A 112,542-nucleotide genomic window follows, 5' to 3' on the forward strand; every position below is an offset into this window, starting at 1 on the left:
CATGGAATAGCGCCCCGTCGATCGCAACGAAGGTCCCACCGATCAGGCCGAGGTCGCGCAGGAGCAGCACGAAACTGCGGTTCGCGGCCTTGAGCGCCGCCCAGTTCTCCTTGCGGAAGTTGGCGATCGTCCGATAGCCCGGCTTCATGTTCTTCAACAGCCAGATCAGCTCCAGATTGCGGCAGGCCTCCCGCTCCAACCGCCGCGACGACCTGATCTGGTTGATGTAGCCGTAAAGGTAGAGCTTCAGCAGATCGGCCGGATCGTAGGGCGGCTGCCCCACTTCGTCCGCGGCACGATCCGCATGGCGGAAGCCGAGCTTTGAAAGGTCGAGCGCGCCAACGAAACTGTCGATCGCCCGCACCGGATTCTGCTGTCCGACATAGTCCTCAATCCGGGGAGGAAGAAGACTGGGTTGCTCCCGGCTGTCGCCGGCCTTGAACGTCCGATTCGCCATGCGCCGAATCGTACATCAACTCCAAAAAATGCCGAGTTCTTGCCCAGCCTCGACGGCGCAAGACCCTCACGCAAAAATATTTCTGTTTTACAGAAACGCAACTCAGTCTATCATCCGCGCCGTCTCACCCGACACGAGGGGCGGATCGCGATCGTCACGAACGCGGCGTGAGATGCGGTGGACGCTAGTTGCGCAACTGACGAGTGCGCATGAGGCGGACGGTGAAGTCGTGTGGTCTCGACGCCCCAGTGGCAGGTGTCTCCTCGCTAAGCACGCGAACGCGTCTTTGCGAAGACGGTGACAAAAAAGCCAAGTCTCGCCGGGGAGAGCACGAAGTAAGCCGTAAACCATCGTGCAGGGAAAGCCGGCGTGTTTTCCGGTTTCACCTGTGGTCCTACCCCCGGTGCTTTTTTTGTTGCACCGGGCCCATGGGTGCGATCGGCACCCGGCTTTCCCTGCGCCCTCTGCGAATTGAGAGGGCGGAACGAGATGCAAAGCTCGGACGGGTTCACGTCGCGAGACCGCGGACGCATATCCTTCCTGCTGTTTGAAAATTGAGTATGGAACCGATTCCATCGCGTCCTGACGGGGCACGTCAACACGTGCGCCCGTCGTACGGACGTACCAATCAGCGGAAATATGGAAATCGCGCCGTATACGACCAAAGGCTTGGGTACTACCAAAGGCTTGGGCGTGCGACGCGAGGCCGGAGGCGACCGGGCTAGTCTTGCACCCTCGGCGCTGCGACTCCGATATCGAGGCCGAGCTGGCGCGCACGGTCTTGGCGTTCCTCGGTCAACAGCCTCAGTTCACGTTCGAGCGACCGCGCAACCTCCTCCTGCGATGACTTGGAAGCGGCGCGCCGGGCGCCCTTGGCGTCTTCAGGGTGAGCGGTCACAGGGGAACCCTTGTCATCGTACTGTCAAACCGGCTCTTCGCACGACTTGATTCAGCCCGACAATCAAAAAGAATTTAGGATCAAAGTTTTGGAAAATTCCATGCGCTGCTGACTTGAAATTAGGCAGAAGATTCTTTGTTGGGCACGCCGCCTGGATCAGGTTTGCTCCATTTGCAGCCAATACGGAAGGGATGCCGCCCATCAGACCTATGTCCCATTGCTGCGAAATCATTTCTGCATTCCGATGAAGCTGTCCTGAAACGGACACGCTCTTGCGCTAGGTGATTCGCAGACGGGCCGACGTGCGGAGAGGCCCGATTGTCCTGAGGGGTGATGTTACTGATGAAGCCGCCAAAAGCCATGCCGTATATGTGGGCGGCCGCCTTGCTCGCAGTCGCGATCTGGGGCGCGGTCGGATCGCCGCAGATGGCACACACCTTGGCCAGGCAGCATTACGCCGGCACCCGCTAGCCGATCTGGTATCGGCGCAAGGTCGACGCCTCGCGCGAGGGCAGTGCGCCGGGTTCGATCAGTTTGCGCTAAAGCCGCGGCCGCAGCGAGCGCTGCATGTCCATCGTGTAGGTGTAGCGCCCTTCCGGGTGCGTGGTGATGGTGACCTCGAACAGTTCCTCGCGCAGCCCATAATAGCGGCGCACCACCGTCAGCGCAGGCGAGCCGGTCTTGACACCGAGGGCCTTGGCGATCGGCGCCGGCATGCCGCGCACGAAGATCTCCATCTGCGCGTGCTCGGTGACCTGGCCGTAGCTCTTGGCGATCTGCTCGTGCACCGGCGTGCGGCCGTGGTCGCTGCGCTTCACGACGTCGGCGAACTTGCGCAGCACGTAGATCTCGGCCCAGCCGAGCGGCGCGGCGAACTGGTCTGAGCGGCGGACCGCCTCGATCAGGAACCAGCTCTTGCCCGGGCTCGCATTTCAACAGCGCGGCGAGCTTGCGGTCGGCGACGATATCGCCGCTGCGCACCACGTCGCGATAGGTCTCGTTGGAATAGCGCAGCCACTCGCCGAGCGACTTGACGCTGTGGGTGAACAGCACCGGCGGCTCGTCCGCGATCACCACCGAGCCGAGGCCGGCGCGGCGCACGATCAGGCCCTGGTCGATCAGGATGCGCAGCGCCTCGCGCACGGTCTGGCGGCTTGCCCTGTAGCTCGCCATCAACTCGGTCTCGGTCGGGAGCAGATTGCCGACCGCGTAGGTGCCGAGCCGGATGTCCTTCTGCAGCCCGGTGGCGATGTCGCGGTAACGGGACGATCTCGCGCGGCGCGGTTTGTCAGCCATGGCGGATCGTCGCCGGTGTCTCGCCCGACCTCCACAGCACCATCGTCACCTCGTCGAGCACCTCGGCCGATCCCTTCGTCCCGAACACGTGAACCCGCCAATAGAACGGCGTCGCGCGCACCGTCGCAAGTGTGGCGCTGATGCCATTCACAAATTCGATCGCGAGAGGGGCGGTGTCGAGCGGTGGCGGCCCGGCCTCGCGCGCATTGAGGCGGGCATAGACCCGGCGCGCGGGGCCCGGCAGGCACATGCAGGCCGGCACCGGTCAGCCCGCCGCTTGGCGATTCCTCGGGCGAGAGCGTCCCGGCCGCGACCGAAACTAGCACGATCGCGGCGGAGGTATTCGGATTCGGCGCGGTGCCTGCGGAGGGTTAGGGCATCCGCACCGGGCATGATAGGGACGTGACCGAGCTGCGATCGACAACAGGATACGCCCATGCCCGCCTTCCCGACCTCGACCACCGTTCTCGATTCCGTACTGTTCCGCGATGCCTTCGGCACGCGCGAGATGCGCGAGGTGTTTTCCGATCTGCGGCTGGTCTCGCGCTATGCCGAGGTCGAACTCGCATTGGCAAAGGCCGAAGCGCGCTGCGGCGTGATCCCGGCGGAGGCGGCTGACGAGATCGCGAAACGCACCGATGTCGCCGCACTCGATTTCGACCTGTTGCGACAGGAAACCGACGTTGTCGGCCACCCGATCCTGCCGCTGGTGCACCAGATGGCAAAGCAATGCGGCGATGCCGGCCGTTACGTCCATTGGGGCGCGACCACGCAGGACATCATGGATACCGCCGTGGTGCTGCAGTTGCGCGACGGGCTCAAGATCATCGAGGATGACATCGCCGCGCTGCGCGGCATCCTCGCCGGTCTGTCGAAGCGCTATCGCGACACGCCGATGGCGGGCCGCACGCATCTGCAGCAGGCGCTGCCGGTGACCTTCGGCTACAAGACCGCGATCTGGCTGGCGGCGTTCGATCGCCATGCCGAACGGCTGGCGCAACTCAAGCCGCGCGTGCTGGTCGGCCAGTTCGCCGGCGCCGCCGGCACGCTCGCCTCGCTCGGCGACAAGGGATTCGACGTGCAGCAGGCGCTGTGCGAGGAGCTCGGCCTCGGCGTCCCGGTCTCGACCTGGCATGTCGCGCGCGACGGGCTGGCGGAGGTGGTGAACTTCCTCGCGCTGGTCACGGGATCGCTTGGCAAGATCGCGCTCGACATCATGATCATGGCCTCGACCGAGTTCGCCGAAGTCTATGAGCCCTTCGTGAAGGGACGCGGCGCCTCCTCGACCATGCCGCAGAAGCGCAATCCGATCTCGTCCGAGTTGATGTTGGCTGCCGCGAAGGCCGTACGCCAGCATGCCGGCCTGATGCTGGACGCGATGGTGCAGGATTTCGAGCGCGCCACGGGTCCGTGGCACGCCGAATGGATGGCGATCCCGGAGAGCTTCGTGCTGACCGCGGGCGCGCTGCATCAGGCGAAGTTCGCGCTTGGCGGCCTGATCGTCGACGAGACAAGGATGGCCGACAATCTCGACATCAGCCGCGGGCTGATCGTTGCCGAAGCCGTGATGATGGGGCTGGCGCCCGCGATCGGCCGGCAGGAGGCGCATGACGTCGTTTATGACGCCTGCCGGGTCGCCAATGACAAGGGCTTGACGCTGGCCGACGCGCTGGCGGCGGATCCGCGCGTGGCGAGCCGTATCGATCGCGCGACCATCGACCGCCTCACCGCGCCGAAGAACTATCTCGGGCTCGCGCCCGAAATGGTCGACCGGGTGCTGACGTCGGCAAAGCGGTAGATTCCCGCGCATTCGCTCGCTGTCGCGTGATCGACGGCGACCGCAGGAACCTTGCGGATACGGATCGAATTGGACTACCAATCCGTAAAATCCTCAACCGACAGCGCCGGACGTTTCATGACTGCACATCAACGCAACCTTTCCGCCTCGATCGATCCCGTGAAGCTTGATCGGCTCGCCGAAGTCGCGGTGAAGGTCGGCCTGCAGCTGCAGCCGGGACAGGATCTCCTGCTGACGGCACCGGCGGTGGCGATGCCGCTGGTGCGACGGATCGCCGAGCACGCCTACAAGGCCGGCGCCGGCCTGGTGACGCCGTTCTTCTCGGATGAAGAGCTCACGCTCGCCCGTTACCGCTACGCCAATGACGCGAGCTTCGATCGGGCCGCGAACTGGCTCTACGAGGGTATGGCCAAGGCCTTTGGCGCCAACACCGCGCGGCTGGCGATCGTCGGCGACAATCCGATGCTGCTGTCGGGCGAAGACCCGACCAAGGTCGCGCGCGCCAGCAAGGCCAATTCGATGGCCTACCAGCCGGCGCTGGAGAAGATCGTCAATTTCGATACCAACTGGAACATCATCGCCTATCCCAGCGCGTCCTGGGCGAAGCAGGTGTTCCCCGATGATGCCGAAGACGTCGCCGTGGCCAAGCTGGCGGACGCGATCTTCTCCGCGTCGCGAGTCGATCAGGACGGCGCCGTCGCCGCCTGGGAAAAGCACAATGCCAAGCTGCGCGAGCGCACCGAATGGCTGAACGGCCAGCGCTTCCACGCGCTGAAATATTCCGGCCCCGGAATGGATCTGACGATCGGGCTGGCTGACGGCCATGAATGGGAAGGCGGCGCCTCGACCGCCAAGAACGGCATCGTCTGCAACGCCAACATCCCGACCGAAGAGGTCTTCACCACGCCGCATTGCCGGCGCGTCAGCGGCCATGTCGTCAGCTCCAAGCCGTTGTCCTACCAGGGCACGCTGATCGACAACATTGCCGTGAAGTTCGAGGACGGCCGCATCGTCGAGGCCAAGGCCTCGCGCGGCGAGGAGGTGTTGAAGAAGGTGCTCGACACCGACGAGGGCGCGCGCCGGCTCGGCGAGGTGGCGCTGGTGCCGCATTCCTCGCCGATCTCCAAGAGCGGGCTGTTGTTCTTCAACACGCTGTTCGACGAGAACGCCGCCTCGCACATCGCGCTCGGCCAGTGCTACTCGAAGTGCTTCGTCAACGGCGACAAGCTGACGCCGCAGCAGATCGCCGACCAGGGCGGCAACAAGAGCCTGATCCATATCGACTGGATGATCGGCTCGGCCCACACCGATATCGATGGCATCCACGCCGACGGCCGCAGCGTGCCGGTGTTCCGGAAAGGTGAGTGGGCGTAAGACGCCGCCAGAGCATGATCCGGAAAAGTGTGACGCGGTTTTCCGAAAAGATCATGCTCAAACAGGAGGCTAAAGCGCGATGACGATTCAACCCAATCTCATCGCGCTTTAGTGGAACCGGCGGTCGCGTGAGGCGATCAGCTCGCCTCGCGTGGCGCTGAAGCGGCAGGTTTCGTACTGCGGCCGGAAGCCGAGGCGGCGATAGATCTTCAGCGCCGCGGCATTCCGGCTCGAGACATTCAGCCAGCAAGGATGCTCGACCGAGACCTCGTGGGCGGTCAGCACATGATAGACCAGGACCTGGCCAAGCCCGCGGCCCTGACGCGCCGGGTCGACGGCCACCGACTCGATCCACATCGAGTTCTGTTCAGATTCGGTCAGGCAAAAACCCGACATCTGTCCGTCTTCAGATGCCACCCAGACTTCGCTCTCGGTCAGCACCTGCGCCATCTCCTCCGGCGAGTACAGGCGGAACGCGGCGTCCGAGGCGTAGGCGGCATTGTGGATGCGCGCGACTTCGGCGGCGCAGGCTGTCACGTCGCCGGCTCGTTCGATGGCGGCGCGCGCGGCTGCAAGCGTGCGGGCCGGCTGCAGCGGTTCCACGCACTTCATCCCGATCTCGGACCCGACATGAACGAAGCCGAACGCAGACACGAACGCCATTCCCGCCGGCCAATCGCGGCTCACCAGCGTCTGCACCGTGAGATCAGCGCCCGCATCAATCGCGAGCACGTCGTTGAACAGGGCGAAACCGATCCGGCGGCGCCGCATTTCAGGCGCCACGACGATCTTGAGGAACCGGGAATGCTGCGCGCCCTGATCGCGCAGGGAGGATTCGGCGAGGCCGATGAGCTGGCCGTTCCGCTCGGCTATACGAAAGTCGCGCCCCCCGCGATTCTGCGGCAGCTTGAGGAATTGGTCCCATTGCGGCAGCGTGACCGGGCCCAGCCGCGGTTCCACCGCCGCGGCCTTGCTGTAGAGTGCTACCACCGCTTCCGCATCAGCTTCTCGGAGCGGCCGGATGGTGATGCCGTCATCCATGAGTCATGAGTTTACCCGATCTCGAGGCGATAGACATCCCTTGCCGTCTTCGAGAACAACGCGGTCTTCTCGACTTCGCTATATTGTGAAGCCAGTCGTTTGAACGCGTTGAAGATCACCTGATAGCTGCATTGACCCTTATCAGGTGGGAAGTTGCTTTCGAACATGCAACGGCTTGGACCAAAGGCCTCAATGCAGGTTTCTATGTAAGGCCGCCAGGCGGCCGCAAGTTCCTCCGATGATGGCGGCTTCGGACGGAGGTGGAAGTCGTAGCCGAGCAGGCACATCGCCAGCCCGCCGAGCTTGGCGACGACGTTTGGACATTTGGCGAGCTCCTGGATCGAGGCCTTCCAGACCGGGAAGGTCTCGCTGCGCTTGCCGGCGAAGCGGCCGATACCGACCGGGCCGCCGCAATGGTCGAGCACGATCCGGGTGTCGGGAAAGGCGCGGGCGAGGTCGGTGAGCTCGCCGATCTGCGGATGGAACAGCCAGGCATCGAAGCTGAGGCCGAGCGGCGCCAGGCAGGCAAAGCCCCTCCGGAAGGTGGTATCCAGCAACAGCCCCTTCGGCCGGTTCGCGTACATATGGGCGACGTTGGGGTCCTCGTCCCAGGCCGAGGAGTGGCGGATGCCGCGAAACCGGCCATTGCCGGCGGCGATTTCCGCCTCCAGCACGGCCTTGGCCTGGTCGCCGATCAAAAGATTAACATGGCTGACAATGCCGGCGCAGATCGCAGCCTTGCCGTAGCCGCCGCTTGCCGACATCGCGGCAACGCCGTTGGCGAACTCGACCTCCCCGACGGGACGGAACGTTTCGGGGCCATCGGCGCGGTACATCGAGCGGCAATCGACATAGACGGTTGCGACGATGTTGTGGCCGGAGGCGATATCGTCACGCATCTCCTCGATCAGATAGCGCAATCCGCCGCGATCCCAGAGATGGTGATGCGGATCGACGATCGGCCGGCCCGGATCGATGATCTCCTCGGTATATAGTGCAAGCCAGTCTTCGCGTGGATTGGCATAGAGCCCGCTCGCGGAGGCGGGCAGAGTGCTGGCCATGGATGATGCTCCCCGTTCTTGCTCTTGTCGGCCGCCGATACGATGTCGGCTTTGGGAAGGATAACGAGGCGAGCGAGCAGGTCAAATGGGCGCGGGCTGCGTTCTCTCGCGCGTCACCAGCCACGCCACACCTGCGCCCGCGAACTGAACGAGACTGCCTGCAATCATCGACAACCGCAGACCGCGCGCGCCGCTACCGGCCGCGGCATAGCACGCGCCCAGCACCGCGACCCCGATGGTGGCGCCGCTGATGCGGGCCACGTTGATGAGTGCGGCCGCGGTGCTGGCGCGCGCGGCGGTGACGTGGCCGACGGGCCATCGCCGAGAGCGCCCGCCGCGAGGCCGAGCCCAAGGCCGGTCAGGCCTTGGTCGCAGACCGCTTGGCGCGGGCGCGCTGCTGTGGCGAGACCGCAGGTCGCGTGCCTCCCGCGCCCCATTCGTCGTAGAACTCGATCTTGGCATCGACCAGCGCGAGCGCCTCGGTCCATTTTGCAATCATGGTCTGGACACGGAGCTGGTGCTCGGCGAGCAGCGCGCAGCGCTTGCGCAAGGTCGCGCTGCCCTGCTTCACCAGCGCGGTATATTCCCGCAACTGCCGGATCGACATGCCGGTCAGGCGCAGCCGCTCCAGCAGGTCGAGCCAGCCGACATGGTAGTCGCTGTAAACGCGCCGGCGGCCGCGATCCCTGATCACGCCGGGCATCAGGCCCTGCGCCTCGTACCAGCGGATGGTGTGCACGCTGCGGCCGGAGCGGCGCGCGATGTCACCGATGTAGAGCGCGCTCGGCGCGGCCTGCGTATGTGGTGTTCGGGCATCCATCACAGATACACCGCTTTCATCGCGCCCGCCGGATAGCGCTCGCCTGCTGCGGCCCCGGGCGGGATCGTCGCCGAAATCCGCGCAATCTCGTCCGGCGAAAGCGTCACGTCGAGCGCGCCGATATTCTCGTCCAGCCGCGCGCGCTGCTTGGTGCCGGGGATCGGCACGATGTCCTGGCCCTGGGCCAGCAGCCAGGCCAGCACGAGCTGCGACGGCGTGCAGCCCTTCTCGCGCGCGATCGCCACGATGCCGCCGACGAGTTCGCGGTTGCGGGCGAAGTTATCGCCGGCAAAGCGCGGATGGTCGCCGCGGCGATCGCCGGCAATGTCGGCCTGCGACTGGATCTGCCCGGTCAGGAAACCGCGGCCGAGCGGCGAATAGGCGACGAAAGAGATGCCGAGGGCGCGTGTGGTCTGCAGCGTTTCCTCGGCCTCGCTGCGGTAGAGCAGGGAATATTCGGTCTGCACCGCAGCCAGCGGGTGGACCTTATGGGCGCGGCGAATGGTTTCGGGGCGCGCCTCGCACAGGCCGAGATGGCGGACCTTGCCTTGCTCGACGAGACGCGCCATCGCGCCGACGGTGTCCTCGATCGGGACGTTGGGATCGATCCGGTGCTGGTAATAAAGGTCGATGGTCTCGATGCCGAGCCGCTTCAGGCTCGCCTCGCAGGCCTGCTGGACATAGGCCGGCCGTCCGTCGACGCCCTGGCCTGTCGCGGTCTTGACCTGGCCGAACTTGGTCGCGATCACGACCTTATCGCGCAGACCCTTGAGAGAGCGGCCCAGCAGCTCCTCATTGTGACCCCAGCCATAGAGGTCGGCGCTGTCGAGGAAATCGATCCCCTGGTCGATGGCGTGCCGGATCAAGTCGGGTGTCGACGCGTCGTCACTGGCGCCATAGACGCCGGACAGCGACATGCAACCAAGCCCGATGGCGGAAACCTGCGGGCCGTCATGGCCGAGCTTGCGGTGCGGGAGCTTGCTGGAATTTGTCATGCCGCTGGTCCTCGTGGCCGGGGTGTCGCCGGGTAGTCCCGAGTGAACAAGCTAGAGCATACTCTAGGTCAAGCGCGAAATGGCGGCGCACGAAATCGTGTCAGGGACAGGGGCGCGGCGCCTCAGACCCCGTCAAGGATGATCACGGTCGGCGTGGCCGGCAGCGTATCCCTTGAAATCCTCAAAGTGCGCTCGCCGCCGCGGCGGTCGATCTCGAACTGCTTGCCGATCAAGTGCATGAATTCGTCGAGCGGGGTCGCGAAGCGGTGCATCGGCAGCACCACCGAGGCGCGCAGCCGCCTGGTGATCTCGGAGATGCCGTCGAGCGACATCGTATAGGTGCCGTCGATCGGCACCATCACGATGTCGAGCCGGCCGATCGCCGCAAACTGGCTGTCGTCGAGCTTGACGTGGAGGTGACCGAGATGGCCGATGCACAGGCCAGCGACCTCGAAGATGAAGATCGAGTTGCCGTCCTTGATCATCTCGCCGCCGGGACCTTCGCCCCAGTAGCGGCGGATGTCGGTGGTGACGTTGCGGATGTAGACGTCGCCGATCCGTTCCGCGTAGTGCGCGGCCTGGCCGTTCTCGCCCCAGCCATGCAGCACGTGGGGAATCCGGGGATCGGGGAACAGCGTGTAATGCGTCGAATGCGCGCGGTTCATGGTGACGATGTCGGGCAACCGTCCGGTCTGATAGGCGCCGCTGTAATCGGTCGCGATGCGGATGCCGCCGGGCGTGTCGATGTAATAGGTAGAATGACCGGCATAGGTGATCGCGACCTCGTCGGCCTTTGCCGCCGTGCGCCGGAGGCTGACTGGCGTCGCTCGCGGCGGCGCATTCGCCATCGCCAGGCATTCGCTGCGCGGGGCCTCCTCGGCTTCGGCGCGAGCGGCGAAGGCTCCGAACAGCATGAGCACCGCGAGCAGTCTGAGCATGGCGTGTTCCGTCTGTGCCGACGTTCCGGCGTAACAGTATCGCCGAATTGATCTTCCGTCATGATGATGCCGGCGCATCGCTCCATGGCGCGCTCTGCAACAGGATTCCTGCGGGTGTCGCTCTGGTATCAATATTACTTCCAGCTCGAGCGCGGCCGCGCCGGCCTCGCCCATCGCGAAGATCCTGTGGTCGCAATGGTCGCCGAACTGGGCGTTCGACGACGCCTGCTTCGAACGGACCGCGGCCGCGCATGACAATCCCGATTATGTCGACGTCGTGATCCACGGCTATCGCCATCGCTTCGGCCTCGCCGACGGCGATCCGCGCTATACCGGGCTGCAGCACCGGCTGGCCGCATTGCCGGCCATCAGTGTCCCCACCGTCACGCTGGATGGAGCCGAAGACGGCGTCGCGCCCGCGACCGACGGCAGCGCCAGCGCGGCAAAGTTCACCGGCGGACGGGTGCATTGCGTGATCCCGCGCGCCGGACACAATCTGCCGCAGGAGGCGCCGGAGGCGTTCGCCGCGGCGGTGATGGAGGTGATGAAAGGATAGGGCGCGTCACGCCCGATTCGGGCTGATCTTCCAGGCGATGGCCAGGGTCACGACCGTGAGGATTCCGCTGACGACGGCTGCCGCCGGAATCGTCAGCGCCAGCGCTGCGGTCGCGGCCCATCCGATCGAGCAGAATGCCTCCGCGAAGGTCGCGACGCGCGAGGAGGTCTGGCGCCGGCGGAACTGGCTGCGCTTGGCTTGCGCGCGGAACCAGAGCTGGACCGCTGCGGCTGATCCGGTCGCCACGATGACCGCAATGGCGGTCACCGCGGCCTGCCGTGGTGAAACCAACGCAAGAGCTCCGACCAGCGGCGCGAAGATGACGGCGATCGCAATCAGGACCACCTCGATCTTGGCGCGGACCACGCGCGACGGCGGCAGCGGCGCGGTCGCCACCAGATCGGCGGCGTCCTCGCCTGATATCGTCAGCCAGGCGAGCCCGCCGGCGAGCTGGCCCGCGGCCATCACGACGACGGGCGTGATCAGGACGATCGCGGTCGACGAGTCGGAGAAGCTTCGCCACAGCATCAGCGCCGGCGGCACCAGATAGAGCATCTGCATCAGGCTCTGCGACAGCAGCCACGGGTCGCGGCGCAGCAGCAGGAATTCCTTCCGGCGCAGCGCCTGCTGCCGCGAGCCGACCCGGAATGACCGATCGCGCCTGCGCGTGACCGCCGCGGGATTGGCCGCCACGCTCGTGACCGTGTCGGCAAACCGCGGCGCGAACACTGCCGTGACGACGCCGAGCATGATTAGCGCGCCGGCGACCAGCAGCATCATCACTTCAAGGTCGCCTAGCGCAGCGCGTGCCGGCCACCAGACGAGGCTGTTCGGACCGGGTGCGATGCGCGCCGCGGTGTCGGAGGTCAGCACCGCAAAGCGCGACAGCGTGCCGTAGGACAAGATCGCCACGATCTGCAGCGCGATCACGAAGCCCGCGCCGATGATGGCGGACACGATCTGCGCCACCAGCCGTGTCCGGCTCGGCCCGATCAGGCGGAACAGCAGCACCGCGATGGCGATCGCGGCCGCCGCCGCCGTCAGGCCGATTGCGGCGACGACGCCGAAACCCGCAAGCCAATGCGCGCCGCCGAGGATCGCTAGCACGTCGACGAACGGCGCCGACAGCAGCAATGCCATGCCGGTCACCGACATCCCGATCGCAGCGATACGGACGGAGAAGATATTGGTGAGCTTCGCCGGCGACGACATGATCAGGTCGAGGTCGGCGCGGGCATAGAACACGCGCGTCACCGATTCGATCGCCTGCGACAGCATCAGCGCCCAGGATAGGAAGATCGTCGCGGTCAGCACGATCAGCGATGAGGGATCGAGCGGAAACTGCAGGTCGGCAAAGCGGCCGACCACCGCATAGGCCGGCAGGTGCAGGATCGCGGCGACGATCAGGAGCCCGATCACCGCGCGGTTGCGGCGGCGCCGGCCGCCGGTCATCATCGCCAGCCATTCGCGCCAGGCGAGGCGGAATTCGTGGCGGGCGAACCAGGAGAGGTGGGCGGCCGAGCTCACGCGGCCGCCGCTTCAGTATCGACCAGCGCGATGAACATGTCTTCCAGGCTGGTGTCGTTGCGTCCGTTCTGCTGGCGCAATTCGGCGAGCGTGCCTTCGGCGATCAATTTGCCGGCTGCGATCACGCCGATCCGGTCGGCCATGCGCTCGGCGACCTCGAGAATGTGGGTCGTCATGATCACGGTGCAGCCGGTGCGCACGCGCTCCTGCAGCAGGCCCTTCACATGGCGCGCCGACAGCGCGTCGAGGCCGGTGAGCGGCTCGTCGAGAATGATCAGGCGGGGATCGTGCACCAGCGCACCGGCGAGCGCCACCTTCTGGCGCATGCCCTTGGAGAATCCCTCGCAGCGCTCGTTGAGATGCGGCTCGAGCCCGAGCGACACCAGGAGATCGCGCGCCGACGTCTCGGACTGCCTGGGATCGACGCCCCACAGGCCGGCGACGAATTCGAGGTACTCCAGCGGGGTCAGCTTGTCGTAGATCATCGGCTCGTCCGACACCCAGGCCATCACCTGCTTGGCGGCGACCGGATCTGAGAGCGCATCGATGCCGAGCACCGACACCGAGCCGGAGTCGGGCCGCAGCAGGCCCGCGACCATGCGCAGGGTCGTGGTCTTGCCGGCGCCGTTCGGCCCGAGCAGCGCGTAGAACTCGCCGACACGCACGGTGAGATCGAGCGCATCGACCGCCGGGCGGTCAAAACGCTTCCTTAACCCTCGCACCTCGAGTGCGGATAGTCCTGCGGTCATGATGTGTGGCGATCCCGGAGTTCGCTCTTCGGTTGCGCACGTTGGGCAAAAACTGTTTCGGCGCGGTGAATCGTCTCAGGCAAATCGAACGCGTTATGAACAAAACTCCGCGCCGCGGCATATCTCGGCAATTGTGATAATACCCGACGATCCGGGCTTTGTTGACAGGGATCGGGGCTTTTGGCTCAATTGGGTGGGACATAGGCGGCTTTCAGCGCTCCCGACACAGGGCGCGAAGGCGGGATGCACAAAGGCGATCGTCACGAATCGCCGGTGCATCGGGGAGGGAACGATGCTGGACTTTGTTCAGCAGCTCGTCAGCGGCATCGCGCTTGGCTGCGTTTACGGCCTGATCGCGCTTGGCTTCGTGCTGGTCTACAAGGCAACCGAGGTCGTCAATTTCGCGCAAGGCGATTTGATGATGCTGGGCGGCTTCTTCGCCTTCACCTTCATCGGCATGCTCGGGCTGAACTACTGGGTCGGCTTTGCCGGCGCGGTGATCTGCATGGCGCTGTTCGGCATGCTGGCCGAGCGGCTGGTGGTGCGGCCGATCCTCGGCTACCCGCAATTCTCCATCATCATGGCGACGATCGGGCTCGGCTATTTCCTGCGCTCGGTCGCCGGCATGATCTGGGGCACCGACGACTTCAAGATCGACACGCCGTTCAGCCAGGGCGTGTTGCGGATCGGCAGCCTGGTGCTCGCCTATGACAAGCTCTCGGTGATCGCGGCGACCGTCATCCTGTGCGCGCTGCTCTATCTGTTCTTCAACCGCACCACGCTCGGCACCGCGATGCGCGCGAGTTCCGAGAATATGCTGGCTGCCTATTATATGGGCATTCCGGTCAAGCGCGTGGTGTCGATCGTCTGGGCGATCTCGGCGGCGGTGGCGACATGCGCCGGCGTGCTGCTGGCGCCGATCACCTTCATCCATTCCAATGTCGGCCTGGTGCTGGGGTTGAAGGCGTTTCCGGCCGCGGTGCTCGGTGGTTTCGGCTCGATTCCCGGCGCCGTGGTCGGCGGTGTCCTGATCGGCGTGATCGAGAGCATGGCCGGCTTCTATCTGCCGCAGGGGTGGAAGGACGTCGCGCCCTATATCGTGCTGCTGGCAGTGCTGCTGCTCAAGCCGGAGGGCTTGTTCGGCGTTCACGCCCGCAAGAAGGTCTGAGGAGCAACGCATGCGCTTTCTCTTCAAGACCGATTACGACGACGACATCAGGCTGCTTCCGCATTCGGGTTATGTCTATTCCTACGGCCTGTTGCTGGCCGCGCTGCTGATCGCGCCTTACGTGCTCTCCAGTTATCTGATGAGTCAGCTCGTCTTCGTCTGCATCTATGCGACCGTCGGCGTCGGGCTCATGATCCTGACCGGCTTCACCGGGCAGGCCTCGCTCGGCCACGCCGCCTTCCTCGCCATCGGCGCCTACACCGCGGCCTATCTGCAGCAATTCAACGTGCCGTTCCCCGTCTACTTCCTCGCGGCGGGGCTGTTGACCGGCGTGGTCGGCGCGCTGGTCGGGTTTCCGGCACTGCGGCTGCAGGGCATCTACCTCGTGATCGCGACGATCTCCTTTGCCTTCATCGTCGAGGAGATCATGGCGCGCTGGGAGAGCGTGACCAATGGCAACGAGGGCATGCGGGTCAAGACCATCCAGTTGCTCGGCACCACGGTGTCGCGCGACGGCCCGACCTTCTATTATCTCTGCCTTGCGGTGCTGGTGCTGACCATCGTCGGCACGCTCAACCTGTTGCGTTCGCCGACCGGGCGCGCCTTCGTCGCGATCCGCGACAGCGAGACGGCCGCGCGCAGCATGGGCATCAATGTCTCGCTCTACAAGGTGAAGTCGTTCGCGATCTCGGCCGCCATCACCGGCTTTGCCGGCGTGCTGTTCGCGCACAAGCTCTCCTTCATCTCGCCGGAGATGTTCACGCTGCAGCTCTCGATCGAGTTCATCATCGTGATTCTGATCGGCGGCATCTTCAGCCTGCACGGTGCGGTGCTGGGTGCGATCTTCCTCGTCATGATCGATCCGTTCCTGACTTATCTAAAGGACGACATGCCCGGCGTGATCGCCGGCGCTGCGGCGACGCTGGGCGCGGGACCCGAGCGCGCAGGCCATATCCAGGATGTCGTCTCCGCCATTGCTTCCGCCAACGGGCTGAAGGGGGCGATCTACGGCATCATCATCGTGGTATTCGTGCTGTTCGAGCCGCTCGGGCTCTACGGCCGCTGGCTGAAGATCAAATTGTTCTTCCAGCTCTTCCCGCTCTACAAGCGTGCGACGTTCAAGCGGCAGAAGATCTACGTGAAATCGGAGCGGAACCGATGAGCTATTTCCGCGCCGAGAACCTGTCCCTGCATTTCGGCGGCCTGAAAGCTGTCGATGCCGTCAGCTTCGCTGTTGAGAAGGGCGAGATCCTCTCGATCATCGGGCCGAACGGAGCCGGGAAAAGCTCGATCTTCAACCTGATCTCGCGGATCTATCCGCCGACCTCGGGCAGGATCTTCTTCGAGGATCAGGACATCACGCAGCAGCCGGCCTACGATATCGCCGGGCTCGGCATCGCTCGGACCTTCCAGAACATCGAGCTGTTCGAGAACGCGACCGTGCTGAGCAATCTCCTGGTCGGCCGCCATCGCCATTCCACCACCCAGCTTTGGCAGGAGCTGCTGTTCCTGCCGAGCGTGCGTGCCAACGAGAAGATGCATCGCCGCCGGGTCGAGCAGGTCATCGAATTCCTCGATCTGGAGCCCTACCGCGACAAGCTGATCTCGGGCCTGCCCTACGGCGTGCGCAAAGTGATCGAGCTGGCGCGGGCACTGTGCTCCGAGCCGAAGCTGATTCTGCTCGACGAGCCGTCATCGGGTCTCAATGTCGAGGAGACCGACGACATGTCGTTCTGGATCCGCGACATGAAGAGCGAGCTCGGCATTACCGTGCTGATGGTCGAGCACGACATGACGCTGGTCAACCGCGTCTCCGACCGCGTCATTGCGCTGAACTACGGCCGTGTGCTGGCGATGGGGTCGCCGTCAGAGGTGCAGCACCATCCCGACGTCGTCGCGGCCTATCTCGGTGCATGAGGATGATGCCATGAGCACGCCCGACATCATCCTGAAGCTCAGCAACATCGAAAGCTATTACGGACCGATCATGGCGATCCGCGGCATCAGCCTCGAGGTGCCGCGCGGCCGGATCGTGACGTTGCTCGGCGCCAACGGCGCCGGCAAGACCACCGTCCTGAAGACCATCTCCGGCATCCTCGATCCGCAGAAGGGCACGATCGAGTTTTCGGGCAAGCCGATCCAGCGCATGGAAGCCGACAAGATCGTGCGGCTCGGCTTGAGCCATGTGCCCGAAGGACGCGAGGTATTTCCGTTCCTGTCGGTGCGCGAGAACCTGATGATGGGCGCCTATCCGCGCCGCGATCGCGACGGCGTGGCTGCTGACCTCGATCGCGTCTATGGCTATTTTCCGCGGCTGAAGGAGCGGCTCGACCAGCCGGCGGGGCAGCTCTCCGGCGGCGAGCAGCAGATGCTGGCGATCGGGCGCGCGCTGATGAACCGTCCGACGCTGCTGCTGCTCGACGAGCCGTCGCTGGGCCTGTCGCCGATCCTGGTGAAGGAGATCTTCACCATCATCCGCCGCGTCAACGAGGAGCAGGGCATGTCGATCCTGCTGGTCGAGCAGAATGCCAAGATCGCGCTGGAGACGGCGCATTACGGCTATGTGCTGGAGATCGGCCGCGTCGTCATGAACGACAGCTGCGAGCGGCTGATGAATTCACCCGACATCCAGGAGTTCTATCTCGGCGCCAAGGAGGCCGGCGCGCGGGGCGAGCGGCGCTGGAAAAAGAAGAAGACTTGGCGTTGAGCAAGACTTGGCGTTGAACAAGATTTGGCGTTGAGCAAGAGTTGGCGTTGAGCGGTACTTGGAGCTAGATTTCAGGCTCGTTTCGCGAACAAGACCGGCAATCGACCCGGCGCGCGGGGCAGGCGGCAGAGGAGGGAACGCGGATGGCCGGACCGGCGGTGCTGACGGTCGCCGACACGATCGCGAAGAGTTTTCTGCTCGCGGTGGAGACGCGTGGCGACAGGCCTGCGATCCGCGAGAAGAAGTTCGGCATCTGGCAGCCGACCAGTTGGCGCGAATGGCTGCAGATCTCCAAGGACATCGCCTACGGCCTGTATGCGACCGGCTTCCGCCCCGGTGACGTCGCCTCGATCATCGCCAATGCCGTGCCGGAATGGGTTTATGCCGACATGGGCATCCTGTGCGCCGGCGGCGTCTCATCCGGCATCTACCCCACCGACTCGCCGACGCAGGTCGAATACCTCATCAACGATTCCCGCACCAGGATCGTGTTTGTCGAGGACGAGGAGCAGCTCGACAAGGTGCTGGCGTGCCGCGCGCGCTGTCCGACGCTGGAGAAGATTGTCGTCTTCGACATGGAGGGCTTGAGCGGCTTCTCCGACCCGATGGCGTTGTCGCTCGCCGAATTCATGGCGCTCGGCCGCAATTATTCGCAGGGCAACGACGCCTTGTGGGAGGAAATGACCGGCAGCCGCACGGTCTCCGATCTCGCGATCCTCGTCTACACCTCGGGCACGACCGGCCCGCCCAAGGGCGCGATGCATTCCAACCGCAGCGTGACGCACCAGATGCGCCACGCCAACGACCTGTTTCCATCCACCGACAGCGAGGAGCGGCTGGTGTTCCTGCCGCTCTGTCATGTCGCCGAGCGGGTCGGCGGCTACTACATCTCGATTGCACTTGGCTCCGTCATGAACTTTGCCGAGAGTCCGGAGACGGTGCCCGACAATCTGCGCGAGGTGCAGCCGACCGCGTTCCTCGCGGTACCCCGGATCTGGGAGAAGTTCTATTCGGGTATTACCATCGCGCTGAAGGATGCGACCCCGTTCCAGAACTGGATGTACACCCGCGCGCTTGCGATCGGCAATCGCATGGCCGAGTGCCGGCTTAAGGGCGCGACGCCGCCATTGTCGCTGAGGCTCTTGAGCCGCGCAGCCTACTGGCTGGTGTTCCGCAACATCCGCCGCATGCTCGGGCTCGACCGCTGCCGGATCGCCTTCACCGGCGCGGCGCCGATCTCCCCGGACCTGATCCGCTGGTATCTCGCGCTCGGCATCGACATGCGCGAGGTCTACGGCCAGACCGAGAATTGCGGCGTCGCCACCATGATGCCGGCGGATCGCATCAAGCTCGGCTCGGTCGGCAAGGCGGCGCCATGGGGCGAGGTGATGATCTGCCCGAAGGGAGAGATCCTGATCAGGGGCGACTTTCTGTTCATGGGCTATCTCAACCAGCCGGAAAAGACCGCGGAGACGATCGACGCCAAGGGCTGGCTGCACACCGGCGACGTCGGCTCGATCGACAATGAAGGCTATGTGAAGATCACAGACCGGATGAAGGACATCATCATCACCTCGGGCGGCAAGAACATCACGCCGTCGGAGATCGAGAACCAGCTGAAATTCTCGCCTTATGTCTCGGACGCGGTCGTGATCGGCGACAAGCGGCCCTATCTGACCTGCCTGATCATGATCGATCAGGAGAATGTCGAGAAATACGCCCAGGATCACGACATCCCCTTCACCAATTACGCGAGCCTGTGCCGTGCGCGCGAAATCCAGGATCTGATCCAGCGCGAGGTGGAGACGGTGAACGCCAGTTTCGCGCGCGTCGAGACCATCAAGAAGTTCTACCTGATCGAACGCCAGCTCACGCCGGAGGACGAGGAGCTGACGCCGACCATGAAGCTGAAGCGAAGTTTCGTGAACAAGCGCTACGCGGCCGAGATCGATGCGATGTATGGCGAGCGCGCGGTCGCGTAGAGCATGATCCGGAGAAGTGTGAAGCGGTTTTCCGAAAAGATCATGCTCAAATAAGGCGCGACCAGGCAAATGGCGAAGGCGTGAGTAAGGCCCAGCCCTTCGCTCAACACGGGCCATCGAAGGAGGAGACTGCAATGTCGAAATCGCTGAAGGCGCTGGGCCTGGCGGTGAGCGCCCTGGCGCTGACCTGTCTGCCGGCCGCGGCCCAAACCAAGGTCACCAACGAGGGCATCTCGCCGACCGAGATCGTGATCGGGACGCATCAGGACCTTTCGGGCCCGATCAAGGTCTGGGGCGTTCCGGTGTCCAACGGCATGAAGATGGCGGTGGAGGAGATCAATGCGAGCGGCGGCATCAACGGCCGCAAGCTCAAGATGATCCTGGAAGACAACGGCTATGATCCGAAGAAGGCCGTGCTGGCGTCGCAGAAGATGGTCGAACGCGACAAGATCTTCGCAATGATCGGCGCGATGGGCTCGCCGACCGTGCTTGCCGCACAGGATATCCTGTTCGACGCCGGCGTGCTGCAACTGTTCCCGCTCACCGCGGCCGAGTTCACCTTCAAGTTCGATCCGAACAAGCCGCAGGAGCGGCTCAAGTTCAACAATTTACTGCCCTATGTGGAGAGCACGCGCGCCGCGCTCAAATACATGATGGAGTGGAAGAACTTCAAGAAGCCCTGCATCATGCATCAGGACGACGAGTACGGCAAAAACGTGCTCGACGGCTTCAACCAGCAGCTCGCGGCGATGAAGGTGCAGCCGGCCTCGATCACGAGCTACAAGCGCGGCGCCTCCGACTTCTCGGCGCAGGTCGCCAAGATGAAGTCCGACGGCTGCGATCTCGTCGTGCTCGGCACCGTGATCCGCGAGACCATCGGCGCGATGAGCGAGGCCAGGAAGCTCGGCTGGGATGTGACCTTCCTCGGCGCCACCCCTACCAACGTGCTCGAAGTGCCGACGCTCGGCAAGGAGGCGGTGGAAGGGCTCTACGCGGCCTCAGGCTTCGAAATCCCCTATGAGGACACCGCCAAGGGCAAGGTGAAGGACTGGCTCGTCAACTACAAGAAAATGTTCGGCACCGAGGCCAACACGCAGGCGATCATCGGCTACAACGCCGTGATGACCTTCGCCTTCTACGCGCAGAAGGCGGGCAAGGACCTGACCGGCCAGAAGATGCTCGATTCGCTGGAATCAGGTGACAAGTTCCTCGACATCTTCAATTCGCCGCCGACCAAGTTCTCCAAGACCGATCACCTCGCCAACACCATCACCCAGGTGCAACAGGTCAAGAACGGTCGCTGGGTCCTGGTGAAGGACAATCTGATGTTCTGAGCCGTCGCTCAGGACTCAAACCATACCGTTATCGCGAGCGAAGCAATCCATCTCCTAAGCAGGAGAAATGGATTGCTTCCGCTTTCGCGTGCGTGGGCGACCTGATCAGTTCACGTGTGCCGGTCGCAGCGCGGCCTCCATGACAGGCGGCGCGTCGATATACTTGCTGACGCCGTGCTGGTCGATCACGAAGGTCGGCCGGAAATTCCTGACGTCGGAATCCTTGATCATCGCCATCCGGCGGTTGTCGAGCGTGAGCCAGCGGCCGTCGAGCCGCGCCGCGACGACGGCATGGTCCTCGCCGCCGAGCAGGTCATGCATGATGACGATCCGCAAATCATCAGGTGCGACGCCGGCCTCTCGCAGCGCCACGAATTTCGCGATGGCATAGTCCTCGCAGTCGCCGGCGCCCTTGGCGAAGGTGGCGAGGGGCGAGGTCCAGACGTCGATCTCGCCGTACAGCGCAAGATCGCTGCCCGGGCGGATCGCAAGATTGACGGCGCGATTGATCGTGCCAAGCCGGGCACGGCCGTCACGCGCCCGTCCGGCATCGATGATCGCCAGGAACCGCAGCGCCTCCGGCGACCCGCAGCCCTCGCGATCGCCGTCGCAGTGCGCAAGCTGAACAAGTTCATCGGCAAGCTGGCGCTGCACCCCGAGCCATTTTCTGTGCAGCCCGCCGTTGGCAAGCAGGGTGGTCGGCAACCCGAACGGCTCGGTTGACTTCCCGATCAGCTCCGCCGGACCGGGCGTCAACAGCGACGCGGCGTTCAGCTCGGCAGCCGGCGTGAGCCAGACCAGGCTGCAGACGAGCATGACGCCGCGCAGCGCGCGCGACTGAAGCGAGTCCGTCATGGGACACCCCCGTCCGGGCATCGGTGGGGTGATCGTACACCCTGGCGTGACCGGATCGTTTCATACGTCAGGGTGGGACACGATGTTTTGAATCTGCTTAAAACCCGTCGAATCGGGCCCGGATGCGCAAAAGACGCTGAAGGGCGCCTCGTCGGCGTCCCGAAAACTTTATCGATCTTGTGAACGCGTCCGGCGAACCTTTCACCGTCTGCCGGCGCCTTATCCTCGCTTTCTGGTTTAATCCGGCAGAGCTGTACGGAATTGTGCGATTTGTAAGCCAATTCACAGCCTTAGCCGGGAACTTGGGCTCAAATCCGGTCGGGAATTTGAGGGAAAATACAGGCAAGTAGAAAAATGGCCGTCAATACCACGAATACGTGGACCAATACCTACACAGCTCAAAACTTACCTCAGATTACCCGGAATCAAGCTCAAACCAGACGAGACTCGGCAGTAAGAGCCGCGGTCAACCCGTTCGAAAAGCGCGACGGGATCGCCTTTGCGTAAGCACAGGCCGGTTTCGCCGGGTTCCATCAGATGATATGCAAGCATAGTCGTTTGCATATTCCATAAATATTTCCCCTTACGTGCGGTGATCCGCGGTGAACTTTGTCGATAAATTTGACGGCATCTTGCCGAGCCTGGACGCTCACGCCCGTGGGCAGGTCCATGTCGACAGCGTTTCGGGACATGCGCCGCCCGGCGCAATCATCGTTGACGACGCCCAACTGCTGTTCACCGGCGATTTCAAACGTTCCGGCCTCGATCTGGTCCTGTCGAAGGATGATCGCGAGCTGGTCCTGCACGACTACTTCAGGGGTGAAAAACGCGCGCCCCTGGCCTCGCCCGACGGCGCGCATCTGACCGGCGACATCGTCAACGCGCTCACCGGTTACACACAATTTGCCCAGGCCGGCGGTGCTGTCGAGCCGCCGAAAGTCATTGGTCACGTCAGCAAGCTTGTCGGCAGCGCTACCGTCGTTCGCAACGGCGTCGCGGTCGTGCTGAACCAGGGCGACAATGTCTACAAGGGCGACGTGGTCCAGTCCGGCGCCGGCTCGACGCTCGGCATCACCTTTATCGACGGCACCGTGTTCGGTCTCGGGCCGAACGCGAAAATGGTGCTGAACGAAATGATCTACGACCCGAACGGGTCGAACAATTCATCGCTGCTGAGCCTGGTCCAGGGCACGATCTCGTTCGTCGCCGGCGCGACCGCCAAGCATGGCGACATGAAGGTCGATACGCCGGTCGCGACCATGGGCATTCGCGGCACGGCGGTGCTGGTCGAAATCGACTTCGACGTGCAGGGAACAGGCGGCGTGCCGCCGGCCAAATTCCAGGTGCTGGTCGAGCCGGACGGCACCACTGGCTCCTACATCCTGTTCGACAAGACCACGCTCAATCCGATCGCGACCGTCGATCGGGCCGGTACGCAAACCATCGTCAATGGCGCGGGCAGCGTCAGCTTCCTGTCGTCTGCGCAACTGTCGACCGATGCACAGAAGCTCATCTCCGACGTCTTCGCGCTCAAGTTCACCGACAATACCAATCCAAACACCAAGCTCACATCGAACTTCACCGACTCGATCGTCCCGACCACGACAGGCTTCAAGCTCGTTGGTGGCGATATCGTCGCGCCAACGATCTTCCTGCTGACCTTTGTCAACGGCCCGGCGCAGAATGTCGCGACCAAGGGCCACGACCACGTCGCCGGGGCGCCCGAGACCGTGACGTTCAATGCCGCGTTTACCGAGCAGCCCGGGCTGACCCAAAGCGCGTCCCCTGACACGGTTTCGAGCGTGATCAGATGGGTTGACGTCAACCTCGGCGATATACCAAGTGCAACGGCGAGCTTTACGTCGTTCACCTACCAGGACGCCCAGCACAACGACGTCACCGCTTCGCTGACGGCCCAGCAACTCGCGGCCATCAAGGCGGTCGAGATCCCGCTGCTCGTTGAGCAAAACCCTCGCAACACCAACATCGGTTCCGCGGCCTGGACTTACAGCCTGCCGGATAGCGCCTTCGATTTCCTGGGGGCCGGCGAGACGCTGACGCTGACCTACACGGCGCGCGTCGACAACAATTACGCGCTTCTCAACGAGACCGCGTTCAAGACCTTCACCATCACGATCACCGGCACCAACGATGTGCCGATCGTGACGTCGTTGGCGCAGGCGGCCACGATCACCGAGACGCCGTGGACGACGCATTCCACCGTGCCGGATACGGCGCGTGGGACGGTCACCTTCACCGATCCGGACCTGACCGACACCCATACTGTCACCATCACCGGCGTCACCGAGTCAGGCGTTACCACCGGCCTCGCCGACCAGGCGACCGTGCTGAGCTGGTTGTCGCTCGGGGCGCTCACCGATTCGACCGATGGCGTGACGGGATCGCGCTCCTGGACGTTCTCGGCCGCCGACAAGGATTTCGACTACCTCGCCGCCGGCGAGACGCTCACGCTCACCTACACGGTTCAGATTGACGACCATCACGGCGGCGTGGTCACGCTGCCCGTCACGATCACGATCGTCGGCACCGACGACAAGCCGGTGATGACGTCGCCGACGCAGGCCGCCGCGATGACCGAAGCCCCCGGGGTGACCGGCTCGCTGAGGCCCGATACCGCGTCCGGCACGGTGACCTTCACCGACGTCGACCTCAGCGACACCCACAGCGTGACCGTCGCTGATGTGACCGGGTCCGGTGTCACCACCGGTCTTGCCGACCGGGCGACCGTGCTGAGTTGGCTGTCGCTGGGAGCACTCGCCGATTCGACCAATGGCGTGACGGGATCGCGCTCGTGGACGTTCTCGGCTGCCGACAAGAATTTCGACTATCTGGCCGTCGGCGAGACGCTGACGCTCGTCTACAGCATCCAGGTCGATGACCATCACGGCGGAATCGTTACCCAACCCGTCACGATCACCATCACCGGCACCAACGACGTGCCCGTCATCACGTCGGCCCCGCAGACGGCTGCAATTACCGAGATCCCGGATACGACCGGTTCGTTGAATCCGGATACGGCCTCGGGCGCGGTGACCTTCACCGATGTCGACCTTAGCGATACCCATACCGTGAGCGTCACCGGCGTGACCGAGGCCGGAGTTACCACCGGCCTTGCCGACCCGGAGACGGTGCTGAGCTGGTTGTCGCTGGGCACGCTGGCGGATTCGATCAACGGTGTGACGGGATCGAGCCCTTGGACGTTCTCCGCAGCCGACAAGAATTTCGATTATCTCGCCGCCGGCGAGACGCTGACGCTCACTTACACGGTCCAGGTCGACGACCATCACGGCGGGGTCGTCACCCAGCCGGTGACGATCACGGTCACCGGCACCAACGACGCGCCCGTCGTCACGTCGGCCCCACAAGCCGCTGCGATCACCGAGTTGCCGGATACGACCGCTTCGTCCACACCGGACACTGCCAAAGGCACGATCACCTTTACCGATCCCGATCTCAGCGACACGCACAAAGTGTCCATCGCTGGCGTGACCGAGACCGGGGCGACTTCCGGCCTGCCCGACCAGAGCGTCGTGATGAGCTGGTTGTCCCTGGGCACGCTGGCGGATTCGACCAACGGTGTGACGGGATCGAGCGCGTGGACGTTCTCCGCAGCCGACAGCAATTTCGACAATCTCGCCGCCGGCGAGACGCTGACGCTCGCCTACACGATCCAGGTCGAGGACGCTCACGGCGTGGTCGATCAGCCGGTCACCATCACCATCACCGGCACCAACGACGCGCCGACGCTCCCCGACCTTGGCACGGTCCTCGCTCCCGCGACCGACGGCAGCTTCGGCACGATGGTCGGGACGCTCCACGGGTACGATGTCGACGACGGCGAGACCGCAACGCTGACTTATGGTGCCCTCGATCAAGCGCATCAGGCAACGAACACGGCGATCAAGGGCCTTTACGGCTCCCTGACGGTGAACGCCAACGGCACCTACACCTATGTTCCCGATGCCGCAATCAAGGCGCTCCCCGCAGGCGCCTACACCGACACGTTCGGCATCGAGACCACCGATGTTCACGGCGCCATGGGTACGGCCACGCTGACGATCGATATTCTCGGCGCCGGTGCCGTTCCGGTGCTCAATGTCGACAATCTCACCGTGACGCACGATGTCGAGAGCGGCATGGACACGATTTCAGGCCTGACCGTCGCGGATGCGGGCGCCAGCGCCAACGAGACCTTCACCCTGACCGCGACGGCCAGCTCGGGCAGCAGCGTCAATCCTGCGTCCGATGCGGGGGATCTGACCCACGTCAACGCCACGCTGGCGTCCGGCCTCACCTATCACGAGGGTGGCGAAGCGCCGACGGACATGGTCACGATCTCCGTGGTCGACAGCCATGGCGCGAGCGATACGGTCAATCTGATCTTCGACGTCCAGCAGAATTCGACCGAACCGGTGACATTGACGGGCACCACCGCCAGGGATGTGCTGTTCGGCATGCCGGGTCATCAGGACCAGTTTGTGTTCGCGCCGAACTTCAATCACGACACGATCATGAATTTCACGCCCGGTCAGGACCATATCGACCTGTCTGCGGTGGTATCGACCGCCGATGCGACCACCTGGTTCAACCAGCATGTTGCGGTCTCCCCGACGAATTCGGCCGATACGCTGATCACTGTCGATGCCACCGACACCATTACGCTGCACGGGGTCGCCAAGGCGAGTTTGTCGCAGAACGACTTCATCCTTCATATCGGCTGACCGGCGTGCGGTGCCTGGGGCGGCGTCGATCGTAAGCTGTCCCGCGTTGCGTGCGTCGTGCCCGATTGGAACAAGCTCCCGTGCATGATATCCAGATCGCATGAAACGGCTGAGGGCGATACAGAGATCGTTCGCGCGACGCTTCGGCTATGCGCGGCTGGCGTGCGTGGTGCTGCTGATCGGCATCGCCGCGCTGCGCGTCGTGGATCCGGCGCCGGTCGAGGAATTGAGGGTCCGGGTCTTCGACTCGTTCCAGCGCATCGATCCCCGCAAGAAGACGATCCGTCCGGTCACGATTGTCGATATAGACGAGAAAAGCCTGGCCAAGCTCGGCCAGTGGCCGTGGCCGCGAACGACCATCGCCGACATCATTATCAATCTGACCAGTCTCGGCGCAGCCGCGATCGGTTTCGACGTGGTTTTCTCGGAGCCGGACCGTCTCAACCCCGATAGGGTCGCGGGTCAGATGCGGTTCATCGACGAGGTCACCAGGAAGCGACTGCGGGAGTTGCCGACCAACGACCAAATCCTGTCCGATGCAATCCGCCGGTCGCGCGTGGTGCTGGGCGAGACGGGGCTCGCGCAAGTGAGGTCGGAGCTCGACGAAACCCTGCCGACGACGGCGTTTGCGACGCTCGGCGAGGAAGCCGAGCCTTTTCTGTACCAGTTTGCCGGCTTGCTGCGAAACGTGCCTGTGCTGGAGCGCGCCGCCGCCGGGCGCGGCCTGTTCACGATCAAGACCGAGCGGGACGGCATCGTCCGGCGGGTGCCGATGGTGATGCGGGCGCAGGGCATGCTGATGCCATCGCTCAGTCTCGAAATATTGCGGATCGTCTCCGGCACGCCGACGGTGCTGATCAAGACCGACAAGGCCGGCGTCAAGAGCATCAATCTGCGAGGGCTTGAGATCCCCACTGATCGCAACGGACAGCTCTGGGTGCATTTCGCGCGCCAGGATCCGTCGATCTATGTGTCCGCATCCGATGTTCTCGACGGAAATGTGCCGGTCAACAAGATATCCGGCAAGCTGGTGCTGATCGGTACCTCGGCGGTCGGATTGAACGACATCAAGACGACGCCGGCGTCGGCGGCGATGCCGGGCGTGGAGATTCATGCCCAGCTCCTGGAAAGTGCGCTGACCGGGGCCGTGGTGCAGCAGCCGAGCTACGGCATTGCGCTCGAGTTCTTTGGTGCGATGATCGTAGGTCTTCTGGTCATCGCTTTTGCGCCGAAATTCGGACCGGTGACGCTGGTCGCGGTCGGCGGGTTGTTCGCGTCGGTGCTGGTGGGCACATCCTGGTATTTCTACAGCCAGCACCGGCTGCTGATCGATTTCACCTATCCGCTGATGTCGACCACGGCGATCTACCTCACGCTGATCTTCTCCGCCTTCGTGCGCGAGCAGCAGCAGCGCCGGCAGATCCGGACGCAATTCGTGCAGTATATGTCGCCCGCGCTGGTCGAGCAGCTCGCGCAGTCGCCGGAGAAGCTTGTGCTCGGTGGCGAGGAGCGCGAGATGACCATCATGTTCTCGGACATGCGCGGCTTCACCTCGATCTCGGAGACCTACAAGCGCGATCCGCAGGGCCTCACGGCGCTGATGAATCGCTTTCTCACGCCGCTCTCGAATGCGATTCTCGTCCGCAAAGGCACGATCGACAAATATATGGGCGACGCCATCATGGCGTTCTGGAACGCGCCACTCGACGACAAGGACCACCAGATCAACGCCTGCGAAGCCGCGCTCGACATGCTGGAGAGGGTCGACGAGCTGAACCAGGCGCGCGAGCAGGAGGCGCGCGAAGGCGGTCACATCTACGTGCCTCTCAACATCGGCGTCGGCCTCAACACCGGTACCTGCGTGGTCGGCAACATGGGCTCCGACGTGCGGTTCGACTATTCGGTGTTCGGCGACAGCGTCAATCTGGCGTCGCGCCTGGAGGGGCAATCCAAGGAGTACGGCTTCCCGATCATCGTGGGATCGCAGACCGCGCTAGCAGTGAAGGACAAATTCGCGATCCTCGAGCTCGACTTCATCATGGTGAAGGGCAAGAAGGAGCCCGAGGTGATCTATGCGATCGCCGGCCGCGAGGAGGTGGCGAATTCCGGCCGTTTCCAGCGGCTGCGCAACCTGACCATCGAAATGCTTGCCTGCTACCGCGGCCGCGACTGGGACGGCGCGCTCGCCGCGATCGAGCGCGGGCGCAAGACCGACGAGGCGCAGGCGCTGCAACAGCTCTACAGCCTCTACGAGGCGCGCATCCGCGCCTTCCAGAAGGCCCCGCCGCCTGACGACTGGAATGGCGCATTCGCGCTGCTGACGAAGTGACGGGTAAAAACTCGTCAAGCGCGGGCTTGACCCGCGCATCCATCGCAAGAGAGCGCCTATTCTGATGGATGGATTGCCGGGTCAAGCCCGCGCATGACGATGGGAAGTGATGGCGTCACTCCAGCCCGATCTGCGTCAGGTCCTGGAACCAGTGCTGCGCCTGGACGAACGTCTTCACCTTTGGCGACAGCGCATGCGGATTGGTGTCGTGCACCACCCACACCAACGCGGCGTCATCGACTATCAGCGCGTGCGCCTGCGCCAGAAGTTCGTCCTGCTTTACGGCATCGAAGGTCTGCCTGGCCTCGTCGATCAGCGCGTCGACCTTCGGGTTCTTGTAGCCGCCCCAGTTCACCCCGACCGGCGCGACCTGGCCGGAATGGAAGAACCGCACGATGGCGTAAAGCGGATCCGACGTCACATAGGCGATGTTGTTGGCGGTGATCCCGGCATTCATCTCGTCGGCCGCGCCCTTGCGCCAGTGCGTATATAACGTCTCGAGCTCGACCACCTTGAAGTCGACGTCGATGCCGATCTCCCTGAAGCTCTGCTGCAGGAATTCATTCATCGGCAGCGACAGCATCTGCGCGGTGCCGCCCTGCGCGATGATGAAGGTGGTCTTCAGCGGCCTATCCTTCGAATAGCCGGCTTCCTCCACCAGCTTCTTCGCGGCCGCGAGATCGTATGTCAGATCGAAGGTCGGCTTGCCGAACCACGGGCTCGACGGGTCTACCTGTCCCTTGGCGGGCTTTGCCAATCCATTCATCAGGCCAACCACGGCGTCACGGTCGATCGCGAGGTTGAGCGCCTTGCGCAGGCGGATGTCGGCCCAGGGCGAGCCGGGCAGCACGCTCAGGTGATAATTCCAGACATGCGGCGTGACGTTGTCGATGATCTTCATGCCGGCGACCTTGAGCTGCGGCACGGCGTCAGGCGCCGGCGTCTCGATCAAGTCGACCTGGCCTGCCAGCAACGCGTTGGTGCGCGTCAGCGCCTCCGGCATCGGGATCAGGATCATCTTGTCGACCTTTGGAATCCGCTTCTTGTCCCAATAGTCCGGATTCTTCGTCAGCTCGGCGAGCTCGCGCGGCACCAGCTTGGTCAGTTTGAACGGGCCGGTGCCGGAAGGCTGGCTGGCGAACTTGTCCCAATCGCCGCCGAGCTTTTCGTACTGCGCGGGGCTGGAGATCAGGAACCAGAGCATCTGATAGGGAAAGAAGGAGTCGACCGTCTTGGTCGTGATCTCGATGGTCGAGTCGTCGATCTTGGCGTAGCTCGCGACCGAGGGCAGGCGGGTCTTGACCTGCGCGCTCTGCCGCTTGTCGAACTGCGGTGCCTTGTCGTTCAGCACCTTGTCCAGATTCCAGATCACCGCATCGGCGTTGAAATCGCTCCCGTCATGGAATTTCACGCCGTTGCGCAAGGTGAAGCGCCACTTGGTCTTGTCCTTGTCGTCGACCTTCCATTCGGTCGCGAGTCCAGGCACCAGCTTGCCCGGCCTGTCGGCAACGTCCATCTCCCAGGCGACCAGGGGATCGTAGATCGTGTAGGCGGTGAACTGATAGGCGCCAGCGCCGCGGTCGGGCTGGCCCGTCGTGAGCGGGATGTCGGCCATCGAAATGCCGTATCGCACAATGGATTCGGCGCGCACTGGCGCGACCGGCCAGCCCGCGGCCATGCCAAGCACCGCTGCCGCCACAAGGATCGAACTGCGCGCACGCATATTAAAGGCTCCGCTCATTGAAAGTCGGAGCCAGGCTTGCAAGCATGGTGCCAGATTAGGCACCGTCACCCTGTCTTGCTGCGAGGTGGAAGGAAATGACGCGCCCCGCGGCTTTCTGCTGCCGAACCATTCCCCTTGGCACAGGCATTGCATACGCTTGCCCAAGAAATAATCACTGCGTCAATCACGTGAAGTCGAGAAGGGGTTGCTCACATGCGAAACAAGAAGACCAACGCGGCGGCGATGGTGCTGGCGCTTGCGTTTGCGGCAGGCGCGCCGGCGATCGCAAGCGCCGAGACCGTGCTGCGAATTGGCATGACGGCTGCCGATATTCCGCGCACGCTCGGCCAGCCCGACCAGGGTTTCGAAGGCAATCGCTTCACCGGGCTGACGATGTACGACGCGCTGACGATATGGGATCTGTCGTCATCCGACAAGGCGAGCGTGATGATCCCCGGTCTCGCCACCGAGTGGAAGGTCGATGACGCCGACAAGACGAAATGGATCTTCAAGCTGCGTCCGGGCGTGAAATTCCATGACGGCAGCGACTTCAATGCCGATGCCGTGGTCTGGAACGTCGACAAGGTGCTGAAGCAGGACGCGCCGCAGTTCGACCCAAGCCAGGTCGGCGTCACGGCCTCGCGCATGCCGACGCTGGTTTCGGCGCGCAAGATCGATGACATGACCGTAGAGTTGACCACCAAGGAGCCGGACAGCTTCCTGCCGATCAACCTCACCAACCTGTTCATGGCGAGCCCGACCAAGTGGCAGCAATTCTACGACAAGGCCGAAGGCGTCGACGCCAAGGCGAAGTCGCAGGCGGCGTGGGCCGCGTTCGCCAAGGATGCCTCGGGCACCGGCCCCTGGAAGATGTCGAGCTTCACCCCGCGCGAGCGGCTCGAACTGGTGAAGAACGAGAACTACTGGGACAAGGCGCGCGTGCCGAAGGTCGACAAGATGGTGCTCTTGCCGATGCCGGAAGCCAATGCCCGCACCGCGGCGTTGCTGTCCGGGCAGGTCAACTGGATCGAGGCGCCGGCGCCGGATGCAGTGCCAGAGATCAAGCAGCGTGGCTTCAATATCTATTCCAACGAGGAGCCGCATGTCTGGCCGTGGCAGTTCTCGCGCGTCGAGGGCTCGCCGTGGAACGATATTCGCGTTCGCAAGGCCGCCAATCTCTGCATCGATCGCGACGGGCTGCGTGACGGCCTGCTCGCGGGCCTGATGGTGCCGGCCACCGGCACCTTCGAGCGGGGCCATCCCTGGCGCGGCAACCCGACCTTCCAGATCAAGTATGACAAGCCGGCCGCGCAGAAGCTGATGCAGGAGGCGGGCTACGGTCCGAACAAGAAGCTGACGGTCAAGATCCAGACATCGGCGTCGGGTTCAGGCCAGATGCTGCCGCTGCCGATGAACGAATATCTGCAGCAGGCTTTGGCGGAGTGCTACTTCGATGTGCAGCTCGACGTGATCGAATGGAACACGCTGTTCACCAATTGGCGGCGCGGCGCCAAGGATCCGTCGGCCAACGGTGCGAATGCGATCAACGTCACCTATGCCGCGATGGACCCCTTCTTCGCGCTGGTGCGCTTCCTGCAGTCGGGCATGGCGCCGCCGGTTTCGAACAATTGGGGCTTCGTCAACGATCCGAAGTTCGATGCCCTGGTGAAGAAGGCCCGTGAGACCTTCGATCCGGCCGCGCGCGACGCGGCGCTCGCCGAGCTGCATGCCGCCTCGGTCGACGACGCAGCGTTCCTGTTCGTCGCCCACGACGTCGCACCGCGTGCGATGAGCCCGAAGATCAAGGGCTTCGTGCAGCCGAAGAGCTGGTTCGTCGACTTCTCGCCGGTCACGATCGTGCCGTGAGGCTGGCGGCATAAATCGATGTACCCTCTCCCCTTGTGGGAGAGGGTGGCTTCGCGAAGCGAAGCTGGGTGAGGGGTTGTCTCCGCGGATCGGACTTCTCATTACCTGAATTCACTCTCCGCGGGGACAACCTCTCATCCGGCGCGCGTGTCATGCGCGCCACCTTCTCCCACAAAGAGAGAAGGGAAGAAGCGAGTGACTCGTGTTTGCCTATACCGCCAGACGGATCGTCTACGTCATTCCGATCGTGCTCAGCGTTGCGCTGGTGTGCTTCCTGCTTGTGCATATCACGCCCGGCGACCCGCTGGTCGCCGTATTGCCCGCTGACGCCTCGCAGGAGCTCGCCGCGCAACTGCGCTCCGCTTACGGCTTCGACCGCCCGATGCCGGTGCAGTTCGGGTTGTGGCTGTGGCGTGCGTTCCATGGCGATCTCGGCAATTCGATCGCAACCGGCCGCCCGGTGCTGACCGAAGTGATGCGCGCGGTCGGTAACACCGTGATGCTGGCAGTCGCGGCGGCGATCATCAGCTTCACGTTCGGCCTGCTGTTCGGCCTGATCGCCGGCTATTTCCGCGATACCTGGGTCGACAAGGTCGCGACCTCAGTTGCGATCGCCGGCGTGTCGTTGCCGCATTACTGGCTCGGCATGCTGCTGGTCATCATCTTTTCGGTGCAGCTCAACTGGCTGCCGGCGGTCGGTGCCGGGCCCGGCGGCTCCGGCGCATGGGCATGGGACTGGGAGCATCTGCGCTATCTCGTGTTGCCGGCGATCACGACCTCGGTGATCCCAATGGGCATCGTTACCCGCACCGTGCGCGCGCTGACCGGCGATATCCTGAGCCAGGATTTCGTCGAGGCGCTGCGCGCCAAGGGCCTGCGCGAGACCGAGGTGTTCCGCCATGTCGTCAAGAACGCCGCACCGACCGCGCTTGCGGTGATGGGCCTGCAACTCGGCTACATGCTCGGCGGCTCGATCCTGATCGAGACGGTATTCTCATGGCCGGGCTCGGGCCTGCTGCTGAACTCCGCGATCTTCCAGCGCGACCTGCCGCTGCTGCAGGGCACGATCCTGGTGCTGGCGCTGTTCTTCGTGCTGCTCAACCTCCTGGTCGATATCGCGCAGGCCGCGATCGATCCGCGGATCAAGCGGAGCTAGGCGATGAGTGCGATGACTGATGCCGCACTGCAGGCCGCGCCCGCGACGAAAGCGCGCGGCTATTGGTCTACCGTCGCGCGCCGCATCACGCGCGACAAGGTCAGCATGGCCTGCGCCATCATCCTGGTGCTGATTTTTGCGTCAGCGCTGCTCGCGCCTTGGCTTCACCTCGCCGATCCCTACCAGGGGGCGATGATCCGTCGCCTCCGCCATATCGGCACGCCTGGCTACCCGCTCGGCACCGACGAGCTCGGCCGCGACATGCTGGCGCGGCTGATCTATGGCGGACGACTGTCGCTGATCGTCGGTATCCTGCCCGTGATCTTCGCCTTCGTGATCGGTACCTCGCTCGGTCTCGTCGCCGGCTATGTCGGCGGCAAGCTCAACACCGCGATCATGCGCACGGTCGACGTGTTCTACGCATTCCCCTCGGTGTTGCTCGCGATCGCGATTTCAGGCGCGCTCGGCGCCGGCATCGTCAACTCAATCGTGTCGCTCACGATCGTGTTCGTGCCGCAGATCACCCGCGTGGCGGAGAGCGTCACGACCGGCGTGCGCAACATGGATTTCGTCGAGGCGGCGCGCGCCTCGGGCGCGGGACCGTTCACCATCATGCGCGTGCACATGCTCGGCAACGTGCTCGGGCCGATTTTCGTCTACGCCACCGGCCTGATTTCGGTGTCGATGATCCTGGCCGCCGGTCTCTCCTTCCTCGGGCTCGGGACAAAGCCGCCGGAGCCGGAATGGGGCTTGATGCTGAACACGCTGCGTACCGCGATCTATGTCAATCCATGGGTCGCAGCGCTGCCGGGCGCGATGATCTTCGCGGTCTCGATCGGCTTCAACCTCTTGAGCGACGGCATGCGCAGCGCCATGGACATCAGGAACTAGAGCGATGAGCGACGCCAATCTTTCAGCCGACATGCTGGAGCCGGTCGCCGACGTCGGCGGCGCCGCGCAACCGCTGCTGCAGGTCAAGGGACTGACAAAGCACTTTCCGGTGCGTGGCGGGTTGTTCAGCCCGCGCAAGACCGTGCGCGCCGTCGACAACGTCTCCTTCGCGGTCATGAAGGGCGAAACTGTCGGCATCGTCGGCGAGTCCGGTTGCGGCAAGTCCACCACCGCGCGGCTGTTGATGCATCTGATGATGCGGGATGCCGGCGACATCGTCTATGACGGGATGCAGGTCGGCCGCTCGCTCAGTCTGCGCGAATTGCGCCGCGGCATGCAGATGGTGTTCCAGGACAGCTACGCCTCGCTCAATCCGCGCCTCACCATCGAGGAATCGATCGCCTTCGGGCCAAAGGTCCATGGCATGGCCGATGGCGCGGCGCGCGCGCTGGCGCGGGAGCTGCTCGGCAAGGTCGGCTTGCGGCCCGAGACCTTCGCCAACCGCTATCCGCATGAGATTTCCGGCGGCCAGCGCCAGCGCGTCAACATCGCCCGTGCGCTGGCGCTGTCGCCGAGGCTGGTGATCCTCGATGAAGCGGTCTCCGCGCTCGACAAGTCGGTCGAGGCGCAGGTGCTCAATCTGCTGGCGGATCTCAAGCGCGAGTTCGGGCTTACCTATCTCTTCATCAGCCACGATCTCAACGTGGTCCGTTACATTTCCGACCGCGTGCTGGTGATGTATCTCGGCGAGGTCGTCGAGCTCGGCCCGGTCGATGCGGTCTGGGACGCGCCCGCGCATCCCTATACCCGCGCGCTGCTGGCCGCGATGCCGTCATCCGATCCGGACCGGCGCACCGAGGTGCCGCCGATATCAGGCGATCCGCCCAATCCGATCGATCCGCCTTCGGGCTGCCGGTTTCACACCCGTTGTCCGTTTGCGGAGCCGCTCTGCGCAAACGGCACGCCAAAACTCAGCGATCTCGATACAATGGGCCATCAAGCGGCGTGCTACATGGCCATTCCCGGCTCGGGGCACAGCCGCGCGCCGGCAAAAGCAAAAGGAGAAAACGCGGCATGACCAGACCCACAGCCAAGGACGTCAAGGTGATCGCGCACGTGGCCGACGTGCCCGCCGATGACGAGGTGGCCAACCGCATCGCCAATTCGATCGGGCCCGCATTCGACGGTTTTGCGCCGATCTCCGGCACGCTGCCCTTCGATCTCGAACCCGCGAGCTTCCTGCTGGCCCAGATCGCGCAGGTGTCGAAATGAGCACCGATCCCGCCTTGATGACCTTGACCGCAGTTGCCAAGGCGATTGCCGAGAAGAAGGTCTCGTCGCACGAGGTGACGCGCGCCGTGCTGCATCGGATCGCGGAGTGGCAACCACGTCTCAACGCCTATATGGCGATCGAATCGGAACAGGCGGTCGCTGCGGCCACTGAGGCCGACGCTGAGCTTGCCAACGGTAAGAGTCGCGGCGTGCTGCACGGCGTGCCGATGGCGCACAAGGACATGTATTACGAGGCCGGCAAGGTCGTGACCTGCGGCTCGCTGATTCGCCGCGACTTCGTGCCGAAGACGACCGCGACCGCGGTGCAACGGCTGAAGGATGCCGGCTCGATCCGGCTCGGCTCGCTGCAGATGGTCGAGTTCGCCTACGGGCCCACCGGCCACAATGTGCATTATGGCCCGGTGCATAATCCCTGGAACGTCGACCACATCACCGGCGGCTCGTCGTCGGGTTCGGGCTCGGCGGTCGCCGCGCGCCTGACCTTTGCGGCGCTCGGCTCCGACACCGGCGGCTCGATCCGCATGCCCGCGCATTTCTGCGGCGTCACCGGCCTGAAGACGACGGTCGGACGCGTCAGCCGCGCCGGCGCGATGCCGCTGTCGCAGTCGCTCGACACCGTCGGTCCCCTGGCGCAGACGGCGGAGGACTGCGCCTTGCTGCTCGGCCTGATGGCCGGCGCGGACCCCGAGGATCTCACGGCCTCGAACCAGCCGGTGCCGGATTACATGGCTGCGACAAAGCAGTCGCTGAAGGGTCTCAAGATCGGCGTGCCGACGGCGTTCTATGTCGACGACCTCGATTCCGAGGTGGCGCGCATCCTCGATGAGACCATCGCGACGCTGACGAAGGAAGGCGCCGAAATCGTCAAGGTCGAGTTGCTGGACCAGCGCCAGCTGAGCTCAGCCTCGCAACTGGTGCTCGCAGTCGAAGCCGCGGCCTTCCACAAGCGCTGGATGATCGAGCGGCCGCAGGATTACGGCCCGCAGGTGTTGATGCGGCTGCAGAACGGTCTCACGATTCCAGCGGTCACCTATCTCGAGGCGATGCGCTGGCGCGGCCCGGCGCTTGCTGCGCACAATGCCGCGGTCGGCGGCGTTGACGCGGTGATTGCGCCATCGTCTCCGGTGCCGGCGCCGACGATTGCCGAGAGCGATGTCGGCAACGGTCCGGGTGCCGACGCGGTGCTGCAGCGGCTGACGCGGTTCACCCGTCCTGTCAACTATCTCGGCCTGCCGTCGCTCTCGATCCCTTCGGGCTTCACGAAAGCGGGCTTGCCGGTCGGCATGCAGTTGATCGGCCGCTCCTTCGAGGAGGCCACGCTGCTTCGGATCGGCGCTGCCTTCCAGCGCGCGACCGATTATCACGCAAGGGTGCCGAAACTCGCATGATGGACCTCGTCGAGATCAACAACCTCAACATCCGCTTCACCGGCGATCGCACGGTCCATGCCGTGAACGATCTCAGCTTGTCGCTTGGCGAGGGCGAGGTGTTGGGGCTGCTCGGCGAGTCCGGCTCGGGCAAGAGCGTGACGCTGCGGGCGCTGATGCGGCTGTTGCCGAAGAAGCGCACGCAGATGTCCGGCAGCGTCAAGGTGCTGGGCCGGGAAGTGCTGGCGATGGACGACGAGGCGCTGTCCACATTCCGCGGACAGACCGTCTCGATGATCTTCCAGGAGCCGGCGCTCGCGCTCGATCCGGTCTACACGATCGGGCGGCAGATCGCCGAAACCGTGATGCGGCATGAAGGCAAGAGCGAACGCGAGGCGATGGCGCGTGCGCTCGAGATGCTGGAAGTGGTACGGATCCCCTCCGCCAAGAGGCGGCTGGAGTCCTATCCGCACGAGATGTCAGGCGGCATGCGGCAGCGCGCGATGATCGCGCTGGCGCTCGCCTGCAAGCCGAAGATCCTGCTCGCGGACGAGCCGACCACCGCGCTCGACGCCACCGTGCAGATCCAGATCCTGCTCCTGCTGCGCGAGCTACAGCGCGAGTTCGGCATGTCGGTCATTTTCGTCACCCACGACATCGGCGTCGCCGTCGAGATCTGCGACCGTGTCGCGGTGATGTATGCCGGCCAGATGGTCGAGCAGGGCGCGTTGCGCGACATTGTGCGCTCGCCGGTCCACCCCTATGCCAAGGGGCTGTTGGCCTCGACCGTTCATGGCGCGAAGCGCGGCGAGCGGCTGGAGACCATCCCAGGCACGCCACCCTCGCTCGATCGCGCGCCAACCAGCTGCTCCTTTGCGCCCCGCTGCGGCCTCGCCCAGCCGCGCTGCAGCGAAAGCCTGCCGCCCAATGTGCAGATCGCGCCCGGACGTGTGGCGCGCTGCATCTTGGCCGAGCCGGCGGTGGCCACGGTTTAGCTCGCGCGGGCGACGGCGTCGGCGATCCAGTGCCGCACCGCGGCCATCCGCCGGGCCGGCTGGTTCCGAATGCATCACAGCATGATCGCGGGCGCCGGCCCGTTGTCGCGGGTGCTCGGTCCCGCCGACTGGACCCACGGCATCGGGCGCCCGGTCCAGAACATTGCGGCGGACCCCAATCCGAACCTGACGGTCCAGTTGTTCCGGCAACCACAGGGCGAGTGGATCGGGGTCCGGGCCGAGGCCCGTTGGCGCCCGGAGGCCGGGCATGGCGTCGGCAGCGGCGTGTTGCTGGATGTTTACGGCGAGATCGGCCGGGTCTTGATGTCGGTCATTCTCGTGCCTTTTCCAAGAACAGGGCCCGGTTCGGCGACAAACTAGCCATCATTCCTTCAATTCCCCGTGCCATCACGGACATGCGGTCGCGGTTAACGCGACTTAAATGGTGGATGGTCACAAAAATGGACGACGGCCACAAACGTCGGTACAACGTGGCTTTCACATAACCCTTTATTGCAGAGACTGGAATTTATGGCAGCCGTTCCCGCCGTCCGCCGTTCCGAACTCGGTGACGCGCTGCGCGCATGTCGCAGTGCCTTCATTGGCGTCGGTCTCATGAGTTGCATGATCAACCTGTTGTACCTGACAGGTTCGATGTTCATGCTGCAGGTCTACGACCGGGTGCTGCCGAGCCGCAGTGTTCCAACCCTGGTCGGCCTCGTGGTCATCGCCGCCGGCCTTTATATCGCCCAAGGGGTGCTCGATCTCCTGCGCGGCCGGATCCTCGGCCGCATCGGAACCTCACTCGACGAAGCCCTCAACGCACGGGTGTTTGACACCATCATCCGGCTGCCGCTCATGGTCGGCAATCGCACCGAGGGTTTGCAGCCGCTGCGCGACCTCGACAATGTGCGCTCCTTCCTCGGCAGCATGGGGCCCGGCGCATTCTTCGATCTGCCCTGGCTGCCGTTCTACATGGCGATCTGCTTCGCGTTCCATTGGCTGCTCGGCGTCACCGCGCTGGTCGGCGCCATCATTCTCGTGACGCTGACACTCATCACCGAATACATGTCACGCACGCCCGCCAAGGATGCGTTGACGCTCGCGGCGCGGCGCAACGATATCGCGGCCTCCAGCCGTCGCAATGCCGAGGTGCTCGTCGCGATGGGCATGGCCGGGCGGATGAACAAGCGCTGGAACGAGGCCAACGAGGACTATCTGGCCGGCAACCAGCGCGCGAGCGACGTCACCGGCGGGTTGGGTGCGGTCGCCAAGGTGCTGCGCATGATGCTGCAGTCGTCCGTGCTCGCGGTCGGCGCCTATCTGGTGATCCACCAGGAGGCGACCGGCGGCATCATCATCGCGGGCTCGATCCTGAGCGCGCGGGCGCTGGCGCCGGTCGATCTGGCGATCGCACACTGGAAGGGTTTTGTCGCCGCGCGCCAGAGCTGGCACCGGCTCAACCGGCTGCTGCAGCAGATGCCGGCGCGGCCCGAGCAAACCCTGTTGCAGCCACCGGCGAAGAAGCTGGCAGTCGAGGGCGTGACCATGGTCGCGCCGGGCGACCAGCGCGTGATCGTGCAGGATGTCAGCTTCACGGTCGAAGCCGGCAGCGGCGTTGGCGTGATCGGCCCGAGCGGCTCCGGCAAGTCGTCGCTGGTCCGGGCGCTGGTCGGGGTCTGGACGCCGGTCCGCGGCAAGGTGCGGCTCGACGGCGCCGCGCTCGACCAGTGGTCGTCGGACGTGCTCGGACGCTATGTCGGCTATCTGCCGCAGGATGTCGAGCTGTTCGGCGGCTCGATCGCGCAGAACATTTGCCGCTTCGATCCCGACGCCAAGTCCGACGGCATCATCGCCGCGGCCAAGGAGGCCGGCGTCCACGAGATGATCATCAAGATGCGCGAGGGCTATGACACCCAGGTCGGCGAGCAGGGCAGTGCGCTCTCGGCCGGCCAGGCGCAGCGCGTCGCGCTGGCGCGCGCGCTTTACGGCAATCCGTTCCTGGTCGTACTCGACGAGCCGAATTCCAATCTCGACAGCGAGGGCGACGAAGCGCTGACCCGCGCGGTGCGCGCGGCGCGGGAGCGCGGCGCGATCGTCGTCGTGGTCGCGCATCGGCCGATCGGCATCGAAGGCGTGGATCAGCTCCTGGTGTTGAAGGACGGCCGCATGCAGACCTTCGGGCCGAAGGATGTCGTGCTCGGGCAGGTGTTGCAGCGTGTTGCGCCGCCCACGCCGGTCAGGATCGTCGCCGATGCGGGGGCAGCCAAGTCATGACCGATCTCCCGCGCAACGCACATCAGTCGATCAGGAAGCATCTGATCGTCGGCCTGGCTGTGGTCCTGGTTCTGGCCGGCGGCGTCGGCGGCTGGGCCTCGACGGTGCCGATCTCGGGCGCACTGATCGCGCCAGGCTCGGTGGTCGTCGATAGCAACGTCAAGAAGGTGCAGCATCCGACCGGCGGCGTGGTCGGCGAGATCCTGGCGCGTGACGGCGACACGGTGAAGGCCGGAGATGTCGTCGTGCGTCTCGACGAGACCGTCGTGAAGGCAAGCCTTGCGATCGTGGTCAAGACCTTGAACGGCCTTTATGCGCGCGCCGCCCGCCTCGAGGCCGAGCAGCAGGGCCGTGACAAGATCGCATTTCCGCCGCAGCTCACCGAGCAGGCCAACGATCCCGACGTTCGCGATGTCATGGCGAGCGAGACCAAGCTGTTCGAGGTCCGGGTGAATGGCCGTACTGGCCAGAAGGCGCAGCTACGCGAACGTGTCGTCCAGCTCAACGAGGAGATCGCGGGGCTCGAGGCCCAGGAGCAGGCCAAGGATAAGGAAATTGCCTTGGTGCAGCAGGAACTGGTCGGCGTCCGCCAGCTCTATGAGCAGCACCTGGTGCAGCTCACCCGCCTGACCACGCTGGAACGCGATGCCGCCCGGCTCGCTGGTGAGCGCGCCCAGTACATCGCCTCGCGGGCCCAGGCCAAGGGCAAGATCACAGAGACCGAGCTGCAGATCATCCAGGTCGACAAGGACATGCTTGCCGAGGTCTCCAAGGATCTGCGCGAGGCCAACGACAAGATCGGCGAGTATGTCGAGCGCAAGGTCACCGCAGAAGACCAGCTCCGCCGCGTCGATATCCGCGCGCCGCAGGACGGCGTGGTGTTGCAATCGACGGTGCATACGGTCGGCGGCGTCATCACCGCGGGCGACGCCATCATGATGATCGTGCCGAAGGCCGACGCGCTTTCGGTCGAAGCCAAGGTCAACCCGCAGGATATCGACAAGCTGCAGATCGGACAAAAAACGCTGCTGCGGCTCTCCGCCTTCAACCAGCGCACCACGCCTGAGCTGAACGGCGTCGTCACCCGCGTCTCCGCTGACACCACGACGGATCAGCGCACCGGCCAGGCCTATTACACCATCCGCGTTTCGATGCCGCCGGAGGAGGTCGCCCGCCTCGGCAGCGAGGTCAAGATCATCCCGGGCATGCCGGTGGAAGCCTTCGTCCAGACCGGCGACCGCACCATGCTGTCCTATCTGATGAAGCCGCTGAGCGATCAGTTCATGCGCTCGTTCCGCGAGAAGTGAGGCTTCCAATCCTCGTAGCCCGGATGGAGCGCAGCGAAATCCGGGAACACTCGCGCCGTAGATGGAGCTGCCCCGGATTGCGCTTCGCTCCATCCGGGCTACGGGGCTGAAGTCAGCGCACGAGATTCTTCAGCAGCAATTCCAGCGCCGCCTTGGCGAATGCCTGCATGTTCGCCTGGCGGTCGCCGCTCGCGGTCTCGAGCGTGATCACCCCGTGCTGCGGCCCGGCGACCGCCATGCAGCTATGGCCGGCGGCGTCGCCGTAGCGGTTGCCGGTCGGGCCGGCTGCGCCGGTCTCCGACAGTCCCCAATCGGTCGAGAGGCGCTCGCGGATCTGGCGCGCGAGCAGTTGCGCGTAGGGTTCGGACGCCGAGCGGATGCCCGGCATGGCGTCGTTGGGAATGTCCATCAGCACGCGCCGCGCGTCGCGGGTGTAGATCACGCCGCCGCCGATGAAATAGGCCGATGCCCCGGGCACCGCGAGCAGCGATGCGGAGATCAATCCTCCGGTCGAGGATTCCGCGACGGCGATCGTCTGCTTGTTCGCGATCAGCTTTGCGGCGATCTGCTCGGCGATGGATACCAGCTCAGTCATCGGCGGCCTTCCTGTTGTGTGCCATGAAAAATCTCCGGGTCGTCCTGCCGTCCTAGCACACCACATCGCCTTCTGCCGAGTTGCCTGCCACCGGCAAGCCTGCTTGAATGCCATTCAAACAAGTTGGCGTCGCGACCGGCGCGCCGATCAGAGGAAACACCATGACGTCGCCGATCGCGGGCGGCGTGGATTGCGATCTGCATCCCGCCGTGCCTCATCTCACCAGCCTGCTGCCCTACATGAACGATTACTGGCGCGACCAGGTGACGACGCGCGGCATGACGGACCTGATCTCGCAGTCCTATCCGCTCAATTCGCCGATCTCCTCGCGGCCGGACTGGCGACCGACGCAGGGCAAGCCGGGCTCGAGCCTGGCCGACATGCAGCGCCAGGCGCTGGACAAGTTCGGCACGGCCTACGGCATCTGCAATCCGCTCTACGGTGTCCAGATGGTGTTTTCCGAGGACATGGCGAACGCGTTCTGCCGTGCGCTGAACGACTGGTTGGTGAAGGAATGGCTCGACAAGGATGAGCGCCTGCGCGGCTCGATCGTGATCCCGGTGCAAAGCATCGAGAAGGCGGTCGCCGAGATCGAGCGTTGCGCGCAGGACAAGCGCTTCGTGCAGGTGCTGATGCTGGTCATGGGCGACATGCCGCTCGGCAAGCGCCATTATTGGCCGATCTATGCGGCCGCCGAGCGGCATGGATTGCCGATCGGCATTCATGCCGGCAGCGCCTATCACAACCCGCCGACCTCGGTCGGCTGGGGCTCCTACCACATCGAGGATTATGTCGCGCAGGCGCAGGCGTTCCAGACCCAGCTTACCAGCCTGATCGTCGAGGGCGTATTCGCGCGTCATCCGAACCTGAAGATGGTGATGCTGGAATCGGGTTTCACCTGGCTGCCGCCGTTCCTGTGGCGACTGCACAAGTTCTGGCGCGGTGTGCGCATGGAAACGCCGTGGGTCGACCGCGCGCCGCTGGAGATTGTGCGCAGCAACATCCGCTTCTCGCTGCAGCCGGTCGATGCGCCGCCGGAACCCGATACGCTGAACCGGCTGTTCGACCATATGCAGTCGGACGAATTGATCCTATTCTCGACCGACTATCCGCATTGGCAATTCGACGGCGATGATGTGCTGCCCGAGGGATTGTCGCCGGATCTCGTCCGCAAGATCACGGTCGACAATCCGCATGCGACCTATACGCGCTTGAAAGTGAAGGAGACGACGCCATGAACGTCCAGCTTCGCGAACGTCCGCAAGCCGCATCGTCCACCGGCACCAAGACCGCGATTGCCGATTGCGACATCCATCCGGCGCGCGCGACCCAAGACGAGCTGTATCCGTTCCTGGCAAAGCGCTGGCACGCGCATCTCGAAACCTTCGGCGTCCATGCCTATCAGGGCATGATGGGGGGACCGCCCTATCCGAAGGCGCAGCCCAACGCCTCGCGCCGCGACGCCTATCCGCCGGAGGGCGGGCCGCAGGGCTCCTCGCTGTCCTTCATGCAGAAGCAGCATCTCGACCCCAACAACGTCGCGCTCGGCGTGCTCAATCCGCTCAATACCGGGCAGGGCATCCGCAACCAGGATCTCGCCGGCGCGATCTGTTCGGCGATCAACGACTGGCAGATCGAGAAATGGACCAGCAAGGATTCCCGGCTGAAGGGGTCGGTCGTCGTCGCCAATGAGGACGGCGTCTCGGCCGCCGCCGAGATCCGCAAGCGCGCCGGCGACAAAAACTTCGTCCAGGTGCTGCTGCTCAGCCGCAACGTCGAGCCGCTCGGTCAGCGCCGCTACTGGCCGATCTACCAGGCCGCCGAAGAGACCGGGCTGCCGATCGGCGTGCATGCCTTCGGCTTCGGCGGCAACCCGATCACCGCGTCGGGCTGGCCGAGCTATTACATCGAGGAGATGGTCGGCCATTCGCAGTGCCAGCAGACGGCGCTCGCGAGTCTCGTGCTCGAAGGCGTGTTCGAACGCTTCCCGAAATTGAAGATGGTGATGGTCGAGGCCGGCTTCGGCTGGGCGCCGTCGCTGGCCTGGCGGCTCGACAAGGTGTTCGAGCGGCTGCACGCCGAGGTGCCACATCTGAAGCGCAAGCCGTCGGACTATATCCGCGACCACATCTGGTGGACGACGCAGCCGATGGAGGATCCGGAAAGCCGCGATCATCTGTTCCAGACCATCGAATGGATCGGCTGGGACAAGCTGTTGTTCGCGACCGACTATCCGCACTGGGACTACGACGAGCCGTCGCGCGTGCTGCCGGCCGGCGTCAGCGACGCCAACAAGCAGGCGTTCTATCTCGACAATGCAAAGAAACTGTACGGTATTGCCTAACATGATCCGGACCCGAAGGGCCGCGCCAGCGCAAAGTGGGAACCGGCTTTCCGAAGAGATCATGGATGAGAGAGACTAATGGCGCGTCATGTGGTTGCCCCGGTGGATGAGCTGCCGCCGGGCTCGCGAAAATCCATCGAGATCGACGGGCGGCCGATCATGGTCTTCAACGTCAAGGGCGAGTTCTTCGGCCTGTTGAACCGCTGCCCGCATCAGGGCGCGGCGCTGTGCGAGGGCCCGCTGATCGGCCTGGCGTCATCGTCCGATCCCGGTGAGATCGAATATACGAAGCTCGGCGAGATCCTGCGCTGCCCGTGGCACGGCTGGGAATTCGACATCCGCACCGGCCAGTCCTATTGCGATCCTCGCCGCTTCCGCGTGCGCGCCTATCCGGTCAATGTCGAGGCGGGCACGAACCTCGTGAAAGGGCCATATGTCGCCGAGACCATCAAGGTCGCGGTCGAGAGCAACTACGTGGTGGTGGACCTGTAGCCGCGATCTTCCCGGTATCCGTGTTCACGGGAGCCCGGTATCGATGAGCGTTTCACGAAACCTCTTGATGCGTGCGTTTGGCCGCCCTCAAGGCCTGCTCGGGAGGTTGGGCGGCGCCATCATGGCCCGCATGAATGCGGAGTGCGGGGCATGGGTGGTGGAGCTTCTCGAGGTCGAACCTGATGACCGCGTGTTGGAAGTCGGGTTTGGTCCCGGTGCCGCCATGCAACACCTGTCTGGTCTGGTTTCAGCCGGGAGCATCGCGGGCGTCGATCCGTCGGCCGAGATGGTGGAGCAGGCGCGGAGCCGGAACGCGGCCGCCGTTCGGAGCGGGCGGGTCGACCTGCAACTCGGCTCCGTCGAGCGCCTGCCGTTCGGCGACAACAGCTTTGACAAGGCGCTCGCGATCAACTCGATGCAGGTCTGGCCGGTCGCGATCGCGGGCTTGCGCGAGATTTCGCGGGTTCTGAAGCCGGGCGGCAGGATCGCGCTCGGCTTTACGGCCTATTCCGGGCAGCCGAACGAAGGCCTTGCGGAGAAGCTCACCTCCGCCGGTTTCGCGAAGGCAAGCGTGATAAAGACAGGTGGTTTTGTGCCTTGGCCATAAAGCCATGAGGCGGATTGGGGCGGCGCTACTGCGGCGCGCCGCTCATCATGATCTGCCGCTCCCACGCATAGCGCGCACCAGCGCACGAAGCGGTATATGGCGGAGACGACCGCCGTGTCGGTAGAGAGCGATTAGATCGAACTTCCCTTGGAACAAGATCACAAGATCGTCAAATAGCACTGAAAGCCTGTTGATATCCTGCTTTGCGATTCTTGCTCGCATTCGTCGGTGGACGGCCCGACTACATCGGTTTACATCCTTCAGGCGCCGGGGGCGGCCGCGTAAGGAGTCGACATGGGGTCGCGGTACCGGAAAAACCTGAATGTTCTTCTTCCGTGCTTCGTCGTGCTCGGCATCATGTTCGGGCTGGTGGCCTATGCGCCGGAACTGTACCGCGCATTCTGCGGTGCCACCGGATATGGAGGGACGACGCAGCGGGCGTATTCCGACCCGACGACCACCTCCGACAAGACCGTGGCGGTCGCGTTCGACAGCAATGTCGCGCCGGGCTTGCCGTGGCGGTTCGAGCCGGAACAACGCTCTGTCACGGTTCACCTCGGCGAACAAAAGCTCGTATTCTTCACAGCCGAGAACCTCAGCAACGAGTCGATCGTCGGACACGCCGCATTCAACGTCACGCCCGAGACGAGCGGTGTCTATTTCAACAAGATTCAATGCTTCTGCTTCAATGAGGAGCGTCTCGATCCGCATCAGAAGGTCGAAATGCCCGTTGTCTTTTTCGTCGATCCGGCCTTTGCGAAGGATCCGGACAACCTCCACGTCGATACAATCACGCTCAGCTATACGTTTTTTCGCTCGGCGAATCCCTCACAGAGCAAGAACCTTTCACGCTTCCTGGCCGATGCCGCGCCGGATCCCGCCCACGGCCAGCAGCTCTTCACCGAACGGTGCACGGCATGTCATGCGATGGATGCCAACAAGGCCGGCCCCGTACTTGGCGGTGTGGTGGGCCGCAGGGCCGGCTCGGCGCCCGGATACCACTATTCGCCGGCACTGAAGACTGCCGGTCTCACCTGGTCTACGGATAATCTTGATCGGTGGCTGGCCGATCCGCAGAAACTGGTACCCGGTGCACGCATGCCGGTGCGTGTGCTCGACGCTCCGTCGCGCCGCGACATCGTCGCTTACCTGCAGAAGGTAGGCCAGAAGCACATCAACCGGACTGGTTCGAACACGGCCGCATCGGACGGAGAATACTAGCCCGACGCTCGGGCAAATGCGACGGTGAGGGTAGATCAGTCCGGCAAGGCTCGGGCAGGCAATGCCCCAAGTGACGGGAGCTACGAATGCTCCATCATCCGTCGTTCCCGCGCGTAGCGCACCAGCGCGACGAAGCGGTAGATGCCGTGCACGAACTTGCCATAGGGCATGGTGATGAACAGCGCGAACACCACGCCGAGATGCAGCGCCAGGAGCGGGCCCATCGCACCGGTCTCACGCCAGAGCAGCAGGGCAAGGCCGGTGATGCTGGTCAGCAACAGCATCATGATGAACGCGGTGTCCATGCCCATGCGCTGCTCGTCGACCAGCACGCGGTCGCGCTTCCATTTCTGTGATAGCAGGCCGATCGGGCCGACCACGAGGCCGAGGCCGCCGAGCGTGCCGAGCACCACGGGCAGATCCCACCACGCATAGGGCGCCTCGCGCGCAAGGAGGTAGTGGTACAGCGTGCCGACGCAGGTCGCGGCGAAGCACAGGGCAAAGCCGTAGAAGGTGAAATGGTGATAGAGCTTGCGACGGTCGGTCGGGCGGTCGTCCTCGTTGAAGCAACCGACCCCGCCGCCATCGAGATAGCGCAGCTCGCCGGCATCGCGGATCGCTTGCAACAGCGCTTTGCGGTCGGTCGTCATGCCGACGGGCTCGCCGATGTCGCGCCAGAAGGCGCGCACGCCCATCGCGAGCGCAAGGATCGCATACAGGAAGGCGAGGCCGAACAACAGTGCCATCGCGTTGTGCGGCATCAACTGATAGAACGCACCGGGGCCGGTGTGGATGCCATAGAGTACGCCCGGGTCGTTGGCCGCGGCGAAGCCGAAGATGAATGTCGCCACGCTCAGCGCCGCGATCAGGCTGATGACCAATCCATTGCGCGCGAACGCACCGGCAAGAGCGCGCGGCCAGGCATAGGCGGCGTAGGATTCGGCGCGCGCGATCGCGAGCGTCTTCGGCACATTGACGTTGAATTCGTGCGGCGGCGAGAACTGGCAGTCGGTGTAGCAGGCGCCGCAGGCGTGGCAGAGATTGGCGAGGTAGTTGAGGTCGCCGTCGGAAAAGGCACGGCGCATCTCCATCGCGGGAAACACCGCGCACAGGCCCTCGCAATAGCGGCAGGAATTGCACACCGTCATCAGACGGTCGGCCTCCTGCAAGATCCTCGTCCCGTGCATCTCGCGAGCCTTGTCCTCAGTTCCGCGCATTCTTTGCCGCTTCACGGCCGGCGACGCGGCCGAACACGCTGCCGATGGTCATGCCGATACCGGCGGCGTAACCCTTGCCCAGCACGTTGCCGGCCATGATCTCGCCGGCGGCGAACATGTTGGCGGAGGGCTTGCCGCCCTTCATCAGCATCCGCGCCTGCTTGTTCACACGGGTGCCGAGATAGGTGAAGGTGATGCCGGGCCGCACCGGATAGGCGAGGTAGGGCGGCGTCTCGATCTTGCGCGCCCAGTGCGTCTTCGGCGGCGTGATGCCCTCGGTGCGGCAGTCGTCGAGAATGGTGTGGTCGAAGGTGCCGGGCTGCACCGCGGCGTTGAATTCGGTAATGGTCTTTTCCAATGCCGCCGGATCGAGCTCGAGCTTGCCGGCAAGCTCGGCGACGGTTTGTCCCGCGATCGGCGGAAACAGCGTCGGCATGAAGCTGGTCACGACGGTCGAATCGAAGATGATGTAGGCGATCTGTTCGGGTTGCGCCGCGACCAGGCGTCCCCAGATTGCATAGCGCTTCGGCCAGATGTCCTCGCCCTCGTCATAGAAGCGCTGGGCGTGCTTGTTGACGACGATGCCGAACACGACCGAATCGTGGCGCGTGATGATGCCGCCGTCGAATTTGGGGGCGCGTGCGTCGATCGCCACCGCATGGCACTGCGTGGGATCGCCGATCTCCTGTACGCCCCTGGCGAGCAGCATCTTCAGGATTGAACCGCGGTTATAGGGCGTGCCGCGGATTAGGAAATTGTCGGCGGCCTCGCCCCAATGTTCCTTCAGCCATTCGATGTTGGCCTCGAAGCCGCCGGCCGCCGCCACCAGGGTCGAGGCGCGCACCTCGGTCTTTCCGTTGACCGGCTGCTTCAACTGAGCCGAGAGGAACATGCCGTCCTCGATCCTGAGATCGGTGACCTCGGCATTGTAGAGGATGTCGACGCCGAGTTGCTCGGCCGTGCGATACAGCGCATTCAGCATGGCGCGGCCGCCGCCGAGGAAGAACGAGTTGGTGCGGCCGAGGCTCAGCGTGCCCCCGAGCGAGGGTTGCCAGCGCACGCCCTGTTCGACGATCCAGTTCAGGATGTCCTTGGACTCGTGGATCATGAAGCGGGCCAGTTCCTCGTCGGTCTGGCCGCCGGTCACCAGCAGCAAATCCTTCCAGAATTCCTCCTCGGTGTAGGGGCCGGTGAGGATCTCGGTCGCCGCGTCATGGGCGCAGCGCATGTTGCGGGTGTGGCGGGTGTTGCCGCCGCGGTAGAACTTCGGCGCGCCTTCCAGCACCAGCACGGAGGCGCCCGCCCGCCTGGCGCTGATTGCAGCACAGAGGGCGGCGTTGCCGCCCCCGATCACCAGCACGTCGAACCTGCGCGTCAGATCAACCATGCGCTCTTGTTATCGTTGTCGGCATGGAAAGCAACACGGTCGGGCGGATACCTGATCCGCCCGACCATGCTGCGGAATATCAGGCCGCAACGGTCTCGCGCTGCGCGACGGTCTGGCGGCCGCCCCGATAGACGATCAGCGCGGCGACGATGCCGAGCGCCGCCGCGCACATCAGCCAGAAGCCCGGCGAGGCCTTGTCGCCGGTATGCTGGATAAGCCAGGTCGAGGCGAACGGCGTGAACGTGCCGAACAGCCCCGCCGCCAGCGCAAAGGCCAGCGAGAAGCAGGTGGTGCGGACATGCGCCGGCACGATCTCGACCAGGCAGCCGAGCATGGTGCCGCTGTAGACGCCGAAATAGAACGAGAACATCATCTCGACCGCCAGCATCTTGCCGAACGTCGGATCGGTGACGAGCCAGTGCAATGCCGGATAGGCGGTCACGAAGGACAGCCCTGCGATCGCCAGCAGCACCGGCTTGCGGCCGAGCCGGTCGGAGACCGCGCCGCCGACCGGATTCCAGATGAAGTTCGTTACCGCGACCAGCAGCGTGACCAAGAGCGCATCCCGGGTCGTCAGCTTCAGCACGCTCTTGCCGAAGGTCGGCGTATAGACCGTGACGAAATAGAAGGTCGTGGTGGTCAGCACCGCGATCATCATGCCCAGCACGACGATGCGCCAGTTCGCGATCGCCGATGCGAACACCTCGCTTGCCGTCGGATGCTTCTTCATCGCCAGGAATGCGGGGGTTTCTTCCAGCGTCCGGCGCAGGAAGAAGATCACCGGAATGATCAGGCAGCCGACGAAGAACGGGATGCGCCAGCCCCAGGCAGCGACGGTGTCGGCCGGCATGCTCTCGTGGAGCAGATAGCCGAGAATCGAAGCGACGAAGATCGCGACCTGCTGGCTCGCCGACTGGAACGAGGTGTAGAAACCGCGGTTGCCGGGCGTGGCAATCTCCGCGAGATAGACCGAGACGCCGCCGAGTTCGACACCGGCGGAGAAGCCCTGCAGCAGTCGGGCGATTAGGACGATGATCGGCGCGGCAATGCCGAGCGTCGCATAGCTCGGGCAGAACGCGATCACGATGGTGCCCACGGCCATGATCGAGAGCGTCACGATCAGGCCCTGGCGGCGGCCGATACGATCGATATAGGCGCCGAGCACGACCGCGCCGACCGGGCGCATCAGGGCGCCGAGCCAGAACACGCCGAACGCGTGGAGCAGCGCCGCAGTCTCGTTCCCGGAGGGGAAGAAGGCCTTTGCAATCGCCTGCGCATAGAAGCCGAACAGGAAGAAGTCGAATTGCTCGAGGAAATTGCCGCTGGTCGCACGCAGGATGGCCCCGATGCGCGACTTGATCTGCGGTGATTGCGATGGATTCGACTGCGACATAACGCCCTTTCCTCCCCGTGGCAGAAGGGCTGACGAAAATTGTCCCGCCAGCCAAGGCAGTTAGCTGCCTTGTGCGACAATTTGGCACGCCTGTCCGGCGCGACCAACCCGAAAACGCCTCCGAACCATCGGAAAAAGAGCCGTAGTGGAAAACGCCTCGACGCAGCGTGCGCGGCATCAGCCCGTGGCGCGCGCGGTCGCGCTGAGCCAGTTCCGGAACGCTGCGAGCTTGGGCGTATCCGCCCGTCCCTGCGGGGAGACCAGATAAAAGCCGGCGTCCGCCGGCAGCGTGATCTTGAAGGGCACCACGAGGCGGCCCTTGGCGATGTCGTCCTTCACATAGGAGGTTCGGCCCATCGCGACACCGATCCCGTCGATCGCGGCCTGGACCGTGACAAAGGTGAGGTCGAAGGTAATGCCCGGCTGCTTCGATATGTCGGTCGGCAGTCCGGCCGCGGTCAGCCACAGCCGCCAGTCGTCGCTGTTGGTGTTGCTGGTGTGCAGCAGCACGTGATCCCGGAGGTCCTCCGGACATTTCAGCGGCTTGCTTCCCTGCAGCAAGGACGGGCTGCACACCGGGAACAGTTCGTCCGCCATCAGCCACTCGGCGCGCAGGCCCGACCATTGGCCACGACCGTAGCGGATCGCGGCGTCGACCTTGTCACGCTGGAAATCGACCAGGCTGGTCGACGTGGTGATGCGGACGTCGATGCCGGGATGCGCCTCCTGGAATGCGGAGAGCCGCGGCAGCAGCCATTTGGCCGCGAGCGAGGCGAGGGTGGAGACGGTCAGCACGTGGCCGTCGTCCCTGCGCAACAGCCGGTCGGTCGCAAGCCGCAGGTCGTTGAAGGCGGCGCGCACGCCGGGAAGGTATTCGGCGGCTTCCGGCGTCAGGCTGAGCGAACGGTTCTGTCGGACGAACAGGCGGACGCCGAGCTCTTCCTCGAGCCGCCGGATCTGATGGCTGATCGCGGTCTGCGTCACGTTCAGCTCCGATGCCGCGATCGTGAAGCTCATGTGCCGCGCGGCGGCCTCGAAGGCGCGCAGCCCGTTCAGCGAAGGTAGTCGGCTGGTCATTCCGGCGTGGCTCCCAATACATGACGTTAATTCATGCGAAACGGTACAAAGTGTCGTTTGTGGAAGGCTCCGACTGCGCAGATATTACCGCCAAGAGGTTACCGACAGGAGCCGGAAATGTCCATTTTCACTCATCAATCGATGACAAATCATCATGCTGATGGCTTTTTGAACCAGGTCAACGAGACCCTTCATGTGTGGTGGGACCGCTACGAGCGCCGGCGCGAGCTGGCCCAGTGGTCGGACCGCGACCTTCACGACATCGGCGTATCTCGGAGCGACGTGGCTTTCGAAACCGAAAAGCCGTTCTGGCGGGCCTAACAAGGACGCCTTCGCCGGCGTCGCCTCCGATGAGGGGCGCCGGCCAATTTCTTCACCCCTGAGAAGCGTGTGATGGCTGCGCGGCGTCTCGATGATCTCAAGCAATATTCCGACGTGCTGCGTGCGAAGGACGGTCGCGAGATCAAGGTGCGCTTCGTCGAGCCGCGAGATCGCGAGGAGCTGCAGAGCTACATCCGTTCGCTCTCCGCGGGGGCGCGCTACAACCGCTTCCTGGGCGCGATGAGAGAGCTGCCGAAGATGGAGCTCGAGCGTTTCATCCACATCGGCGAGGCCGACCGGTTCACGGTGGTCGCGACGATCATGGTTGACGGCTTCGAAACCATCGTCGGCGAAGCCCGCTACGCCTTCCATGCCGACACGTCGAGCGTCGAGTTCGGCCTGTCGATCGACGACCGGTGGCAGGGCCACGGCATCGGCAAGGCGCTCTTGAAAAATCTCGAATGCCGCGCGGCGTCCTTCGGAGCCGGGCGCATCTTTGGCGACACTCTGCGTTCCAACGCGACCATGATCGGGCTTGCCCGCAAGTCCGGCTATGCCTTCACGAACAGCCCCGGCGACTGGAAGCTGGTGCGCTTCGAGAAGCAGATCCACGTCAAACCACAAGAAAGTCCCTGTGCCAGCTGGCGGCTCGCCGCCGCTTCCCGCATGGCCGCGACGTCCTCGCTTGCGGTTTGATACACTGCGCCCGGTTCTGGCCCCTCCAGAACCGGGTCTTTTTTTAGCCAACCTGTTGCCGTAACCTCTGCTCGTCATGCGCGGGCCTGACCCGCGCATCCATCGAGAGAAGGCGCATCTTGCGCTATGGATTGCCGGGGCAAGCCCGGCAATGACGGTCAGGCGTCCTTCGCAAAGTCAGTCGACGTCGCCACGGTGCGCCATTCCGCCAGCTCCTTCGCGACAGCCGCGTTCTTGGCCTCGATGCGCTCCACCGTGTCGCTACCGAGCGGCAGCCGCAGCGGCGGCTTTTCGGCGTTGACGAGCCGAAGCATCGCACCGGCGAGCTTGCGCGGGTCGCCGCGCTGGCCGTGGTTGAAGTCGGCGGCAAGCGCGCGTGTCCTGCCGACGCTCGCATGATAATCTTCGATCTGTTGCGCGATGCGCGACAGCGAGCTCTCGTCCAGGAAGTCGGTCCGGAAGAAGCCGGGCTCGACCACCGTCACCTTGATGCCGAGCGGCGCGACTTCGCCGGCCAGCGCCTCGCTGATGCCTTCAACCGCGAACTTGGTCGCGCCGTAGACGCCCCATCCGGGATAGCCGGCGTAGCCGCCGACCGACGAGATGTTGACGACATGGCCGGAGCGCTGCCGGCGCATATGCGGCAGCACCGCGCGCGTGACGTCGAGCAGGCCGAACACATTGGTGCCGAACAGTCGCTGGGTTTCCGCCGCGCTCGCCTCCTCGATCGCGCCGAGGAGGCCATAGCCGGCATTATTGATCAGGATATCGATGCGGCCGAATCGCTTGACCGCTTCGCCGGCCGCGGCATGGGCCTCGGCCTCGCTGGTGACGTCGAGCCTGACGGCCAGCAGCCGCTCATGCTGGCCGAGGCGGGCGGTGACGGTTGCGGGATCGCGCGCGGTGGCAACCACCGCATCGCCTGCCTTGAGCGCCGCTTCGGCGATCAAGGCGCCAAAACCCCGGGAAGCTCCTGTGATGAACCAGACACGCATGATTTTGCCCTTTCCTTTGGGGCCGGCGCGATGCCGGCCTGATGGGCAAAGGGATAGCGCCTCGTCGGTGATGAGATAATCCGATATATATTTGCCAAGCTGATGAGGAAAATTCATTAATGCGGATCGACCCCTCCGACCTCGCCACCTTTCTCGCCATCGCCCGCCACAAGAGCTTTCGCGCGGCGGCGACCGAGCTTGGCGTGTCCGCGTCGGCCCTCTCGCACGCGCTGCGCAACATCGAGGAGCGGCTCGACCTGCGCCTGATCAACCGCACCACCCGCAGCGTGGCGCTGACCGAAGCCGGCGAGCGGCTGTTCGCGCGGATCAGTCCGGCGTTTCGCGACATCGACGATGCGCTGGAGGATCTCAACAATTTCCGTGGTCGCCCGGTGGGCACGCTGCGCTTCACCGCGGCGCGCCAGTCGGCGCAGCTGGTGCTGCTGCCGATCGTCACGCGCTTCCTGAAGGCGTTTCCCGATGTCAGTGTCGAGGTCATGATCAACGACGCGTTGATCGACATGGTCGCCGCCGGCTTCGACGCTGGCGTGCGTTTCGGCGAGACGATTGCTGGCGACATGATCGCCGTCCCGATCGGTCCGCGGCATCGCTTTGCCGTGGTCGGCTCACCCGCTTATTTTAGGACGCACAAGCCGCCGATCACGCCGCACGACCTGAAACGCCTGCCCTGCATCCGCTACCGCTTCACCAGCGGCGTGGTTTATCGCTGGGAGTTCGATCGCGGCGGCATCGAGGTCGATATCGACGTCGAGGGACCGCTGACGCTGAACGACCAGGACCTGATAGTCGATGCAGCGCTCGATGGAGCTGGGCTCGCCTATGTGTTCGAGGCGCAGGTCAACGCGCTGATCGCGAAACGCAAGCTGGTGCGCGTGCTCGCCGACTGGTGCCCGGCCTATCCCGGCTTCTTCCTCTATTACCCGAGCCGCCGTCAGCTGCCGGCCGCGCTGCGCGCCTTCGTGGATTTCGCGCGCTCTCCGAATCCGTAGCCCGGATGGAGCGAAGCGCAATCCGGGATCAGTATCTCTGGGGAGAGCCCTGTCCCGGATTGCGCTGCGCTCCATCCAGGCTACGCGCTCGTCATGCGCGGGCTCGACCCGCGCATCCATCAAATGAAAGCGGTCTTTACGATGGCTTGCCGGGTCCAAGCCCGGCAATGACGGGCGACCAAGCCGGCGCTCAATTGCCCCGAAACACCGGCTTGCGCTTGTCGATGAAGGCCTGCACCGCTTCCTTGTGATCGGCCGTCGTGGTCAGCCGGATCAGCCGTTCGGCCTCATGATCGCGCGCGGTGGCGAAGTCGAACAGCAGCGCTTCATCCAGATTGTCCTTCATGTAGCGCAGCGCCAGCGTCGGGCCTTCGGCCATTGCCTTGGCGAGTGCGAAGGCTTCCTCCTGCAGCGTCTCGTCCGGCACCACGCGGTTGACGAGGCCGATCTGCTCGCATCTGGCGGCATCGACCTTCTCGGCCGTGAACATCAGCTCGCGGGCGCGTGCAGTGCCGACCAGGCGCGTGAGCAGCCAGGCGATGCCGTAATCGCCGCTCAGCGCCACGCGCAGATAACCGGTCGACACGAAGGCCGATTGCGCGGCGATGCGGAGGTCGCAGGCCATCGCGAGCGCGAGCCCGGCGCCGACCGCGGGGCCGGGCAGCGCGGCAACGGTCGGCTTGCGCACCGAGGCGAGTGCCCCGGTGAGCAGGCGCTGGCGTTCCTGCAGATCGGCGACCTTGTCCTCATAGGACATGTCGAGCTTCTTCTGGTCGCGATGCGCGCCCATGCCCTTGACGTTGCCGCCGGCGCAGAACGCCTTGCCGGCGCCGGTGAGCAGCAGCACGCAGACCTCGGGGTTCTCGCCGCAGGTCCTGATCATCGTGCGCAGCGCCGGCGTCAGATTGTCCGACATCGCGTTGCGCACCTCGGGGCGGTTCAGCGTGATGACGGCGACGCGGTCGCGGATCACGCAGAGCAGTTCGTCGGTGCCGGTCTCGATCTTGATTTCGCTGGTCATGTTTCCTTCCTGAGGGCTGATCGTTGCCGTCATCGCGAGGAGCGAAGCGACGAAGCAATCCACTCCTCAGCTTGTGGCGATATGGATTGCTTCGCTCCGCTCGCAATGACGGATGCAGCGGATCGTTTCGCGGACGTTACGCTAGTTACATGACTTCCGTCATCTCAAAACTTCTCGACCCAGGGCCGCAATTCGAGCTCCCAGCTCCAGGCGCTGCGCGGCTGCTGCAGCACGCTCCAATAGCTCAAGGCAATCGCATCGGGATCGAGCATGGAGTCGGGCCGGTCGGCGGGCTCGGTGCGAGCCGCGCTGCGGATGCCGCCATCGATCACGAAATGTGCGACATGGATGCCTTGCGGCGACAATTCGCGCGCCATGCTCTGCGCCAGGCCGCGCAACGCGAACTTGCCCATCGCGAACGGCACCGATTGCGCGTAGCCCTTCACGCTGGCGGACGCACCGGTGAACAGGATCGCGCCCTTCTTGTTCGGCAGCATGCGTTTCGCAGCTTCCTGCGCCACCAGGAAGCCGCCGAAGGCGGAGACCGCGATCGCCCGCTCGACCTCTGATGGCACCAATTCGACGAACGGACCGCGCATGCGGCCGGAGGCGTTGTAGACCACGAGATCGGGCGTCCCGATCTCGCGCTCGACGAGGCCGAACAGCCGTTCCACGTCCTCGACCTTGGTGGCATCGCAGGCATAGGCGCGCGCGCCGGTCTCGGTGCAGAGCGCGCCGAGTTTCTCGATGCTGCGCGCGGCCAGCGCCACGCGAATTCCCTCCCGCGAAAATAGCCGTGCGAGCGAGGCGCTGAGCCCCTCGCCGGCGCCGACGATCAGGGCGATCTTGTACTTTGGCATGTCCATTGGGCTTTCCTTTGCTCTGCCGGAAGAGGATAGTCTGCCTGAAGAGATGAGCAACAAAGCCGGGAATTCAATGCAGCCGCTCAAGCAGGACCTTAAGCCGTCATACGCCAGCCAGCCGGGGCTCCTGGCTCCCGATACCACAGGCATGAACTTCTACCGGGCCGACCCCGCGCTGACTGATCTGCTGAAACTGCATTTGCCCGATGCGCTGTTCCGTCACATCGAGCCGCATCTCGACCGGCTCGGCGAACTCGCCGGCGGCTATCTCGATGAATGCGCGAGGCTCGCCGACAGGCATACGCCGATGCTGCACCAGCGCGACAAATTCGGCCGCGACGTGCAGCACATCGAATACCACCCGTCCTATCGCGAGATAGAGAAGGTTGCCTTCGGCGAGTTCGGCATTCACGCGCTGTCGATCCGCAAGGGCATCATGGGCTGGCCGGACAAATATCCCGTCGTGGCCAAGCATGCCTTCACCTTCCTGTTCAACCAGACCGAATTCGGCATGGGCTGCCCGATCAATGTCACCGACGGCTGCGCCAAGCTCTTGGCGAATTTCGGCAGCGAGGCGTTGAAGGCGAAATATCTCGATGGCCTGACGCAAACCGACATGAGCAAGCTGACGCAGGGCGGCCAGTTCATGACCGAGAAGGAGGGCGGCTCCGATGTCGGCACGCTGACGACGCGGGCCGTGCAGGAGGGCGACCACTGGCGGCTTTATGGCGAGAAATGGTTTTGCTCGAATGCCGATGCCAAGGTGGTGATGCTGCTGGCGCGCCCCGAGGGCGCAGGGCCGGGCACGCGCGGTGTCGGCCTGTTCCTGATGCCGCGTTTCCTCGACGACGGCTCGCAGAACCACTACCGGATCGTGCGCCTGAAGGACAAGCTCGGCACCCGGTCGATGGCCTCGGGCGAGATCAAGTTCGATGGCGCGATCGCTTATGCCGTCGGCAAGCTCGATCGCGGCTTCGTGCAGATGGCCGAGATGGTGAACTCGTCGCGGCTTTCCAACGGCGTCAAATCCACCGCGCTGATGCGCCGCGCCTGGCACGATGCCATCACGGTGGCGAGGGGACGTGTTGTCTTTGGCCAGCGCATCATCGACCTGCCGCTGGCGCGGCGGCAGTTGATGAAGATCATGCTGCCGACCGAGCAGGCGCTCTCGATGAGCTTCCTGACTGCGGCTGCGCTCGACCGCGCCGAGGCCGGCAGCCAGGATGCCGCGGCGCTGCTCCGTATCCTCACGCCGACCTTGAAATTCCGCGCCACCCGCGACGCCCGGAAAGTCTGTGGCGATGCGATGGAGATGCGCGGCGGCATCGGATACATCGAGGAGTTCGTCACGCCACGGCTGTTGCGCGACGCGCATCTCGGCTCGATCTGGGAGGGCACCGGCAATATCGTCGCGATCGATGCGCTAAAGCGCGCGGTCGGACGCCATGGTGCGGACAGTGCGCTCGCGGCCGATTTGCACGCACGGTTGGACGACAGCCCCGATGTCCCACAGGCCTGGCGCAACAGGCTGCGCGATCTCAGCGACCGCGCAGTCGCGTTTGCGCGCGAGGTCGCAAGCCGCATGGACAACGAGGGCGATGCGCGTCGAGCCACCAGCCTGCTCTATCACGTCGCAAGCGCGGTGGCGCTGGCGTGGGAGGGCGGACGCATTCACGAGATGCGCGGCGATGCGCGCCGGCTCCTGCTGTCGCGGATGGTGATCGACCACCGCGTGATGCCGGGCGATCCGTTCCGGCTAACGGAAAATACCGTTCAGCGCACGATGACCGAGCACCTGCTCGGCGATCGCGCTGTCGGCATGGCCGAGGTTGGCGAATTGCTCGTCGCAGCGTAGGCTCACCCGTGGCCGCAGTTCACCTCTCCCATCGGGAGAGGTCGGATCGCGCCAGCGATCCGGGTGAGGGGTATCGCTCTCTCGATAGTTCAACCCCTCACCCGTACCGCATCATCGATGCGCTCCGACCTCTCCCAATGGGAGAGGTGGAGAGCGTGCGCAACGATAAACACGAGAGGAAATTCCGATGAAGGCCGCCGTCCTGCATGAAGTCAACAAGCCGCTGGTGATCGAAGACGTCAGCGTGCCCAATCCGGGGCCGCGCGAGGTCCTGATCCGCACCGCGGTCGCCGGCCTCTGCCACTCCGACCTGCACTTCATGGAAGGACTGTATCCGCATCCGCTGCCGGCCGTGCTCGGTCATGAATCGGCCGGCGTGGTCGAGAAGGTCGGCTCCGACGTCAACTACGTGAAGCCCGGCGATCACGTCGTCACCTGCCTGTCGGTGTTCTGCGGCACCTGCGACAACTGCACCACCGGCCGCACCGTGCTGTGCACCGATACCACGGTGAAGATGCTGCCCGGCGCATCCAATCGCCTGCAGTGGAATAGGCCGGAGAAGCTCAACCAGTTCCTCAATCTCTCGTCCTTTGCCGAGCAGATGCTGGTGCACGAGAATGCCATCGTGAAAATCAAGAAGGAGATGCCGCTCGATCTCGCAGCCCTGATCGGTTGCGGCGTTATCACCGGCTACGGCGCCGTTGTGAACACCGCGAAGGTGACCGCCGGCGAGACGGTGGCCGTGATCGGCTGCGGCGGCGTCGGCATGGCCGCGATCAACGGCGCACAGATCGCGGGCGCCGGCCGCATCATCGCGATCGACACCAACCCCGCCAAGCTGCAGCTCGCCACCAAGCTCGGGGCCACCGATATCGTCGATCCCGCGAACGGCGACGTCGTGCAGCAGGTGCGCGAGCTGACCGGCGGCGGCGTGCATCACTCCTTCGAGGTGCTCGGCCGCAAGGACACCGCCGAGCAGGCGTTCGGTATGCTCGCTGCCGGCGGCACCGCGACCATCGTCGGCATGATCCCCTTCGGCCAGAAGATCGAGCTGCACGGCTTCGACTTCCTGCGCGAGCGCAAGATCCAGGGCTCGTCGATGGGCTCTAACCACTTCCGCGTCGACATGCCGCGTCTCGTCGACTTCTACATGCGCGGCAAGCTGCATCTGGAGGACTGGATCTCGGCCAAGCTGAAGCTCTCGGAGATCAACGAAGGCTTCGCCAACATGAAGGCCGGCAAGACGCTCCGCAGCGTGATCGTGTTCGACAGCTGACCAGGTTGTCGCCGCCCGGCTTGACCGGGCGGCCCAGTACGCCGCGGCGGCGGCGGTGTGAAGCAACTGCGCCGCCAGGTACTGGATGCCCCGCATGAAGCGGGGCATGACAGCGGACCGTGTCGCCGCGAGCGTGGTCCTTACCGCGCGACGTGCGCCGATACCGCGAGCCATTTGCCGTTCTGCCTGGCCCAGCAGTCGGTGTAACGACCATGCGCGGGCTGGCCATCCGCGCCGATATAGCTCGTTTGCGCGTGGATGATGGCGAAGTCACCGAGGATGCGGATCTTGACGTCCTCGGCCTTCAGGCCCTTGATTTTCACGGGGATCGCGGTCTGCTTCAGGAAGGCGGCGCGATCGACAAGGCTCTTGTCGGGGTTGGTGCAGTAGAAATCTTCCGCCAGGATTTCGTCGAAGCGTTTGACGTTGCAGTTCTGAACGGAATCGACATAGTCCTTGTTGAGCTTTGTCAGCTCTTCCAAGTCTGTGCTCATTGGTTTTCCTCCCGTTTTCTCTCCGCTGTCGTATCTCAATCGTCGAACATCTTCGGCGGCACGAACCCGCCGAATTCGCGCTCGATCAGTTCGGCGAGCTTCAGGGGTGTGCGGTCTTCCAGCCAGGGGCCGACGATCTGCACGCCGACCGGCAAGCCGTCGGGCGCAGAGCCGGTCGGGATTGCAGTCGAGGGCAGGCCGGGCAGGGTCGCGATCCCGGGCCAGGCGAGCTGGTCGGTGTAGACGTGCGGTTCGCCGTCGATCAGGATCCGCCGCTGCTCCTGATCGGGCGAATGATCGTGCGGAAAGGCCGGGGTCGGCATGATTGGGCAGATCACCGCATCGAATGACTTGAACAGTTCGCGCCACTGCGCGCGCAAGCGTGCGCGGGCGCCGTCGGCGATCACCCACTCGCGATGGCTGAGCGCGATGCCACGCAGGCGCTCGGCCTGCAGGCTGGTGTTGCTGGCCGGCAGCGCCGCCGCCGCCGCGCATGCGCCGGCATAGACCTCCGGCGGGAAGGTTGCAGCGAGGAACGACAGCAGCATCCGCATGTAGAGCCGCGAGGAGGCCGCGAAATCCGGCAGCAACGGGCTCGAGCGCGAGACCTTGGCGCCGGCCTTGTCGAGGTTGCTGGCGAGCTTGTCGATCGTGGCGCCGATCGTCCTGTCGGTCGGCAGCACCGGATCGGTGTCGATCACGAGAATACGGAAATCCATCAGCGCCGAATGCCGCGCCGCCGGCAGCTCGAGGCGGTAGGCCTTGCCGGCCTCCAGCGGATCGGGGCCGGCCATCACGTCCAGCAGTAGCGACAGATCGGCGGCGCCGCGCGCCATCGGGCCGATCACCGAGAGATCACGGTCGAACGGCAGCGGCGGCAAAGGCGGCGGCGTGTGGCCGCGCGAGGGCAACAGCGCGAAGGTCGGCTTGTGCGCATAGATGCCGCAATGGAAGCCTGGCACACGCAGCGAGCCGCCGATGTCAGAGCCGAGCGACAGCGCGCCGTAACCTGCGGCCAGCGCCGCCGACGATCCGCCGGACGAGCCCCCAGGCGTGCGGCCGAGATCGAAGGGGTTGTTGGTGGTGCCGTAGACGTCGTTGTAGCTCTGCCAGTCGGCGAGGTTGAGCGGCACGTTGGTCTTGCCGAGGATCACGCCGCCGGCATCTTTCACCCGCGTGATCGAGAGCGCGTCTTCGGCCGGCGTGAAATCCTTCTGTGCGGGATTGCCCCAGGTCGTCGGCAATCCTGCGACATTGAAGGATTCCTTCACGGTCATGGGGATGCCGAGCAGCGGCCGGTGCTCGCCGCGCGCGATCGCGGCGTCGGCGGCGCGGGCCGCGGCAAGGCCGCGCTCGAAATCGCGCACGCAAATCGCGTTGATCTTGCCGTCATGGCGTTCGATGCGGCCGATCGCGTCCTCGGCCAGTTCGACGGCTGACACTTGCTTTGCCTTCAGCGCCGCCGACAGTTCGACGGCGGTCTTGAAACTCCATTGCGACTTGGCCACGGCGCGCTCCATTGTTCGGGCGTGATCATGCTCAGAATGGAGCAGGCGAGCAAGTCCGGCTTGATCGCAATTGCGCGGCCGGCCGAGAGCATTTTCGGTTCTGATTGAATCAGAACCGAAGCTCTAGATTCTTGTTTTGACGCGTTTTCTTCACGCCAACCGGCGTCCACTTCGTTCGAAAACGCTCTAGTTTGGGAGCATGCGCTGCATGACGCGATCGCGGTAGATCAAGAGATGCGCCAGCGCCGCCGCGACGTGGAGGCCGATCAGCACCAGCAGAGACCATTCCGCCACCTGATGCAGCCCGTCGATGGCCTTGCCGGCCGCGGCGTTGTCCGAGGCGAGCATAGGCAGCGGCACCATGTAGAAGAACGACACTGACCAGCCCCGAAACGATGCGAACAGCCAGCCGGTCACGGTCGTCGCCAGCACGAGTAGATAGAGCATCCAGTGCGCGACCTGAGCACCGATCCCCTGCCATACCGGAAGCGACCGTTCGGCGAGGACCGGGTGGGTCAAACGCCAGATCAGTCGCAGCACGATCAGGGCAAGGATGAGGATGCCGAACGAGATGTGGAACGTCATCGCAGCACCTGGAGTCTGACCGCGATGGATGTCCGGTATCAGCCAGCCGATCGGATACTGCACGGCCAACAAGCCCACGATGGTCCAGTGGAAGAGCTTTGCGGTGGTGTCGTAGGACAGACGGGGCATGGGTATTCCAGGCAGACGTGGGCGGATCGGGACCGATCCTAATTGGGCGTGGTGCGTGCCGAGAGATGCGCCATCGGATTGATCGGGCCGTTCGCGCTCGTGCGCTCTCCCGAACTCTCCTTGGCTCCTGGTACCGGAAATGCATAGCCGATAATGGTCTTGACGACGAGTCGGTCAGACGCCGGCGTGAGTCCGTAGCCGACGCCGAAATCGATGTCGACATCGCCGAGCTTGAAGTCGGTCACCGCGAACAGCGTATGTTGCTGCTGGGCGAGCGGACTGAAGTCGCCGATCTTGCCGAAGTCGGCGTAATATTCGAGGCCGGCATACACATCGTCCTTCAGCTTGCGCGCCACACGGGCGGCCGGCGCGAAATCCGCCTCGCCATATTTTCCGAAGCCGACGTCGACGATCGGGTTGACGATGAATTCATAGTCCTCGTTGCGCACGCCGATGATCGGCCGGATCTCGAGACCCCAGCTGGTCTGCGCGAATTTCGGCATCTCGTAGCTGAGCTCGAAATTGACGCCGTAGAACAGGTTGCGCTTGTCGGCGTTCGGCGAGACGAACAGCGTGCGCAGCTTGAAGGCATCGGACAGGAACTGCCGGTCCTGCACGGAAAACGGCAGATAGAGTCCGAGCTCCCACCAGTCGGTCATGCCATAGGCGAATTCCGGCGTGCCGTTGAGGCTGTGGTTGGAGGGAAAGCCGCCGGGGAAGGGCGGGTCCTTCTGCCCGATACCGACATAGTTGAGGTGCTGCTGGACGGTGAGCTGGCCGGGCTCGGCGATGCCGGCGTTGTAGACCTGGATCTCGTCGGTCGCCTTTGCGCTACGGCTGCATCCGAGCGCGGCCAGCATGGTCAGCGCGGCGCCGGCCAGGAATCGGTGTTGGCGGAGGCTTCCCATCGACGCACCTTGCTCTACGCAGCCCCGATCAAGATGCCGACCGCAAGCACGATCGCGCCGCCGAGCACGATCTGGAACACGGCCTGCAGGAACGGCGTGTCCATGTAGCGTGCGCGGATGAAGGCGATCGCCCACAATTCGAAGAACACGACGATGCCGGCGATCACGGTCGCGATCCAGAATGCATTCGGCCAGGAATCGGGGACGAGATATGGAATTGTGTGACCCAATCCGCCGAGCGTCGTCATCAGGCCGCAGGTCAGCCCGCGCAGCCAGGGTGAGCCGCGCCCGGTGAGCGAGCCGTCGTCGGACAGCGCTTCCGCAAAGCCCATGCTGATGCCGGCGCCGATCGAGGCGGCAAGGCCGACCAGAAAGGTCTGGAAGTTGTGATGCGTGGCGAAGGCGGCGGCGAACAGCGGCGCCAATGTCGAGACCGAGCCGTCCATCAATCCGGCAAGGCCTGGCTGCACATATTGCAGCACGAACATCCGCCGCCGTGTGCGATCTTCCTCCGCGCGCACGTCGGGCTTGAGGATCTCGCCGGTCAATTGGACCGCGAGCTTCTCGTGGCTCCTCTCTTCCTCGGCGAGATCGCCGAGCAGGCGGCGCACCCCGACATCTTCGGCCTTTTCGGCGGCCTTGGCGTAGAAGCGCTCGGCCTCCAGCTCCATGGTCTCGACTTCCTTGCGGATGGTGTCGAGCGGCAGGTTCTTGGTGAGCCAGATCGGTCGGCGGCGCAGGAATCCCTTGACGTCCTCGCGCCGGATCGGCGGCAGGTGCGGGCCGAAGCGTTGCTCGTAGGTTTCGAGCAGCCGGTGGCGATGACCACGCTCCTCCTCCGCCATTTCCTCGAAAATCTTAGCGGTGTCTGGATAGCGGTGCGCGAGGTCCTCGGCGAATGTCATGTAGATGCGGCTGTCCTCCTCTTCGGAGGCAATCGCGACCGCCAGCACCTCGCGCTCGGTCAAATCGGCGAAATTCTTCACGGTGATGCCCGCTTTACCTGATTTAGAATTAGAATAATTCTAATATTGGCGTCCGATCGCGAGGTCAATCGTGGGCGACGTTCCCTGGTACCGTTTGTGATCACGATGAAGGGAACCGGCCGATCGGATGCTCGTTCGAGCCCCGGCGGCCAAAAGATCGGCTAACCGCAACGCCCGTTCCGCGGAATGTTTCGGGAAACGTCTGGGATAATGCCCTATTGCGTCGCGCGGGCCAGGAACTGAAGCAGCAGGCGGCCGACCTCGTCCGGTTGCTCCTGCTGCACCCAATGGCCGGCGCCGTCGACCAGATAGCAGCCGATCATCCGCGTGCAGGCTTTTGTCTGCATCGCCTCATAGACGCCGGGCCGCTGATACGTGCCCCAATCCTGCCTGCCCGAGATGAACGCGGAGGGCACGTCGATGGTGCGTCCGCTCCACGTCTGCAATTCCGGCACGAATGCGCCCGAGGTGCCGCAGCGATACCATTGCAGCCCGCCCTGGAAGCCGGTGCGCTGATATTCGGCGCTGTAATAGGCAAGCTCGTGGTCCGGCAGCCATTTGTTGGCGGCGATCGCCTCACGCGAGGGCATCTTCTCGGCGACCGTCGCCGCCATGCCCTTCGCGAGATCCATCACGTAGTAGGTCGGCAGCTTGGCGAGCTCGCTCGCCGACCATGATTGCAGCGGATAGGGCTTGTTGTCGGTCCAGTCCGCGCTCTTGTGGTGGTAGTAGGCGCGCAGGAAATCGTGCACGCCTTGCGGCGCGCGATGCATGTCGCCATTGGCCTCGCGCGTCGAATAGTACCATTGATAGTGCTTGCGCGGCCGCGGCAGTGCCGCCAGCTCCCGATGCACCGGATCCTCGCTGGCCGGCTTCGCCGGCGCATTTGCGGTGTTGAAGGGCAGCGCCGGCGGTCCCGCGAACGGCGCGCTCATCATCACGACCGCGCGGAACAGGTCGGGCCGGATCAGTGCGCACCAGGCCGCGACCGATGAGCCGAAATCGTGCCCGATCACGGCATCGACGCTCTTGTAGCCGAACGCGACCACCAGCCCGAGCGCATCGCGCACCAGGTTCGGCAGGCGGAACAGCGCGAGATCGCCGTCGTAATCCGCGCTCCATCCCGTCGTGCGGCCATAGCCGCGCTGGTCCGGCGCGATCACGTGATAGCCGGCCGCGGCGAGCGCCGGCATCACCTTGCGCCACGAGAAGGCGAGCTCGGGGAAACCGTGCAGCAGCAACAGGCACGGCCGGCCCGGCGTCTCGAAGCCCGCCTCCAGCACGTGCATGGTGAGGCCGTTGATGTCGTCGACATAACGCGAGCGGATCGTGGAGGGGAGCGGGATGTCGGGAAGTGCTTCCATCGTGCAGATCACCTTGATCAACATCGCCGCGGATGCAGCGTATGTGACTGTACGCCGGCGGCCATTGAATGCTACCTGTATTCGCCTTGTCGCGGAGGACAAGACGACGACTTCGAGCGATCGCCTTCTCGGCGCGAACGATAGCAACTTTGTTCAAGGGATGCATGCCGCATGCGTTGTGCAAGGGACGCAAATTTGTCCGGCTGGGTGTCTCGTCTCGGCGCGATGATCGCCGTCGCGAGTCTGGTGCTCGCATCTGCCGCTCATGCGGCCGACATCAAGGAGCTGACCGAAAAGCTGCCGCGCGCCTATATCGGCGAGTTTCTTTGGGATGGCGACAAGACGGTGCAGAATGTCGTGTTCACCTTTAACAAGGTGCGAGCCCTCAACGAGCAGAATGCGGAGGCGAGCGGCTGCGGGTCGTATCAGGTCGGCCGCGAGGTGACGACGATCAAGATTCGCATGTTCGTCAGGCTGCCGGATCTGCAGGTCGAGATTTTCGAGCAGTCGCCAGAGGGCAACGAGACGTTCGAGACCGGCGGCAGCCATCGCGGCAAGCTGTCGGACGATCTGCAAAGAATCGATGCGCAATGGACCACGACGGCGTCCGGCCAGCAGGGACAATTGCATCTGCGCGCCGCGTCGTCCGCCGCCTGCGAGCCGGCGGCTTCGATTTAGGAAGGCGTCCGGAGGGTCGTCATGACAACGATGTCACCCTAAAGGACGATGCGCTGCATCCTTCACCCTCCCCTGAAAGGGGTCGAGACGAGCGAAGTTCGCTCTTGCGTCGATGCGAATGCAATGAGCAGCGGGGAGGGGTCACAGTCTCTCCACGCAGACCGTCCTCGCGGAGAGAACGGACCCCTCCCCGTTTCGCGTTGCGCTTCGCTATATGCGAACCGGCCCTCCCCTTTCAGGGGAGGGCAAGCGGATCACGCCTTCACGGCCGGCTTCGGCCAATAGCGGTCGCGCAAATGGCGCTTCACCAGCTTGCCGGTCGGCGTGCGCGGCAGCTCGGCCTCGAAGTCGATGCTCTTCGGGCATTTGATCGGCGACAGATGCGTGCGGCAAAACGCGATCAGCTCGGCCTCCAGCTGCTTGCCGGCCTTCGCCATGTCGTGCGGCTGCACCACGGCCTTGACCTCCTCACCCATCTCCTCGTTCGGCACGCCGAACACCGCGACATCGGAGACGGCTGGGTGCGTGATCAGCACATCCTCGGTCTCCTGCGGATAGATGTTCACGCCGCCGGAGATGATCATGTAGCTCTTGCGGTCGGTGAGGTAGAGGAAGCCCTCGTCATCGAGGTAACCGACATCGCCGAGCGTCGACCAGCCCTTGGCGTTGTAGGCGCGCTTCGTCTTCTCGGGATCGTTGTGATAGGAGAACACCGGCGCGTCGGCGAAATAGACTTGGCCGATCTGGCCGGTCGGCGCTTCCTGATCGTTCTCGTCCAGGATCTTGACCTTGCCGACCACGGCGCGGCCGACCGTGCCGCGATGCGTCAGCCATTGCTGCGAGGTCGAGACCGTGACGCCGTTGCCTTCGGAACCAGCGTAATACTCGATCAGGATCGGGCCCCACCAGTCGATCATCCTCGCCTTCACATCGACCGGGCAGGGCGCCGCCGCGTGGATTGCGCCCCTCAGCGACGAGACGTTGTAGCGGGCGCGCACCTCGTCGGGCAGCTTCAGCATGCGCACGAACATGGTCGGCACCAGCTGCGACTGCGTGACCTTGTATTTCTCGACGAGCTTCAGGAATTCCTCGGCGTCGAAATGCTCCATGATCACGGAGGTGCCGCCGAGCACGATCGCCATCATGTTGAAGCGCAAGGGGGCCGCGTGATAGAGCGGCGCCGGCGACAGATAGATGCTGTCTGCATTCATGCCGCACATGTCGCCGCACAGAATGCGCAGGAACGGGTTCGGCACGTCGATCCGGTTGCCCTCGAACTCCTTCTTGATGCCCTTCGGGCGCCCGGTGGTGCCGGACGAATAGAGCATGTCGTAGCCCGCGACCTCGTCCGCGATCGGTGTGGTCGGCTGCGCGGCGGCCTCCTTGTCATAGGAGCGGAAGCCGGGCGCCGGCTCGTCCATCATGTAGAACAGCGGTTCGCCCGGCTCGCCCTTGATCAGGCCCTTGACCTTGTCGGCGCATTGCGGCGTGGTGATGAAGACCTTGGCGCCGCAATCCTTGATGATGTAGGCGATCTCCTCCTCGGTCAGGTAGCGGCTGATCGCGGTGTAATAGAGTCCGCTCCGCTGCGCCGCCCAGCACAGCTCCATGAAGGCGAGGCGGTTTTCCATCAACAGCGCGATGTGGTCGCCGGCTTTCAGGCCGAGCGAGCGGAACAGATGCGCGCCCTGGTTCGAGAGTTCGTCGAGCTCGCGATAGGTGATCGCCTTGCCGGTGCCGGCCATCTGATAGGCGATCTTGTCAGGCGTGTTGCGTGCGTGGACAGACGGATGGGTCACAGACGTTTCCTCGTGTGTTCAACATGAAAATGGCGAGCAGGAAGCGCACTCCCTGCTCGCCAGTCGTCAATCGCTTCTTCTTGTTCTTAGAGACGCTCGACGATGGTGACGTTCGCCATGCCGCCGCCTTCGCACATGGTCTGCAGGCCCCAGCGCTTGTTGCGCTGCTTCAGCGCGTTGACCAGCGTCGTCATCAACTTAGTGCCGCTGCCGCCGAGCGGATGGCCGAGCGCGATCGCGCCGCCATTAACGTTGAGCCGGGCCGGATCGGCGCCCGTGGTCTTCAGCCACGCGGTCGGCACCGAGGCGAACGCCTCGTTGACCTCGAACAGGTCGATGTCGTCGATCTTCATGCCGGCCTTCTTCAGCGCGCGCTCGGTGGCGGGCAGCGGCGCTTCCAGCATGATCACCGGATCATGGCCGATCATGGTCATGTGGTGGATGCGCGCCATGGGCTTGACGCCGAGCGCCTTCAGGCCCTTCTCATTGACGACCATCACGCCGGAGGCGCCGTCGCAGATCTGGCTGGCGCTGGCCGCCGTCAGCTTGCCGTTCTCGGCGATCAGCTTGACGCCCTTGATGCCCTCGAGGCTGACGTCGAAGCGGATGCCTTCGTCGATGGTGTGGATGTCGGTCGAACCGTCGGCGCGGGTGATCTTCACCGGCACGATCTCGTCCTTGAAATGGCCGGCCTGGGTCGCCGCGATCGCGCGCTGGTGGCTGTTGTAGGAATATTCGTCGAGCTCATCCTTCGACAGGCCGTACTTCTCCGCCATCATTTCCGCGCCGGTGAACTGGCTGAAGACGATGTTGGGATACTTCGCTTCGATCCCCGGGCTCTTGTAGTGGCCGAAGCCGTTCTTGGCCGGCAGCGAGGAGGCGAGCCCCATCGGCACGCGGGTCATCGATTCCACGCCGGCGGCGATCACGCAGTCCATGGTGCCGCTCATCACCGCCTGCGCCGCGAAGTGCAGCGCCTGCTGCGACGAGCCGCATTGGCGGTCGATCGAGGTCGCGGGCACGCTTTCCGGCAGCTTCGAGGCCATCACCGCGTTGCGGGCGATGTTGTTGGACTGCTCGCCGGCCTGCATCACGCAGCCCATGATCACGTCCTCGACCTGCGCGGGGTCGACGCCGGTGCGCTCGACGAGCGAGTCCAGCACGGTGGCGGCCAGATCGGCCGGATGCCAGCCGGCAAGACGACCTCCCTTGCGGCCGCCGGCGGTGCGGGCGGCGGCGACGATATATGCCTCGGCCATGTCTGATCTCCCTGATGTTCTGGATTGGCGTGATTCAAAGATGGGCCGGATTTAATGGGCGGTCCCGCATTTAGTCAATCAATCAATTAACTCTTGAGTGCAGCCCCGCCATGGGCTTATGTGCGGCCTCGACGTGCCGACAGCCCCAGGACCAGAGCGCAGTTGAATACCAGCGTACCGACGAGACTTCCGGCCGGCAGAAATGCCACTGCCGACAAGCTATTGGTCGCAGCCAGCGAGCTGATGATCGAGCGCGCCTCGATCGATGTCTCGCTGTCCGACATCGCGCAGAAGTCCGGCGTCAACGCCGCGCTCGTGAAATATCATTTCGGCAACAAGGACGGGCTGTTGCTGGCGCTGCTGGCGCGCGACGCCGCGACCGAAATGTCCCAGCTCGAATATCTGCTGGCGCAGCCCATCACGCCGACTGCGAAGCTGCGCCTGCACATCGGCGGCATCATCCGCGCCTATCACCAGTTCCCCTACATGAACCGGCTGATCCACTATCTGCTGCACGAAAGCACGCCGCAGGCCGCCGACGAGGTGTCGAAATTCTTCGTCGCGCCGCTCTTGGATTTCCACCGCCGCCTGTTGGCCGAAGGCATCAAGGCCGGCGAGTTCCGCAAGATCGATCCGGTGCTGTTCTACACCAGCCTGATCGGCGCCTGCGATCACCTGTTCTTCGGCCGCCACGCGATGTCGCGTGCGGTCGGCGTCGGTCCGGTCACCGACGAAGTCTGCCGCGATTACATCAAGCACATGGAAGCCTTGATCTTCGGCGGCGTGCTGAAAGAGAAGGAATTGCGAATGGCGAACAGCGAATAGCGAATGGAGCCAGGTCCTCCGTTCTACTCGCCATTGGCTACTCACCATTCGCCATAAGCAAGTCTAGAGAAGAAACGCTCAAGGAAAGGTTGTTCTCATGCAGTTGAAAGACGTTGCCGTTCTCATCACCGGCGGTGGCTCCGGTCTCGGTGCTGCGACCGCCCGCGCGATGGCCGCCAAGGGCGCCAAGATCGGCGTGATCGACCAGAACAAGGAAAACGCCGAGAAGGTCGCGGCGGAAGTGCAGGGCGTCGCCCTGCACGCCGACGTCACCGACGAAGAGGCGATCAAGGCAGCGATCGCCAAGGCCGAAGCCGCGCATGGCGTCGCGCGCGTGCTGATGAACTGCGCCGGCATCGGCGGCTCGCAGCGCATCGTCGGCAAGGACGGCGTCTATCCGCTGGCGAAGTTCGTCCGCATCATCAACGTCAACCTGATCGGCACCTTCAACGTGCTCCGCCTGTTCGCCGAGCGCCTGGCGACCGAGGCGCCGATCGGCGAAGAGCGTGGCGTTGCGATCAACACCGCGTCCGTTGCCGCTTACGAGGGCCAGATCGGCCAGATCGCCTATTCGGCCTCGAAGGGCGGCGTCGTCGGCCTCACACTGCCGGCCGCACGCGACCTCGCCAGCCTGAAGATCCGCGTCAATACCATCGCACCCGGCCTGTTCCTGACGCCGCTGCTGATGGGCCTCAACGAGGAAGCCCGCAAGAGCCTTGGCGCCCAGGTGCCGCATCCGGCCCGCCTCGGCGACGCCAGCGAATATGGCGCGCTCGCGGTGCACATCGTCGAGAACCCGATGCTCAACGGCGAAACCATCCGTCTCGACGGCGCCATCCGTATGGCTCCTCGTTAGTACCTTCTCCCCTTGTGGGAGAAGGTGGCGCGGACAAAGTCCGCGCCGGATGAGGGGTTCTCTCCGCGGAGACAGACCCCTCACCCAACCGAACGCGAGGCCAACAGCGCACATGCCCTCTCCCACAAGGGGAGAGGGCGCAGCAATCAGCATCGCGTTCGTTGAACGGACGGGAGCAAGATGTGACAAATCCGCTGCTGATCGAACACCACGACGGAACAGATTGGGTCACGCTCAATCGCCCCGAAAGCCTGAACGCGCTCGATCCTTCGCTGATCGATGCGCTCAACACTTACTTCCAGGGTCTGCAACGCAACCGTGATACCCGCGTCGTCGTGCTCAAGGGCGCCGGTGCCAATTTCTGCGCTGGGCTCGACCTCAAGCACGCGATGGCCCGCCGCGGTGGACAGACCGAGCCGCCGGGCGTCACGGAATCCCTGGACTCGCAGCGCCGCATTGCCGACATCGTGATGCTGATGCGGCGCTGCCCGCAGCCGATCATCGCGCTGGTGCAGGGCGCCGCGGCCGGCGGCGGCTTTGCGCTGGCGCTCGCCGCCGACATCCGCATCGCGGCAAAGAACGCGCGGATGAACTGCGCCTTCATCAAGCTCGGCTTAGGGGGCTGCGACATCGGCACCAGCTATTTCCTGCCGCGCCTCGTCGGCGTCTCCGTTGCCTCGGAGCTGATCCTCACCGGACGTTTCATCCACGCCGATCGCGCGCTCGCGGTTGGCCTTGTGTCCGAAGTGGTCGAGGCCGGCGATCTCGATGCCGCCGCCAATCCTTATGTGGAGGCGATGATGACGGCGTCGCCGGTGGGCCTGAGGCTGTCGAAAGAATGCCTCAACATGAGCGTCGATGCCGGCTCGATCGAGGCCGTCATTGCGATGGAGGATCGCAACCAGGTCCTGTGCAGCCGCTCGGAAGATTTCCAGGAAGGCATCAGGGCCTTTCTCGAGAAACGAAAGCCTGTCTATATCAGGCGCTGAGAACAGATCCTTCAAAGGACAAGAAATTCCGGGAGACGCAAAAATGGATGGGACTGCGGCGGCGATGTTGACGAAGCCGGCCTTTCGCAAGGTGAACTGGCTGGCGCGCGACATCGCGGTCGAGCGGCGCGACGATGGCACCGTCGTCCTGAAGTCGCGCATTCCGCTTCAGGCCTATGAGACGCATCTTCCGGCCTATCTCGCCAAATGGGCGCAGCAGGCGCCGGAGCGCATCTGGCTTGCGCAGCGCGGCGGTCCTGACAGGCAGTGGCGCAAGGTGTCCTATGGCGAGGCCAAGCGCACCGTCGATGCATTGACGCAAGGGCTGCTCGATCTCGGCCTCGCGGAAGGCCGCCCGGTCGCGATACTGTCAGGCAATTCGATCGAGCATGCGCTGATGACGCAGGCCGCGATGCAGGCGCGGCTGCCGGCGGCGCCGGTCTCGCCGGCCTATTCCCTGATGAGCCAGGATCACCTCAAGCTCAAATATCTGTTCAACCTGATCAAGCCTGCCGTCGTGATGGTGCAGGACGGCCCCGCCTTCGAGAAGGCGCTGAAGGCGCTCGATCTCACCGGCATCACTGTCGTCCACGTGCTCCGGCCCTGCGAGGGCATCAAGAGCGTGGCCTTTGCCGATCTCGCCGCGACGCCGGTGACGGCTGGTGTCGCGCAGTCGATCGCGAAGATCACGCCTCAGACCGTCGGCAAGTTGCTGTTCACCTCCGGCTCGACCGGCATGCCCAAGGCCGTCATCAACACCCAGGAGATGATGTGCGCCAACGCGGCGATGATGATGCAAGTGCGCCCGCGCGAAGCCAATGGCCCGATCCCGACCATGCTCGACTGGATGCCGTGGAACCACACCATGGGCGGCAATGCCGCGTTCCATCCCATCCTCGTCGACGGCGGCACGCTCTATATCGACGACGGCCGGCCGATGCCGGGCCAGTTCGAGGAAACGATCAAGAACCTGCGCGAGGTGTCGCCGACCTATTACGCCAACGTGCCGGCCGGCTATGCCGCGCTGGCGGCGGCCATGGAGAAGGACGACGCGCTGTGCCGCAGCTTCTTCAAGAACCTCTCGATCATGGCCTATGGCGGGGCGCGGCTGCCTGACGATCTCTATGACCGCATGCAGGCGCTCGCGGTGAAGACGACCGGCGAGCGCGTCGTGTTCTACACCGGCTGGGGCTCGACCGAGACCGCGCCGACCTCGACCGGCACCTACTGGGACACCGAGCGCGTCGGCCTGATCGGCCTGCCGTTCCCCGGCGTCGAATTGAAGATGGTGCCGTGCGGCTCGAAATATGAGCTACGGCTGCGCGGCGTCAACGTCACGCCCGGCTATTTCGGCCAGCCCGAGCTGACGAAGAAGATGTTCGACGACGAGGGCTTCTACTGCATCGGCGATGCCGGCGTGTTCGTCGATGCCGAGGATCCGCTGCAGGGCATCATCTTCGCTGGCCGCGTGGTCGAGGACTTCAAGCTGACGACCGGTACCTTCGTCCATGTCGGGTCGCTCCGCACCGATGCGATCGCGGCCGCGACGCCCGTGGTGCACGACGCACTGGTCACGGGCCAGGATCGTCCGTTCATCGGCTTGCTGTGCTGGCCGAACCTGCACGCCTGCCGCCAGCTCGTCGGCAACGCGGATGCGACCTTCGAGGATGTGATCCGGCATCCCGAGGTGATCGCGCGGCTCAAGACGGGCCTGCAGGCGCATAATTCCTCGACCACCGGCAGCAGCATGCGCGTCGCGCGCGCGATGCTGATGGTCGAGCCGCCGTCGATCGACGGCAATGAACTCACCGACAAGGGTTACATCAACCAGCGCGCCGGTCTCGAACGCCGCGCCGCGCTGGTGGAGAAGCTTTACGCCGACAAGCCCGGCGACGAGGTGATCATTTTGAACTGACCGTAGGATGGGTAGAGCGCAGCGAAACCCATCATCTCCAACCAAGCAATCGATGGGTATCGCTTCGCTCCACCCATCCTACGAAGCCAAGTAACAACAGCAACGCGGGTAAGCGCCATGAATTTCGATTTCTCCGACGAACAGAAGCAGATGCGCGACGAGGCGCGGAAGTTCCTCTCCGAAAAGTGCCCACCCAAGGCTGTTCGCGAAGTGCTCGACGGCAAGGCCGCCTACGACAAGGCGCTCTGGAAGGGGCTCGCCGAAATGGGCTTCCTCGGCGTCGCGATCCCGGAGAAGTTCGGCGGCGCGGGTGCAGGCCATCTCGAGCTTTGCGTGATCGCGGAGGAAATGGGCCGTGCGCTGGCGCCGGTGCCGTTCTCGTCCACGGTCTATCTCGCGGCCGAAGCGATCCTGATCGCCGGCTCCGATGCGCAGAAGCAGAAGTGGTTGCCGAAGATCGCGAGCGGTGAAGCCATCGGCACGCTGGCGCTGTTCGAGGGCAAGGGCAATCCGTCGCCGAAGGCGATCAAGCTCACCGCCAATGGCGGCGCGCTCAACGGCGTCAAGAAGCCGGTACCCGATGGCGCGATCGCCGATTTCGCCGTGGTCGCCGCACGCACCGGATCAAGCGGCCGCGACTCCGACATCTCGCTGTTCATCGTCGATCTCAAGGCTACCGGCGTCGAGGTCAAGTCGCTGACCAATATCGATCCGACCCGCGGCCAGGCCGAGATCACGTTCAAGGATACCAAGGTCGAACCGCTTGGTGCTGCCGGCGAAGGCTGGGGCGTCATCACGCAGGTGCTCGACCGCGCCGCGGTTCTGATGGCGTTCGAGCAGGTCGGCGGCGCCGACCGCGCGCTGGAGATGGGCCGCGACTACGCGCTCGACCGTATCGCCTTCGGCCGCCCGATCGGCTCGTTCCAGGCGGTCAAGCACATGCTCGCCGACATGTACGTGTCGGCGACGCTGGCGCGCTCGAACTGCTACTACGGCGCCTGGGCGCTCTCGACCAATGCCGGCGAGCTGCCGGAAGCGGCGGCCGCTGCGCGCATCAGCGCGACGCAGGCGTTCCAGCACTGCGCCAAGAACAACATCCAGGTCCATGGCGGCATGGGCTTCACCTGGGAGTTCGACTGCCACATGTACTACCGCCGCGCCAATGCGGTGGCGCTCGGCCTCGGCAGCCTCTCTTATTGGGAGGACGCGCTGATCGATCGCATGCGCAAGAAGAACGCGGCGTAACCGTTGGTGATTTGTAGGATGGGTAGAGCGCAGCGAAACCCATCATGACGCGGGTGGTCCAAGAGATGGGTTTCGCTTCGCTCTACCCATCCTACGACACCGGCGAAGGATGAGAGACCATGAATTTCGACGACACCCCGCAGGAGGCCGCGTTCCGCGCCGAGGCGAAGGCCTGGATCGCGGCCAATGCGCCGAAACAATATGAGGACGAGCTGCGCAAAGCCTCGCTCGGCCGCGTCCAGCTCAAGGGCGCCAACATCCTCGAGGTCGCAAAGGCCTGGCAGAAGAAGAAGGCCGAGGCAGGCTGGGCCTGCCTGCACTGGCCGAAGGAATATGGCGGCCGCGGGGCAACCCCGATCGAGCGCGTGATCTGGCAGCAGGAGGAGGGCCCGTTCGGCCGCCTCAGCGCGATGTTCATCATCGGCCACGGCATGTGCGGCCCGACCATGATGGCGTTCGCCGGCGAGGAGCAGAAGCGCAAGTACCTGCCGCCGCTCGCCTCCGGCGAGAAGATCTGGTGCCAGTTGTTCTCCGAGCCCGCCGGCGGCTCCGACGTCGCAGGCCTGCGCACCCGCGCCGAGAAAGACGGCGACGAGTGGGTGATCAACGGCCAGAAGATCTGGACCTCGGGCGCGCATTATTCCGACTACGGCATCCTGCTCACCCGCACCGACCCGACCGTGCCGAAGCACAAGGGCCTCACCATGTTCTTCCTGGACATGAAGAGCCCGGGCGTCGAGGTGCGGCCGATCAAGCAGGCGAGCGGGGCGTCGGACTTCAACGAGGTCTATTTCACCGATGTCCGCATTCCCGACTCGCAGCGGCTCGGCAATGTCAATGACGGCTGGAACGTCTCGCTGACCACGCTGATGAACGAGCGCATGTCGATCGGCGCAGGCGTCGCGACCGGCTTTCCCGAGTTGTTCGACTTCTGCAGCAGCCTGATGCTGGAGGACGGCCCGGCGATCGAGAACCGCGCGATGCGCTCCAAGCTCGCGAATTGGGCGGTGAAGGCCAGCGGGTTGAAGTACACCAGCATGCGCGCAATCTCGGCGCTCTCCCGCGGCGAGCGTCCGGGGCCGGAGAACTCGATCGGCAAGCTGGTCGCCGGCTCGATGATCCAGGATGTCGCGGCTTACGCGCTCGACCTGCAGGGCGCCGCCGGCGCGCTGAACGGCCCGGAAGACGCCGAGGTCGCGGGCAAATTCCAGGCGATGCTGCTGCGCGCGCCCGGCACCCGCGTCGAGGGCGGCACCGACGAGATCATGCGCAACATCATCGCCGAGCGCGTGCTGGGCCTGCCCGGCGACATCAGGGTCGACAAGGACGTTCCCTTCAACAAGATCCCGACCAAGGGAAGAGCTTGAACAATCGTAGGGCGGGTTAGCGAAGCGTAACCCGCCGTCTCTTCGCAACGACGTTCGACAGAATTGGTGGGTTACGCCTTCGGCTAACCCACCCTACGCAAAAAAAGAGGTTCGCCATGAATTTCGATGACACGCCGCAGGAAGCCGAGTTTCGCGCCACGGCCCGCAAGTGGATCGCGGCCAACGCGCCGAAGGAGTTCGAGGAAGAGCTCTCGAAGTCGTCGCTTGGCCGCATCAAGCTCGCCAAGCACGACATGGTCGAGGTCGGCAAGGCCTGGCAGAAGAAGAAATCGGAGGGCGGCTGGGCTTGCCTGCACTGGCCGAAGGAATATGGCGGCCGCGGTGCGACCCCGATCGAGCGCGTGATCTGGCAGCAGGAGGAGGGCGTCTACGGCAAGCTGACGCAGCCGTTCCAGATCGGCGAGGGCATGTGCGGCCCGACCGTGATGGCCTGGGGCAGCGAGGAGGCCAAGCGCCGCTATCTGCCGAAGCTCGCGTCGGGCGAAGAGATCTGGTGCCAGCTGTTCTCCGAGCCGTCGGCCGGCTCCGATGTCGCAGGCCTTCGCACCCGCGCCGAGAAGAAAGGCGACAACTGGGTCGTCAACGGCCAGAAGATCTGGACCTCGGGCGCGCATTATTCCGACTACGGCCTGTTGATCGCGCGCACCGATCCCAATGTGCCCAAGCACAAGGGCCTCACGATGTTCTTCCTCGACATGAAGAGTCCCGGCGTCGAGGTCAGGCCGATCAAGCAGGCCAACGGCATGCAGGAGTTCAACGAGGTCTATTTCACCGACGTCGTGATCCCCGACAGTCAGCGGCTCGGGGCCGTCGGCGAAGGCTGGAGCGTGTCGCTGACCACACTGATGAACGAGCGCATGTCGATCGGCGCGCGGCTTGCGACCGGCGTGCCTGAAATGTTCGAGTTCTGCTCCAACCTGATGCTGGAGGATCGGCTGGCGATCGACGATCCGGCGGTGCGCTCCAAGCTTGCGAACTGGGCCGTGAAGGCGAGCGGGCTGAAATACACCAGCTACCGCGCGATCTCGGCGCTGTCGAAGGGCGAGCGTCCGGGACCGGAAAATTCCATCGGCAAGCTCGTCTCCGGCATGATGCTGCAGGATATCGCGACTTACGCGATGGATTTGGAGGGCGCGGCCGGCAGCCTCGCCGGCGACAGCGAGGAGCTGGCGCGCGGCCAGTTCCAGCAGATGCTGCTGTCGTCGCCCTCGATGCGCATCGCCGGCGGTACCGACGAGATCCTGCGCAACATCATCGCCGAGCGCGTGCTGGGGCTACCCGGCGACATCAGGGTCGACAAGGACGTGCCCTACAACAAGATCCCGACCAAGGGGCGTTGAGCATGGACGCCGCGACGAAGCCGCGTTACGCGACGGAAGACCGTATCGGCGCGCTCGAGGAGCTGCTCAACGAGCGTTACTCGGTGCGCGCATTCCAGCCGCGCGAGGTGCCGCGAGAGACGATCGAGCATGTGCTCACCGTGGCGCAGCGCACCGCGTCCTGGTGCAACAGTCAGCCCTGGCAGGTCCTGATCGTCTCCGGCGAGGCCAAGGAGCGGTTCCGCAAGGCGATCTACGCGGAGGCGTCCCGTGGCCTCGGCGAGGACTATGACTTCACGCCGCCGCGTGAATATGTCGGGGTCTATCTGGAGCGCCGCCGCGAGAGCGGCTTCCAGCTCTACAACACGCTCGGCATTGCGCGCGGTGACAAGGCGGCCTATGCGAAGCAGGCGCTGGAGAACTATAATTTCTTCGGCGCGCCGCATGTCGCCGTGATCCACACCAACGAGCCGCTCGGCATCTATGGCGCGATCGATTGCGGCGGCTATGTCTCGAACTTCATGCTGGCGGCGCAGGCGCTCGGGCTCGGCACCATCCCGCAGGCGGCGCTCGCCCGTCACTCCGGCCTGATCCGCCGCCACTTCGATCTGCCCGACGATCGCCGCGTGGTTTGCGGCATTTCGTTCGGCTATGCCGACCATGCGCACAAGGTGAACAGCTATCGTACCTCGCGCGCCGCCGTGGCCGACACGGCGACGTTCGTGGACGGGTAGAGCGTTTTCGAGCGAAGTGGACACCGGTTCGCGTAAAGAAAACGCATCAAAACAAGAATCTAGAGCTTCGGTTCTGATTTCAATCAGAACCGAAGCTCTAGCGCGCTCAGGCTCTCCGCGCCGCAGCCACCCGGCGCTTCGGCGCCGCTGCATAGCGGGCCGTCATCGCACCCGTCAGCTCGGCCATCTTCTCGCGCAGATCGGGCGGCTCCAGCACCTCGGCCTCGGCGCCGAGCCGCAACAGCTCGGTGGCGGCGTGCCACAGCGTCTTGCCGACCGGCATGGTGGCGATCCGCCAGCCGTCCGCGTCGGCGGTTTCCGCAAGCCGCATCCGCGCCTTCACATAAGGATGGGCCAGCGCATCGAACAGCTTCAGGCCGAACGGCGACAGCCGCACGGTGGCCTGGTTCGGATGCAGCTCGGCCTCCAGCCGCTCGATCGAGGCACGCCAATAGCCGGCGAGGTCGAACTCCGCAGGCCGCGTGAACTGGGAGTCCAGCGTCACACAATCCAGCACGCGCGCGACGCGATAGGTGCGCACATTGCCGTCGACGAGGCCGGCGAGATACCAGCTGCCGCCCTTCAGCACGAGGCCGAGCGGCGCCACGCGCCGCCGCTTCTCGGCCTTCCAGCTTTGGTAGCGGATCTCGATCAGGTGTTCGCGCAGCACCGCGCCGGCAATGGCGCGCAGATGCGTCGGCTCCTCGGTCTCGCCGAACCAGCCCGGCGCGTCGAGATGGAAGCGCTGCTGCATCCCCCTGGCGTTGGGGCGCAGATGTTCCGGCAGCGCCGCCATCAGCTTGGTCTGCGCCGCCATCATCGCAGGCTCGAGGCCGAGCGCGGCCGCTGGTCCCGGTAGTCCCGCCATGAACAGCGCCTCGGCCTCGCCCTGCGACAGGCCGTTCAGCCGCACGCGATAGCCGTCGAGCAGCCGGTAGCCGCCCTCGGCGCCGCGGTCTGCATAGACGGGGACGCCGGCGGCGGCGAGCGCGTCGATGTCGCGATAGATCGTGCGCACCGAGACCTCGCAGGCTTCCGCAAGCTCGGGCGCGGTGACCTGCCCCCGCGCCTGCAGGGTGGTGAGGATGGAAAACAGCCGGCTCGCGCGCATAGGTCGATCATACCTGACACAGGATGTCAGGTATAGGCGGGCATAACGGGGCCGCGACCCGGCGCAAGGAGACCCGTCCATGACCACCACCGACCGCATCACGCTGTATTATTCGCCGCAGACCCGCGCCACCGGCGCGCGGGTGCTGCTGGAGGAACTGGGAGCGCCCTATGACCTCCACGTCCTCAACATGAAGGCGGGCGAGCAGCGCCAAAGCGCTTATCTCGCCGTCAATCCGCTCGGCAAGGTGCCCGCGATCCGCCATGGCGGCGCGCTGGTGACCGAGCAGGTGGCGATCTTCATCTATCTCGCCGATCTGTTTCCGCAGGCCGGACTGACGCCCGCACTGAACGACCCGCGCCGCGGCCCTTATCTGCGCTGGATCGCCTATTACGGTTCGTCGTTCGAGCCGGCTTTGATCGACAAATTCATGAAGCGCGAGCCCGCCCCTGTCTCCCAGTCGCCCTATGCGGATTACGACACCATGCTGGGCGCGCTGGAATCGCAGCTCGCAAAAGGACCCTATCTGTTCGGCGAGGAGATCACCGCGGCCGACATCCTGTGGGGCATCGCCTTCAGCTGGACCATGATGTTCGGCCTCGTGCCGCAGAAGGACGTCTTCGTCCGCTATGCCGAGCGCATCACCGCGCGCCCGGCCTTCCAGCTGATATCGAAGGCCGACCACGAGATGGCCGCGCAGCACGCGGCGGCCGCGGGAGTGTGATAGAGCGTTGCGATGGCCAGGACGCTGCACACCACCAACTGCTTCAACACCTTCATCCGCGTCGCGGAGGATTGTCCGGCGCGCACCGGCGAGGAACCGCAGCCGCGCGGCGGCAATCCGACGGTCGCCACGCTGCAATATCAGATGATCGCAGGCGCGCCGTACAAATACACCTCCGACGACGTGGTGTTCGCGACGTCGGCGCCAGGCCGTGCGCTCGGCATGAAGGCGACGAAGAAGGAGCGCAGCCTTGCCCGCGAGGCGTTCTTCTCCAGGGGGCAGGCCTGCATGCGGGCTTCGCCGCTGGGCAAGCGCTTCGGCTGGGGCGTGCACGCCGATGCCGAGGGGCGTATCGCGATCTATGCCATCGACAGCAAGCGCTACCAGACGCTCGCCGCGGATACCAAGCTCACGCAGGTTCGGGCGATGCGATCCAAGCGGGCGTAGAAGGAGGCGGTTACGACCGTCATTGCGAGGAGCGATAGCGACGAAGCAATCCATGCTTCCGCGTGTGTAGCACGATGGATTGCTTCCGCCTTCGCCAAAGGCTTCGGCGGACAAGTCGCTTCGCTCGCAATGACGGCGGAGCGCGTTCCGCGCTCCTCGGGGTGACGGTTCTGAGGGCGCGGGGGCGCCGAACTAAAACCGCGGCGGCCGCTTCTCGGCGAAGGCCTTGATACCTTCCTTGATCTCGGACCCACGCATGCTGTCGCGATGGCGGGCGTCGGCGGCGGCCTCATCGAGCTCGCCGCGGGCGAACTCGTTGATGGCGCGCTTCATGCCGGCCATCGCCTTTGGCGCGTTGCCGGCCAGAATCGCCGCGAGCTTGTCGACCTCCTCGTCCAAAAACTCCACCGGCACCATCGCCGTGAGATAACCGATCCGCAGCATCTCGGGGGCCGTGATCTTCTGCGCGGTCAGAAACAGCATCTTGGCGTTGTCGACGCCGAGCCGGGTCACGTAGCGCTTGATGCCGCTCCGGTAGTAGTGCAGCCCGAGCCGCGCCGCCGGCATGAACATCTCCGCGGTATCGACGCCGATGCGGAAATCGCAGGCGAGCGCCAGGTCGGTCGAGCCGCCATAGACGCCGCCATTGAGCCGGCAGATCGTCGGCACGGTCAGATCCTCCAGCCGGTTGACCACGACCTCGAATGCCGAGCCCCCGCTCTGCTGCTCGTTCGCGCTCACCGCGCGCTCGGCCACCGAGTTGAGATCGTAACCGGCGGAGAAGGCGCGTCCCGTGCCGGTCAGCACCAGCACGCGGATTGCGGGATCAGCCTCGATCCGGTCGAACAGCTTGACGAGATCTCCGAGATCCTCGGCCTGCAGGCGGTTGAGGTGCCGTGGCCGGTTTAGGCGGATCGTGGCGCGCGCGCCCGCAATCTCGAGCACGGGTGAGCTGCCGGTCTCGGCCGCATCAGGCATGGTTGTCTCCATCACTATTGGTTCTCGAGTTCGCGCCGCTTTGCCTCGGCATCGATGGTCTCGGCGAGATCGGGATGTCGTGCCATCAACAGGCGGAAATCGACCAGGTCAAGCACCAACAGCCGCGAGACCTTGGTGGTCGTGACATCGGCGCCGCGCATGGTATTGCCGAGCAGCGCTATCTCGCCGAAGAACGCGCCTTCGCCGAGCTTCACCTTGCGGCCCGGCAGGTCGACCGCCACCTCGCCGGCGGCGACGAAATACATGCAGTCGCCGCTGGTCCCCTTGCGGATGATCGTCGTGCGCGGCGGCAGGTCGACGGTCCGCAGCATCTGGGTGACGTCGGCGATCGCCGCTGGCCCGAGGGTTGCGAAGAACGGCACCTTGCTGACGGTTTCCCAGGTTTTCAGAAAATTGTCGCGGCGCGTCTCCGCGGCGAAGCCGGTCGCCAGAATACCGGTCCACAGCCCGAACACGCCGAGGCCCGCGATCATGACCAGTGCCGCGACCATCCGGCCGAGCGGCGTGATCGGCACCACGTCGCCATAGCCGGTGGTGGTCAGCGTCACCACCGCCCACCACAGCGCGGCCGGCACGCTGCCGAAGGTCTGCGGCTGCACGTCGCGCTCCGCCAAATATTCGGCGACCGAGGCGAGGAATACCACCATCAGGAAGATCACGAGCACGCTGATCAGTGGCCCGGACTCCTGCACCAGCACGCGCCGAAGCTGCCGCAAGCCGGGAATCCCCGGCACCACCTTGAGCGCCCACAGGATCGCGAGCAGCCATGCCGTCTTCGGCTCGACACCGGCAAGCAGGGCGATCGGCACGGCGAGCGCGCCGATCGCGTCGACCACTCCGGCGCCGGACAAGGCATAGAACCAGAACCGGCCCTGCCGTCCCATGTGGCGCAGCCGCACCAGCCACTCGAATACGAAATAGGCGAGGCAGACCCACAGCAGCGCGTCGACCCAGCGGGCGGCCGCGTCATAGGCCGGCTCCACCGTCAGCAGCGTCATCATGGCGACGCCGAGGGTCACCGCGACATAGGCGACCGTGGTCATGTTGCGGCCGGCGGTGGCAGACACGAACTGTGTCAAAACCGGAAAGGCGAGCCGCTTGAACATCGGACGTATGTTGCCTGTCGACGAACTGCTTGAAACGGGACCCCCGCCAGAAGCCGGGGCCGAGGCCACAACCTGCCCTGTCCCGGGTGAGGCCGTCAACGCATGCGGGTCGACGCGCTGCCGCGGCCGACCTCCCATCTGTTCGACGAACGTCCGGCTATACTGTCCTGATTTTGCTTCCACAAATGTGAGAATCCCGACAAAACGTCGCTTTTTCCCCGTATACCAGGGAAGCGGTTCGGATATGCGACCTCGGCCGCCCTGCAGCGACTAATAGGGCGATTGTGTTCACTTCTTGAGAATTGGTTGGTTTCCGATGGATACCTCACATCTCGTGCAGCACGCCGGCGCCGCCGGCAGTTTCTTCGCATCGATCTTCGTGGTCGCCACGCTGTCGATGCGAACCATGATCCCGCTGCGCGTCTTCGCCATCCTGACGAACATCATCCTGATCGCGACCGCGGTCCCGACCCACAATTACGCGACGCTGATCCTGCATTCCGTGCTGTTGCCGGTGAACACCTACCGCCTGCACCAGATGCTGCAACTCGTCCGCAACGTGAAGAAATCCGTCAACAGCGATCTGTCGATGGATTGGCTCAGGCCGTTCACGACAGAGCGCAAATGCACCGCCGGCGAAGTGCTGTTCTACAAGGATGAGAGAGCCGACAGCATGTTCTACATCGTCAGCGGCCGCTTCCGCCTGGTCGAGTCGGGCATCGAGCTGCCGGTCGGTGCCATCGTCGGCGAGTTCGGCATGCTGTCGCCGTCGAACACGCGGACCCAGACGCTGGAATGCGTCGAGACCGGTACGGTGCTGTCGGTGACCTATGACCAGGTCGAGCAGCTTTACGTCCAGAATCCTGCGTTCGGCTTCTACTTCCTGCGGCTCGCCAGCGCCCGCCTGTTCCAGAACATCTCGACGCTCGAGCAGCGGCTCGCGCAGCACGCCACCCCGCAGGTTGCGGAGCCAAAACCTGCATGAGCCCGCTGTGACGAGTTCTGGAGACGCCGCAGTGCCGGACGACGACAGTCTCCTGGCTTCGCTCCGTTACCTGTTCGCCGACATCATCGGCGACGAGGACGACGGACCGCTAGTGCCGCCGGATGCCTGCCCCGAGCAGCTCAGCCCGGTTGTCAGCGACGCCATTCATCTGCTGACCGAGTATCAGAGCGCCGGCTACGCCAGGCTCTATATCGAGCGGCTCGAGCGTTTCGTCGGCCGGCGCGGCGTCGACGACGCCATGCTCGCCGACATCGCGCGGCTGATGGCGCAGCGCATGGCCTATGAAGACCCGATCCGCATCGCGCAGCTCAAGCTCCGCGAGGTCCACGCGGCCGGTGGCCGGGCGGCACGCTCCGCCGACGACGTGAAGAAATTCCGCCTCGACGAACTGATCGATGCCTTGCCGGCAGTGGTCGCCGACCCCGTGCTCGGCGCGCTCGATTGGCTCGGCTGGCGGCGGCGGAGGGTCTCGATCCGCTTCAGCGCCAATAGCCGCTTCAGTGTTCGCAGGCTCAGGATCGAAGCCGGGCTGAAACGCTGGCGGATGTTCTCGGTGCGCTATGCCAAGGAGCGCGTCTGGGTCGAGCGCTGGCTGCACATGATCGATCGCAGCCTGACCAAGCAGCCGAGCGCAACCGTGGCGGTCATCCAGACTGCGACCATGATCAACGGCTACGGCGATCCGTACCGCCAGGGCATCGCGGACTGGCATGCGATCATCGACGGCCTCGCCAAGCCCGTCTTCGACGGCACGCTCGCGCTCTCCGATCTCGCCGGCGCAATCGCGGAGGCGCGCGCTGCCATCATGCCCGACCCGCGCCAGGCCTCATTGAAGCGCAAGATCGCGGAGATCCGCGCGCGCGTGCCGGCCAGCAGGCCGTTGCCTTGAGATTTGCAGGATGGCAAAGGCGCACTTGCGCCTCGCGTATTGGTCCCCGCGTTCCACCTGTCACCGTCACCCTGAGGAGGCCGCGAAGCGGCCGTCTCGAAGGGCGGCGGCCCGGCTGGTGGCCGTGCATCCTTCGAGACGCGCGCGAGAGCACGCACTCCAGCGACAAAGGCGAAGCCTTTGCGGGGGGATGACGGATCTGATGGCGTTGCGGTTGCTCTGTCGCGAACCTATCGCTTGATATGCGGAGGCTCGTCGTAACCGTGGCGGCTCGAATAGAACAGCAGGCCCATCAGACCGACGCCGACAACGGCCAGGACGACGACTCCGACGGTGAATGCGACGACACCATAGGTCGGCACCGGCGCATTGGGCACCATCAAGCCCTCATAGGCGTAAACGCCGACGGCGATCAGGAAGGCCAGCAGGACGATGCTGATTGCGACGCGCATGCGTATCTGCCTCTGCTGAAGGCCGAGAGCAGCAGGCGCTAATGGGGGCGGCTATCCTGCCGAGCACCGAGCTTGACCACCGCCTGTTGTCCGGCTTCGGTCAGCTCTATGAGCGTCGTCCTGCCGCTCTTGGCGCATCTAATGATCTGTCTGGCAACGCGCTTGCGGGTGGCATGTTCCTCGCCGTGAAGAGCGTCGGCGCATACGTGGTCGAGAGCCGCGCTCATAGCGGCGAGCGTACGTGAATCAAATCTCTCCTCGATCATAGCAGCCCTCCCTGTAGGCCCGTTCGGGCACGGTTATTTGCGGAGCGTCAGCAAATCGCTGACCTCCATGACAGTCTCGGTTTGCCTGGCTTTGCGCATCAGCGCTTCACGTTCCCGTCCCGGTGGCATCTTGCGGGCCGCGATGCGCGCGTTGTCGGCGAATTTCTGGAGGCGGTGCTCGAACGATCCGGCCGGTCGCGATTTGTTGCGTTTCTTTTTCATGCCGCCTCCGAGGTGGGGTCCCGAGGTGGAAACAGGATGCTAGGCGGGTTCCGAAGCACCGTCGTTAACCTATGACATTGGGCACATCGAAAAAATCACCCCCAAGATCGCAGGAACGATCTCGCCGGCCATGCGTAGCACCCGTGCGTTCACTGCTTTGCTCCCCGAGGGCAGTGGACCACTCCGGTGACGGGCCTCGGCGAATTTCGTCGCCGGGGCCCGCGTGGTGACATCATGCGCTGCAGCAATTGTCGCGGGAACGATGATTTTGCCCGGCCGTTGACGACGCGAGACACTATGGAGATCTGACAAATGGCGATGGATGAGAGGGAGAGCGGGAATCTCATCGGCAGCGACAAGGTGGAGGGCACCGCCGTTTACGGCGCCGACGATCGCAAGATCGGTTCAATCGAGCGCGTCATGATCGACAAAAAAAGCGGACGTGTTTCCTATGCCGTGCTCGGCTTCGGCGGCATTCTCGGTCTTGGCAACAACCATTATCCGCTGCCCTGGGAGTCGCTGAAATACGATACGCGGCTGGGCGGCTATGTCACCGGCGTCACCGTGGATCAGCTTCGTGATGCGCCGAAATATGGCCGCGAGCGGGGACTGGAATTGGGCTGATGTCGGCGCCACGCGCCGGGCGACGAAGTGAGTCGAGGTGTTCAATAATTCGCGCCTGTGCGCACTTGCGAACATTCGCCAATATCGCCAATATCCATGCAACGCACATAATACGTTATTGGAATCAGCCCGGCGGTTACCCGATGAACATGCGGGGAGACCAATGTCGTTGGCATCGTTAGTCCGAAAATTGGAGCAATCCGTACGGCTCTCGCCGGTGGATCATGCAGTTCTCAATCGCGCGGCATCCGAACGGGTGCGCCACTTTGGCCCGCGGGTCGATATCGTGCGCGAGGGCGACACGCCGAAGGATGTGCATCTGATCCTGTCCGGCTGGGCCTGCCGCTACAAGCAGCTCGACGACGGCCGGCGGCAGGTGGTGTCGTTCTTCCTGCCCGGCGATATCTGCGACGTGAACGTCTTCGTCCTGCGCGAGATGGATCATTCGATCGGCACCATCACGCCGGTGTCGATCGCCGATCTCTCGCGCGAATTCTTCGATGATATCGCCGCGCGGCATCCGCGCATCGTCACGGCATTCTGGTGGGAGACCCTCGTCAACGCGGCGATCCAGCGCGAATGGACGATGAATCTTGGCCAGCGCACGGCGCTCGAGCGGACCGCCCATCTGCTCTGCGAAGTTTGGCTGCGCCTGCGTCTGGCCGGGCTGACCAAGGGCGACAGTTGCGATTTTCCGCTGACCCAGGCCGATCTCGCCGACGCCACCGGCCTGTCCAAGGTCCATATCAACCGCACGTTGCAGGAGCTGCGTGCCGACGGACTCATCATCCTCAAGGGCAGGACCCTGTCCATTCCCGATCTCCACCGGCTGATGCATGCCGGCCTGTTCAATCCGAACTACCTGCATATGGATCACGAGGGTCGGCAGCTCGATGCTGCGGTCACCGACGCTGCGGCCGGATGACGTGACGGGTCGTCTCCAATCGTGGATTGTCTGGCTCCAGCGACGGAGGTCTTGACCTTTCACGGTCGAGTTGCGCTATGCTCCGCCGCAGCCGGCTGAGCAATGCTGCGCTATTGGTCGGTCAGGCCGCGACCGGGGCGCTGATCTGTCCCCATCGAACATAGCGGATTTCGGTGAATGAAACGCGTCCACGGCCCCGGTAGCCCCCATTCGCTAGAGGACATCTACAGCCCCCAACGGATGGCGGCGGTCGTTGACGACATGCAGATCAGCATCCCAAGGCAAATCAGCAGCCCCAGATCGATCGTGGCGAGGGTGTCCCGCGTGCCTGAGGTCGCGCGCCGGGTGCTGCGCCGCAAAAGCGGATGAACGACTTCGCACGATCGGTCAGCGCAGCCCTCTCTTTGATTGGCGATGCTGATCCCGAACTGCTGGGCATCGTCGCGCTGTCATTGCGGGTCAGCCTGACGGCGAGCATTCTTGCCTTGTTGATCGGGGCCCCGATCGGGGCCTGGCTGGCGATTGTCCACTTTCAAGGCCGGCACGTCATCATCGTGCTGACCAACGCGCTGCTTGGCCTCCCGCCGGTCGTCGTTGGCCTCGCGCTCTATCTGCTGCTGTCGCGATCGGGGCCCTTCGGGTCTGCCGGATTGTTGTTCACGCCGGCCGCCATGGTGATCGCCCAGACGCTGCTCGCAACGCCGATCGTGGTCGCGTTGGTGCATCGGCCGTCATCGCTGCTGTGGGTGGAATTCGGCGATCTTGCGCGCACCGACGGCCTGTCGCGCCTGCGCAGCATTGCCTTGCTGTTCGCGTTGGGCCGGGCATCCCTGTTGACCGCCTTTCTCGCCGCCTTCGGCCGGGCCATTGCCGAGGTCGGTGCCATCCTCATAGTGGGTGGCAATATTCGCGGCTATACGCGGACGATGACGACGGCGATTGCGCTCGAGACCAGCAAGGGCGATCTGGCGCTCGCGCTTGGACTCGGGCTGATCCTGCTGGCCCTGAGCGTCGCGGTCTCGACCGTGGCGTTTCTGTTAGTGGGACGCATTGGGGAAAAATAGCTGCTCCCCGCCGACCTTGTAGCCGGCGATCGTTGTCTGCCCGGCCGGCGAGATCAGCCAGTCGATGAAGGCTTGCCCGTCCTGGGCCTTGACGTTCGGATGCTTCGCGGGATTGACCAGCATCACGCCGTATTGGTTGAACAGCCGCCTGTCCCCTTCGGTCAGGATCGTGAGCTCGCCCCGGTTCTTGAAGGACAACCAGGTGCCGCGATCCGACAGCACATAGGAATTGGACGACGCCGCCATGTTGAGTGCCGGTCCCATTCCCTGACCGATCTCGCGGTACCAGCTACCCTTTGCCGCGGCAAGGTCGATGCCTGCGTCCTTCCAAAGTCGCAGCTCGGCTTCGTAGGTGCCGGATCGATCACCGCGCGAGATGAAGGGAGCCGTCGCTGCCGCGATCTTTCTCAGGGCGTCGGCGACGTCCTTATCACCGGCAATGTGAGCCGGATCGGCCTTCGGCCCGACGATAACGAAGTCGTTGTACATGACGTCGAAGCGCTTCACGCCTTGTCCTTCGGACATGAACTTGTCCTCGGCAGGCCTGTCATGAACGAAAACTACGTCGGCATCGCCCCGTCTGCCGATATCGAGCGCCTGACCGGTGCCGACGGCGACGACCTTCACGCCAATTCCCGACGCTTTGGTGAATTGCGGCAGCAAATAGCCAAACAGGCCGGACTGTTCGGTCGACGTCGTTGAAGCGACGATGATGGTGCGGTCTTGCGCTCCCGCGGGCGAGCACCAGGCCAGTGTGGCTAAGAGGATGACGAAAAACTGCCGCATCATGTTTTTCCTCCGGGAGGTCGGCACCAGTGCAACTCTCGCTCAGTCGGCCCCTGGACTTCCGCATGCTCTGCCGTACGGTCGCCATAGCCAGAGTGCAAGCGGAATTGCGAGCAACGCGCCAACTAAAGCGCGATGAGATTAGGTTTGAATCGTCATCGCGCTTTAGCTCTTTGTTTGAGCATGATCTTTTCGGAAAACCGCTTCACACTTTTCCGGATCATGCTCTAGCTGGGCGGCGACAAAGGGCACGACTCCATCTGGCGCGATGCCGGCGAAAGTGTTCGACAGCGAGCGGGCGATGGTACCGCTGTGGAGCCGACGACGGCAGCAAGAAGGAAGGCCGTTCCAAGACACTCGGCGAAGGCGCGCTGCGCGAGGCTCGGCATCAGATCCCGCGGTCCAGCTTGACCCGTTCGCCGTCCTCGTTGACGAATTCGCCGCGCTGCGGCGGCAGGAGGTCGAGGACCATTTCGGACGGCCGGCAAAGCCGCACGCCGTTCGGCGTGACGACGATCGGCCTGTTGATCAGGATCGGATGCGCCATCATTGCATCCAGCAGGTCGTCATCCGTCAAGGCCGGGTTGCTCAAGCCGAGTTCCGCGTACGGTGTGCCCTTCTCGCGCAGCAGGTCGCGCACCGAGAGCCCCATGCGCGCAACGAGCTGCTGCAGCAAGGCCCGCGCTGGCGGCGTCTTCAGATACTCGATGACGTGCGGCTCTATGCCCGCGTGGCGGATCATGGCGAGTGTATTTCGCGACGTGCCGCAATTCGGGTTATGGTAGATGATCACATCCATCGCGTTCGTCTCAGCAGCACGCGGACGAGGGCTTGCCGTCGGGACCGGCCTGCATCAGCAGCCTGAACACATCCAGCCGATTGTCCTGGGCCGATTGTCCCGGGCAAGCGCTGCGAGGGCCGCGACGGCATCTGTCCTTCCTATATTTCAGCAAGCATTGAAATAACCGCCGTTGTCAATTGCAATTCGCAATGCCACGCGCAGAGACCGCTTTGCGGGTGACCGGGCCGATGACCATGCCGGTCGGCCGCTGAAGCCATTTCACATCTTCCGCGATATGATCGTGCCGCAACGCTTGACCACCGCAGGGCGTTCCAACAGGAAATTTCGACGGTAGTGCACGATGAGTGACAACCAACTTGAGGGCACTGCAGCCGAGGTTTTCGCCGCGTTCCTGAAACTTGGCTTGAGCTCGTTCGGCGGGCCGATCGCGCATATCGGCTACTTCCGGCATGAATTCGTCGAGCGTCGCAAATGGCTTGACGAACAAGCCTACGCAGACCTCGTGGCGCTGTGTCAATTCCTGCCCGGGCCGGCAAGCAGTCAGGTCGGCTTCTCGCTCGGTCTGATGCGCGCGGGCTATCCCGGCGCGCTGGCGGCGTGGACCGGATTCACGCTGCCGTCAGCCATTGCGCTGGTGCTGTTTGCCTATGGTGCCGGTGCGCTGGTTGGACCTGTCGGCACGGGCCTGGTGCACGGGCTGAAACTTGTGGCGGTCGCAATCGTCGCGCAAGCGGTCTGGGGCATGGCGCGGACGCTATGTCCCGATCGGACGCGTGCGTCGATCGCGGTGGTCGCGGCGCTGCTCATTCTGTTCAGCACCTCGTCGATCGCCCAGATCGGCGCCATCCTGTTGGGCGGCATTGCCGGCCTTGCGCTGTGCCGGACCGGGCAGAGCAACGGGGGCGGTCACTTCGCCATGCCGGTGTCCCGCTCCATGGGGGTGGTCGCCCTGGCGGCGTTCTCGATTCTGCTGATCGGCCTGCCGGTGCTGGCGCGGCTGGCACCGGGCTCGGGCGTTGCGCTGTTCGAGGCTTTCTATCGCTCCGGCGCCTTGGTGTTCGGCGGCGGCCACGTGGTCCTGCCGCTGCTGCGCGAGGCCGTCGTCGCGCCCGGCTGGGTCAGCGACGACGCGTTCCTGACCGGCTATGGCGCCGCGCAGGCCGTGCCGGGCCCGCTCTTCACCTTCGCGGCCTATCTGGGCGCGGTGGTCAGGATCGAGCCGCATGGCGTCGGCGGCGCGATCGTCGGACTGCTCGGCATCTTCCTGCCGGGCGTCCTGATCCTGCTCGCCGCGCTGCCGTTCTGGGAGACGTTCCGGAAGCGGACCGATGCGCAGGCGATGATGCGCGGTGTCAACGCGGCGGTCGTCGGTATTCTCGGCGCGGCACTGTATCATCCGGTGTGGACGAGCACGGTTCTCGGTCCGCGCGATTTCGGTATCGCGCTGGTCGGATTCGTTCTGCTCATGGTCTGGCGCGCGCCGCCGCTTGTGGTTGTTGTCTTCAGTGCCATCGCCGGAATGGCGGCGGCGCTGTGAGGCCCCCCGGTCGACGGGTCATCTGTTCTCTTTGGCGTGCGCGCAGAGGCTAATTTCTTCAAATTTTTCAAGGCGATTTAGGCCGTCCAGTCCTTGCGCAAAAAATATTCCGCTTCCACCGTCGGGCAAATCAGTGGCACGAATCCGCCCGTCTCACCCGCTTGAGGGGCGCTTCGCGGTCGTCACGAGTGTTGGGTTGGGATGCGGTGGACGCCGATGTCACGGCTGACGAGCGTGGCAGATAGCGGACGGTGAAGTCGTGCAGGCCTGACGCCCTAGTGGCAGGTGTCTCATCAGTAAGAGCAAGCTCTCTCACTGATGACGGTGACAACAAAGCCCAGTCTCGCCGGGGAGAGCACGTATAAGCCGTAAACCATCGCGCAGGGAAAGCCGGGATTGCTCCGGTTTCACCTGTGGTCCTACCTCCCGCGTTTTTACTACGCGGGACCCATGGGTGCGATCGGCACCCGGCTTTCCCTGCGCCCTCTGCTCGGAACGAGGGTGGAAAGCAACGCAAGACTCGGACGGCTCACGTCGCGAGGAGGCGCCCGCGCACCCCCATCGCTGTTTGCCGGGAAGCCGAGGCCGTCCCGATGCCGTCTGTGTGGCCCCGCTCGCATACCCTAACGGGAGCTGCGCCCGGATGCCGCATGACGATTGCCACTATCGTCAGAGGGGCACACCATATGATTTTGAGATGCCGCAGGTGCATTCCGCCGCGGGAGGTGTCATAAATGAGACACGCTTTGGTTTGCGGAATTGTGCTGACGGCCTGACCCGGATTTCCTTGCAATCACATTCATCCCAGTGAAGGGCGTCAGCTTGTTGTTTCCTTCCATGTCATCGTCGGTCGCGGTTGGGGCCCTGGTGGGATGGATGTTGCTTCTCACCGCGAAGCACATCATCGCCGACTTCATGTTGCAGAACGCCTGGATGGCGATCGGCAAGGACCAGAAGACCGGCTGGGCGATGCCGCTGCTCGCGCACTGCCTCGTGCACCTCGCCGTCGCACTGGTGCTGATCCTCGCCGTCGCGCCGCGCTTCTGGTACGTCGCCTTCGTGGACTTCGTCATCCACATCGCCGTCGACCGCGCCAAGGGAATCTGCGCCTCGCGTTTCGGCGTGACGCTGGAGTCGGGGCATCCATGGTTCTGGACCCTGATCGGCGTCGACCAGGCGCTGCACCACCTCACCGGCTTCGCGCTGTCGATCTACATGGCCGCGAACTGAGCGGCCGGCGCCACCCGTCTCCTCAAGCCTGTCGGAATGCGAACCCGCCGCTCGCGAAAGTGATTCGCGTGCAACGGGCAAGAGGTCCCGGTGACGACCGGGAGCCGTGGTTAACCTTTCGTTAGAGAATTGCGCGGCATCTTCGCGATCGAGGGGGATTTGCAAATGTTTTCAAGCCGCGACGCCTTCGAGAACGATGCCTGCCCGGTTGCGGACGACCTGCTTGGCCAGATGTACCGCGCCAATCCCAATGGCCTGTCGCTCCTGGTCGCCAACGTGTCGCCCGACGCGCGGGCGAGGCTGGCACTGTTCTGCTACCGCCGCAGTCACCTGCACGCGCTGGCGCTGGCGATTGCCTCGAGCTGCACCGAGCGTGAGCTGATCCATTTCGGTGGCCGCGTTGGTTCGACCCTGTACGCGCTGTCGCGTGAGCCCGCGCGTACCACCGCGACCTCGCATGGCGGACGCAAGCCGATCACGCTGTCGACCAAGCCGCTGTCGACCTTCGCGCCGATCATCGATGAAGAACTCGACGACGAAGAGGACGTCACCCAGACGGTGACCGCCTGAGGCCGGCCGCCGCTGCGGCCTCAGATCACCGGCAGCCCGTGGCGCCGGCGCGCCATTGCGCATTCCGCGTCGCCGGGCATGCAGGTCCGGCACACCTCCGGCCGCACCGCATAGACGTCGCAGCGCGTCGCCACCCCGATCTCGCCTGACAGTGCCGCGCAGCGGTCGCCCACGCAGCGCATGCCGGACAGCCGCGCATTGACGAACTGCTCCGGGATCAGGTCGAGCTGATCGTCGTCCTCGACGGTGAAGCGCGGCCAGTTCTCCGAATAGCTGCAGCAGGCGCCGCAGGACTGGCAAGGGCTGCTCTCCGCCGCCTTGGTATCGTTCGCGGCCATCATGTGTCCTTGGGCGCTTCCCAGACCAGGCTGCGCCGCCAGCGCGCCCTGAGCAGGTCGCGCCGCTCCGGATATTTCTCGTCGTGATAGATCGCGGCAACCACGCGGTCGGTGCGGAAGCTGCGGAAATCCCTGCGCAGCTCGCACCAGGCCGCGAGCAGCCGCACCGCTTCGTGATAGCCGACCGCGATCGGCCAGATTGTGCGCTCGCTGTCGCGGCCATGCTCGTCGCGATAGTTCAGCGTGATCTTCTTGCCCTCGTGGATCTGGCTGCGCGTCTTGACCATGTCGATGCGGTCCGGCTCCCGGTTCCACGCCGACCGCGCGCGGCTTGCGGGCTCGAGCACGAACGGCCGCAGCCGGTCGGGCACCGTCTCGGCGATCTTGGCCATCAGGTCTTCGGCCGCGCGCGCCAGTGCCGGATCGGCGTGGCCGACGACCCATTGCGCGCCGAGCACACAAGCCTCGATCTCATCGGGTGTCAGCATCAGCGGCGGCAGGTCGAAACCCTTCTCCAGGATGTAGCCCATGCCGGCTTCGCCGCGGATCGGCACCCGCTGCTCGATCAGGGTCGCGATGTCGCGATAGATCGTGCGCTTGGATGTCTCGAGCTCCGCCGCAATCGCATCCGCGGTCAAGGGCTTTCGGGTGCGGCGGAGCACCTGGATGATCTGAAACAGCCGGTCGGCGCGTCTCATGGCAAGTCTCTTCGCAAGTCTCTTGTTCGCTGTTGGCGGATCTTGGGTCTCGGCCGTCGCGTTTTTGCGCCCCCGTGTCACTGCTGCTGACAGCATGTTGGCAGCAGGTGGGGGCTATACCAAGACAACACCTCAAGTGAAGGGAATTTGTCCATGGCAAATCTAGATGAACTCGGTTTCCGGCGGGCGCAGACGTTCGCGCTGGAACAGCTTGTCACAGTCTACTCCACCTCCAGCGATCTGCGCTGGGCCCTGGTTGTGATGATTGCGCGCTCAGTCGTTGCCGCCTGGTCCTACGGGCGGGCGCGGGTGGTCAAACGGGTTCGCGAGGCGGTTCGCCGCCTCGCTCCCGCGCGTCCGCTCGACAGTGAATGCCACTGCTGCTGACACCATGGTGGCAGCAGGGGGGCGCTAGCCTCCATTCACGACCACAGGCAATCGGGAGCTTCAGATGATTACGCTTTTTGGCTTCGGCACGGGGTTCGGCTTGCCGGAAATCAGCCCCTTCGTGACCAAGACCGAGGTCCAGCTCAAGATGGCCGGGCTCTCCTACGCTAAGGAAAAGGCGATGCCGCCGGCGTCTCCCAAGGGTCAGTTGCCCTACATCGCCGATGACGGCGAGACCATTGCCGATTCGACCTTCATCCGCGCCCATATCGAGGGAAAATACGGTTTCGATTTCGACGCGCCGCTGAGCCTGCAGGCGCGCGCACAGGCCTGGGCGTTCGAACGCATGATCGAGCATCACGTCTATTGGGCGCTGGTCGGCGCACGCTGGGTCGACGATACGAATTTCGCCAAAGGGCCGGCGCATTTCTTCGACGGCGCGCCCGATCACATGCGCGACAAGATGCGCGAGGACGCCCAGTTCCGCGTCGCGGAGAACTATCTCCTGAGCGGGCTTGGTCGCCACGCGCCCGAGGAGGATGTCGATCTCGCGATGCGTTCGCTGTTCGCACTCTCGGTGCAGCTCGGTGACAAGCCCTATTTGATGGGCGATACGCCCTGCGGCACCGACGCCACGGCATTCGGCGCGCTTGCCGGAATCCTGACGCCATTCTTTGCATCACCGCTGCGCGAGCGCACCGAGAGGTTCGAGAATCTCACCGCCTATGTCGACCGGATGATGCTGCGATATTATCCGGAGTTCGCTTGGGCGCCGCTGCAGCAGGCGGCTTAGCCGGCGGCCGCAGGAGCGGGCTGGCCTTTCAATGCGGCCAGCTCGGCCTCGAGTTCGGCGATGCGTTCATCGCGCGAGGCCAGCGCCGCCGCGACATCGGCCGCGTCGAACTTCTGCGGGATGTGCTGCGGGCAGTTGGTATCCCACGCCGCGATCTTGAACAGGATCACTTGCTCCGGCCGCGCCCGGTAACCCTGCGGCATCAGTGCATGCGTCAGTGCCGGATCGTCCTCGACCACGCGCGCCTCGCCCCAGATCTTGACGCGGCGACGATGCGCATAGTCCATCACGAAAATATACGCCTTCGCATTCTCCGACAGATTGCCCTGCGTGATGAACTGGCGGTTGCCGCTGAAGTCGGCGAACGCGAGCGTGCGCTTGTCGAGAACCTTGATGAAGCCCTTCGGCCCGCCGCGGTGCTGGATATAGGGCTGGCCGTCGGCGGAGGCGGTGGCAAAGTAGAAGCTGTTGGCATTGGCGAGGAAGGCGGCGAGGTTCTCGTCGATCTCGGTGCGCCAGCCGCCGCGCGCCTCGACCTGGGCGTAGGCCTCCCGCGAGCCCTTGCGGGTCTGGATCTCCTTTACCGCCGGGCTGAATGCAACATCGCTGGAATAGGCGTGAACGTCTGACATCTGAGCCTCTCGTCACGGGCGCCAAAGCGGTCGTCCTTGCTCGCAAAGATGGTCGTTTCCCGAACCTAAGCAATCTTGTGAGTTGACACTTCACTGTTGCGGATTATGCAATAGTGGCATGGACCGTCTCGACGCCATGCAGGCGTTCGTCGCCGTGGCCGACCTAGAGGGCTTCGCGCCCGCCGCCCGCAAGCTCGGCCTGTCGCCGTCAGCCGTGACGCGGCTGATTGCGGCGCTGGAGGAACGGCTCGGCGCGCGGCTCTTGCAGCGGACCACGCGGCAGGTGACGCTGACCGACGCCGGCTCACGCTACCTGGAGCGGGCGCGGCGGATCCTCGCCGACGTCGAGGAAGCCGAGGATGCGGTGGAGGGCGAGCGCACGCACCCTGAGGGCCGCCTGGTGATCTCGGCCCCGGTCGGCTTCGGCCGGCTGCATGTCAGCCCAGTCGTGACCGCCTACCTGAAGCGCTATCCCGACGTCGGCGTCGACCTGCGTCTGACAGACCGGATCGTCAACCTCGTGGAGGACGGCGTCGATGCCGCGGTCAGGATCGGCTATCTGCCCGACTCGACGCTGGTGGCGCGGCATGTCGGCGAGATGCGGCGCATCGTGGTGGCTTCGCCGGGCTATCTCAGGGCACGCGGCGAGCCGAAGCGGCCTGCGGACATCGCGGCGCATGACATGATCCAGTTCGGCGCCATGACCGCAGCGCCCGACTGGCGCTTCGTGGAGAGCGGTCGCGAGATCCGGGTCGCGAGCTCGCCGCGCTTTGCCAGCAACAGCTCGGATGCCGCCATCCAATACGCCGAGCAGGACGGCGGCCTGACGCGGGTGCTGGCCTACCAGGCGGCCGCGTCGCTGAAGGCCGGGCGGCTCAGAATCGTGCTTGCGGAGTTCGAGCAGCCGGCGCTGCCGATCCACATCGTCTACCCGACCTCGCGGCTGTTGTCGGCCAAGGTCCGCACCTTCATCGATCTCGTCACCGAGATCGATGACTGGCATTTCGGCTAGACCCTCGTTTGACGCGCGTTCTTCACGCGAACCGGTACGCACTTCGCTCGAAAACACTTCAGCCCGGCACCTTCTTCGGCACCACGCGGAAGGTGCCGTTGGCGCGCGCGATCGTCACGCCGTCGGCCTTGATCAGGCTCTGCGCGAAGCAGATCGTGCTGCCGGTCTTGATCACCTCGCTCTCGACCGCAAGCCATTGCCCGATATTCGCGGTGCCGACGAAATCGACCGCCAGCGAGATCGTCACAAACGTGGTGGTCCAGCCCGTCGCCTGCCCGCAGCTATAGCCCATCGCGTTGTCGGCGAGCGCGGCGATCAGCCCGCCATGGATCAGTCCGCGTGCATTGGTGTGCGGCTCGGCCAGCCGCAGGCCGAGGATCACGGCCTTGTCGGTCTTCTTTGCGTAAAGCGGCTCCCAGGGATCGGTGAGCGGGCTCTTGCGAAAATGCGGCTCGAAGTCGGCGGGAATGTCGGCAACTGACGTGTCGGTGCTCATGTGAAGCTCGCGAATTGGCGTTTCGTTTGCGCCATTGAACGCGATGTCGATGACAGTTTCACCGCCTACAAAGTTTTAAACGGGATTTGCGCTCGTGTTTGAAAGCGATCGCAGGCTTGTCGTCACCCGCGCATGCGGGTGACCCAGTATTCCAGAGGCTCTAGCTGAACCCCGGATGCACGGGGGATATGACGGCTGAGAGTGGCGATGAGAGCCAGCGTTTCCCTAGAACGGCAAGCCCACATAATTCTCCGACAGCGAGGTCGACGCGGCCTTCGAGCTCACCAGATAGTCCAGCTCGGCGATCTGGATGCGCGCGGCGAATTCGCCGTCGTCGGGGAACTTGTGCAGCATCGAGGTCATCCACCAGGAGAAGCGCACCGCCTTCCAGACCCGCGCCAGCGCTTTGGCGGAGTAGCCGTCGATTCCGGCCGAGGACTTCTCGTCGTAATATTCGCGCAGCGCCTGCGACAGGTAGTGCACGTCGCTGGCGGCAAGGTTCAGGCCCTTGGCACCGGTCGGCGGCACGATATGCGAGGCGTCGCCGGCGAGGAACATCCGGCCGAATCGCATCGGCTCGGCGACGAAGCTGCGCAACGGCGCGATGCTCTTCTCGATCGAGGGGCCGGTCACGAGCTCGTCAGCGGCCCTCTGATCGACGCGGCGCTTCAGTTCGTCCCAGAACCGCTCGTCCGACCACTGGTCGACATGATCGTCCAGCTGGCACTGCACGTAATAGCGGCTGCGGTGGGTCGAACGCATCGTGCAGAGAGCAAAACCGCGCTCGTGGTTGTTGTAGATCAGCTCCGGCGAAACCGGCGGCGTCTCCGAGAGGATGCCGAGCCAGCCGAACGGATAGACCCGCTCGTAGCTCGTGATCGCCGACGCCGGCACGCTGGCACGGCTGACGCCGTGGAAGCCGTCGCAGCCGGCGATGAAATCGCAGGCGATTTCGTAGCTGACGCCGTCCTTCACATAGGTGACGCGCGGATGATCGGTGTCGAAATCATGCGGCTTGACGTCGGCGGCGGAGTAGATCGAGGTCAGGCCGGCGGCCTTGCGGGCATTCATCAGGTCGAGTGTGACTTCGGTCTGGCCGTAGATCGTCACGGTCTTGCCTGTCAGGCCATGCATGTCGATGCGGTGCCGCGCGCCGCCGAACGCCAATTCGACGCCGTGATGGACCAAGCCCTCGCGATGCAACCGGTCGGCGGAGCCGACCTTTTCGAGCAGGGACACCGTGCCTTCCTCGAGCAAGCCGGCGCGGATGCGCCCAAGCACATATTCCGGGGTCTGGCGCTCCAGGATCACATTGTCTACGCCAAAAGTATGAAGTAGTTGCCCAAGCAACAGTCCGGCCGGACCTGCGCCTATGATTGCTACTTTTGTCCGCAATACCCGCTCCTCCCGATAAGGTAGGCTTGATCATGGCCCGCGCGTCGCGGGCTGCCGTCGTCGGCTTGCCATGGTGATTATATCATATAACAGTCTTCGCAAAGCGCGTTTGATCAGCGAGAGGACTTCGCCGCAATGCAAGAGACCGATTCGGCCGGATGACTGCCGGTGCGACGCGTGTCTGGCGGGCGCATTTCGCCTTGAACAAACGCGCAAGATATATAACATGTTAAGTAACGAGACCGGGCGCAAAGCCCGCCGTCATGGAGAGGAGGAGATCGAATGAAGAAGGCGTTGTTGGCGCTGCTCGTGGCTGCGGGCGTCACGCCGGCTGTTGCACCTGCGCTGGCGCAGGACAAGACGGTCAATCTGAAAGTGTCGCTCTGGGTACCGCCGGCACATCCGCTGGTTCCGGCGACGCAGGCCTGGGCCGCCGACATCGAAAAGGCCTCGGGCGGCACCATCAAGATCACCGTGTTCCCGTCCGAGCAGCTCGGCAAGGCATTCGATCATTACGACATGGCGCGCGACGGCATTGCCGACGTCACCTACGTCAATCCCGGCTATCAACCTGGCCGCTTCCCGATCGCAGCTGCAGGCCAGCTTCCGTTCGTGTTTGCCGACGGCAAGAAGGGTACGCTGGCGCTGAACGAGTGGTACCACAAATACGCGCCGACCGAGATGAAGGACACCAAGCTCTGCTTCGCCTTCATCCACGATCCGGGCGCGCTGCACGGCAAGAAGAAGATCCTGCTGCCGACCGACCTCAACGGCGTGAAGGTACGCCCCGCCCAGAGCACGATCGGCGAGATGGTGAAGATGTTCGGCGGCACCAATGTGCAGGCGTCCGCGCCGGAAGCGCGCGATGCTATCGAGCGCGGCGTGGCCGACGAGATCACCTTCCCCTGGGGCTCGATCTTCCTGTTCGGCATCGACAAGGTGGTGAAGTACCACATGGACGTGCCGCTCTACACGACCGTGTTCACCTACAACATTAACCTCGCCAAATATAACTCGATGTCGGATGCCCAGAAGAAAGTGATCGACGATCACTGCACGCCGGAATGGGCTTCCAAGGTCACCGACCCCTGGACCGAGTTCGAGGCCAATGGCCGCACCAAGATGAAGGCGCTGCCGGGTCATGAGGTCTATCAGTTGACTGCGGATCAACTCGCCGAGTGGAAGAAGGCGGTCAAACCGCTGCATGACAGCTGGGCCGAGGCGGTGAAGAAGGCCGGTGGCGATCCGGAAAAGATCGCTGCCGATCTGCAGGCGACCCTGAAAAAGTACGACGCCGGATTCTGATTCCGTCATTCCGGGGCGCGCGCTGGCGCGTCCCCGGAAGCTCGTTCATAACGTCCAGGTCCGGGGCTCGCTCGCCTTGTGAGCTCCCGGAATGACCGCTCCTGACAGCGATAGTCCGATATCATGGCTGCCAATCCTGAAGTCACTCAAGACGGCGTCATCACCGGTCCGCCCGAGCCGGCCCGCAAGAATTTCATGGACCGCTTCATCGATTCGATCGAATGGGTCGCTGCGTTCTTCGTCGGCGTCGTCGCGCTGAACACCTTCACTGCGGTGTTCATGCGCAAATTCTTCTCGGTGACGATCCCCGACTACTACAACTTCGGCCAGTTCCTGCTCGGCATCCTGATCTTCTGGGGCATTGCGGCGACCAGCTATCGCGGCACTCACATCACCGTGGACCTGGTGTGGGCCAATGCCTCGCCGCGTTACCAGCGCTGGATCGACATCTTCGCGACGCTGGTGCTGCTGTTCGTCGTCACGGTGCAAACCTACACGTTGGTCGACAAGGTGATCGACACCAGGAACAGCCACATCGTCACCATGGATCTTGGTGTGCCGGTCTGGCCGTTCTTCCTGGTGTCGTGGATCGGCGACGTCTCCGCGGTGCTGCTGATTGCGATCCGCACCTACCGGCTGATCTTCCATCCGGAAGACATCCACGATGCCAAGATCAAGACCGCGGAGTAGCCGGTTATGAGCAGCGAGACCGTAGCCGTCATCGGCTTTGTCAGCCTGTTCGTGCTGATGCTGTTGCGCGTCCCCGTCGGCATGGCGATGGGCCTCGTCGGCATCACCGGCTTTGGCTATCTCACCGGCTTCGAGCCGGCGCTGAAACTGGTCGGCCAGACCACGATGCGCACGGTGACGGACTATTCCTTCGGCGTGATCCCGATGTTCCTGCTGATGGGCGCCTTCGTGTCCGTCTCCGGCATCAGCCGCGAGTTGTTCCGCGCCGCCAATACGTTCGTCGGCCACTGGAAGGGCGGGCTCGGCATTGCGACCATCGCCGCCTGCGGCGGCTTTGCCGCGATCTCCGGTTCGTCGGTCGCGACCGCCGCGACATTTTCCGCGGTGGCCTATCCCGAGATGCGCCGCTTCGGCTATCCGCAATCGTTCTCGACCGGCGTGATCGCGGTTGGCGGCACCCTGGGGGCGATGCTGCCGCCGTCCACGGTGCTTGCGGTCTATGGCATCATCACCCAGCAGGATATCGGCAAGCTGTTCATCGCGGGCGTCATCCCGGGCCTGCTCGCGATCCTCATGCACATGATCACGATCGGCATCATCGGGGTGACGCGGCCCGGATTCCTGCCGGCGGGGCCAAAGGCCAAATGGCACGAGCGTGTCCTGGCGCTGCGCGATGTCTGGGCGCCGTTGCTGCTGTTTCTGTTCGTGATCGGCGGCCTCTACGGCGGCTTCTTTGTCCCGACCGAAGCCGGCGCGGTCGGTGCGGTCGGCGCCTTCATCATCGGCATCCTCCGCGGCAGGCTCTCCAAGGACGGTATCCTGCAATCGCTGCTGCAGGCGACCCGCACGGCGGCCGCCGTGTTCACCGTGCTGATCGGCGCGCTCTGCTTCGGCTATTTCCTCACCATCACCCAGACGCCGCAGAACGTCACCGCCTTTTTCACCGGGCTCGGCATCGGCCCCTATGGCGTGCTGGCGCTGATCCTGCTGATGTATATTGTGCTGGGCTGCCTGATGGACGCGATGGCGATGGTGATCCTCACCGTGCCGATCGTGTTCCCGGTCGTCACCTCGCTCGGCTTCGATTCAATCTGGTTCGGCATCATCATCGTGATGACGGTCGAACTCGGCCTGATCCATCCGCCGGTCGGCATGAACGTGTTCGTGATCAAGAGCGTGATCAAGGACGTCAACATGTCGACGATCTTTGCCGGTGTGCTGCCCTTCGTGATCACCGATCTGATCCGGCTGGTGATCCTGATCTTGTTCCCGCTGCTCGCGACCTGGTTGCCGCAGCGCATGATTGGCTAGGCATGATCCGGAAACGGATCATGCAGATCAGCGAATGAGCTTACGATGGCGCCTGAAATCCAGACTCGCTACGTCTTCACGATCACCGCACGTATCGCTGACGTGACTTCCGCCGGCGACATCGGGACCGGCGTCCGCCGCATCATCCCGATCACCGGCGGCGAGGTGAGGGGAGAGAAGGTCAACGGCAAGGTGCTGAGCTTCGGCGCCGACTTCCAGATCATCCGGCCCAGCGAGCTGATCGAGCTGGAGGCGAAATATGCATTCGAGACCGACGACGGCGCCGTGGTTTATGTCGAGAACAAGGGCATCCGGTTCGGGCCGGTCGATCTGCTGCAGAAGCTGAAGCGCGGCGAGCCGGTTGATCCAAAGCTGATCTATTTCCGCACCGTGCCGAAGTTCGAGACCGGTGCCGAGAAATATCGTTGGCTGATGGAGCACATTTTCATCGCCTCCGCCGCGCGCCACGCCGACCGCGTCGTGATCGACGTGCATCAGGTGCTGTAGGTTCTGCAAACCCGGCTCAGCTCCAGAGTCGCCGTCGCCATACGGAATAGCCGCTCCGTCCGGAGGAGTGTGAAGTCCCAGGGGCATATTGACTCCTGTGATGATAGTTATACAACATAACTATTCTGAACAGGAAACAATAACGCCATGGGAAACGCCTCCGCCGCTGACGACGCGGCGCTGCTCAAGATCGAACAGTCCGGCGCCGTGCTGACCGTGGGCCTCAACCGTCCCGCCAAGCGCAACGCGCTGAACGACGGCATCATCCTTGCGCTGCAGGACTGCTTTTCCACCATTCCCGACACGATCGGCGCCGTCGTCATCCACGGCATCGGCGATCACTTCTCCTCCGGTCTCGATCTGTCAGAACTGACCGAACGCGACGCGACCGAAGGGCTGGTGCATTCCCAGATGTGGCATCGCGTGTTCGACCGCATCCAGTATTGCCGCGTGCCCGTGATCGCCGCGTTGAAGGGCGCGGTGATCGGCGGCGGTCTCGAGCTTGCCTGCGCCGCGCATATCCGCGTCGCCGAGCCTTCTGCCTATTTCGCGCTGCCGGAGGGGCAGCGCGGCATCTTCGTCGGCGGCGGCGGATCGGTGCGGCTGCCGCGGCTGATCGGCGTGCCGAGGATGGCCGACATGATGCTGACCGGCCGCGTCTATTCCGCGACCGAAGGCGCCTCCTACGGATTCTCGCAATATCTCACCGAGGCCGGCGGCTCGTTGCCGAAGGCGCTGGAGCTTGCCGAACGGGTCGCCGCGAACGCGCCGCTGACCAATTTCGCGGTGCTGCAGGCGTTGCCGATGATCGCGGAGGCCAATCCGCAGACCGGGCTGCTGATGGAATCCCTGATGGCGACCGTCGCGCAGAGCGATAAAGAAGCCAAGCGGCGGATCCGCGAATTCCTTGACCGCAAGACCGCCAAGGTGAAGCCGACATGAGCGCCAAGCCTGATACGCCCGCGTCCGCGACAGCCGCCAGCGCACATCCGCTGCGCCCGATCTCCTTCGGCAATCCAGTCGTCACCGTCGAGCGCCGCGCCGATGGCACGATCTATCTTCGTCCGAAGGTGAAGCTTGCCGACTATCCCGTTCGCATCACCGACCGCCTGCATCACTGGGCCAGGGCCAAGCCGAACCGCGTGTTCATGGCCGAGCGCGCGTCAGGCGGTGGCTGGCGGCAGATCACCTACGCGCAACTGCTGGAGACGACCCGGCATCTTGCGTCGGCCCTGATCGCGCGCAGATTGTCCGCCGAGCGGCCGATCGTGATTCTGTCTGGCAATTCGGTCGACCACGCGCTGATCGCGTTCGGCGCGCTGTATGCCGGCATTCCGTTCTGTCCGGTCTCGCCGGCCTATTCGCTGGTGTCGCGCGATTACGGCAAGCTCGGTTTCCTGATCAAGCTGCTGACGCCGGGCCTCGTCTTCGTCGACGACGCCGACAAGTTCGCCGATGCGCTGGTCGCCAATGTGCCTGCGGGCATTGAGATCGCGGCCAGCCGCGGCGCCGTGCCCGGCCGTGACGTCACCCGGCTCACTGATCTACTGGCGACGCTCGAAGATGCGCGCCTTGACGCAGTCCATGAGGCAATCGGTCCGGACACGATTGCCAAATTCCTGCTCACATCGGGCTCAACGGGCAATCCGAAGGCCGTCATCAACACGCAGCGCATGATCTGCGCCAACCAGGTGATGCTGCGCGAGACGCTGGCGTTCCTGAAGGACGAGCCGCCGGTCATCGTCGACTGGCTGCCGTGGAATCACACCTTCGGCGGCAATCACAATATCGGGCTGACGCTCTACAACGGCGGCTCGATGTATCTCGACGAGGGCAAGCCGATGCCCGGCGGCATCGAGGAGACCGTGCGAAACCTGCGCGAGATTTCGCCGACGGTCTATTTCAACGTGCCCAAGGGCTATGAATCGCTGCTGCCTTATCTGCGCGACGATGCAAGCTTGCGGGCGAAATTCTTCGACCGTCTGCATGCGATGTTCTTCTCGGGTGCGGCGCTGTCTCCATTCGTCTGGAATAGCCTCGACGAACTCGCGGTGCGGGAGAAGGGCTATCGCGTGCCGATGTTGACAGGCCTGGGTGCGACGGAAACATCGCCGTTCTTCATGTCGGTACGCCCCGCCACCAGTCGCTCCGGCCATGTCGGGCTTCCGGTGCCGGGCAACGATGCCAAGCTGGTGCCGAACAACGGCAAGCTGGAGGTCCGCGCCAAGGGGCCGAACGTCACGCCGGGCTACTGGCGCCAGCCGGATTTGACCGCCAAGGCCTTCGACGAGGAGGGCTTCTACAAGTTTGGTGATGCACTGAAGCCTGCTAATCTCAATGATTTCGATGCCGGCTTCGACTTCGACGGCCGTATCGCCGAAGACTTCAAGCTGGCGAGCGGCACCTGGGTCAGCGTCGGTCCTTTAAGGGCGCGGTTTGTCGGCACCTGTGCGCCGCTGGTGCGCGACGTCGTGATCGCAGGCCTCAACCGCGACGAGATCTCGGCGATCGTCATCCTCGACCTCGACGGCTGCCGCCTGATCAATCCCGATCTTGCGGCCAACGATGTCGCCGCGGCCGCTGCCGATCCATTGGTGCGCGCGGCCTTCCGCGAACGCTTCGCGCGATTCCTCGCCAGCGCGACCGGTTCGTCGAACCGCATCACCCGCGCGATCCTGCTCGACACGCCGTTGTCGATCGATCGCGGCGAGATCACCGACAAGGGCTCGATCAACCAGCGCGCGGTGCTGGAGCATCGCGCAGCGTTGATCGATGCGCTCTATGCGCCGGTGCCGCCGCCATCCATCATCACGCTAACCTGATTTCGAAGAGGAGAACCGCTATGCAGTTGAAGGATCAGGCCGCCATCGTCACCGGAGGTGCATCGGGATTGGGCGCCGCAACCGCGCGCCGGCTGGCCGCGCAAGGCGCCAAGGTCGCGGTCTGCGACCTCAACGCCAAGCTCGCCGAGAGCGTGGCGGCCGAGATCGGCGGCATTCCGCTGGTCTGCGACGTGGCCGATGCGGCGGCCGCCGAAGCCGCGGTCGCGCAAGCCGCCAAGGCGCATGGCCCGGCGCGCGTGCTGGTGAACTGCGCCGGCATCGGGGTCGCAAAGCGCGTGATCGGCCGCGAGGGGCCGATGGCGCTTGGCGATTTTGACAAGGTGATCAAGGTCAATCTGATCGGCTCCTTCAACATGCTGCGGCTTGCGACCGCTGACATGTCCAAGCTGGAGCCGCTTTCAACAGGTGAGCGTGGCGTCGTGATCTGCACCGCTTCCGTCGCCGCCTATGACGGCCAGATCGGGCAGGCGGCGTATTCGGCGTCGAAGGGCGGTATCGTTGCGATGACGCTGCCGATCGCCCGCGAGCTTGCGCAGTTCGGCATCCGCGTGCTGACGATCGCGCCCGGCCTGTTCCTCACGCCGCTGCTCGCCAACCTGCCGCAGGAGGCGCAGGATTCGCTTGCCGCGGCAATTCCGTTCCCGCGCAGGCTCGGCCAGGCCGACGAGTTCGCCTCGCTGGCGCTGCACATGATCGACAACCCCTATCTGAACGGCGAAGTGGTGCGGCTCGATGCCGCGCTCCGAATGGCGCCGCGCTAAGTATGGCCATGAGTATAGGTCGAGAGCGTCTGGCGAGCTCGCTTCCACCTCTCCCATTGGGAGAGGTGGATCGCGCAGCGATCCGGGTGAGCGGTTGCGATCAACAACGAAGACCGTACCCCCTCACCCCAGCCCTCTCCCCATGGGAGAGGGAGCCAACCGCTGGTGCCGCACTATCGGAGTTCGCTAAACCATGTTCGTCAATCGGCGCGACGTGCAGATCCAGTGGGGCGATTGCGACCCCGCCAACATCGTCTACTACCCGCGCTACTTCGCGATGTTCGACGATTCGACCTCGATCATGTTCGAAGTAGCCGGTTTCTCGAAGCAGGATATCATCCACAAATACGGGCTGGTCGGCATTCCCATGGTCGACACGCGGGCGAAATTCTATATCCCGTCAACCTACGGCGACTGGATCACCATCGAGAGCCGGATCGAGAGCATCAAGCGCTCGAGCTTCGAGGTCGTGCACCGCGTGTTCAAGGGGGAGGCGCTTGCGATCGAGGCGTTCGAGACCCGGGTGCTGGTCGGCCGCCACCCGGACGATCCCAACAAATTGAAATCGGCGCCGTTTCCGCAGGAGATCGTTGACCGTTTCATGAAGGACTGACTCGCAGTCCTCCATGACCTAAAGAAGGGGCTGAATTTGCCCCGCAAAATTGGTTTAAACCGAAAACACTATCCGCAGGGAGGAATAGATGAGGAAGGCCACTCTCGCCGCCGCGGCGTTCGCGGCGGCTGTTGCGCTGCCGGGAGCGCCGGCGCTGGCACAGACCAACGAAATCACCATCGGTATCTCGATCTCGACCACCGGACCTGCCGCAGCCCTTGGCATCCCCGAGCGCAATGCGCTCGATTTCGTGCCGAAGGAGATCGGCGGCGTGCCGCTCAAGCTGATCGTGCTCGATGACGGCGGCGACCCGACCGCTGCGACCACCAATGCGCGGCGCTTCGTCACCGAATCCAAGGCCGACATCATCATGGGCTCCTGCACCACGCCGCCGTCGATCGCGGTGTCGACGGTCGCCAACGAAGCCGGCATTCCGCATCTTGGCCTTGCGCCGTTCCCGATCAACGAGGCGCGCGCCAAGTGGTCGGTCGACCTGCCGCAGTCGATCCCGATCATGGGCAAGGTGCTCTACGAGCATATGAAGGCGCACAACATCAAGACCGTCGGCTATATCGGCTACTCCGATTCCTACGGCGACCTCTGGGTCAACGACTTCAAAAAGCAGGCGGTGCCGATGGGTCTGACCATGACCGACGAGGAGCGCTTCGCGCGTCCCGACACCTCGGTCGCGGGCCAGGTGCTCAAGCTCGTCGCTGCCAATCCCGACGCCATCCTGATCGGAGCCTCCGGCACCGCCGCGGCGCTGCCGCAGACCGCGCTGCGCGAGCGCGGCTACAAGGGCTTGATCTATCAGACCCATGGCGCCGCCAGCATGGACTTCATCCGGATCGCGGGTGCGGCCGCCGAAGGCGTCATCATGTCGGCAGGTCCTGTGATGTCGCCGGAGACACAGCCGGACAGCGCGCTGACCAAGAAGCCGGGCCTCGCGCTGAACACCGCCTATGAGGCAAAATACGGTCCCAACAGCCGCAGCCAGTTCGCCGGCCACTCCTACGACGCCTTCGAGGTGCTGAAACGCGTCGTCCCGGTGGCGCTTAAGACGGCCAAGCCCGGCACGCCGGAATTCCGCGAGGCGATCCGTAAGGCGTTCATCTCGGAAAAGGAAATCGTCGCGACCCAAGGCGTCTACAACTGGACCGAAAAGGACCGCTACGGCCTCGACGACCGTTCGCGCATCCTGCTGACGGTGAAGGACGGGAAGTACGTTCCGGCGATGTAAGCTGGTTGCGGGCTTGTGAAACGAAGAAGCCGGTCTCAGCGAGGCCGGCTTTTTTGCTGCGATGATAGCGCGCCCTAAAGCGCGATGAGATTAGGTTGAATCGTCATCGCGCTTTAGCTCTTTGTTTGAGCATGATCTTTTCGGAAAACCGCTTCACACTTTTCCGGATCATGCCCTAAATCGCGCTTTCGCCTTCGTGCTGGAAGCCGAGATAGCTCGCCGCGACGGCCTTGTTGGCAGCGATGTCTTTCGCGGAGCCGCTGAGCACGAACTCGCCGAGCTCCATCACATAGGCACGGTCGGCGATCTGCAGCGCTGCTTGCGCGTTCTGCTCGACCAGCAGCACCGAGACGCCGGCAGCGCGGAGTTCGCCGACGATGCGGAAGATGTCGGCGACGATGATCGGGGCAAGCCCGAGGCTCGGCTCGTCCAGCATCAATAGCTTCGGCGCGCCCATCAGCGCGCGGCCCATCGCCAGCATCTGCTGCTCGCCGCCGGAGAGCGTGCCGGCGAGTTGCTTGCGCCGCTCCTTCAGGCGCGGAAACAGCGTGTAGACCCGCTCGAGCGAGGTTGCCGCGGTCGCCTTCGGGATGCGGAACGCACCGAGCTCGAGATTGTCCTCGACATTCATGGTGCCGAACAATTCGCGATGCTCCGGCACCAGGCTCAAGCCGGTGGCGACGCGGTCCTCGATGTCGAGGGGGGCGAGGTCGGTGCCGGCGAAGCTCGTGCGGCCCCTCAGCGGCAAGATACCCATCACGGCGTTGAGCAGCGTGGTCTTGCCGGCGCCGTTGGCGCCGATGATGGTGACGATCTCGTTCTCGGCGACGTCGAGTGAAACGCCGCGCACGGCCTCGACCTTGCCGTAGGAGATATGGACGTCGGCAACTGTCAGCAGCGCGCTCATGCTGCGGCTCCGAGATAGGCCTTGATCACGTCGGGATTGGTCTTGATGGCGGCTGGCGTGCCTTCCGCGATCTTGGTGCCGAAATCGAGCACCACGATGCGGTCGGCGAGGTCCATCACAAAGCCCATGTCGTGCTCCACCAGCAGCACCGACATGCCGCCGTCGCGCAATTGCCGCAGCAGCGCGGCGAGCCGCTGCTTTTCCATGTGACGCAGGCCGGCGGCCGGCTCGTCGAGCAGCAGCAGCATCGGGTCGACGCACAGGGCGCGCGCGATCTCGACGATGCGCTGTTGTCCGAGCGACAGCGAGCCCGCGAGCTGGTCGATCTGGTCGGACAGGCCGACCCGCTCGATCTGCCGCGCGGCTTCGGCCAGCAGCTTCGCTTCGTCGGCGCGATCGAGCCGCAGCATGCTGGAGATCGCGCCGGAGGATCCGCGCAGATGCGCGCCGATCGCGACGTTCTCGAGCACGGTCATGTCGGGCACCAGCTTGACGTGTTGGAAGGTCCTGGACACGCCGAGCTTGACGATCTCCTGCGGCGGCGCGTTCTCGACCTTGCGGCCGAGCACCGAGATCGCGCCGCTGGTTGCTGTCAAGACGCCGGTGATCAGGTTGAAGGTCGTGCTCTTGCCGGCGCCGTTCGGCCCGATCAGCGCGACGATCTCCCGGGCGTTCACATCGAAGGAGACGTCGTTGACAGCGATCACGCCGCCAAACTGCTTGCGCGCCTTCTCGATATGCAGCAGCACCGTGGATGAGGCCGGGGCCCGCTCGCGGTGTTCCAGCTTCAGCGAGGTGTCGGGTGTCTTGCGGGCCGGCTTGAACGGCAGCCGCGACATCAGCCACGGCCAGACGCCGGTCGGCGCGAGCTGCAACAGCAGCACCAGCATGATGCCGAACACGATGGTCTCGAGCTGGCTCTGACCGCCGAAGATGTAGGGCAGGTAGCTCTGCAGCACTTCCTTGAGCACCACGACGATGCCGGCGCCGAGCACGGCGCCCCAGACATAGCCCGCGCCACCGACGACGGCGATGAACAGATATTCGATGCCGGCCTGCGCACCGAACGGCGTCGGGTTGGCGGCGCGCTGGAAATGCGCGTAGAGCCAGCCGGACAGGCCGGCCAGCACCGCGGCATAGATGAACACCAGGAGCTTGGCGCGCGGCGTCTGCACGCCGAACGCCTCCGCGGCGATATGTCCGCGCCGCAGCGCGCGGATGGCCCGTCCGGTGCGGGAATCCAGCAGGTTCATGGTCAGCAGCGCGGAGAGTAGCACCGCGACCCAGATCGCGTAATAGATCGCGTCCGGGCTCAGCATCTTGAACGAGCCGATCGAGAGCGGCGGAATGCCGGAGATGCCGTCGTTGCGGCCGAGGAATTCGAGCTTGCTGAACAGATAGAACAGGCCGATGCCCCAGGCGATGGTGCCGAGCGGCAGGTAGTGGCCCGAGAGCCGGACCGTGACGATGCCGAGCAGCACGGCCGCGATGCCGCTGACCAGGAGCGAGGCCGGCAACGTCAGCCACGGCGACATGCCATAGGCGGTGGTGAGAACCGCCGTGGTGTAGGCGCCGAAGCCGCAGAACGCGGCCTGGCCGAATGAGGTGAGGCCACCGACGCCGGTGAGCAGCACCAGCCCCATCGCGACCAGCGCGGCGAGGCCGATATTGTCGAGCAGCACGATCCAGAACGGCGGAATGCCCAGGACGAGCGGGATCACCGCCATCACGAGCGCGAAGATGATGAGCGGAAGGCGCTGCGTCATCGCACTCAATCCTTCTCTTCTTCGACCTCTGGCGCCGCGAGCGAGCGCAGCACCAGCACGGGAAGGATCAGCGTGAAGACGATGACTTCCTTGAAATTGCTGGCGTAGAACGACGAGAACGCCTCGACGATGCCGACCAGGATGGCCGCCACCGCAGTCAAGGGATAGCTGACGAGGCCGCCGATGATGGCGGCGATGAAGCCCTTCAGGCCGATCAGAAAGCCGGTGTCGTAGTAGAGCGTGGTGATCGGCACGATCAGGATGCCTGAGATCGCGCCGATGACGGAGGCGAGCAGGAATGCGATCTGGCCCGACAGCGTGGTGCGGATGCCGACGAGACGGGCGCCGAGGCGGTTGACGGCAGTGGCGCGCAGCGCCTTGCCGGTCTTGCTGTAGCCGAAGAACAGCCACAGCGCGACGATGGAGGCTATCGTCAGGCCGTACACCGCAAGGCTCTGGCCGGTGAAACGCAGCGGCCCCGCGGTCAGCGCAACATTCGACAGCGCGGGCGCGCGCAACCCTTCGGCGCCGAAGAACACCAGCCCGAGGCCCTGCAGCGCGAGATGGCAGCCGACCGAGGCGATCAGCAGCACCAGCACCGAGGTGTGGGCGATCGGCTGGAAGGCGATGCGATAGAGGAACAGTCCGATCGCCGCCACGATCAGGAGTGCGAGGGCGATGTTCACCCCGATCGGCGTGCTGGGGCCGACCAGCGCATAGGTGAGCCCAAGCAGCGCGACGGGGAAGGCGATGTTGAGCGCGGCGGAACGCATGACGAGCCGCGCATGCAGTGACTTGCGTGCGAAGAACAGGTCGAGCGCAAACGCGACGACGCCCATCGCGACCGCGAGCTGCACCGTGCCCGGCACCTGGCCGGTCGCCAGCATGGCGTAACTCAGCGCACCATAAGTGACGAATTCGCCCTGCGGGATCAGGATCACCCGCGTGACCGCAAACACCAGCACCAGGGCGAGCCCGAGCAGTGCATAGATCGCGCCGTTGGTGATGCCGTCCTGCAGCAGGAACAGCATGATCGTTGTGTTCAAGGCCGAGCGCTCTCCCTTAAGCGTCGGGCCGCCGCAACCGTTTATTGTGGTCAGGTCGGCCGATATCGGCTGTTGATAGCGGCCGATATTTGATATAGTGGATAACAATTATTGAATATAATCTCAAGATCCCCGAACGTCGCGCGGGATCCTTGTACCGGGATTACGAGCCTGGAGCGATGACTGTTT

Annotated in this window: 106 protein-coding genes and 4 pseudogenes (2 of these 110 cut by a window edge); 65 read left to right on the plus strand and 45 right to left on the minus strand. The window is 64.3% G+C overall.

The annotated features are described in order from the left end of the window. Together MTX19_RS05050 and MTX19_RS05055 are read right to left on the minus strand one after the other, a co-directional pair. Positions 1-457, minus strand: partial view of an IS1182 family transposase gene (locus MTX19_RS05050; RefSeq protein WP_280978673.1) — the 5' portion only. Its footprint begins 1,154 nt before the window's first position; 457 of the gene's 1,611 nt are visible here — the first part of the coding sequence; the start codon lies at positions 455-457; its stop codon lies beyond the left edge, outside the window. A 911-nt stretch (positions 458-1,368) separates the two neighbouring features. Then, positions 1,369-1,587: a hypothetical protein gene (locus tag MTX19_RS05055; protein ID WP_280982683.1), complete on the minus strand. Its 219-nt coding sequence runs from the start codon at positions 1,585-1,587 to the stop codon at positions 1,369-1,371. A gap of 110 nt (positions 1,588-1,697) precedes the next feature. On the opposite strand from MTX19_RS05055, the gene MTX19_RS05060 reads away from it, so the two are divergent. Next, complete coding sequence (locus MTX19_RS05060; protein ID WP_280974158.1) at positions 1,698-1,826, plus strand: hypothetical protein; 129 nt, start codon at positions 1,698-1,700, stop codon at positions 1,824-1,826. A gap of 68 nt (positions 1,827-1,894) precedes the next feature. Here MTX19_RS05060 and MTX19_RS05065 read toward each other — a convergent pair. Then, positions 1,895-2,269 (minus strand): annotated as a pseudogene (locus tag MTX19_RS05065) (UTRA domain-containing protein); the annotation flags it as partial. 128 nt (positions 2,270-2,397) lie between these two features. On the opposite strand from MTX19_RS05065, the gene MTX19_RS05070 reads away from it, so the two are divergent. After that, positions 2,398-2,520 carry a hypothetical protein gene (locus MTX19_RS05070; RefSeq protein WP_280982684.1) on the plus strand — a complete coding sequence of 41 codons (123 nt, stop codon included), beginning with the start codon at positions 2,398-2,400 and terminating at the stop codon, positions 2,518-2,520. A 123-nt stretch (positions 2,521-2,643) separates the two neighbouring features. Here the strand turns inward: MTX19_RS05070 and MTX19_RS05075 are convergent, their stop codons facing one another. Beyond that, a complete protein-coding gene (locus tag MTX19_RS05075; RefSeq protein ID WP_280982685.1) occupies positions 2,644-2,901 on the minus strand; it encodes a hypothetical protein in 258 nt (85 codons plus the stop codon). 186 nt (positions 2,902-3,087) lie between these two features. Here MTX19_RS05075 and MTX19_RS05080 point away from each other — a divergent pair, with 186 nt between their 5' ends. Together MTX19_RS05080 and MTX19_RS05085 are read left to right on the plus strand one after the other, a co-directional pair. Continuing rightward, on the plus strand, positions 3,088-4,449 hold the full coding sequence (locus MTX19_RS05080; protein WP_280982687.1) for an adenylosuccinate lyase family protein: 1,362 nt from the start codon (positions 3,088-3,090) through the stop codon (positions 4,447-4,449). A 117-nt stretch (positions 4,450-4,566) separates the two neighbouring features. Beyond that, on the plus strand, positions 4,567-5,823 hold the full coding sequence (locus MTX19_RS05085) for an aminopeptidase (RefSeq protein WP_280982688.1): 1,257 nt from the start codon (positions 4,567-4,569) through the stop codon (positions 5,821-5,823). A 108-nt stretch (positions 5,824-5,931) separates the two neighbouring features. On the opposite strand, the gene MTX19_RS05090 is transcribed toward MTX19_RS05085, so the two are convergent. From MTX19_RS05090 to MTX19_RS05110, 5 genes are all read right to left on the minus strand, one after another. Further along, positions 5,932-6,864, minus strand: a complete 933-nt coding sequence (locus MTX19_RS05090) for a GNAT family N-acetyltransferase (RefSeq protein ID WP_280982689.1) — start codon at positions 6,862-6,864, stop codon at positions 5,932-5,934. Positions 6,865-6,875: 11 nt separating this feature from the next. Next, entirely contained in the window at positions 6,876-7,925 is a 1,050-nt protein-coding gene (locus MTX19_RS05095) for an amidohydrolase family protein (RefSeq protein ID WP_280982690.1), read from the minus strand. Between the two features lie 358 nt (positions 7,926-8,283). Continuing rightward, on the minus strand, positions 8,284-8,745 hold the full coding sequence (locus MTX19_RS05100; RefSeq protein WP_280982691.1) for a MerR family transcriptional regulator: 462 nt from the start codon (positions 8,743-8,745) through the stop codon (positions 8,284-8,286). Further along, entirely contained in the window at positions 8,745-9,740 is a 996-nt protein-coding gene (locus MTX19_RS05105) for an aldo/keto reductase (protein ID WP_280982692.1), read from the minus strand. The genes MTX19_RS05100 and MTX19_RS05105 overlap by 1 nt, the downstream gene beginning before the upstream one ends. Positions 9,741-9,862: 122 nt before the next feature. Next, on the minus strand, positions 9,863-10,678 hold the full coding sequence (locus MTX19_RS05110) for an MBL fold metallo-hydrolase (protein WP_280982693.1): 816 nt from the start codon (positions 10,676-10,678) through the stop codon (positions 9,863-9,865). Between the two features lie 123 nt (positions 10,679-10,801). On the opposite strand from MTX19_RS05110, the pseudogene MTX19_RS05115 reads away from it, so the two are divergent. After that, positions 10,802-11,234 (plus strand): annotated as a pseudogene (locus MTX19_RS05115) (alpha/beta hydrolase); the annotation flags it as partial. 6 nt (positions 11,235-11,240) lie between these two features. Here MTX19_RS05115 and MTX19_RS05120 read toward each other — a convergent pair. Together MTX19_RS05120 and MTX19_RS05125 are read right to left on the minus strand one after the other, a co-directional pair. After that, on the minus strand, positions 11,241-12,761 hold the full coding sequence (locus MTX19_RS05120) for a permease (RefSeq protein WP_280982694.1): 1,521 nt from the start codon (positions 12,759-12,761) through the stop codon (positions 11,241-11,243). Further along, entirely contained in the window at positions 12,758-13,510 is a 753-nt protein-coding gene (locus tag MTX19_RS05125; RefSeq protein ID WP_280982695.1) for an ABC transporter ATP-binding protein, read from the minus strand. The genes MTX19_RS05120 and MTX19_RS05125 overlap by 4 nt, the downstream gene beginning before the upstream one ends. Positions 13,511-13,802: 292 nt before the next feature. Here MTX19_RS05125 and MTX19_RS05130 point away from each other — a divergent pair, with 292 nt between their 5' ends. The 6 genes and pseudogenes from MTX19_RS05130 (at position 13,803) to MTX19_RS05155 (ending at position 20,701) form a co-directional block, all read left to right on the plus strand. Then, on the plus strand, positions 13,803-14,678 hold the full coding sequence (locus MTX19_RS05130; protein WP_280974147.1) for a branched-chain amino acid ABC transporter permease: 876 nt from the start codon (positions 13,803-13,805) through the stop codon (positions 14,676-14,678). 10 nt (positions 14,679-14,688) lie between these two features. Next, a complete protein-coding gene (locus MTX19_RS05135) occupies positions 14,689-15,840 on the plus strand; it encodes a branched-chain amino acid ABC transporter permease (RefSeq protein WP_280982696.1) in 1,152 nt (383 codons plus the stop codon). Further along, positions 15,837-16,592, plus strand: a pseudogene (locus MTX19_RS05140) (ABC transporter ATP-binding protein); the annotation flags it as partial. The gene MTX19_RS05135 and the pseudogene MTX19_RS05140, both read left to right, overlap by 4 nt. Positions 16,593-16,605: 13 nt before the next feature. Beyond that, positions 16,606-17,385, plus strand: a complete 780-nt coding sequence (locus MTX19_RS05145) for an ABC transporter ATP-binding protein (protein WP_280982697.1) — start codon at positions 16,606-16,608, stop codon at positions 17,383-17,385. A gap of 143 nt (positions 17,386-17,528) precedes the next feature. Further along, positions 17,529-19,367: an AMP-dependent synthetase/ligase gene (locus tag MTX19_RS05150; protein WP_280982698.1), complete on the plus strand. Its 1,839-nt coding sequence runs from the start codon at positions 17,529-17,531 to the stop codon at positions 19,365-19,367. A gap of 134 nt (positions 19,368-19,501) precedes the next feature. Beyond that, positions 19,502-20,701 (plus strand): ABC transporter substrate-binding protein, encoded by a 1,200-nt coding sequence (locus tag MTX19_RS05155; protein ID WP_280974142.1) that lies wholly within the window; start codon positions 19,502-19,504, stop codon positions 20,699-20,701. 105 nt (positions 20,702-20,806) lie between these two features. On the opposite strand, the gene MTX19_RS05160 is transcribed toward MTX19_RS05155, so the two are convergent. Beyond that, a complete protein-coding gene (locus MTX19_RS05160; RefSeq protein WP_280982699.1) occupies positions 20,807-21,556 on the minus strand; it encodes a transglutaminase-like cysteine peptidase in 750 nt (249 codons plus the stop codon). Between the two features lie 602 nt (positions 21,557-22,158). Here MTX19_RS05160 and MTX19_RS05165 point away from each other — a divergent pair. Further along, the gene (locus MTX19_RS05165) at positions 22,159-26,298 is read left to right on the plus strand and encodes a VCBS domain-containing protein (RefSeq protein ID WP_280985866.1); all 4,140 of its coding nucleotides are present in this window, start codon (positions 22,159-22,161) and stop codon (positions 26,296-26,298) included. A gap of 100 nt (positions 26,299-26,398) precedes the next feature. Next, entirely contained in the window at positions 26,399-28,627 is a 2,229-nt protein-coding gene (locus MTX19_RS05170) for an adenylate/guanylate cyclase domain-containing protein (RefSeq protein ID WP_280985867.1), read from the plus strand. Positions 28,628-28,742: 115 nt separating this feature from the next. On the opposite strand, the gene MTX19_RS05175 is transcribed toward MTX19_RS05170, so the two are convergent. Continuing rightward, positions 28,743-30,350 carry an ABC transporter substrate-binding protein gene (locus MTX19_RS05175; RefSeq protein WP_280985868.1) on the minus strand — a complete coding sequence of 536 codons (1,608 nt, stop codon included), beginning with the start codon at positions 30,348-30,350 and terminating at the stop codon, positions 28,743-28,745. 243 nt (positions 30,351-30,593) lie between these two features. Here MTX19_RS05175 and MTX19_RS05180 point away from each other — a divergent pair, with 243 nt between their 5' ends. The 10 genes from MTX19_RS05180 (at position 30,594) to MTX19_RS05225 (ending at position 41,502) form a co-directional block, all read left to right on the plus strand. Beyond that, entirely contained in the window at positions 30,594-32,216 is a 1,623-nt protein-coding gene (locus MTX19_RS05180; protein WP_280984697.1) for an ABC transporter substrate-binding protein, read from the plus strand. Between the two features lie 202 nt (positions 32,217-32,418). Further along, positions 32,419-33,372, plus strand: coding sequence for an ABC transporter permease (locus MTX19_RS05185; RefSeq protein ID WP_280982704.1), 954 nt, complete (start codon positions 32,419-32,421; stop codon positions 33,370-33,372). Positions 33,373-33,375: 3 nt separating this feature from the next. After that, positions 33,376-34,263 carry an ABC transporter permease gene (locus tag MTX19_RS05190; RefSeq protein ID WP_280982705.1) on the plus strand — a complete coding sequence of 296 codons (888 nt, stop codon included), beginning with the start codon at positions 33,376-33,378 and terminating at the stop codon, positions 34,261-34,263. 4 nt (positions 34,264-34,267) lie between these two features. Then, entirely contained in the window at positions 34,268-35,341 is a 1,074-nt protein-coding gene (locus tag MTX19_RS05195) for an oligopeptide/dipeptide ABC transporter ATP-binding protein (protein ID WP_280982706.1), read from the plus strand. Beyond that, positions 35,338-35,535: a hypothetical protein gene (locus MTX19_RS05200; RefSeq protein ID WP_280982707.1), complete on the plus strand. Its 198-nt coding sequence runs from the start codon at positions 35,338-35,340 to the stop codon at positions 35,533-35,535. The genes MTX19_RS05195 and MTX19_RS05200 overlap by 4 nt, the downstream gene beginning before the upstream one ends. Continuing rightward, on the plus strand, positions 35,532-36,944 hold the full coding sequence (locus tag MTX19_RS05205) for an amidase (protein ID WP_280982708.1): 1,413 nt from the start codon (positions 35,532-35,534) through the stop codon (positions 36,942-36,944). The genes MTX19_RS05200 and MTX19_RS05205 overlap by 4 nt, the downstream gene beginning before the upstream one ends. Continuing rightward, the gene (locus tag MTX19_RS05210) at positions 36,941-37,918 is read left to right on the plus strand and encodes an ABC transporter ATP-binding protein (RefSeq protein WP_280982709.1); all 978 of its coding nucleotides are present in this window, start codon (positions 36,941-36,943) and stop codon (positions 37,916-37,918) included. The genes MTX19_RS05205 and MTX19_RS05210 overlap by 4 nt, the downstream gene beginning before the upstream one ends. 45 nt (positions 37,919-37,963) lie before the next feature. Continuing rightward, the gene (locus MTX19_RS05215; protein ID WP_348638310.1) at positions 37,964-38,299 is read left to right on the plus strand and encodes a hypothetical protein; all 336 of its coding nucleotides are present in this window, start codon (positions 37,964-37,966) and stop codon (positions 38,297-38,299) included. Between the two features lie 150 nt (positions 38,300-38,449). Beyond that, positions 38,450-40,195 carry a type I secretion system permease/ATPase gene (locus tag MTX19_RS05220; RefSeq protein ID WP_280982711.1) on the plus strand — a complete coding sequence of 582 codons (1,746 nt, stop codon included), beginning with the start codon at positions 38,450-38,452 and terminating at the stop codon, positions 40,193-40,195. Next, positions 40,192-41,502, plus strand: coding sequence for an HlyD family type I secretion periplasmic adaptor subunit (locus tag MTX19_RS05225; protein ID WP_280982712.1), 1,311 nt, complete (start codon positions 40,192-40,194; stop codon positions 41,500-41,502). The genes MTX19_RS05220 and MTX19_RS05225 overlap by 4 nt, the downstream gene beginning before the upstream one ends. A gap of 112 nt (positions 41,503-41,614) precedes the next feature. Here the strand turns inward: MTX19_RS05225 and MTX19_RS05230 are convergent, their stop codons facing one another. Next, positions 41,615-42,097 carry a CinA family protein gene (locus tag MTX19_RS05230; protein ID WP_280982713.1) on the minus strand — a complete coding sequence of 161 codons (483 nt, stop codon included), beginning with the start codon at positions 42,095-42,097 and terminating at the stop codon, positions 41,615-41,617. Positions 42,098-42,258: 161 nt separating this feature from the next. On the opposite strand from MTX19_RS05230, the gene MTX19_RS05235 reads away from it, so the two are divergent. The 5 genes from MTX19_RS05235 (at position 42,259) to MTX19_RS05255 (ending at position 46,761) form a co-directional block, all read left to right on the plus strand. Then, a complete protein-coding gene (locus MTX19_RS05235) occupies positions 42,259-43,335 on the plus strand; it encodes an amidohydrolase family protein (protein ID WP_280982714.1) in 1,077 nt (358 codons plus the stop codon). Then, positions 43,332-44,441: an amidohydrolase family protein gene (locus tag MTX19_RS05240; RefSeq protein ID WP_280982715.1), complete on the plus strand. Its 1,110-nt coding sequence runs from the start codon at positions 43,332-43,334 to the stop codon at positions 44,439-44,441. The genes MTX19_RS05235 and MTX19_RS05240 overlap by 4 nt, the downstream gene beginning before the upstream one ends. Before the next feature lie 78 nt (positions 44,442-44,519). Then, complete coding sequence (locus MTX19_RS05245; protein WP_280982716.1) at positions 44,520-44,933, plus strand: Rieske (2Fe-2S) protein; 414 nt, start codon at positions 44,520-44,522, stop codon at positions 44,931-44,933. A gap of 67 nt (positions 44,934-45,000) precedes the next feature. Continuing rightward, a complete protein-coding gene (locus MTX19_RS05250; RefSeq protein ID WP_280982717.1) occupies positions 45,001-45,540 on the plus strand; it encodes a class I SAM-dependent methyltransferase in 540 nt (179 codons plus the stop codon). Positions 45,541-45,834: 294 nt separating this feature from the next. Next, positions 45,835-46,761 carry a cytochrome c oxidase assembly protein gene (locus MTX19_RS05255; RefSeq protein WP_280985869.1) on the plus strand — a complete coding sequence of 309 codons (927 nt, stop codon included), beginning with the start codon at positions 45,835-45,837 and terminating at the stop codon, positions 46,759-46,761. 80 nt (positions 46,762-46,841) lie between these two features. Here MTX19_RS05255 and tcuB read toward each other — a convergent pair whose 3' ends face one another. From tcuB to MTX19_RS05275, 4 genes are all read right to left on the minus strand, one after another. Beyond that, positions 46,842-47,948, minus strand: coding sequence for a tricarballylate utilization 4Fe-4S protein TcuB (tcuB, locus tag MTX19_RS05260; protein WP_280984698.1), 1,107 nt, complete (start codon positions 47,946-47,948; stop codon positions 46,842-46,844). Positions 47,949-47,964: 16 nt separating this feature from the next. Next, positions 47,965-49,356, minus strand: a complete 1,392-nt coding sequence (tcuA, locus tag MTX19_RS05265) for an FAD-dependent tricarballylate dehydrogenase TcuA (protein WP_280984699.1) — start codon at positions 49,354-49,356, stop codon at positions 47,965-47,967. Between the two features lie 88 nt (positions 49,357-49,444). Continuing rightward, a complete protein-coding gene (locus MTX19_RS05270) occupies positions 49,445-50,758 on the minus strand; it encodes an MFS transporter (protein ID WP_280982720.1) in 1,314 nt (437 codons plus the stop codon). Positions 50,759-50,935: 177 nt separating this feature from the next. Then, positions 50,936-51,835: a transcriptional regulator GcvA gene (locus MTX19_RS05275; protein ID WP_280982721.1), complete on the minus strand. Its 900-nt coding sequence runs from the start codon at positions 51,833-51,835 to the stop codon at positions 50,936-50,938. Positions 51,836-51,952: 117 nt separating this feature from the next. On the opposite strand from MTX19_RS05275, the gene MTX19_RS05280 reads away from it, so the two are divergent. Together MTX19_RS05280 and MTX19_RS05285 are read left to right on the plus strand one after the other, a co-directional pair. Next, positions 51,953-52,156, plus strand: coding sequence for a DUF1127 domain-containing protein (locus MTX19_RS05280; RefSeq protein WP_280982722.1), 204 nt, complete (start codon positions 51,953-51,955; stop codon positions 52,154-52,156). 72 nt (positions 52,157-52,228) lie between these two features. Then, positions 52,229-52,852, plus strand: a complete 624-nt coding sequence (locus MTX19_RS05285) for a GNAT family N-acetyltransferase (RefSeq protein WP_280982723.1) — start codon at positions 52,229-52,231, stop codon at positions 52,850-52,852. Between the two features lie 158 nt (positions 52,853-53,010). Here the strand turns inward: MTX19_RS05285 and MTX19_RS05290 are convergent, their stop codons facing one another. Then, positions 53,011-53,847: an oxidoreductase gene (locus tag MTX19_RS05290; protein ID WP_280982724.1), complete on the minus strand. Its 837-nt coding sequence runs from the start codon at positions 53,845-53,847 to the stop codon at positions 53,011-53,013. 119 nt (positions 53,848-53,966) lie between these two features. On the opposite strand from MTX19_RS05290, the gene MTX19_RS05295 reads away from it, so the two are divergent. Continuing rightward, positions 53,967-54,857 (plus strand): LysR family transcriptional regulator, encoded by an 891-nt coding sequence (locus MTX19_RS05295; RefSeq protein ID WP_280982725.1) that lies wholly within the window; start codon positions 53,967-53,969, stop codon positions 54,855-54,857. A 190-nt stretch (positions 54,858-55,047) separates the two neighbouring features. Here MTX19_RS05295 and MTX19_RS05300 read toward each other — a convergent pair whose 3' ends face one another. Continuing rightward, complete coding sequence (locus MTX19_RS05300) at positions 55,048-55,878, minus strand: enoyl-CoA hydratase (protein WP_280982726.1); 831 nt, start codon at positions 55,876-55,878, stop codon at positions 55,048-55,050. Between the two features lie 164 nt (positions 55,879-56,042). Then, a complete protein-coding gene (locus MTX19_RS05305) occupies positions 56,043-56,744 on the minus strand; it encodes an SDR family NAD(P)-dependent oxidoreductase (protein WP_280982727.1) in 702 nt (233 codons plus the stop codon). A gap of 70 nt (positions 56,745-56,814) precedes the next feature. Between MTX19_RS05305 and MTX19_RS05310 the strand changes: the two genes are divergently transcribed. Together MTX19_RS05310 and MTX19_RS05315 are read left to right on the plus strand one after the other, a co-directional pair. Further along, positions 56,815-58,596: an acyl-CoA dehydrogenase family protein gene (locus MTX19_RS05310; protein WP_280984700.1), complete on the plus strand. Its 1,782-nt coding sequence runs from the start codon at positions 56,815-56,817 to the stop codon at positions 58,594-58,596. A 187-nt stretch (positions 58,597-58,783) separates the two neighbouring features. Beyond that, positions 58,784-59,872 carry a Zn-dependent alcohol dehydrogenase gene (locus MTX19_RS05315; RefSeq protein WP_280982728.1) on the plus strand — a complete coding sequence of 363 codons (1,089 nt, stop codon included), beginning with the start codon at positions 58,784-58,786 and terminating at the stop codon, positions 59,870-59,872. 140 nt (positions 59,873-60,012) lie between these two features. Here MTX19_RS05315 and MTX19_RS05320 read toward each other — a convergent pair whose 3' ends face one another. From MTX19_RS05320 to MTX19_RS05345, 6 genes are all read right to left on the minus strand, one after another. After that, positions 60,013-60,366 carry a nuclear transport factor 2 family protein gene (locus MTX19_RS05320; protein ID WP_280982729.1) on the minus strand — a complete coding sequence of 118 codons (354 nt, stop codon included), beginning with the start codon at positions 60,364-60,366 and terminating at the stop codon, positions 60,013-60,015. A gap of 35 nt (positions 60,367-60,401) precedes the next feature. Beyond that, positions 60,402-61,874 (minus strand): amidase, encoded by a 1,473-nt coding sequence (locus MTX19_RS05325; RefSeq protein WP_280982730.1) that lies wholly within the window; start codon positions 61,872-61,874, stop codon positions 60,402-60,404. A gap of 186 nt (positions 61,875-62,060) precedes the next feature. After that, positions 62,061-62,588: a cytochrome b gene (locus MTX19_RS05330; RefSeq protein ID WP_280982731.1), complete on the minus strand. Its 528-nt coding sequence runs from the start codon at positions 62,586-62,588 to the stop codon at positions 62,061-62,063. 38 nt (positions 62,589-62,626) lie between these two features. Further along, a complete protein-coding gene (locus MTX19_RS05335; protein WP_280982732.1) occupies positions 62,627-63,496 on the minus strand; it encodes a hypothetical protein in 870 nt (289 codons plus the stop codon). A 14-nt stretch (positions 63,497-63,510) separates the two neighbouring features. Further along, positions 63,511-64,482 carry an iron exporter MbfA gene (gene mbfA, locus MTX19_RS05340; protein WP_280982733.1) on the minus strand — a complete coding sequence of 324 codons (972 nt, stop codon included), beginning with the start codon at positions 64,480-64,482 and terminating at the stop codon, positions 63,511-63,513. Between the two features lie 215 nt (positions 64,483-64,697). Beyond that, positions 64,698-65,846 carry an alpha/beta hydrolase gene (locus MTX19_RS05345; protein ID WP_280984701.1) on the minus strand — a complete coding sequence of 383 codons (1,149 nt, stop codon included), beginning with the start codon at positions 65,844-65,846 and terminating at the stop codon, positions 64,698-64,700. 195 nt (positions 65,847-66,041) lie between these two features. Here MTX19_RS05345 and MTX19_RS05350 point away from each other — a divergent pair, with 195 nt between their 5' ends. Next, positions 66,042-66,524: a hypothetical protein gene (locus MTX19_RS05350; protein WP_280982734.1), complete on the plus strand. Its 483-nt coding sequence runs from the start codon at positions 66,042-66,044 to the stop codon at positions 66,522-66,524. Between the two features lie 254 nt (positions 66,525-66,778). Here the strand turns inward: MTX19_RS05350 and MTX19_RS05355 are convergent, their stop codons facing one another. Both MTX19_RS05355 and MTX19_RS05360 read right to left on the minus strand, forming a co-directional pair. Further along, positions 66,779-68,323, minus strand: a complete 1,545-nt coding sequence (locus tag MTX19_RS05355) for an acyl-CoA synthetase (protein ID WP_280982735.1) — start codon at positions 68,321-68,323, stop codon at positions 66,779-66,781. An 86-nt stretch (positions 68,324-68,409) separates the two neighbouring features. Further along, on the minus strand, positions 68,410-69,582 hold the full coding sequence (locus tag MTX19_RS05360; protein ID WP_280982736.1) for an acetyl-CoA C-acetyltransferase: 1,173 nt from the start codon (positions 69,580-69,582) through the stop codon (positions 68,410-68,412). A gap of 162 nt (positions 69,583-69,744) precedes the next feature. Here MTX19_RS05360 and MTX19_RS05365 point away from each other — a divergent pair, with 162 nt between their 5' ends. From MTX19_RS05365 to MTX19_RS05400, 8 genes are all read left to right on the plus strand, one after another. Then, positions 69,745-70,407 carry a TetR family transcriptional regulator gene (locus MTX19_RS05365; protein WP_280982737.1) on the plus strand — a complete coding sequence of 221 codons (663 nt, stop codon included), beginning with the start codon at positions 69,745-69,747 and terminating at the stop codon, positions 70,405-70,407. Positions 70,408-70,504: 97 nt separating this feature from the next. Further along, the gene (locus MTX19_RS05370; RefSeq protein WP_280982738.1) at positions 70,505-71,263 is read left to right on the plus strand and encodes an SDR family NAD(P)-dependent oxidoreductase; all 759 of its coding nucleotides are present in this window, start codon (positions 70,505-70,507) and stop codon (positions 71,261-71,263) included. Between the two features lie 182 nt (positions 71,264-71,445). Continuing rightward, complete coding sequence (locus tag MTX19_RS05375; protein WP_280982739.1) at positions 71,446-72,252, plus strand: enoyl-CoA hydratase/isomerase family protein; 807 nt, start codon at positions 71,446-71,448, stop codon at positions 72,250-72,252. A 43-nt stretch (positions 72,253-72,295) separates the two neighbouring features. Beyond that, complete coding sequence (locus tag MTX19_RS05380; RefSeq protein WP_280982740.1) at positions 72,296-74,167, plus strand: AMP-binding protein; 1,872 nt, start codon at positions 72,296-72,298, stop codon at positions 74,165-74,167. A gap of 117 nt (positions 74,168-74,284) precedes the next feature. Beyond that, a complete protein-coding gene (locus MTX19_RS05385; RefSeq protein ID WP_280982741.1) occupies positions 74,285-75,412 on the plus strand; it encodes an acyl-CoA dehydrogenase family protein in 1,128 nt (375 codons plus the stop codon). Between the two features lie 119 nt (positions 75,413-75,531). Next, positions 75,532-76,779: an acyl-CoA dehydrogenase gene (locus MTX19_RS05390; RefSeq protein ID WP_280982742.1), complete on the plus strand. Its 1,248-nt coding sequence runs from the start codon at positions 75,532-75,534 to the stop codon at positions 76,777-76,779. 116 nt (positions 76,780-76,895) lie between these two features. Further along, on the plus strand, positions 76,896-78,140 hold the full coding sequence (locus tag MTX19_RS05395; RefSeq protein WP_280982743.1) for an acyl-CoA dehydrogenase: 1,245 nt from the start codon (positions 76,896-76,898) through the stop codon (positions 78,138-78,140). 2 nt (positions 78,141-78,142) lie between these two features. Then, positions 78,143-78,853, plus strand: a complete 711-nt coding sequence (locus MTX19_RS05400; RefSeq protein WP_280982744.1) for a nitroreductase — start codon at positions 78,143-78,145, stop codon at positions 78,851-78,853. A gap of 106 nt (positions 78,854-78,959) precedes the next feature. Here the strand turns inward: MTX19_RS05400 and MTX19_RS05405 are convergent, their stop codons facing one another. After that, entirely contained in the window at positions 78,960-79,964 is a 1,005-nt protein-coding gene (locus tag MTX19_RS05405) for a YafY family protein (protein ID WP_280982745.1), read from the minus strand. 79 nt (positions 79,965-80,043) lie between these two features. Here MTX19_RS05405 and MTX19_RS05410 point away from each other — a divergent pair, with 79 nt between their 5' ends. Continuing rightward, positions 80,044-80,688 carry a glutathione S-transferase family protein gene (locus MTX19_RS05410; protein WP_280982746.1) on the plus strand — a complete coding sequence of 215 codons (645 nt, stop codon included), beginning with the start codon at positions 80,044-80,046 and terminating at the stop codon, positions 80,686-80,688. A 12-nt stretch (positions 80,689-80,700) separates the two neighbouring features. Further along, positions 80,701-81,135: a DUF6157 family protein gene (locus MTX19_RS05415; RefSeq protein WP_280982747.1), complete on the plus strand. Its 435-nt coding sequence runs from the start codon at positions 80,701-80,703 to the stop codon at positions 81,133-81,135. A gap of 192 nt (positions 81,136-81,327) precedes the next feature. Here the strand turns inward: MTX19_RS05415 and MTX19_RS05420 are convergent, their stop codons facing one another. Together MTX19_RS05420 and MTX19_RS05425 are read right to left on the minus strand one after the other, a co-directional pair. Next, positions 81,328-82,113: an enoyl-CoA hydratase/isomerase family protein gene (locus MTX19_RS05420; RefSeq protein WP_280982748.1), complete on the minus strand. Its 786-nt coding sequence runs from the start codon at positions 82,111-82,113 to the stop codon at positions 81,328-81,330. Between the two features lie 14 nt (positions 82,114-82,127). Continuing rightward, positions 82,128-83,240, minus strand: coding sequence for a cyclic nucleotide-gated ion channel (locus MTX19_RS05425; protein ID WP_280982749.1), 1,113 nt, complete (start codon positions 83,238-83,240; stop codon positions 82,128-82,130). A gap of 316 nt (positions 83,241-83,556) precedes the next feature. Here MTX19_RS05425 and MTX19_RS05430 point away from each other — a divergent pair, with 316 nt between their 5' ends. Continuing rightward, entirely contained in the window at positions 83,557-84,225 is a 669-nt protein-coding gene (locus MTX19_RS05430; RefSeq protein ID WP_280974098.1) for a Crp/Fnr family transcriptional regulator, read from the plus strand. Positions 84,226-84,256: 31 nt separating this feature from the next. Next, the gene (locus MTX19_RS05435; protein ID WP_280984702.1) at positions 84,257-85,135 is read left to right on the plus strand and encodes a DUF6537 domain-containing protein; all 879 of its coding nucleotides are present in this window, start codon (positions 84,257-84,259) and stop codon (positions 85,133-85,135) included. A gap of 230 nt (positions 85,136-85,365) precedes the next feature. On the opposite strand, the gene MTX19_RS05440 is transcribed toward MTX19_RS05435, so the two are convergent. From MTX19_RS05440 to MTX19_RS05450, 3 genes are read right to left on the minus strand one after another with little or no spacing between them, the layout of a single operon-like run. Further along, positions 85,366-85,587: a hypothetical protein gene (locus MTX19_RS05440; protein ID WP_280982750.1), complete on the minus strand. Its 222-nt coding sequence runs from the start codon at positions 85,585-85,587 to the stop codon at positions 85,366-85,368. A gap of 38 nt (positions 85,588-85,625) precedes the next feature. Beyond that, complete coding sequence (locus MTX19_RS05445; RefSeq protein ID WP_280982751.1) at positions 85,626-85,853, minus strand: hypothetical protein; 228 nt, start codon at positions 85,851-85,853, stop codon at positions 85,626-85,628. Between the two features lie 33 nt (positions 85,854-85,886). After that, positions 85,887-86,075: a hypothetical protein gene (locus MTX19_RS05450; protein WP_280982752.1), complete on the minus strand. Its 189-nt coding sequence runs from the start codon at positions 86,073-86,075 to the stop codon at positions 85,887-85,889. A 312-nt stretch (positions 86,076-86,387) separates the two neighbouring features. Here MTX19_RS05450 and MTX19_RS05455 point away from each other — a divergent pair. The 3 genes and pseudogenes from MTX19_RS05455 (at position 86,388) to MTX19_RS05465 (ending at position 88,688) form a co-directional block, all read left to right on the plus strand. Next, positions 86,388-86,730, plus strand: a pseudogene (locus tag MTX19_RS05455) (PRC-barrel domain-containing protein). 138 nt (positions 86,731-86,868) lie between these two features. Continuing rightward, entirely contained in the window at positions 86,869-87,624 is a 756-nt protein-coding gene (locus MTX19_RS05460; RefSeq protein WP_280982753.1) for a Crp/Fnr family transcriptional regulator, read from the plus strand. A gap of 365 nt (positions 87,625-87,989) precedes the next feature. Then, positions 87,990-88,688: an ABC transporter permease gene (locus tag MTX19_RS05465; RefSeq protein ID WP_280982754.1), complete on the plus strand. Its 699-nt coding sequence runs from the start codon at positions 87,990-87,992 to the stop codon at positions 88,686-88,688. Here MTX19_RS05465 and MTX19_RS05470 read toward each other — a convergent pair. Both MTX19_RS05470 and arsC read right to left on the minus strand, forming a co-directional pair. Next, the gene (locus tag MTX19_RS05470; protein WP_280982755.1) at positions 88,662-89,477 is read right to left on the minus strand and encodes a substrate-binding domain-containing protein; all 816 of its coding nucleotides are present in this window, start codon (positions 89,475-89,477) and stop codon (positions 88,662-88,664) included. The genes MTX19_RS05465 and MTX19_RS05470 overlap by 27 nt on opposite strands. Positions 89,478-89,862: 385 nt before the next feature. Further along, entirely contained in the window at positions 89,863-90,273 is a 411-nt protein-coding gene (arsC, locus tag MTX19_RS05475) for an arsenate reductase (glutaredoxin) (protein WP_280982756.1), read from the minus strand. A gap of 343 nt (positions 90,274-90,616) precedes the next feature. Between arsC and chrA the strand changes: the two genes are divergently transcribed. The 3 genes from chrA (at position 90,617) to MTX19_RS05490 (ending at position 93,613) form a co-directional block, all read left to right on the plus strand. Beyond that, positions 90,617-91,813, plus strand: a complete 1,197-nt coding sequence (chrA, locus tag MTX19_RS05480) for a chromate efflux transporter (protein WP_280982757.1) — start codon at positions 90,617-90,619, stop codon at positions 91,811-91,813. An 876-nt stretch (positions 91,814-92,689) separates the two neighbouring features. Continuing rightward, positions 92,690-93,043, plus strand: coding sequence for a DUF3307 domain-containing protein (locus tag MTX19_RS05485; protein ID WP_280982758.1), 354 nt, complete (start codon positions 92,690-92,692; stop codon positions 93,041-93,043). 165 nt (positions 93,044-93,208) lie between these two features. Beyond that, positions 93,209-93,613 carry a hypothetical protein gene (locus MTX19_RS05490; protein WP_280982759.1) on the plus strand — a complete coding sequence of 135 codons (405 nt, stop codon included), beginning with the start codon at positions 93,209-93,211 and terminating at the stop codon, positions 93,611-93,613. Between the two features lie 20 nt (positions 93,614-93,633). Here the strand turns inward: MTX19_RS05490 and MTX19_RS05495 are convergent, their stop codons facing one another. Together MTX19_RS05495 and MTX19_RS05500 are read right to left on the minus strand one after the other, a co-directional pair. Continuing rightward, a complete protein-coding gene (locus MTX19_RS05495; RefSeq protein ID WP_280985870.1) occupies positions 93,634-93,951 on the minus strand; it encodes a YkgJ family cysteine cluster protein in 318 nt (105 codons plus the stop codon). Next, the gene (locus MTX19_RS05500; protein WP_280974086.1) at positions 93,951-94,649 is read right to left on the minus strand and encodes a YafY family protein; all 699 of its coding nucleotides are present in this window, start codon (positions 94,647-94,649) and stop codon (positions 93,951-93,953) included. Before MTX19_RS05500 ends, MTX19_RS05495 begins: the two co-directional genes overlap by 1 nt. 153 nt (positions 94,650-94,802) lie before the next feature. Between MTX19_RS05500 and MTX19_RS05505 the strand changes: the two genes are divergently transcribed. Both MTX19_RS05505 and MTX19_RS05510 read left to right on the plus strand, forming a co-directional pair. Beyond that, entirely contained in the window at positions 94,803-95,036 is a 234-nt protein-coding gene (locus MTX19_RS05505) for a hypothetical protein (protein WP_280982761.1), read from the plus strand. 64 nt (positions 95,037-95,100) lie between these two features. Beyond that, positions 95,101-95,829, plus strand: coding sequence for a glutathione S-transferase family protein (locus MTX19_RS05510; protein WP_280982762.1), 729 nt, complete (start codon positions 95,101-95,103; stop codon positions 95,827-95,829). On the opposite strand, the gene MTX19_RS05515 is transcribed toward MTX19_RS05510, so the two are convergent. Continuing rightward, positions 95,826-96,461, minus strand: coding sequence for a pyridoxamine 5'-phosphate oxidase family protein (locus MTX19_RS05515; RefSeq protein WP_280982763.1), 636 nt, complete (start codon positions 96,459-96,461; stop codon positions 95,826-95,828). The genes MTX19_RS05510 and MTX19_RS05515 overlap by 4 nt on opposite strands. Positions 96,462-96,579: 118 nt before the next feature. Here MTX19_RS05515 and MTX19_RS05520 point away from each other — a divergent pair, with 118 nt between their 5' ends. Continuing rightward, positions 96,580-97,473: a LysR family transcriptional regulator gene (locus MTX19_RS05520; protein WP_280982764.1), complete on the plus strand. Its 894-nt coding sequence runs from the start codon at positions 96,580-96,582 to the stop codon at positions 97,471-97,473. 58 nt (positions 97,474-97,531) lie between these two features. Here the strand turns inward: MTX19_RS05520 and MTX19_RS05525 are convergent, their stop codons facing one another. Both MTX19_RS05525 and pobA read right to left on the minus strand, forming a co-directional pair. Next, complete coding sequence (locus MTX19_RS05525) at positions 97,532-97,969, minus strand: PaaI family thioesterase (protein WP_280982765.1); 438 nt, start codon at positions 97,967-97,969, stop codon at positions 97,532-97,534. Positions 97,970-98,194: 225 nt separating this feature from the next. After that, positions 98,195-99,364: a 4-hydroxybenzoate 3-monooxygenase gene (gene pobA / locus MTX19_RS05530; RefSeq protein ID WP_280982766.1), complete on the minus strand. Its 1,170-nt coding sequence runs from the start codon at positions 99,362-99,364 to the stop codon at positions 98,195-98,197. Between the two features lie 282 nt (positions 99,365-99,646). Between pobA and MTX19_RS05535 the strand changes: the two genes are divergently transcribed. From MTX19_RS05535 to MTX19_RS05575, 9 genes are all read left to right on the plus strand, one after another. After that, a complete protein-coding gene (locus MTX19_RS05535) occupies positions 99,647-100,669 on the plus strand; it encodes a TRAP transporter substrate-binding protein (RefSeq protein WP_280982767.1) in 1,023 nt (340 codons plus the stop codon). A 123-nt stretch (positions 100,670-100,792) separates the two neighbouring features. Continuing rightward, positions 100,793-101,359 carry a TRAP transporter small permease gene (locus tag MTX19_RS05540; RefSeq protein WP_280974078.1) on the plus strand — a complete coding sequence of 189 codons (567 nt, stop codon included), beginning with the start codon at positions 100,793-100,795 and terminating at the stop codon, positions 101,357-101,359. Between the two features lie 6 nt (positions 101,360-101,365). After that, complete coding sequence (locus tag MTX19_RS05545; RefSeq protein WP_280985871.1) at positions 101,366-102,670, plus strand: TRAP transporter permease; 1,305 nt, start codon at positions 101,366-101,368, stop codon at positions 102,668-102,670. A gap of 45 nt (positions 102,671-102,715) precedes the next feature. Then, positions 102,716-103,177 (plus strand): DUF3237 domain-containing protein, encoded by a 462-nt coding sequence (locus MTX19_RS05550; RefSeq protein ID WP_280982768.1) that lies wholly within the window; start codon positions 102,716-102,718, stop codon positions 103,175-103,177. A 147-nt stretch (positions 103,178-103,324) separates the two neighbouring features. Further along, the gene (locus tag MTX19_RS05555; protein WP_280982769.1) at positions 103,325-104,119 is read left to right on the plus strand and encodes a crotonase/enoyl-CoA hydratase family protein; all 795 of its coding nucleotides are present in this window, start codon (positions 103,325-103,327) and stop codon (positions 104,117-104,119) included. After that, on the plus strand, positions 104,116-105,999 hold the full coding sequence (locus MTX19_RS05560) for a feruloyl-CoA synthase (protein WP_280982770.1): 1,884 nt from the start codon (positions 104,116-104,118) through the stop codon (positions 105,997-105,999). The genes MTX19_RS05555 and MTX19_RS05560 overlap by 4 nt, the downstream gene beginning before the upstream one ends. Positions 106,000-106,019: 20 nt before the next feature. Then, on the plus strand, positions 106,020-106,781 hold the full coding sequence (locus tag MTX19_RS05565; protein WP_280985872.1) for an SDR family NAD(P)-dependent oxidoreductase: 762 nt from the start codon (positions 106,020-106,022) through the stop codon (positions 106,779-106,781). A gap of 193 nt (positions 106,782-106,974) precedes the next feature. Further along, positions 106,975-107,394 (plus strand): thioesterase family protein, encoded by a 420-nt coding sequence (locus MTX19_RS05570; protein ID WP_280982772.1) that lies wholly within the window; start codon positions 106,975-106,977, stop codon positions 107,392-107,394. An 88-nt stretch (positions 107,395-107,482) separates the two neighbouring features. Next, on the plus strand, positions 107,483-108,634 hold the full coding sequence (locus MTX19_RS05575; protein ID WP_280982773.1) for an ABC transporter substrate-binding protein: 1,152 nt from the start codon (positions 107,483-107,485) through the stop codon (positions 108,632-108,634). A gap of 175 nt (positions 108,635-108,809) precedes the next feature. Here the strand turns inward: MTX19_RS05575 and MTX19_RS05580 are convergent, their stop codons facing one another. From MTX19_RS05580 to MTX19_RS05590, 3 genes are read right to left on the minus strand one after another with little or no spacing between them, the layout of a single operon-like run. Continuing rightward, positions 108,810-109,541: an ABC transporter ATP-binding protein gene (locus MTX19_RS05580; RefSeq protein ID WP_280982774.1), complete on the minus strand. Its 732-nt coding sequence runs from the start codon at positions 109,539-109,541 to the stop codon at positions 108,810-108,812. Continuing rightward, the gene (locus MTX19_RS05585) at positions 109,538-111,307 is read right to left on the minus strand and encodes a branched-chain amino acid ABC transporter ATP-binding protein/permease (protein ID WP_280982775.1); all 1,770 of its coding nucleotides are present in this window, start codon (positions 111,305-111,307) and stop codon (positions 109,538-109,540) included. The genes MTX19_RS05580 and MTX19_RS05585 overlap by 4 nt, the downstream gene beginning before the upstream one ends. A 5-nt stretch (positions 111,308-111,312) precedes the next feature. Beyond that, complete coding sequence (locus MTX19_RS05590; RefSeq protein ID WP_280982776.1) at positions 111,313-112,353, minus strand: branched-chain amino acid ABC transporter permease; 1,041 nt, start codon at positions 112,351-112,353, stop codon at positions 111,313-111,315. Positions 112,354-112,532: 179 nt separating this feature from the next. On the opposite strand from MTX19_RS05590, the gene MTX19_RS05595 reads away from it, so the two are divergent. Further along, a protein-coding gene (locus MTX19_RS05595; RefSeq protein WP_280982777.1) for a MarR family transcriptional regulator crosses the window boundary here: on the plus strand, positions 112,533-112,542 show its beginning. Its footprint extends 509 nt past the window's final position; the window shows 10 of its 519 coding nt (coding positions 1-10); the start codon lies at positions 112,533-112,535; its stop codon lies off the right edge, out of view.

The organism is Bradyrhizobium sp. ISRA464 (genome assembly GCF_029910095.1).
In the GTDB taxonomy this organism is placed as follows: Bacteria; Pseudomonadota; Alphaproteobacteria; order Rhizobiales; family Xanthobacteraceae; genus Bradyrhizobium.

What these genes read in the sequence shown, in the direction of transcription:
- MTX19_RS05055 (WP_280982683.1), bottom strand. Translation starts at nt 1,587, where the DNA reads ATGATTTCGCAGCAATGGGACATAGGTCTGATGGGCGGCATCCCTTCC.
- MTX19_RS05060 (WP_280974158.1), top strand. Translation starts at nt 1,698, where the DNA reads ATGAAGCCGCCAAAAGCCATGCCGTATATGTGGGCGGCCGCCTTGCTC.
- MTX19_RS05075 (WP_280982685.1), bottom strand. Translation starts at nt 2,901, where the DNA reads ATGTGCCTGCCGGGCCCCGCGCGCCGGGTCTATGCCCGCCTCAATGCG.
- MTX19_RS05080 (WP_280982687.1), top strand. Translation starts at nt 3,088, where the DNA reads ATGCCCGCCTTCCCGACCTCGACCACCGTTCTCGATTCCGTACTGTTC.
- MTX19_RS05085 (WP_280982688.1), top strand. Translation starts at nt 4,567, where the DNA reads ATGACTGCACATCAACGCAACCTTTCCGCCTCGATCGATCCCGTGAAG.
- MTX19_RS05090 (WP_280982689.1), bottom strand. Translation starts at nt 6,864, where the DNA reads ATGGATGACGGCATCACCATCCGGCCGCTCCGAGAAGCTGATGCGGAA.
- MTX19_RS05095 (WP_280982690.1), bottom strand. Translation starts at nt 7,925, where the DNA reads ATGGCCAGCACTCTGCCCGCCTCCGCGAGCGGGCTCTATGCCAATCCA.
- MTX19_RS05100 (WP_280982691.1), bottom strand. Translation starts at nt 8,745, where the DNA reads ATGGATGCCCGAACACCACATACGCAGGCCGCGCCGAGCGCGCTCTAC.
- MTX19_RS05105 (WP_280982692.1), bottom strand. Translation starts at nt 9,740, where the DNA reads ATGACAAATTCCAGCAAGCTCCCGCACCGCAAGCTCGGCCATGACGGC.
- MTX19_RS05110 (WP_280982693.1), bottom strand. Translation starts at nt 10,678, where the DNA reads ATGCTCAGACTGCTCGCGGTGCTCATGCTGTTCGGAGCCTTCGCCGCT.
- MTX19_RS05125 (WP_280982695.1), bottom strand. Translation starts at nt 13,510, where the DNA reads ATGACCGCAGGACTATCCGCACTCGAGGTGCGAGGGTTAAGGAAGCGT.
- MTX19_RS05130 (WP_280974147.1), top strand. Translation starts at nt 13,803, where the DNA reads ATGCTGGACTTTGTTCAGCAGCTCGTCAGCGGCATCGCGCTTGGCTGC.
- MTX19_RS05135 (WP_280982696.1), top strand. Translation starts at nt 14,689, where the DNA reads ATGCGCTTTCTCTTCAAGACCGATTACGACGACGACATCAGGCTGCTT.
- MTX19_RS05145 (WP_280982697.1), top strand. Translation starts at nt 16,606, where the DNA reads ATGAGCACGCCCGACATCATCCTGAAGCTCAGCAACATCGAAAGCTAT.
- MTX19_RS05150 (WP_280982698.1), top strand. Translation starts at nt 17,529, where the DNA reads ATGGCCGGACCGGCGGTGCTGACGGTCGCCGACACGATCGCGAAGAGT.
- MTX19_RS05155 (WP_280974142.1), top strand. Translation starts at nt 19,502, where the DNA reads ATGTCGAAATCGCTGAAGGCGCTGGGCCTGGCGGTGAGCGCCCTGGCG.
- MTX19_RS05160 (WP_280982699.1), bottom strand. Translation starts at nt 21,556, where the DNA reads ATGACGGACTCGCTTCAGTCGCGCGCGCTGCGCGGCGTCATGCTCGTC.
- MTX19_RS05170 (WP_280985867.1), top strand. Translation starts at nt 26,399, where the DNA reads ATGAAACGGCTGAGGGCGATACAGAGATCGTTCGCGCGACGCTTCGGC.
- MTX19_RS05175 (WP_280985868.1), bottom strand. Translation starts at nt 30,350, where the DNA reads ATGCGTGCGCGCAGTTCGATCCTTGTGGCGGCAGCGGTGCTTGGCATG.
- MTX19_RS05180 (WP_280984697.1), top strand. Translation starts at nt 30,594, where the DNA reads ATGGTGCTGGCGCTTGCGTTTGCGGCAGGCGCGCCGGCGATCGCAAGC.
- MTX19_RS05190 (WP_280982705.1), top strand. Translation starts at nt 33,376, where the DNA reads ATGAGTGCGATGACTGATGCCGCACTGCAGGCCGCGCCCGCGACGAAA.
- MTX19_RS05195 (WP_280982706.1), top strand. Translation starts at nt 34,268, where the DNA reads ATGAGCGACGCCAATCTTTCAGCCGACATGCTGGAGCCGGTCGCCGAC.
- MTX19_RS05200 (WP_280982707.1), top strand. Translation starts at nt 35,338, where the DNA reads ATGACCAGACCCACAGCCAAGGACGTCAAGGTGATCGCGCACGTGGCC.
- MTX19_RS05205 (WP_280982708.1), top strand. Translation starts at nt 35,532, where the DNA reads ATGAGCACCGATCCCGCCTTGATGACCTTGACCGCAGTTGCCAAGGCG.
- MTX19_RS05210 (WP_280982709.1), top strand. Translation starts at nt 36,941, where the DNA reads ATGATGGACCTCGTCGAGATCAACAACCTCAACATCCGCTTCACCGGC.
- MTX19_RS05220 (WP_280982711.1), top strand. Translation starts at nt 38,450, where the DNA reads ATGGCAGCCGTTCCCGCCGTCCGCCGTTCCGAACTCGGTGACGCGCTG.
- MTX19_RS05225 (WP_280982712.1), top strand. Translation starts at nt 40,192, where the DNA reads ATGACCGATCTCCCGCGCAACGCACATCAGTCGATCAGGAAGCATCTG.
- MTX19_RS05230 (WP_280982713.1), bottom strand. Translation starts at nt 42,097, where the DNA reads ATGACTGAGCTGGTATCCATCGCCGAGCAGATCGCCGCAAAGCTGATC.
- MTX19_RS05235 (WP_280982714.1), top strand. Translation starts at nt 42,259, where the DNA reads ATGACGTCGCCGATCGCGGGCGGCGTGGATTGCGATCTGCATCCCGCC.
- MTX19_RS05240 (WP_280982715.1), top strand. Translation starts at nt 43,332, where the DNA reads ATGAACGTCCAGCTTCGCGAACGTCCGCAAGCCGCATCGTCCACCGGC.
- MTX19_RS05245 (WP_280982716.1), top strand. Translation starts at nt 44,520, where the DNA reads ATGGCGCGTCATGTGGTTGCCCCGGTGGATGAGCTGCCGCCGGGCTCG.
- MTX19_RS05250 (WP_280982717.1), top strand. Translation starts at nt 45,001, where the DNA reads ATGCGTGCGTTTGGCCGCCCTCAAGGCCTGCTCGGGAGGTTGGGCGGC.
- MTX19_RS05255 (WP_280985869.1), top strand. Translation starts at nt 45,835, where the DNA reads ATGGGGTCGCGGTACCGGAAAAACCTGAATGTTCTTCTTCCGTGCTTC.
- tcuB (WP_280984698.1), bottom strand. Translation starts at nt 47,948, where the DNA reads ATGCACGGGACGAGGATCTTGCAGGAGGCCGACCGTCTGATGACGGTG.
- MTX19_RS05270 (WP_280982720.1), bottom strand. Translation starts at nt 50,758, where the DNA reads ATGTCGCAGTCGAATCCATCGCAATCACCGCAGATCAAGTCGCGCATC.
- MTX19_RS05275 (WP_280982721.1), bottom strand. Translation starts at nt 51,835, where the DNA reads ATGACCAGCCGACTACCTTCGCTGAACGGGCTGCGCGCCTTCGAGGCC.
- MTX19_RS05280 (WP_280982722.1), top strand. Translation starts at nt 51,953, where the DNA reads ATGTCCATTTTCACTCATCAATCGATGACAAATCATCATGCTGATGGC.
- MTX19_RS05285 (WP_280982723.1), top strand. Translation starts at nt 52,229, where the DNA reads ATGGCTGCGCGGCGTCTCGATGATCTCAAGCAATATTCCGACGTGCTG.
- MTX19_RS05290 (WP_280982724.1), bottom strand. Translation starts at nt 53,847, where the DNA reads ATGCGTGTCTGGTTCATCACAGGAGCTTCCCGGGGTTTTGGCGCCTTG.
- MTX19_RS05295 (WP_280982725.1), top strand. Translation starts at nt 53,967, where the DNA reads ATGCGGATCGACCCCTCCGACCTCGCCACCTTTCTCGCCATCGCCCGC.
- MTX19_RS05300 (WP_280982726.1), bottom strand. Translation starts at nt 55,878, where the DNA reads ATGACCAGCGAAATCAAGATCGAGACCGGCACCGACGAACTGCTCTGC.
- MTX19_RS05305 (WP_280982727.1), bottom strand. Translation starts at nt 56,744, where the DNA reads ATGGACATGCCAAAGTACAAGATCGCCCTGATCGTCGGCGCCGGCGAG.
- MTX19_RS05310 (WP_280984700.1), top strand. Translation starts at nt 56,815, where the DNA reads ATGCAGCCGCTCAAGCAGGACCTTAAGCCGTCATACGCCAGCCAGCCG.
- MTX19_RS05315 (WP_280982728.1), top strand. Translation starts at nt 58,784, where the DNA reads ATGAAGGCCGCCGTCCTGCATGAAGTCAACAAGCCGCTGGTGATCGAA.
- MTX19_RS05320 (WP_280982729.1), bottom strand. Translation starts at nt 60,366, where the DNA reads ATGAGCACAGACTTGGAAGAGCTGACAAAGCTCAACAAGGACTATGTC.
- MTX19_RS05330 (WP_280982731.1), bottom strand. Translation starts at nt 62,588, where the DNA reads ATGCCCCGTCTGTCCTACGACACCACCGCAAAGCTCTTCCACTGGACC.
- MTX19_RS05335 (WP_280982732.1), bottom strand. Translation starts at nt 63,496, where the DNA reads ATGGGAAGCCTCCGCCAACACCGATTCCTGGCCGGCGCCGCGCTGACC.
- MTX19_RS05345 (WP_280984701.1), bottom strand. Translation starts at nt 65,846, where the DNA reads ATGGAAGCACTTCCCGACATCCCGCTCCCCTCCACGATCCGCTCGCGT.
- MTX19_RS05360 (WP_280982736.1), bottom strand. Translation starts at nt 69,582, where the DNA reads ATGGCCGAGGCATATATCGTCGCCGCCGCCCGCACCGCCGGCGGCCGC.
- MTX19_RS05370 (WP_280982738.1), top strand. Translation starts at nt 70,505, where the DNA reads ATGCAGTTGAAAGACGTTGCCGTTCTCATCACCGGCGGTGGCTCCGGT.
- MTX19_RS05380 (WP_280982740.1), top strand. Translation starts at nt 72,296, where the DNA reads ATGGATGGGACTGCGGCGGCGATGTTGACGAAGCCGGCCTTTCGCAAG.
- MTX19_RS05385 (WP_280982741.1), top strand. Translation starts at nt 74,285, where the DNA reads ATGAATTTCGATTTCTCCGACGAACAGAAGCAGATGCGCGACGAGGCG.
- MTX19_RS05390 (WP_280982742.1), top strand. Translation starts at nt 75,532, where the DNA reads ATGAATTTCGACGACACCCCGCAGGAGGCCGCGTTCCGCGCCGAGGCG.
- MTX19_RS05395 (WP_280982743.1), top strand. Translation starts at nt 76,896, where the DNA reads ATGAATTTCGATGACACGCCGCAGGAAGCCGAGTTTCGCGCCACGGCC.
- MTX19_RS05400 (WP_280982744.1), top strand. Translation starts at nt 78,143, where the DNA reads ATGGACGCCGCGACGAAGCCGCGTTACGCGACGGAAGACCGTATCGGC.
- MTX19_RS05405 (WP_280982745.1), bottom strand. Translation starts at nt 79,964, where the DNA reads ATGCGCGCGAGCCGGCTGTTTTCCATCCTCACCACCCTGCAGGCGCGG.
- MTX19_RS05410 (WP_280982746.1), top strand. Translation starts at nt 80,044, where the DNA reads ATGACCACCACCGACCGCATCACGCTGTATTATTCGCCGCAGACCCGC.
- MTX19_RS05415 (WP_280982747.1), top strand. Translation starts at nt 80,701, where the DNA reads ATGGCCAGGACGCTGCACACCACCAACTGCTTCAACACCTTCATCCGC.
- MTX19_RS05420 (WP_280982748.1), bottom strand. Translation starts at nt 82,113, where the DNA reads ATGCCTGATGCGGCCGAGACCGGCAGCTCACCCGTGCTCGAGATTGCG.
- MTX19_RS05425 (WP_280982749.1), bottom strand. Translation starts at nt 83,240, where the DNA reads ATGTTCAAGCGGCTCGCCTTTCCGGTTTTGACACAGTTCGTGTCTGCC.
- MTX19_RS05430 (WP_280974098.1), top strand. Translation starts at nt 83,557, where the DNA reads ATGGATACCTCACATCTCGTGCAGCACGCCGGCGCCGCCGGCAGTTTC.
- MTX19_RS05440 (WP_280982750.1), bottom strand. Translation starts at nt 85,587, where the DNA reads ATGCGCGTCGCAATCAGCATCGTCCTGCTGGCCTTCCTGATCGCCGTC.
- MTX19_RS05445 (WP_280982751.1), bottom strand. Translation starts at nt 85,853, where the DNA reads ATGATCGAGGAGAGATTTGATTCACGTACGCTCGCCGCTATGAGCGCG.
- MTX19_RS05450 (WP_280982752.1), bottom strand. Translation starts at nt 86,075, where the DNA reads ATGAAAAAGAAACGCAACAAATCGCGACCGGCCGGATCGTTCGAGCAC.
- MTX19_RS05465 (WP_280982754.1), top strand. Translation starts at nt 87,990, where the DNA reads ATGAACGACTTCGCACGATCGGTCAGCGCAGCCCTCTCTTTGATTGGC.
- MTX19_RS05470 (WP_280982755.1), bottom strand. Translation starts at nt 89,477, where the DNA reads ATGATGCGGCAGTTTTTCGTCATCCTCTTAGCCACACTGGCCTGGTGC.
- arsC (WP_280982756.1), bottom strand. Translation starts at nt 90,273, where the DNA reads ATGGATGTGATCATCTACCATAACCCGAATTGCGGCACGTCGCGAAAT.
- chrA (WP_280982757.1), top strand. Translation starts at nt 90,617, where the DNA reads ATGAGTGACAACCAACTTGAGGGCACTGCAGCCGAGGTTTTCGCCGCG.
- MTX19_RS05485 (WP_280982758.1), top strand. Translation starts at nt 92,690, where the DNA reads ATGTTGCTTCTCACCGCGAAGCACATCATCGCCGACTTCATGTTGCAG.
- MTX19_RS05490 (WP_280982759.1), top strand. Translation starts at nt 93,209, where the DNA reads ATGTTTTCAAGCCGCGACGCCTTCGAGAACGATGCCTGCCCGGTTGCG.
- MTX19_RS05495 (WP_280985870.1), bottom strand. Translation starts at nt 93,951, where the DNA reads ATGGCCGCGAACGATACCAAGGCGGCGGAGAGCAGCCCTTGCCAGTCC.
- MTX19_RS05500 (WP_280974086.1), bottom strand. Translation starts at nt 94,649, where the DNA reads ATGAGACGCGCCGACCGGCTGTTTCAGATCATCCAGGTGCTCCGCCGC.
- MTX19_RS05505 (WP_280982761.1), top strand. Translation starts at nt 94,803, where the DNA reads ATGGCAAATCTAGATGAACTCGGTTTCCGGCGGGCGCAGACGTTCGCG.
- MTX19_RS05510 (WP_280982762.1), top strand. Translation starts at nt 95,101, where the DNA reads ATGATTACGCTTTTTGGCTTCGGCACGGGGTTCGGCTTGCCGGAAATC.
- MTX19_RS05515 (WP_280982763.1), bottom strand. Translation starts at nt 96,461, where the DNA reads ATGTCAGACGTTCACGCCTATTCCAGCGATGTTGCATTCAGCCCGGCG.
- MTX19_RS05520 (WP_280982764.1), top strand. Translation starts at nt 96,580, where the DNA reads ATGGACCGTCTCGACGCCATGCAGGCGTTCGTCGCCGTGGCCGACCTA.
- MTX19_RS05525 (WP_280982765.1), bottom strand. Translation starts at nt 97,969, where the DNA reads ATGAGCACCGACACGTCAGTTGCCGACATTCCCGCCGACTTCGAGCCG.
- MTX19_RS05535 (WP_280982767.1), top strand. Translation starts at nt 99,647, where the DNA reads ATGAAGAAGGCGTTGTTGGCGCTGCTCGTGGCTGCGGGCGTCACGCCG.
- MTX19_RS05540 (WP_280974078.1), top strand. Translation starts at nt 100,793, where the DNA reads ATGGCTGCCAATCCTGAAGTCACTCAAGACGGCGTCATCACCGGTCCG.
- MTX19_RS05545 (WP_280985871.1), top strand. Translation starts at nt 101,366, where the DNA reads ATGAGCAGCGAGACCGTAGCCGTCATCGGCTTTGTCAGCCTGTTCGTG.
- MTX19_RS05550 (WP_280982768.1), top strand. Translation starts at nt 102,716, where the DNA reads ATGGCGCCTGAAATCCAGACTCGCTACGTCTTCACGATCACCGCACGT.
- MTX19_RS05555 (WP_280982769.1), top strand. Translation starts at nt 103,325, where the DNA reads ATGGGAAACGCCTCCGCCGCTGACGACGCGGCGCTGCTCAAGATCGAA.
- MTX19_RS05560 (WP_280982770.1), top strand. Translation starts at nt 104,116, where the DNA reads ATGAGCGCCAAGCCTGATACGCCCGCGTCCGCGACAGCCGCCAGCGCA.
- MTX19_RS05565 (WP_280985872.1), top strand. Translation starts at nt 106,020, where the DNA reads ATGCAGTTGAAGGATCAGGCCGCCATCGTCACCGGAGGTGCATCGGGA.
- MTX19_RS05570 (WP_280982772.1), top strand. Translation starts at nt 106,975, where the DNA reads ATGTTCGTCAATCGGCGCGACGTGCAGATCCAGTGGGGCGATTGCGAC.
- MTX19_RS05575 (WP_280982773.1), top strand. Translation starts at nt 107,483, where the DNA reads ATGAGGAAGGCCACTCTCGCCGCCGCGGCGTTCGCGGCGGCTGTTGCG.
- MTX19_RS05580 (WP_280982774.1), bottom strand. Translation starts at nt 109,541, where the DNA reads ATGAGCGCGCTGCTGACAGTTGCCGACGTCCATATCTCCTACGGCAAG.
- MTX19_RS05585 (WP_280982775.1), bottom strand. Translation starts at nt 111,307, where the DNA reads ATGACGCAGCGCCTTCCGCTCATCATCTTCGCGCTCGTGATGGCGGTG.